Raw genomic sequence first — 115,343 nt, forward strand, 5'->3', positions numbered from 1 at the left:
TTACTAATACTTATCAGGAACAAAGGTTTGGTGCTCATGTGGAGCTCGAATATACCCTTCTTTGTTTATAGGAGGAAGGTCGATGTCTGTATATTCAATTTCGTGATATTCAATTTGTGAGAGCAGGTGACTAATACAGTTTAGACGGGCGCGTTTTTTGTCGTCAGATTGAACCACCCACCAAGGGGATTGTTTGGTGTCTGTATAAGAAAACATGGCATCTTTTGCCGCGGAATACTCGGCCCATCTTTGGCGTGATTGCAGATCCATTGGACTGAACTTCCAGCGTTTTATTGGCGTGGCAATTCGCTCTTTAAACCGCTTTTCTTGCTCTTCATCGGAAACGGAAAACCAGTATTTTAAAAGAACGATGCCAGAGCGTTGCAGCATGCGTTCAAATTCGGGGCAAGAGCGAAGGAACTCTTCATACTCGCTTTCGCTGCAAAATCCCATCACCTTCTCAACTCCTGCGCGGTTATACCAACTGCGGTCAAACAAGACTATCTCTCCTGCACTTGGCAAGTGAGCAACGTAGCGTTGGAAATACCATTGGGTCTTTTCTTTTTCGGTCGGGGCGGGAAGGGCGGCTATGCGGCAAACTCTAGGGTTGAGCTTTTCAGTGATTCGTTTGATAACACCGCCTTTACCAGCAGCATCTCTACCTTCGAAAATCACCACAACCTTTAACCCTGCTCGCTTGACCCACTCTTGAAGTTTGACAAGTTCAACTTGAAGCCTTTCTAATTCCTTTAGATAGACTTTTTTATCTAGTTTGGGTTTACTCATAGATGCGCCCTCCTTTGTTATCAGTATGTTACTACAAACTGAAGAGCGCAATGCGGTTACTTGAAAGATTTGAGCTGGTCGACGACTTGCCGGATTGATTCTGATGATGTTATCGGGATCTGAAACTCGTCGATATCGCTCGAACCCATTTTAACGCTTTGGTCAGACACTTCCATTGCGCTAGGTCGAGTGGTTTTTCCAGAAAGATGAACCTCGCGAGTACCAGTATTGTTGACGATGGTCAACACGTTTTTGGCATTCACTCCAGCGCCAGCCATAATCGAAATACGCTGGTTAGCTTGTTCTATCATCTCTTTAAGCGTCTCTTGCCCCTCTATTGCTTTTGGTGCAAGCCCCGAGCTTAATACCCTTTCACAACCCAACTTGATAATGGCCTCTAATGCGATTAATGGATCCACTGCCATATCAATGGCGCGATGAAAGGTAACACCTAAACCGTATTTTTTGGCTTGCTGCACAAGTGGAGCCGCGTTTTCGACATCGACCCTGCCATCTGGGGTCAACAGACCGAACACTACGCCTTGTAAGCCGACACTTGCTGCCGCTTCAATATCTAACAGCATTGAATCGATATCATCACTGTTGTAGCAAAAATCGCCTTGTCTTGGACGTATCATCGCATAGACGGGGATCGGGGAGAGTTGAGCGGCTTTTTTCATAAGCCGTAACTTGGGGTGAGTCCTCCCAATTCTAGAGAAGAGCAAAGCTCAATCCGATTGGCGCCTCCGTTTATGGCAGCGTGGAGAGATTCTAGGTTATCGATACAAACTTCTACCGTTACACTCATAACACATTACTCTTAATTGACACTGATTAAATGATACGAAAAAGTGGCCATGAGAATTAGGGTAAAAGTCAGGTAAGTAATTTCCGCAAATAGGCACAGAGCTGGAAAAGAAAAAACCTCTCGAGTGAGAGGTTTTTGAATGTGTTACGCTGCGTCTTCTTGCTCTTTGTCAACAACGACAGGTTTCGGTTTTTTCGGCGCTGGTTTGCGTTTAGCGCCTAACGCATAAAGCACATCTTCTTTGTTCTGGGCTAGGAACATAGCCAGATCTTCTTGCTTACCTTCATCTTCGATAAGCCCACTTTTTCCTAAAAGCTCGAACAGCTCATCTGACATATCTAGCATTTTGTCGTAGGCATCAGCTTCCGCTTTAGAGGTAAAAGTCATTTTCTCTTCTCCGTTGCGCTCGACCACGTACTTGACGATTACAGCCATGGTAGTTCCTCAAATCAAATTTCAAGATATTTATACTGTCTTTTTATACAGCTTTTGCTCAGTTAAGTCTAGGGCAAAGCAAATTTATGGGATCTAAACGGTCAAACTCTCTTCAAAGGTGCGGGCTATTGGAGTGCTCCCAGTTTTGACAAAAGGCGATAAACGACTTGAGCAGAGGGCTTTGATACTTTTCTTTGTGCACCAGCAGCCATAGGCGTCGCTTCATATCAAGTGGAAGGTCGACCAAAGCAACTTTGCCACTCTCAATCGCTGGTTGTGCTGAGAGATGAGATAAACACCCCAATCCAAGCCTAGCGGCGACACTGTTGATCAGTGCTTCCGTTGTGTTTAGCTGGAATGCTTCGTGCCATTGCTCGATTCTCGGTGCAACGACACGTAAGAAAAACTCTCTCGATCCAGATCCCGCCTCACGCAGAATCCATTGACTGTTTTCTAAATCGGCCAGAGATTGAGGAGCGTGGCTATCATTAGCGGCAATAACACACATTTCATCTTGGCTAAATGGTGTGGACAACAGCTCTGGATGCTGAGTTTTTCCCTCTATCAAGGCGATGTCTAACTCGTAGTCGACTAATTTTTGGCAGATTTGCGCTGAATTGGAAATAAAGAGGCTTTGAGATTTATGCCCCGTCTGGTGTCGAAATTGACTGAGGAGATAAGGTGCGACTTGATTGCCAATGGTGTCACTTGCCCCAATACTCAATTTTCCAGATAGTTTTTGGTCGGAAAACAGTGATTCAATGTCTTGACTACGGCTGAGCAGTTCGTCTGCCAAAGGCAGAAGCTTTTGGCCTTCTTGGTTGAGTATCAGACGGTTGTTTACACGATCAAACAGGGCGTGGCCAAGCTGTTTTTCTAACTCAGATAAAGCCATACTGACGGCGGCTTTGGAAAGAAATAGAGCGTCGGCGGCAGAGGTCAGTGTTTGGTGACGAGTAACAGTGACAAAGACGTTCAGTTGCTTAAACGAAATATTCATATCAAGACTGTTTAGAATTTCTTAACGATTGGTTTAGATGGTTATTTAAGTCTAAACAAAATGCAAGAGAAACGATGTCGCTTTATAAAGCGATCAATCCCTTATCCTAGAGAGAAATCTGCTTAATTTAATGCACTTATGCTAACCTAGAGTTTGTTTTAGTCTGCATACGAGAGCCGTTGTGTTTACTGTTTATCACTCCAATCAGGTTGATATTCTCAAGTCGCTGCTGGTCGAATTGATTCGCTTGAACCCATTGGACAACCCATTTGAAAAAGAGCAGATCCTTGTCCAGAGCCCGGGTATGTCTCAGTGGCTAAAACTAGAGTTAGCGAAAGAGTTGGGTGTTGCGGCGAACATTGACTTTCCGCTGCCCGCAACTTTTATCTGGGAGATGTTTACCAGAGTCCTTCCCGATGTCCCTAAGCGAAGTGCCTTTAACAAAGAGGCTATGACGTGGAAGTTAATGACCATACTTCCCACTATGCTAGATCGACAAGAGTTCTCGCCATTAAAACAGTACCTTGAAGGCGATGACAAGGGGGCAAAGTGTTATCAATTAGCCGAAAAAATCGCGGATATTTTTGATGGTTATCTGGTTTACCGACCTGAATGGATATCAGCGTGGGAAAGTGATCAGATAGTCTCTGAATTGCAAGAGGAACAGCCGTGGCAACCTCTTTTGTGGCAGGCGCTCTACGACCACACGGTGACCAGTGATCAATCACCCTATCACCGAGCCAACTTATATCAAGACTTTATTGAGGTGTTAAATAGCTTTAGCGGAACACCGGAAAACCTTCCTAAACGTTTGTTTGTATTTGGTATTACTTCGTTGCCTCCCCGTTATCTGGATGCGTTGAAGGCTCTTGGTGAACACATAGACGTACATTTAATGTTTACCAACCCATGCCGTTTTTATTGGGGAGAGGTTCGCGATCAAAAGTATTTGGCGAGATTGGCGTCTAAACACCGACAGCATTTGGTATGGCAAGACAATCACTCAGAAATAAACGGGGAAAGTGAGCAGTTAAAAGGGAGTGTCGAGCAGAACTCGCTAGATGAACTTCATACCGATGCCGTCGGAAATAGCTTACTCGCTTCGATGGGAAAACTTGGTCGAGACAACATGTATTTGCTGTCACAGTTGGAGTCTCACGAGATCGAAGCGTTTGTCGATGCTGAACGGGACACGCTTCTTCAGCAAATTCAAGCTGATATCTTAAATCTCGATATGCACCAAAATGATGAGGTGGTGGATACCAGTCTGCACAAGCCAGAAATTGATATCGATGATCGTTCTCTAACCTTACATCTTTGCCATAGCCCGATGAGGGAAGTTGAAGTTTTACACGACCAACTTTTGGCTATGTTCGAAAAAAATCCGCAACTAGAAGCAAGGGACATCATAGTGATGGTGTCTGATATCAACGCGTATAGCCCGGCGATTCAAGCGGTATTTGGAAACGCACCGGGTAAGCGTTTTATTCCGTTCTCCATTTCTGATAGAAGTGCTACTCAAGAGAGCCCATTGCTCAATGCCTTTTCTCAGCTAATGGGGTTACCGGATTCTCGTTGTTTGGCGTCTGAGCTACTTGAGTTATTAGAGTTTCCTGCCATTCTGGCTCGCTTTGGTATTGATGAAGAAGAGTTTTTACAAGCAAAGCGTTGGGTCGAAGATGCGGGTATTCGCTGGGGGCTTAACGAAGAGACGGCCACCGAGTTTGATTTGCCAAAAACCAAGCAAAACACTTGGCAATTCGGCATCCAAAGAATGTTGCTTGGCTACGCCATGCCAGATTCTGCTGGATTGCTGGCAACGTCAGAACTGCCTTTAGCGCCCTACAATGAAGTTCAAGGGCTAGGAGCTGAGTTAGCAGGAAAGCTCGCCCACTTCATCGACAAAGTGAGTGTTTATCGACAGCGTTTAGCTAAAACACAAGATGCCGAGAGTTGGCGAACTCTGATATTTGAGCTGCTAGAAGACTTCTTTTTGGTAGAACTTGAGGGGGAGTTAGCGCTAAAAACGATTCGAGATACACTAGGGCAGCTTAATGAGCAGCTTAGCGATGCGGGGTATACTGATTTGCTAAGCCCTGAGATCCTTCGTCAATATTTGAATGACAAACTCTCCGGAACTCGGGTATCACAACGTTTTCTCGCCGGACAGGTGAATTTCTGTACCTTGATGCCGATGCGTTCCATTCCTTTTAAAGTGGTTTGCTTGTTGGGTATGAATGATGGCATTTACCCTCGCACTGTGCCTTCAGACGGGTTTGATCTAATGAATGGCAGAGCTAAGCCAGGGGATCGTTCGCGGCGCGATGATGACAGATACCTGTTTTTGGAAGCGATTTTATCTGCGCAGCAAACCCTTTATATCAGTTATGTTGGACGCTCAGTGCAAGACAACAGTGAGAGAATGCCTTCGGTATTGGTTTCAGAGCTACTGGAATATTGCCATCAAAACTATTGCCTTGCTGGCGGGCAGGCACTACCTGTCGATATGTCGGGCGATGCCTTGTTAGAGAACATGACTTTCTTTCACGCGATGACGCCGTTTAGCCCCAAGGCATTTACTCAAAGTATCAGCTATGCCAGTGAGTGGCTTCCCGCTGCTCGTGGAGAAGGCGTCGCGGCTGGTGGTTTTCATCAACCACTAACGGACTTTTGGCTGGAAAACACCGAACTTCTTGAATTACCACTGGCTGAATTTCAGCGGTTTTGGCGTCTGCCAGTACAGTACTTTTTTAATCGCCGCCTAAAGGTTCACTTCGAAGCTCCAGATGCATTAATGGAAGATGATGAGCCATTTGCCCTTAACGGCTTAGAAAGTTATCAAATGCGAGATGGTTTGCTAGAGCAGCTTCTGGAGTCCAATTCGGAGAACGACGCCTCAGCTTGTATTGACGATTTTGTATCGCAACAGCGAGCACAAGGGAAATTGCCTGTAGGGGCATTTGGCGAGTTGGAGTTTGAAAGTAATCGAGTACAAGTGGAAGAGCTGGTAGAGGCGCTTCGATTTGTGTGCGATAAGCCGTTAGAAGAAGTAGAAGTTAGACTTGATATACCAGTGGCCTCGCACAATAGAAGGGTACGGTTAACCGGGTGGTTAACGCAGCATTATCAAGCGGGACTGGTACGTTTTCGCAGTGGACGCATTCGTTCACAAGATTATCTTTCCGCTTGGATTGACCATCTTGCTATGTCCGCCATGGGCATTCAAAAGCGAACTCACCTTATTGGATATGATCGAAAAGAGGGTGTGACGCATTGGATCTATCCTCCGCTGGAAGGGAGTCAACAAGCGAAAGAAACCCTGATAGAACTGGTTCGACTTTTTGGCGAGGGAATGACTAAGCTATTTGTTATTTCCCAGAAACCGCGCTCGCTTGCGTAGAGGCTGGGTTTTCAAAAGCTGGCTGGGTGGATGACGAAGAAAAGTCGCTGAAAAAAATGGCGCAAGTGTTCAATGATGGCTATTTGATAAAAGGCGAAGGGAGCAAGAGTTACATCGCTAGAACATGGCCGAATTGGGAGCAAGAGTTAGCCCAACAAGTGCGGATGTACGCATCACTTGTTATCCAGCAACCAAGGTTGCTGATTCAAGATGCAAATGAAGCAAGGTAGGGTGGGTGGCCGCCAGTAAATCATTATTATTTGTAGGGCGTTTGCTGTACGGCCACTAGGTCAGAGGGACCATTATCTGGTTGATTAGCATGAGTTTGTATCATGCATGTCGTACGGCGAAGTCTATCAGGATGAAGTGAAATGCTTCCGCGAGTTAGATCTCAATTCACCTTAAGGGATCTATTAGTAACAGTAAGAATTAATTATTTAGAGGGCGGATCACATATTCGCCGGATCTTTTCAGTTGAAGGTTCAGAAAACTATGACATCCAAGTTAACCGCAGTTGCACTCGATACCATGACGTTTCCACTTCATGGTGCGCGCTTAATAGAAGCCTCTGCTGGAACAGGTAAAACTTTTACTATTGCTGGCCTCTACCTTCGACTTCTTCTGGGGCATGGCGATGTAAGTACCCGTCATCAGCAACCCTTAACCGTCGATCAAATTCTCGTTGTTACTTTTACCGAAGCGGCGACGGCAGAGCTGCGAGATCGCATCCGCAGCCGTATCCACCAAGCCAGAATTGCATTTGCACGAGGAGAAAGTAACGACCCTGTTATTCAACCTCTTCTCAATGAAGTAAGCGATCACAATTATGCCGCTTCTCTTTTACTCAATGCGGAAAGGCAGATGGATGAAGCGGCGGTTTACACCATCCACGGTTTTTGCCAACGGATGCTAACGCAAAACGCATTTGAATCAGGTAGCCGATTTAACAATGAGTTTGTTACCGATGAAACTCAGTTGAGAAATCAAGTGGTGGCCGATTACTGGCGGAAGAACTTTTATGGTCTTCCTTTGCAACTGGCCGCGGAAATTCGTCAACTATGGGCCTCTCCGGCTGATTTAGAAAAGCAGATAGGACGGTATCTATCAGGATCGCCATTGACCATAACCACCGAGTCAATGACAGGATCATTAGCGGATTTACACCGAGAAAACCTCAGTGAGATAGACGGGTTAAAAACGCTGTGGCTTCAGTCAGAACAAGATGTGCCAACTGCTATTTTGAACTCGGATGTCAGTAAGCGCAGCTACACCAAGAAGTCTTTACCCCAGTGGCATGAGGCAGTAACTCAGTGGGCGAAAACCCCCACTATTGATTATCGAGTCCCAGATCAACTAGCTAAGTTTCGACAGAGTGTCCTTGAGGAAAAAACGCCTAAAGGCCAAGTACCTGAGCACGAAATCTTTACTCAAATTGAGACTTTTTTAGCGACGCCTCCAAATTTAAAAGCGCCACTGATGGCTCACGCAATCAAAGAGTGTCGCGCTATGCTTGCTAAAGCAAAAGCCCAAAAGCAGTGGTTGTCATTTGACGATTTGCTCAGTCAGTTATCAGCGGCGATCGATGTTGATGAAGAGGCAATATTGGCAGATAGGATCAGGCAGCTTTACCCAATTGCCATGATTGATGAATTCCAAGATACAGACCCTCTCCAATACAGTATTTTTAGTCGAATTTATCTATCCAATCCAGAGTGTGGTTTGTTTATGATCGGCGATCCAAAACAGGCTATTTACGGCTTCCGTGGTGCGGATATTTTTACCTATATTAAAGCGAGAAATCAGGTAACAGCTCACTACACACTAGGCACGAACTGGCGCTCCGCTGCTGACATGGTAAAAGCGGTAAATCAGGTATTTGAGTTGCCAGATTCCCCTTTTATCTATGATGACGACATTCCCTTTTTACCCGTTTCTCCAAGCCCTGTTGCCGACGAAAAACAGTGGCAACTCAACGGAGAAAAACAACCCGCTCTGACGTATTGGTCACCAGAGTCTCCAGAGAAGCCAATGAGTAAAGGGGACTATCAGACGGTCATGTGTGACGCCACGGTGAGTCAAATACAGTCTATTCTTACCGCGTCCCAAAACGGCAACGCAATGTTGGTAAACGGCAGCAAAGCAAAAGCAGTCACCGCGGGTGATATAGCCGTTCTCGTTCGTACGGGCTCCGAAGGTAAGATGATAAAGAAAGCGCTTGCAGAAAAGGGCATTGCGAGTGTTTACCTGTCCAACCGAGATAATGTCTTTGTCAGTAATGTGGCTCAGGATGTGCTGCGTCTTTTACACGCGGTACTTTACTTTGAGGACGAGCGTTTACTTAAAGCTAGTTTAGCTGGGGAACTGTTCGCTCTGAATGCAATCGAATTAGACCATCTCAACACCTCTGAAGAGAGTTGGGAAAACGTGGTATTAGAATTTGCAGAGTATCGCAAACTCTGGATACAGCGTGGCGTATTGCCCATGTTGCGCTCGGTGATGAGTAAACGTCATATCGCCGAGCGTCTTTTAGCAACAGATAGCGGAGAGCGTTCACTTACCGATCTAATGCACCTCAGCGAGCTGCTACAGCAAGCGAGTTTAGAGCTAGATAGTGATTTAGGTTTGATTCGCTGGTTAGCTCAATCGATAAATGATGCAGAAAATGGTGTAGGTGGAAGTGATGAGCAAATACAGCGTTTAGAGTCTGATAAAAACCTGGTTCAGATTGTTACTATCCACAAATCTAAGGGGTTGGAATACGACTTGGTTTTCCTCCCTTTTATTATGAATCATGCGATGCCAGTGAAGCTAAGTACTATGACTCAGAAAAAGACCAAACGCTATTAGACATCACGGCAAGCGAAGGAGCATTAAAGCAAGCGGATCGCGAACGCCTAGCGGAAGATTTACGCCTGCTATACGTCGCCCTGACTCGCGCCGTTTTTGCTTGTTTTATTGGCGCAGCGCCTCTTCGAGCTGGTCGCTCAACTAAAGAGCCAACAGGGGTGGATAAATCCGCAATAGGTTATTTGCTGCAAAATGGCCAACAAGGTGGCATCGCCGATCTGGAAATGGCCATTAATAAGCAAGTGGATAATTTAGATTCGGTTTCCAGTTGCCTTCCTCCAGAGCCTTGCCAAGAAACTTACGCAGAATCCTTGCCAGATAAGGTCGAGCTTTTGGCGCAAAATGTTGAACGCGAAGTCGACCGACAATGGCGTATTAGCAGTTATTCTGGACTAGTAAAACACGGTAGCCATCATCAACAGCACGATGCGACGATTGAAGTGGCTGGGTTTGATATTGATTCTTCCGAAGACGATGACACTTCTCTAACTATTGAACCAGAACGTTCTATTTTCACTTTCCCCAAGGGGGCGAGGGCTGGTACGTTTTTACACACCCTGTTTGAAGAAGTGGATTTTACCGCTTCCGCTTATGACAAAGATAACCAAAAAATTATTGAAAACCTTTTAGTCAACGAGCAATTGGAACAAGAGTGGTTACCGATACTTCAATCTATGGTCGAAACGGTTCTCACTGCACCATTGGATGGAAAAGCGCTCAAGCTGAGAGAAAAGCAAGCGGATCAAAGATTGGTAGAAATGGAGTTTTTGCTGCCAGTATCGGTGTTATCGGCCAGCGAACTAAACCGACTTACCCATAGGTACGACACTCTTTCAGCTAAAGCTGGGGAGCTGGGTTTTCAATCTATCAAAGGTATGCTCAAAGGTTTTATCGATTTGGTATTTGAACATCAAGGCAAGTATTACGTTCTGGATTGGAAATCGAATCATCTTGGGGATGATGTGTCTTACTACCATGGTGAAGCATTGCGAAATGCCATGTCAGAACACCGATACGATCTTCAATATCAAATTTACTCGCTGGCTCTCCATCGTTTCTTGCGCAGTAGGATCCCTGACTACAGCTATGAGCAACACTTTGGAGGCGTATATTACTTATTTTTACGCGGTATCGACGGGCAAAGTGACAATGGCATTTTTTGTGCGCGTCCCGAACAGGATCTGATCGAGAAATTTGATCAAATGCTAGAAGGGAAATCCGAACAAGCGAACGATGATATGGGACAAATGGAGCTTGATTTTTAATGATGACGACCACTGAGAAACCAGTCCTTACCCTTCTCGATTGGATAGCAGTATTGAGTAAACAGGGGACGATTCGCCAACTCGACTATCAGTTTGGGCTATTTATCCATCAGCATTCCCAAAGCGAATCCTTAGCTTTTCTTGCCACCATTGTGAGTACAGAGTTGGGTAAGGGGCATATTTGCTTGCCCATTTCCTCGGGCAATGCTTTTGCCGCTGAACTGGTTGATAAACTCGGCTTATATGGTGAGCAGGCTAAGCTTTTGGAATCGAAACTCTTATCGACGAATTGGGTTTTAGAACTAGAGCAGTCCTCTTTAGTGGGGAGTCAGGGGGAAGCCGTGCCATTAATGTTTGATGGCAAACGTCTGTATCTACATAGATACTGGCTTTACGAGCACAAACTTGCAGATAAGTTAAAGAGCTTTGGGACACCAGTGATCTTTTCGACTACGGGTGTCCCAGAAGTACGTGAACTACTGGATCATCTGTTTGCTAGAACCTATTACTATTTGTACTCAAACATTGATAAACAAAGGGCTGAAGCGAGTTTAACATCTCCAAAAATACAGCAGTTAGTCTGTGACCACTTAGATGTTGTTATACCAGAGGATTTGGATTGGCCTGCCATAGGCCAAGTCGTACAGCAGGCGAAACAAGCCGCTGACTTATCTGTTTTAGATACCCTTGTCCCAGAGCGAGTGTGCATCAACTGGCAGAAAGTTGCTGCTGCCGTTGCACTTAGCCGCAATTTTGCCGTTATCTCAGGAGGACCTGGTACCGGTAAGACGACGACAGTAACCAAGCTTCTCGCTGCTTTGATAGAACAAGCGAGTCGAAGTGGAGAGCAGCCAGAAATCAAACTGGTGGCACCGACGGGGAAAGCGGCGGCGCGACTTACCGAATCGATTGGTAAAGCGGTCTCTCAGTTAGGTGTATCGCAAGAGCTTAAAGATGCGATACCAACACAAGCCAGTACTATTCATCGCTTGCTAGGTGCTTTACCCCATAGTGCTGAATTTAGACACAATAGCAATGATCCCCTTCATTTGGATATATTGGTGGTTGATGAAGCCTCAATGGTCGATCTCTCGATGATGTTTAAGCTAATCGATGCACTGCCAAATCACGCTCGGCTTATCTTACTTGGTGATAAGGATCAGTTAGCGTCGGTTGAAGCTGGAGCAGTACTGGGTGATATTTGCTCCTTTCACACATCCGGTTACAGTGATACTCATGCAAAGATGATCGCAGATATGACCGGTTATGAAGCAATTAAGCGAAATACCACTTCGTTACCAAGTATTGCCGATAGCCTTTGCATGTTGAGAAAAAGCTATCGATTTGATGCGCGTTCTGGAATTGGTCAACTTGCCAGAGCGGTAAACAAAGGGGATAAGCACGCCGTTCAGAAAGTCTGGCAAGCGGGTTTTACTGACATTACTCACTGGCCTCTAAGCGGGCAGGCCTACAGTCAAATGCTTCAAGACATGGTTGAAGGTTATCAAGAGTATTTAGAGAAGACTCGGCATTTTAGCAAGCAGGGCGCAACTGTTGGCGACAACAGTGACAGTGCCAAGCAGGTATTAGCGGCGTTTAATCACTGCCGATTGCTATGTGCGATACGCGAGGGCGAATTTGGCATAGTTGGCCTTAACCAACGCATCGAAAGAGCGTTAACGGCTAGGCGGTTAATAGCCCCAGGAGACAGGCTTTGGTATCACGGCCGCCCAATTATGGTGACAAAGAATGACCATGGTAACGGCCTCTACAATGGTGATATCGGGATCTGTATGTATGAGTCTGAAGAAGAAGGTGCAAGGCTTAAAGTCTATTTTGAGTTGCCCGATGGCGCTATAAAGGCGGTATTACCAAGTCGAGTTCCGTCACATGAAACGGCCTACGCCATGACCATTCACAAATCTCAGGGTAGCGAATTTGAACATACGCTGATGATTCTACCACCAGACTTCAGCCCCATTCTCACACGTGAACTCATCTATACGGGAATTACGCGTGCGAAAAAAAGGCTAACTATCTATTCAGATAGTAAAGTGCTTATCAAAGGGATAGCAAGCACGACACAAAGGGCCAGTGGGCTGGTCGACCGCTTAGTTAGTTAAGTTTGTTTCGCCCAATTAGGGGCGAAACAGAAAGTCGTTGCTTTAGCTAAATGCGCTTGAAAACGTGATGCTGCGTATCTGATATTTTTCTTTGTAAGCGAGAATAAATGCTTTTAAGCCTTCTGAGGTTGGGAAGACGCAATGCACATCCAAACCCTCTAGAAGTTGGTTGTCTGCCATATCCCAAAAGCTTTGAACTGAATTACAAATGATGGTTTTCATCGGTGTTTTTGCTCTTTATAAAGTATCTAAATACTTCAAGCAATCCGTGCAGCTCAGTGTTACTGAGTGAAGATAATATTGATGGCGCCCCTATCCAGAAGCGCTGGAATATTAACCAAATTAACCTATGAAATAAAGTGGATACGTGTGTAATTTTTGGGACAAGATGCCTACTCGTTCTTTGGTCCTAATTTAATCAGGTACTTAGCGCTAAAATTTTTGAACGGCGCTGAAGGTTGTAGAGATTCTGCTTTTGCATGGGGAGTTCGGAAACCGAAATTTCTTCAAATCCCTGCTCTCTAAACCAGTGGAGACTATGGGTGGTAAGAACGAAAATTTGTTCAATTCCTTTGGCTTTGGAATGCTGACGCATATGGTTTAGAAGGACTAAGCCACGGTTACCATCTCGGTACTCGCTGTGAATGGCAACACAAGCCATCTCTGCCATTTTGTCATCCGGATACGGGTACAAGGCTGCACACCCAATAATAAGGCCGTCTTTTTCGATAATAGTGAATTGATGGATCTCTTGTTCTAACTGTTCTCTTGAACGTCTGACAAGAATTCCTTGCTGTTCCAGAGGTTCAATCAAGTCCAAAATACCGCCAATGTCATCAATGTGTGCTTGGCGAATTTGCTCCGCGCTCTCCACAACAATCTGTGTTCCTATGCCGTCGAGAGAAAAGAGTTCCTGAATTAAAGCGCCGTCGACCTTATAGCTCACTAAGTGGCTGCGTGGAACACCTGCGCGACACGCAGCAGTGGCCGCGCGAAGAAAGCGCAGCGTCCCCGATGAGTTGTCGTCTTTGTGGTTAACATCGAAAGTAAGTCGTTCGAGAATTCGCTCGGCTTCCGCTGGGAATAGCTCGGCAACCGCGTTGCCTTCTTCGTCGATGATACCTTGCTCTGAACAGAAGCCTATTAATTTGTCTGCATTGAGTTTTATCGCCAATTGGGTAGCGAGTTCTTCAGACAAGAGGTTAAAAGATTCCCCAGTAACTGAACTGGCAATCGGACCCAGTAGCACTATCGAGCCCTGATCGAGCATGCGATTGATACCATGGGTATCAATGCGACGAATACGCCCGCTATGGCAGTAGTCGACACCATCATCAACACCAAGTGGTTGGGCAATAACAAAGTTTCCGCTAACCACATTGAGTTGAGTGCCTTCCATTGGTGTGTTGCCAAGACTCATAGAGAGTTGAGCCGTGATAGCCAATTGAAGTTGTCCCGCAGCTTGCATCACCAAGTTCAGTGCTTTCTCATCGGTAACTCGAACACCTTTATGATAGGGCGTTTGGTAATTATTCGAGTTAAGTACCTGATTAATCTGCGGTCGAGCGCCGTGAACCAGTACGATCTTCACCCCAAGACTGTGAAGTAAGGATAAATCACTAATTATGTTGGTAAAGTTGTCATCGGCTACAACCTCACCTCCCAACATAACGACCATGGTTTTGCCACGGTGCGCGTTGACATAAGGGGCGGACTGTCGAAAACCTTTAACTAGTTCGGTGCTACGGATCTTCACGATAATACTCGTTTGTGAATTGTTATGTGAAAATAATGCAATATTATTCTGTTTTCAACAACTGTTTTTTTTGACTCAATATTAGAGAATTAGACTTGGTCGATTGTCGCAGTCTCAAGCCAGTGGTATAGAATAAGAAATAGTGAATTACGATACTTATAAAAAAACTAGATGAATAACGCTGACCCTGCAGCAAATCGAGCCAACAAAAAGAAGATAGAGCGGTTTCTACTGGTAATTGCTGTGATCATTTCTATTGTAGCGGTGATGGCCTTTTCCTTGTTGTTTAAATACATTAATAAACTCAACTATCCAGACCAAATGATCTACGGAACTTGGGTAGAGCAAAACGTCGCACCTTATGCGGCCGACAAATTTACTCTCACCCGCAATGGTGTGGTGGTGAATGGTGGCGTAGTTGCAACGCAGTTTCTGTTTGATGGTAAGTACTTTAAGTATCAGTCAGGAGAGCAAACTCGCCGTTTCCTATTTCTCAATCAAGATATGACGCAAATGCGATTGATTTCTGAGGTTAACTATCAGCCTATCTATCACTTGATAAAGAGTGATCAGCAATGACCTCACGGTTTGGTTTTGAGATTGTTACCATTTCCAATTCTGAATAAGTTGCTATTAACTTCAGACTTTGCCATGCTCCCTAAATCTTTGGTCTAACGACCTTTAGTGACTATTTTTAGCGCTTATCAGTTAGAGGAATTAACATAAGTGATCAATAAAACCCTTCCATTAGCTTTAGTGGCTCTCCTAGCGGGTTGTGCGCAGCCTACCGACCGAGCGCAACAATACTTAGACGGTGAATTTCCACAAACTCTCAACAAAGTTACCGTTGTTGATTCGCAAACCCCTAGAGACTTTACTGAGTTTCATCGTCAAGCGCATGAAGTGGTGAGCAATTCTCCATCAATGGCCGCTATCTATCAGCCTCTATATGAAAAGCTAAATGAATGGGTTTTACAAAGTGGTGATCCTGCTAGTTTAGCGCAGTTTGGTGTTCAGGCCGCGCAACTAGGCGGTGGTGATAAGCAGGGCAATGTTCTTTTTACTGGGTATTTCTCACCCGTTATGGAGCTTCGTCATCAAGCCAATGAAAAGTTTAAGTACCCAGTGTACAAAATGCCCAATTGCGATGAAGATTGCCCAACGAGAGCAGAGGTCTATGCCGGTGCTCTAGAAGGGCAAGGTTTAGAGTTAGGCTACGCGGCGAATCGCATTGATCCATTTATCATGGAAGTGCAAGGCAGTGGCTTTGTTCACTTTGAAGATGACGATACGCTGGAGTATTTTGCCTACGGCGGTAAGAACAATAAAGCGTACGTCAGCATTGGTAAGGTACTGATCGAGCGCGGTGAAGTACCACGAGCTAAGATGTCGTTAAAAGCGATAAAAGATTGGGTGTTAGAAAATGATGATGCAACAGTAAGAGAGCTGCTGGAGCAGAACCCATCTTTTGTATTTTTTGAGCCAAGATCGGCGGCGCCAGTAACAGGCTCCGCGGGTATTCCATTACTGCCAATGGCATCTGTTGCTGGTGACAGAAGTTTGTTCCCAATGGGGACACCAATATTGGCAGAAGTTCCATTGCTCAATCCAGACGGAACGTGGAGTGGCGGTCATCAGCTCCGACTCTTGTTAGTGCTTGATACCGGAGGCGCGGTTAAGCAAAACCACCTCGATCTGTATCACGGGATGGGGCCAAGAGCAGGTACGGAAGCAGGCCATTACAAACATTTTGGCCGTGTGTGGAAGCTAGGACTAGAAGGGTCAGCAACGGAAGCGCCTTGGGCATTACCACCTGAAAAGCTACAATAGTTAAATAGAGTTTAAAGCTAGCCTTTAATCTTACAATCTAGACATTTTTATTAAGAGTGCGTATAACGCACTCTTTGTTTTTTATCCATCGGAATAGTGTTATGCGCGAACTAGATACGCCAGCATCTGACAATTACAATCAACGCTTTGGAGGCACACGTCGTCTCTATGGTCACGATGAAGTGGAGATCTTACGAGCCGCTCATGTCTGTGTTATTGGTATTGGTGGCGTGGGTTCTTGGGCAGTGGAGGCACTGGCAAGGACAGGGATCGGCGAATTAACACTGATCGATATGGATGATGTGTGCGTCACTAACATTAATCGTCAGATCCATGCTTTGAGCGGCAATATAGGTCAGAGCAAAGGCGAGATGATGGCGCAGCGCGTGGCCTTGATTAATCCAGACTGTAAGGTCAATGTCATTGATGATTTTATTACACCGGATAATCAACACGAGTATTTAAGCAAAGAGTACGATTACGTTTTAGACGCGATTGACAGTGTTAAAGCAAAGGCTGCGCTATTGGCTTATTGCCGCAGTAACAAGATCAAGGTGATTACCACTGGTGGTGCTGGCGGACAAGTCGACCCAACTCAGATAAAAGTGGCCGACCTGACCAAAACGATCCAAGATCCATTAGCAAAGAAAATTAAAGACACACTGCGCCGTTTTCACAATTTTCCTAAAAATCCACAACGAAAATTTGGCATTGAATGTGTGTTCTCCACCGAACAATTGAAGTACCCACAAGCCGATGGTTCAGTGTGTGCAGCGAAAGCAACAGCAGAAGGGCCAAAAAAGATGGATTGCGCCACCGGATTTGGTGCAAGTACCGTGGTCACGGCAAGCTTTGGATTTGTCGCCGTCGCGCGTATTGTTGAAAAGCTAATTCAGAAACACTCAAAATAGCAAGCTAGGAATGTGAATGTCTGACTATCCGCAAAGTCCATTTGGCAGCGAAATTACCGCTGACCATATCGCAGATACACTCTCTCAGTTAAAAGGCTGGGAAGAGCGTTATCGACAAGTCATCATGTTGGGCAAGAAACTACCCGCAATGCCCGAAGAACTGAAAAGTGAACAGGTCAAAGTGGCGGGTTGTGAAAGTCAGGTGTGGCTAGTATGTAGACAAGTGGATGAGCAGTGGCATTTTTGTGCGGACTCTGACGCTAGAATTGTACGCGGTTTGATCGCTATTGTGCTCGCGGCGTATCAAGGTAAAAGCGGTAAAGACATTCAAGCGTTCGATATCGATTCCTACTTTGAGCAGCTCGGGCTAATCGCACATTTAAGTCCTTCAAGAGGCAATGGCCTTAAAGCTATTGTGGAGCAAATTCGTCAACTGACTAGCTAGATTTCGGGTTGTTTAAATTTTAATCAGATAATTATTAAAGCCTTAGATAATTCGGGGTGTTACAGACCTTGTTGTGACTGCATAAAGGCTGTACAATTCGCGCCCTTAATTACTGAACCGTCATTTGAGAGGTTACATGACCACTGAAAAAATCAATCTACTTGACTATGACCGCAAGGGCTTGCGCAAGCTATTCGCAGAAGAATTAGGCGAAAAGGCTTTCCGTGCGGAACAAGTGATGAAGTGGATCTACCATTTTGGTGTTGATGACTTCGAAAAAATGACCAACATAAACAAAAAGCTGAAAGAGAAGCTTCAGCGACGTTGTGAAATTGTTGCTCCAGTTGTTGCAGAGGCCCAGCATTCATCAGACGGCACGATTAAGTGGGCAATGAAAGTTGGCGATCAAGATGTTGAAACGGTTTATATTCCAGAAGATGATCGAGCGACACTTTGTGTTTCTTCACAAGTGGGATGTGCACTAGAGTGCAAGTTCTGCTCTACTGCGCAGCAGGGCTTTAACCGCAATCTGAAAGTTTCAGAAATCATCGGTCAGGTTTGGCGAGCTGCTCGCGAAATTGGACTAGAGAAAGAGACTGGAAGACGCCCTATCACAAACGTAGTATGATGGGTATGGGGGAGCCGTTACTTAACATGAAGAACCTAATTCCATCATTAGAGCTGATGTTGGATGATTTAGGCTTTGGATTGTCGAAGCGTCGTGTAACCGTATCCACATCAGGCGTTGTTTCTGGCTTAGATCAGATGACCGGCAATATCGACGTGGCGTTAGCGATCTCTTTACACGCGCCTAATGACACCCTTCGCAGTGACATCATGCCTATCAACGATCGCTGGGATATTGAAGACTTCTTAGCATCAGTGCGCCGTTACATTGCGACCTCTAACGCTAACCGCGGTAAAGTGACCATCGAGTACGTGCTACTCGATCATGTTAACGACGATATGGATCACGCACGTGAACTAGCGGAGCTGTTAAAAGACACGCCGTGTAAAATTAACCTGATACCGTTTAACCCATATCCAGGTTCTCCGTACAAAAAGCCGAGTAACTCGCGTATCGATCGCTTCCAAAAGACTTTGATGCAATACGAGCACACAGTAACCGTTCGAAAAACGCGCGGAGATGATATTGATGCGGCTTGTGGTCAGTTAGTCGGCGATGTCATTGACCGTACCAAGCGCACCCAAATGCTCCAAGCGGCTCGTGGTGAAACTATCTCGGTAAAAGCCGTTTAAATAGAATGATCAACGCTTTAAAGAACAATAAAAACCAGAGTTTAGGCTCTGGTTTTTGCTATTTTGAATCTGAGTAACATTTCTGCCATTTTAGTGACAAAGGAAAAAATACCTGAGTTAACATGCGTATCTGTTGAGCAATTTTGTAATAAGAGCTCGCATAACTAATGTAAAAATTAGGAAAAACCTTGAGCTGTTTGTAATTTATGCGGGTTAGTTATGTTGTTTCAGACGTAATATCTATTAGAATTAAACAGTAATAACAAAGTAGTAGTGAATGACTCCCAGACTTTTGTAGTCCGGCGCTTTAAAACTACTAGATATACAGGAAAGTCCTGGCCAAATTTTAAATCGCTTCTGTTAAAGCAAAGCTACGAACAAAAAAAAAGAAAAGCCTAGTTAACAGAAGATTACTAAGAGAACTTAGCACACTATGATTGCAGAAAACGAAACCGTTGCAGAAGAGACAAAAATTCAACCGGGTGACATTCTTAAAGCGCGCCGAGAAACGTTAGGTTTAACTCAAAAGCAAATTGCCGACCGCTTGCGACTGCGCTTATCGATTATTGAAAATATCGAACTCAACCAATTTGAATCGGATCAGGTTGCTACCTTTACACGAGGCTACTTAAAGTCGTACGCACGTGCGGTAGGAGCTGATGAGATAGAAGTACTGGCCGCTTTAGATAGTTGCACCACCGTTGAAGAAGAAGAGCACACCATGCAATCTTTCTCTCAGCAAACCGACAAAGAGAGAAGCGATAGCCGTATTATGAAGATCACTTGGGTGATTGTTGTGATCATTTTCGGTATATCAACGTTGTGGTGGTGGCAGAATCAGCAAAACACCCAGATAGAGCTCACTGCGCCGCAAGAAGAGACCAGTCAAGCGTCAACGGAGCAAACTCCGACTGCGGATTTCGTCAATCTTGAAGAGGAGGACAGGGCCGAAACGGAAACGACAATTTCTCAGGTTTCTGAAGTTGCGGAAGAAGCGACTCCTCAAGTCAGTACCGATGCCGCAGAAGAACCTGCTGCAGAGGTAGTAGAAGCGGTTACGGAAGCTCCTGTAGAGAGTGTTGATGAGCCAGCGGTGGAAGAGTCTGTCGTTGAAGAAGTGACGTCTTCACAAGTAGAAGCTACAGATTCAGACAGCGCGGCGGTCGAAGTGGGCAGTAATGTCAGCAGTGATCTCGCGTCTCTACTAGAAATGAGCTTTGATTCCGATTGCTGGATTCAAGTTAAAGATGCAAGTGGTAAAACGCTTTCTACCGGACTTAAAAAAGCCGGACAATCTCTCCAATTATCAGGTAAAGCACCATTTAAAGTGGTTTTGGGCGCCCCAGAAGGCGTTTCTATCACATTTGCGAGTGAACCTGTCGACCTTTCTGGGTATACTTCAGGCAAAGTAGCAAGATTCACTTTACCTTAGAAAAATATTATGCAACACGAATCACCTATTAAACGTCGTCCATCGACACGCATCTATGTGGGCGATGTGCCTATTGGTGATGGCGCTCCGATTGCAGTGCAATCGATGACCAACACCAGAACAACAGATGTGGATGCGACGGTTGCACAAATAAGAGCACTGGAAAATGTCGGGGCAGATATCGTTCGCGTATCTGTACCAACCATGGATGCCGCAGAGGCTTTCAAACAAATTAAGCAACAAGTTAAAGTTCCACTAGTTGCCGATATTCACTTCGACTATCGTATCGCGCTTAAAGTCGCGGAGTACGGTGTGGATTGCTTGCGTATTAACCCAGGTAATATCGGCAACGAAGATCGCATTCGATCCGTCGTTGATTGTGCCAGAGATAAAAACATTCCCATCCGAATTGGTGTGAATGGTGGATCTCTGGAAAAAGACATTCAGGTCAAATACGGCGAACCTACCGCAGAAGCGTTGGTAGAATCGGCAATGCGCCATGTCGATATACTAGACAGACTGAACTTCGATAAGTTTAAAGTTAGTGTAAAAGCGTCAGATGTATTCTTAGCGGTTGATTCTTATCGATTGTTAGCGAAAAAAATTGATCAGCCGTTGCACTTGGGTATCACCGAAGCTGGTGGTGCTAGAGCTGGTTCGGTAAAATCTGCGGTTGGTCTTGGAATGTTACTTGCCGAGGGTATCGGTGATACCTTACGCATTTCTCTTGCGGCGGATCCCGTCGAAGAGATCAAGGTCGGTTTTGACATTTTAAAGTCTCTGAGAATACGTTCTCGGGGCATCAATTTTATTGCTTGTCCAAGTTGTTCACGTCAAGAGTTTGATGTGATTGGCACCGTCAACGCCCTAGAGCAGAGACTAGAAGATGTTCTCACTCCTTTAGATGTTTCCATTATAGGGTGCGTGGTCAATGGTCCTGGCGAGGCAGAAGTTTCCCACTTAGGACTTGCGGGCAGTAACAAGAAAAGCGCATTTTATGAAGACGGAAAACGTCAGAAAGAGCGTTTTGACAATGATGACTTGATCGATAAGCTAGAAGCAAAAATTCGTGCAAAAGCATCAATGTTAGATACGGATAAGCGCATCGATATCAAAATAAAAGATTAATTCTCAACGGCACTCAACCAAACAAAGAGTTACGGAAATTATTGTGGCAAAGACAATACAAGCGATTCGAGGCATGAACGACTGCCTCCCAACACAGTCCCCACTGTGGCAAAAATTAGAAAACACCGTTAAAAGCGTGATCAGTGCTTACGGATACAATGAAGTCCGTATGCCGGTTGTTGAGATGACTCATTTATTCAGTCGCGCTATCGGTGAAGTTACCGATGTGGTTGAAAAAGAAATGTATACCTTTGAAGACCGCAATGGCGACAGCCTTACACTAAGACCAGAAGGTACAGCTGGCTGTGTGCGTTCCGGTATCGAAAACGGTCTTCTGTACAACCAAGAACAACGTTTGTGGTATATGGGACCCATGTTCCGCCACGAGCGCCCGCAAAAGGGTCGCTACCGTCAATTCCACCAGTGTGGTGTAGAAGTATTTGGTCTTAATGGGCCTGACGTAGATGCAGAACTGATCATGATGACAGCGCGCTTATGGCGTGAGTTAGGCATCGACAAGCATGTGCGTTTGGAGCTGAACTCGATTGGCTCTCTAGAAGCCCGTGCTAACTACAGAACTGCGTTGATTGAGTTCCTAGAGCAGCATATGGATATTCTTGATGAAGATTGCAAGCGTCGTATGCACACCAATCCGCTTCGCGTTTTGGATACCAAGAACCCAGAAGTACAAGCAGTATTAGGTGACGCCCCTCGTCTTTCTGATTACTTAGATGATGAGTCGAAGCAACATTTTGCAGGTCTGTGTGAACTTCTTGATGCTGCAGGTATCGAATACACTGTTAATGAGCGTTTAGTCCGTGGTTTGGACTACTACAACCGCACTGTATTTGAGTGGATTACTGAGAGCTTAGGTGCTCAGGGCACGGTTTGTGGCGGTGGTCGTTACGATGGTCTTGTAGAGCAGTTAGGCGGTAAAGCGACACCGGCTGTCGGTTTTGCGATGGGATTAGAGCGTCTGGTTCTAATGTTAGAAACACTGGAACTTACCGATGTTCGTCGCAGTGTGGACGTTTACATGGTGACCGCTGGTGAAGGCACTATGATGGCGGGTATGAAACTGGCAGAGAAACTGCGCGAACAGGTTTCAGGTCTGCGCGTGATGAACCACTTTGGCGGCGGAAACTTTAAGAAACAATTTAAACGCGCAGATAAAGTCGGCGCAGCAGTAGCATTGGTGCTTGGTGAAAACGAAGTATCTGATGGTACGGTCGTGCTAAAAGATTTACTTGGTGGTACTCAAGAGACTTACGGCCAAGATGAAGTTATCGAGAAGCTAAAAGCACTCGTTTAAGCAAAGAAACAGTACAAAGTGACGATGGTTCTATCGTCACTTTTCGTGATTTAAGAGGACAGGAAGTGGAAGTCTACGATACTGAAGAACAACAGGTTGAAGCCATTAAAGAGTGGTGGAAGGAAAATGGCAAAGCAGTCATTCTTGGCGCTGTATTAGGTCTAGGTGGCCTTTTCGGTTGGCAATATTATGACAAGTCAGTGATTTCTTCCCAAGAAGCTGCTTCTGAAGCTTACAACCAAGCTCTTGATGCTCTAGCAGCGAAAGGCACCGAAGGTATTTCAGGTGTTCAGAGCTTTATCGAGTCAAATAAAGACAGTGAGTACTCTGTATTGGCTGCACTTCAACTTGCTAAAGTTCAGGTAGAAGCCAACCAGTTGGATGAAGCCTTAGCACAGTTGGAATGGGCGAAGGAAAACAGTAAAGACGCAGCCCTTTCTGCCGTGGTTCATTACCGTCTAGCTAGAGTAAAAGCAGAGCAAGGCAACTTTGATCAAGCGATTGCGGATCTTGCTGGTATCACCGATGCTAGTTGGACGGGGCGCGTTGCCGAACTTCGCGGTGACATCTTACTGCGCAAAGGCGATCAAGAAGCTGCTTATACTGCTTACACAGAAGCGCAGCAAGCCAGCGATGCCAGCCAAACTCTACAAATGAAACTGGATGATTTGGCCAAGTAAGGGCGTACTTAAATGAACAAAATACTAAGAAAAGCGCTAGCAAGTGCACTAGTGTTAGGTGCGTTAGTTGGTTGTGCTAGTGAAGAAGACACTATCGTGATGGCCCCTGTCCCAGTCGTAAATAGTGAATTTACACCTGACAGTGTTTGGAGTACATCCGTAGGAAATGGTGTTGGACAGTTTTTCTCAAAGCTTTCTCCAAAGTATGCCTATGAGAAAATCTTTGTTGCTAGTCGCGACGGTATTGTAAGAGCTCTTAACCCTGACAATGGCGCGACGATTTGGCAAATTGATTTAGAAGGTGATGTGATTGCTCGATTGTCTGGTGGCATCAGCGCGGGTTACAGCAAAATCTTTATCGGCAACGAGAATGGCGAAGTCATTGCGCTTAACGAAGCTGACGGCACATTAGCTTGGAAAGCGAATATCGGCGGCGAAATTTTAGCGGCGCCAGCCACCGACAGTAACATGGTTATTGTTAACACCAGCCGTGGAATGCTGATTGCTTTAGACCAAGCTACGGGTGAGCAAAAGTGGACCATCAGCACTGAAGTGCCGACTCTAACCCTCAGAGGTGATAGCGCCCCGACGACGGTTTCTGGTGGTATTTTCTGGGGTACACCGAGTGGTCGTCTTGCGGCTGCAATTGTCGAGCGCGGCCAGTTGATTTGGCAACAACCGATTGGTACTCCGCAGGGAGCAACTGAAATTGACCGTCTTGTCGATGTAGATGCGCAGCCAATTGTTTTGGGTAGTACCCTTTATATCGTTGGCGTTAACGGACATCTAACAGCTATTGATCTGCGTTCAGGCAAGCCAGCGTGGAAGCGCCAGTACTCAACGGCAACGGATATGGCTGAAGATGGACGTAACTTATATCTAGTGACAGAAAAAGACCACATAGCTGCGGTTGATGCGCGTAGTGGTACAGAAATTTGGACTAACACTCAATTAGAGCACCGTTTACTTACCGCTCCAAAGATCATTGATGGTTACGTTGTAGTAGGGGATACAGAAGGTTATCTGTACTGGATAGATCGCGATACTGGTTATTTTGTCGCTCAGCAGCAGGTAAACTCTAGTGGATTTTCTGTTGGTCCACTTGCCCTACCTGATGGTTACTTAATCATTAGCCGTAACGGCGATGTAAAGAAACTGACGATCAACAAATAATATCGTGATATAATTCACATTCGGCTCCTGGCTGCTTATCAGTTAGGAGCCGTTTTATTGAATTGAAACTAATTTTGTAGTTATAGGTAAACGCGTTTTTCTAAGACGGATTACCTATAACTACAGCAAGAAATATTTATGTAGAGGTTATTATGGTACCTGTTGTTGCTCTTGTAGGGCGTCCAAACGTAGGTAAATCTACCTTGTTCAATCGACTGACACGCACCCGTGATGCGCTGGTAGCGGACTTCCCTGGTTTAACACGTGACCGTAAATATGGCCAAGCCAAGCTTGGCGAGCACGAGTTTATTGTTATTGATACTGGCGGTATTGATGGCAGTGAGGAAGGTGTGGAAACCAAAATGGCAGAGCAGTCGTTAGCAGCGATTGACGAAGCTGATGTGGTTCTGTTTTTGGTTGATGGCCGCGCAGGATTAACGGTTTCCGATCAAGCTATCGCGCTTCACCTTCGAAAGATTGAAAAGCCAGCCATGCTTGTGGTGAACAAAGTGGATGGTATTGACGCAGACGCAGCAAGTGCAGAGTTTTGGCAGTTAGGTATGGACAATATGTACCAAATTGCTGCTGCGCATGGTCGCGGTGTTGGTGCCTTAATTGATAAGGCGTTAAATCCATTTGCAGAAGAGCTTATTGAACAGGCGCAAGGTCAAATTCAAGATCTGACCGACATCGAAGATCCTGAAGAAGAGAAGCTAGACTACACCGAAGAAGAAGCGGAAGAAGAGTTTAAGCGCCTGCAAGAACAGCCTATTAAACTGGCTATAATTGGTCGACCAAATGTAGGTAAATCGACTCTGACCAACCGCATTCTCGGAGAAGAGCGAGTTGTAGTTTACGATATGCCGGGAACAACGCGTGATTCTATCTATATACCGATGGAGCGCGATGGCCGCGAGTATGTCCTTATCGATACAGCGGGTGTCCGACGCCGTAAGCGAGTAAGTGAAACTGTCGAAAAATTCTCGGTGGTAAAAACACTTAAAGCTGTAGAAGATGCAAACGTGGTACTTTTGGTTATCGATGCGCGTGAAAACATCTCAGATCAAGATTTGAGCTTGCTCGGATTTGCATTAAACGCGGGTCGTTCAATTGTATTGGCAGTGAACAAGTGGGATGGTCTTGATACCGATGTGAAAGACCACGTTAAAAAAGAGCTAGACCGCCGTCTTGGTTTTGTTGATTTTGCACGAATTCACTTTATCTCAGCACTACACGGTACCGGTGTTGGTCACTTGTTTGAATCAGTTCAAGAAGCGTACAAGTCAGCGACGACTCGCGTTGGTACTTCAGTATTGACTCGAATTATGAAAATGGCGACTGAAGATCACCAGCCACCTTTGGTTCGCGGTCGACGCGTCAAGCTCAAGTACGCGCATGCGGGTGGATATAACCCACCGATTGTTGTTATTCACGGTAACCAAGTGAATGAACTACCGGATTCCTACAAGCGATACTTGATGAACTACTATCGCAAGTCTTTGGAAATTATGGGTACACCAATTCGAATCCAGTTCCAGAGCAGTGATAACCCGTTTGAAGGTAAATCAAACAAGATGACCCTATCGCAAGAACGCAAACGCAAGCGTTTGATGGGCATGATGAAAAATCGCAAAAAATAAGTTTTCTAAAGCACCTTAAACCAAGGTGCTTTTTTGTATGAAAAGGCGCTTCCTATGTCAGTTAGTCCAACCCGTGTTCGTTTCTGCCATCAAACGTGGCAACTGAGTTCTGCTGTGCAACTCGTTCACTCCGAAGGTGATGTCACTTATCTAGTGACCCAATCCACTCCCTTTCACCCCGTGAGTCACATTTGGCCAGATCACCCGGCAGATAGAGGGATTGTGGAGTTCAATAAGCAAACTTTTACCGTGGATGATTGCTTAGTAGGAGCGATCGAAGTATCCAGCGGGCAGCTATATGTCGATAAGAATATTCCAGTAAAGAGAGATACCGACGGCTGGGTATTTGTAGTTGTGCACTGCCTTAAACAGCCATGCGATATCGCGGTTGGAGATATGGTTGAGTTACTGGTGGATAAAGAGTACCAAAATGCCTTGAGCCGAGGTCATAGCGCAGGTCACTTGGCCTTTTTGGCGTTAAACAAAGTGCTTACAGAGCAGAACTATTGGCGCAAAGACGCTGACCGGAAAGATCCATTAGGTCACTACGATTTTAACAGTTACGCGCAGGTAACAAGTTTTGTGACGGAAAATCGCTGCCACGACGTATACCGTTTAGGGAAAACGTTGAGAAAACGCGGTTTAAATAGCGCAGACATGCTGGCTAACCTAGAGGATATCACTCAAGCAGTGAATCAACAGCTTATTGATTGGTTGGCAGTAGGTTCTGCTGTTGAAGTGAGATGCGAAGGAGAGGCATTAACAGACTCTCGATATTGGCGATGCCAGTTAGATCTGAACACATTGATAGAAATTCCATGTGGTGGAACACACGTTCAAAGCTTATCTGATATGGGTTTGGTAAAGGTTCGATTACAAGAAGTAGACACTCAGCACATCGAAATGCACACCGATGTAAATGAAAGATAGCGCAAAGCGATCGTTTTATTAAATTCTGTTAAATTGAATTTTAGTTAGTTTTTTAGTTATTAATGCCATTTAAAATCCAAAGACAGCACATGTAACTTATGCTTTCGGTATGTGGTTATATAAATGTTCTTTTAAGGGCAGATCGCTGATCAAAATGGATTTTGCCGATGATCTTGTAAGGATCTTAGTTGGCTAGTAATTGTGATGCATAATATGGATTGTTTGTAATCATAATGTAATAATTCAGATCTATTCACTTACTGATAATGAGGTTAACGTTTTCGCATGAAAGCGCAGTCTTTGCTCGATGCACATCGTTCCGTTAACAAACTAATGAGAAAACTCGTGTTAGGTTTAGATCAGCAAAGTCTAAATCGCGAGGTGATCGCTTTAACTGAGCAACTCTTTGGTGAACGAAAAGCATCGATCCTCAAACTAGATGATAATCGCTTGTATGTCGAATACGCTCCTCATCTTCCCGGCTTTTACAATCAAGCTATTAACGGGGTGGAAATTGGGGAGAAAGTGGGCTCATGTGGAGCCGCCGACAGAAGAGTTAGAAGTAGTACAAATGTTGGCTTCACTCTATGCCGTTGCCTTAGAGAAATATCAGTTGGAGTCGCAGTTAAAGTTTCACGCCAGCCGCGATCCCCTTACTCATTGCTTCAATCGCCGCGTTTTACTTCAAGAGGCACAATACCACTTAGATAACACCACTTGCCGCCATGACCTTGTCGGGTGCTTTTTTGTCGATATTGACAAGTTTAAGCAGATCAATGACAAGTTTGGCCATGAGGTGGGGGACGAAGTTTTGATTCAGGTAGCAAATACGCTTAAAGAGCATTTTGGGTTGGGTTCGGTTATCGGACGTTACGGCGGTGACGAGTTTGTTGGATTCAGTTGCTTTGACAATAAAGAGGAGCTTGAGACGTTTGTGGCTCAGTTGTCTTCATCACTGAACCAGTTGGAACTTATCGAAGGGTATCAAGTTTCAGTCAGTCTTGGGTATCACGGTACTGAGTTAACGGAAAACCTAAATTTGGACAAGTTGATCAAGGCGGCGGACGTTTCAATGTATCGAGTAAAACACGCTAAGCGACCAAAGTGTGATAGAGATCATGGTGTAAAAATCCCCGGCTGAAGATACTGGGCAAAACGGCGGAGGTGATTATGCAAGAAAATATATGCCCCAAATGCGATGTAGAGCTTGAGTGGAAAGGCCAATACCACTGTGATGAATGCGAACAAGATTATGTCAAAGTAGGTTACTGCCCAGAGTGTAATGATAAGCTAGAAAAGCTTCAGGCATGTGGTGCGGCAAACTACTTTTGCAATAGCTGTAACGAACTTAAGTCAAAGTCAAAAGTGAAATTTGAATTTCAGGCTGTCGATGCAGATTAGTTTACGGTTGAACGCACAGTACCATCAGATAAACGGGTGACGATAACGTCGCCTGTTTTTGTTTGTGACGCTTGCGTTATCACTTTACCCGTATCGTCTTGAGTAATTGAATAACCTCGTTTAAGCGTTGCAAGTGGGCTTACTGTATCGAGTTTTTCAGCCGCCAAGGCGAGCTTGTGTTTTTGATTGAGCAACTTCTTGTCCATGGCGTCGAGTAGCTTTTGCTCTAACTGCAAAAAGGTTGCTTTCTGCTGTTCCAGTTTTTTCGCTGGCGAGTGAAGTTGCAAACGGTAACTCTGCTTTACCAAGTGCGCTTTCTGCTGGTCGAGAAAGCGTTCCATTGCCCGCTCAAGATTGATGCCTAATTCGTCCAACTGCTGACTTTGACGAGTCAGTTGCTGCTGAGGATGTTGGCGATCAAGTCGATGGCTTAGCAAAGAGATATGGCGTTTTTGATCACTGATGTAATGACGAAAGGCGCTGACAAGTTTGTGCTGACGAGAGAGCAGTGCTTGATCTTTGTGGCTGTTGTCACGGCTGACCAGCTCTGCAGCGGCCGATGGCGTTGGGGCGCGCATATCGGCGACAAAGTCTGCGATGGTAACATCAACTTCGTGCCTACGGCGCTAATGATAGGAATTTGACTGGCGGCAATGGTCCGCGCCAGTACTTCATTATTAAAGCACCAAAGATCTTCCAGCGAACCACCGCCACGACCGACGATTAATACATCGCATTCGTTGCGGCTATTGGCACATCCTATCGCTTGAGCAATTTGAATCGCTGCTTCTTCACCTTGAACCATAGTGGGGTAAACCACAACGGGAAGAGAAGGGTCACGCCTTTTTAATACATCCAGAATATCAAACAGGGCAGCACCAGTTTTTGAAGTAACAATACCCACGCGCTTTGGATGTTCTGGCAATGGTTTTTTTGCCGTTTGAGCGAATAGCCCTTCGGCGGCCAGTTTCATTTTGAGAGCTTCATACTGCTGCTGGAGGCGACCATCGCCTTCGGGCTGCATTGACTCTACGATAAGTTGGTAGTCGCCTCTAGGTTCATAGAGAGAGAGGCGTGCTCTAACCAAAACCTGATTACCACTTGCTGGTTTAAAGCTTACGCGTCGGTTGTTACCACGAAACATGGCACATTTAACTTGAGCGCGGGAGTCTTTAAGAGTGAAATACCAATGACCAGAAACGGGAGCGGAAAAATTCGAGATTTCGCCAACTAACCAGACGATGCCCATCTCGTTTTCGAGTAGTAAGCGAACTTCTGCGTTTAAGCGAGAGACAGTAAAAATGTTTTGGTTGGCCAGAGCTGACAAGACTAATCTCGTAGACGTGAGTATGGAAATTAGCGGCAATATAATACATATCAAGGGGTCGAATGCAAATAAAAAACAAAAAAATGTGTGGTCAAGCGATTGCGTTGGCCGTATAATCCCACCGCAATATCTAATCTAAATCAATTTTTCCTGATGCTTAACATCGGGGTTAAAACGATAAAGCTTGGATTGTTCTAACACTTCATATTTATTAATTGTGAGATATTGCAAATGCTAAGAATTGCCAAAGAAGCGCTGACATTCGATGATGTTCTGCTTGTGCCAGCACACTCCACCGTTCTCCCAAACACAGCTGAACTTCGTACTCGTTTAACGAAGAACATCTCTCTGAACATTCCTATGATTTCTGCGTCCATGGACACAGTAACTGAAGCTCGCCTAGCGATTGCACTCGCGCAAGAAGGCGGTATCGGCTTTATTCACAAGAATATGTCTATTGAGCAGCAGGCTGAGATGGTACACCAAGTGAAGATCTTTGAAGCTGGTGTCGTTTCCCACCCTGTTACTGTTCGTCCAGAAGCGACGATCGCTGATGTGACGGCTCTGACAGAAAAGCACGGTTTTGCGGGTTTCCCAGTAGTGACCGAAGGCAACGAACTAGTGGGTATTATCACTGGTCGTGACGTGCGCTTTGTAACGGATTTGAACAAAAAAGTGGCGGACGTAATGACGCCAAAAGATCGTCTAGCAACTGTATTAGAAGGCGCTGGTCGTGAAGAAGTTCAGGAAGAAATGCACAAAGCACGTGTAGAAAAAATTCTAGTTGTGAACAATGAGTTCCAACTGACCGGTATGATTACCGCAAAAGACTTCCACAAAGCAGAACGCAAACCAAACGCGTGTAAAGATGAGCAAGGCCGTCTTCGCGTAGGTGCAGCAGTGGGTGCTGGCGCTGGTAACGAAGAGCGTGTAAAAGCCTTGGTTGAAGCTGGCGTTGACGTACTTCTTATCGACTCTTCTCACGGTCACTCTGAAGGTGTTCTTCAGCGTATCCGCGACACTCGTGCCGCTTACCCTGATCTAGAGATCATTGGTGGTAACGTTGCAACAGCAGCAGGCGCAAAAGCACTTATCGAAGCGGGTGTAAGCGCAGTTAAAGTAGGTATCGGCCCAGGCTCAATCTGTACTACTCGTATTGTTACTGGTGTAGGTGTACCACAAGTTACGGCTATTGCAGACGCTGCCGAAGTGGCGAACCAATACGGTATTCCTGTGATTGCTGACGGTGGTATCCGTTTCTCTGGTGATATCTGTAAAGCTATCGTTGCTGGTGCATCTTGTGTGATGGTTGGCTCTATGTTCGCTGGTACAGAAGAAGCACCGGGTGAAGTGATTCTTTACCAAGGTCGCTCTTACAAAGCTTACCGCGGAATGGGTTCGGTTGGCGCTATGTCTCAAGGCTCTTCTGACCGTTACTTCCAATCTGATAACGCAGCGGACAAGCTAGTTCCAGAAGGTATCGAAGGTCGTATCGCATATAAAGGTCGCCTAAAAGAGATCGTTCACCAACAGATGGGTGGTCTGCGTTCAAGCATGGGTCTAACAGGCTCTGCTACGATTGAAGATCTTCGTACTAAAGCTGAGTTTGTTCGTATCTCAGGCGCAGGTATGAAAGAGTCTCACGTGCACGACGTACAAATCACTAAGGAAGCGCCAAACTACCGCCTGGGTTAATCCAGCGTAAACGTTTGCTTTTTTCCTTGAAGCATTGAGATGGGGCGAGTACACTCGCCCCCGATGTCAACATTTAGCTATAAGATTGCCCACAATGACGAAAAATATCCATGACCAACGTATTCTGATTCTGGACTTCGGTTCTCAGTACACGCAGCTAGTTGCGCGCCGTGTCCGTGAAATCGGTGTTTACTGTGAACTATGGAGCTGGGACGTAGAAGAAGCGGATATTCGTGAATTCAATCCAGACGGTATCATCCTATCTGGTGGCCCAGAGAGTGTGACGGAAAACGACTCTCCACGCGCTCCACAATATGTGTTTGACTCAGGTGTTCCTGTTCTTGGTGTATGTTACGGCATGCAGACCATGGCAGAACAGCTAGGCGGTAAAGTAGCAGGCTCAACAGAACGTGAGTTTGGCTACGCGCAAGTTAAAGTTTCTGGCGAATCATCCATTTTTAAAGATCTTGAAGAACTACAAGATGTTTGGATGAGCCACGGTGACAAGGTGGTAGAAATTCCATCTGACTTCGTAAAAGCAGGCGAAACGGACACTTGTCCATACGCTGCGATGGCGAACGAAGAGAAGAAGTACTACGGCGTTCAGTTCCACCCTGAAGTAACCCACACCAAACAAGGCAAGCAGATGCTAGAGAACTTTGTTCTTGGCGTATGTGGTTGTGAAGGTTTGTGGACTTCTGAATCTATCATTGAAGATGCGGTTGCTCGTATTAAAGAGCAAGTGGGTGAGGATGAAGTTATCCTAGGTCTATCAGGTGGTGTTGATTCATCAGTCGTTGCGATGCTAGTACACCGAGCGATTGGCGACAAATTGACTTGTGTTTTTGTCGACAACGGCCTACTTCGTCTAAACGAAGGTCAGCAAGTGATGGATATGTTTGGCGATAAGTTCGGCCTGAACATTATCAAAGTGGACGCTGAAGATCGCTTCTTGAAAGCCCTTGAAGGTAAGAGCGATCCAGAAGAGAAGCGCAAGACTATCGGTCACGTATTTGTTGACGTATTCGATGAAGAGTCGAAGAAGCTGAAAAATGCCAAATGGCTAGCTCAGGGTACCATTTACCCAGACGTTATCGAATCGGCTGCATCTAAAACAGGCAAGGCGCACGTTATCAAGTCTCACCATAACGTAGGTGGTCTACCTGATGATATGGAAATGGGTCTGGTTGAGCCGCTTCGCGAACTGTTCAAAGATGAAGTGCGTAAGATTGGTCTAGAGCTTGGTCTTCCATACAACATGCTTTACCGTCACCCATTCCCGGGTCCGGGTCTAGGTGTACGAGTTCTTGGTGAAATCAAGAAAGAGTACTGTGACTTGCTACGTCGTGCAGACGCTATCTTTATTGAAGAACTACACGCAGCAGACCTATACAACAAAGTTTCTCAAGCGTTCACGGTATTCCTACCAGTTCGTTCGGTAGGTGTAATGGGTGATGGCCGTAAGTACGACTGGGTTGTCTCTTTGCGTGCTGTCGAAACTATCGACTTTATGACTGCGCATTGGGCACACCTGCCATACGATTTCTTAGGTAAGGTTTCTAACCGTATTATCAATGAAGTCGACGGCATTTCACGTGTGGTATACGACATCTCTGGTAAGCCACCAGCGACGATTGAATGGGAATAATTTCTCAACTGGAAGCATCTGATACTAACAGATACTAAATCATACTTAAGTCCGCGTAATTGCGGACTTTTTTTGTTTTTGCCTTAGGTATTTTTGGGAATGACTAGTATCGCCAAGCACGCTTCAACGGGTTATGACTGGTCATGTCGCTGGAAAATTATAGTTTGAGGTTTTTAATGACTTTATTTTAGGTCAAAAAGTTTGTGTTTAGTGTTTTATGACCTATTATTAGGTCTTTATGTTTGCATGGGTTCTTGATTTGGTCACTGTCTTTACAACCTATAATTGGGTCATAAGGATAATTAAATGAACTTAACGCTTGGAAAATAGGTCACTATTATGGATACGAACGTATACGCGATGTCAGATGAGGCACTTTCACTTGAGCTTGGCCGAAGAATTGAAAGGCGAAGGTTGGATAGCCACATCCCTTTTACTCAGTCAGAGTTAGCAAAGAAAGCGGGTATAAGTCGTTCTACCTACCAAAATATGATTGTTGGCAAAGCGACCTTAATGAATGTGATTAAGGTTCTTAGAGTATTAGAAGCTCTGGAAGATGTTGAATCTTTCTTACCTGATCCCGGTATTAGCCCAGTACAACTTTTAAAGATGCGGGGTAAGCTCCGTCAGCGAGTAAGGGGGGCTACTGGAAAACAAAACAGTGAAGATGAAGGGGACTTAGGTTGGTAGCTAAAAAATACGACACGGCAAAAGTTAGTATCTTTGGAAAAGACGTCGGAGCCTTAGCAAGAAACTCGGATACAGGTGTAGTGAGCTTTGAGTATTTCGATGAGTGGCTGCGACGGGGGTTCGCTGTTTCACATAGGCTGCCTCTAAAGTCTGGCGTTTTCAGTTTTCCATACTTGAGCTATCCGACATATAAAGGTTTGCCAGCTGCATTTGCAGATACCTTACCCGATGATTTTGGTAATGCTGTGATTAATGCTTGGCTCGCAAGGCAAGGACGCGATCCGCAATCTTTCAGTGCATTGGAACGATTACTTTATACTGGCACTAGAGGGATGGGGGCACTTGAATACGCACCGGCTCTCGCTGAAAGTACTAAAAATAATAGCGAACCCCTCGAAATGGATTCTCTTGTAGCAATGGCACAATCCGTTCTCGATCAGCGTAATGATATCAATGAAACGATACATGATGAGGATGCTAAGCAGGCATTGTCTGGTATTGTTCAGGTTGGTACGTCTGCTGGTGGTGCTCGCGCTAAGGCGGTGATAGCTGTCAATGCTGACCGCACTCAGCTTCGTTCTGGTCAAGTGAATTGTCCTGAGGGTTTTGAGCACTTCTTAATCAAGTTTGATGGCGTAGTAGAGCGCTCATCAAGTAGTGAAGTTTTTGGCGACCCTAAAGGGTTTGGCTTGATGGAGTACGCATACTATAAAATGGCTAAAGAGGCGGGTATCGACATTTCTTATTGCGAGCTTTTTAGGGAAAACGGAAGAGCCCACTTTATGACAAAGCGATTTGACCGTATTGGAAATGATAAGGTGCATTATCAATCTTTGTGTGCAATGGATCATGCCGATTTTAAAAAGCCGGGAGCTTATAGTTATGAAGAGCTTTTTACCTTACTTCGCGCTCTAAGGTTGGATAGAAATACAGCGCTGGAGACCTTTAGGCGTATGGTTTTTAACGTCATAGCTCGAAACCATGATGATCATACAAAAAATTGGGGCTTTGTTCTCAATGATCAAAAGAAGTGGGCGTTAGCTCCTGCGTTCGATATAGCATACAGTTATAAGCCAGGTTCACCTTGGGTGGATAGTCATCAGATGTCTATCAATGGTAAACGAGACAACTTTGTCAAACAGGATCTTATGGGAGTATTACCAGAATCCTTGAGAGAAGAAGGCGAGAAGATCATGTTACAGGTCTATGAAGCAATCTTAGGTTGGCGAAGAATAGCGGCTAAAATTGGAGTAGAGTCGTCGTTTATCGATGAAATTGAATCTAATCATCGTCTTTCATTGTTATAAACTCATTTACGGTTGACCGTAATCTTAAGTCTCATGAGTTTTAACTCCATCGTATACCAAGTCTATTTAATCTCACTTACTTCTGGGTTATGGGGAACTTTAGTTTTACTAACAAGCGAAGCACCGCCAATTTCAACTCGATACTGGAATAACGTTTTCTGGCGTTTTTGAGAATGCATGTATAGGTATTTTGTTGTTTTTGAAAACTTAGTTTTCGAAAACGAGTTTTGTGCAACTGTGTACTTATTATTTAAAATATTTAAATAAGGTTTAAAATTTTTTTTAGGTAAGTAACAGATGTCCACTAATTTTGCCAATCCAGCACCATTGGGTCTAATGGGGTTCGGGATGACGACGGTTCTACTCAACATTCACAATGCTGGATTTTTTCCCATTGATTCAATGATTCTCGCAATGGGAATTTTCTATGGCGGTATCAGCCAAATTCTAGTGGGTATGATGTGCTTTAAGCGCGGAGATACCTTTGGTACAACTGCATTTACCTCCTACGGCTTGTTTTGGCTGACCTTGGTCGGAATTATCGTTATGCCATACATGGGACTACCAGCAAGCCCACACGGCTTTATGGGGTGGTACCTGACACTTTGGGGCATCTTTACCGGATTTATGTTTATTGGTTCACTGCGCTACCCAGTTGCGAAGCAAGTTGTCTTTGGTTCATTGACCATTTTGTTTGCTTTACTGGCGATTCGCGATTTCACTGGCAGCGAACTGATTGGCACAATAGCGGGTTACGAAGGCATTTTCTGCGGAGCGAGCGCTATTTACTTTGCTATGGCACAAGTACTGAACAACGAATATGGCCGCACGATTCTTCCGATTGGCGAGAAGCGCGATTCTCAGCCTAGCTTAGAGCAAGTGGCGGCATAAAGTTACTGTTGGGAACAGTAAACTTCTCTGCACCGGAGTATTGCTAATTGACTGTCTGATAAAGTTAGTGAATGGAAAAAGCAGAGGTTTAAATTCCAGCTTTCTGGAAAATAAAAGGGTTAGCTCACGCTAACCCTTTTTCTGTTTGAGAAACTTAGGTTGAAGGTTGTTCAACGGTCTTTGTTTCTTTTTCTTGAGCTTGTGGATCTTGTCCTGTTTTACGGCGGTAACGTTCTTCCCAGTACGTCGCCCCTTTAATACCGAGTTTTACAGGGTTGAAAGTGTATTCGGTGACACCTTGCTTCTGTTGCTCTTCGTAGTCTTTTAGTGCTTTTAGAGCAGGTTTAGACATAAAGAAGATAATTAAGATCCCGACGATGTTTAGCCAAGCCATTAGGCCAACACCAACATCACCCATGGCCCACGCAAGGTTAGCGGTTTTCACTGTTCCGTAGAATACGACAGCAATCAATACCACTTTGAGAACAAACATTAGACCGTTGACTTTGAACGTACGGCGGATGTAGGCAATGTTGGTTTCAGCGATGTAGTAGTACGCCAGAATGGTGGTAAAGGCGAAGAAGAATAGTGCGATTGCAATAAACGGCTTACCTATACCCGGTAAAGCGCTTTCAATCGCCATCTGGGTAAACACCGGTGCGTTTGCGGCAATATCGGCTGGGAGATTTTGAACTAAGAAGCCATCAGCACCGTGAACGTTGTAAGCACCGGTGATTAGGATCATAAACGCCGTTGCAGAACAAACCAGCAAAGTATCGATGTAGATAGAGAACGACTGCACTAGACCCTGTTGAGCTGGGTGGTCAACGTTCGCTGCCGCTGCTGCATGAGGGCCAGTACCTTGGCCTGCTTCGTTAGAGTAAACTCCGCGTTTTACACCCCAACCAATTGCAGCACCAATGCCCGCCATCGGTGTGAATGCGTCACCAATGATCATGCCAAAGATACGCGGTACTTCACCGATGTTTAGCAAGATGATGACAAAAGCAGTAATGATGTAGGCGAGTGCCATGAATGGGACAACAATCTGTGTGAAGTTCGCGATGCGCTTTACACCACCGAAGATGATGAAAGCTAGGATGACACAAACAACCGTACCAGTGAAAATTTTCGCAAAACTGAAGGTACCGATAGCGGTTTCGATCATATCACCACTGCCAAACGCCGCTTCGACAGCATTACCAATACTGTTTGACTGAACGCCAGGAAGTAATACACCACATGCAAAGATAGTTGCGATAGCAAAGATCCAAGCATACCATTTTTGCCCCATCGCTTTTTCGATGTAGTAAGCTGGGCCACCGCGGAACTCGCCTTTATCTTCTTCTTTATAAAGCTGAGCCAGTGTAGATTCTGCGTATGCTGTTGCTGCGCCAAAGAAGGCTACAACCCACATCCAGAATACGGCACCAGGGCCACCAAAACCGATTGCCGCAGCAACACCAGCGATGTTACCTGTACCGACTCGACCTGAAAGAGAAACCGCTAGGGCTTGGAAAGATGAAATGCCTTTATCTGAGCTTTTACCTGAAAGCAAAAGACGCCACATTTCAGAAAAGTGACGAACCTGAACAAAACGGGTCATCACGGAATAGAACAGACCAGCTCCCAGACACAAATAAATCAGTGCCGGACTCCAGATTATTCCATTAAGAAAATCAACTAATGACTGCATAGTACTTTTCCCTGTTAATGGTAGTTGTGGTTGTTTTTCGTTCGAGATATTAATCTTTTTGTAACTTGATTGTTAACTAAAATGTCTGTTTATGTTTATCGATGTGAGCGTGAACACAAAATGCTAAATAAATGTTAATAATTGGTGTTATTGGTCGCAATGATCAAGAAGGTGGTTTTTTAGTTGATAAAAGTGAATATGTATAGAACAAATCAATAGTACAAAGTGGGGCTGTGATTAAATTTTCGTTCTGGTGGTTGGTCATTTTTTAGTCAGATGTGTTGGTGGCATTGCCCAAGGAAGGGCAATGCCATCGGTCAGTCGTACCGATAGAGGTTATAGGCGTCCTGCTGAAAATGGTCTGGAAGTTGATGACTGACTATTTTGGCTAGCATATCGCCAGACCCACAAGCCATTGTCCAGCCCAGTGTTCCATGACCGGTATTGGTGTATAAGTTGAAATAGGGTGTAGCACCGATCAAAGGTGTTCCATCTGGTGTCATGGGCCGAAATCCCGTCCAGTAATCGGCGCGAGATAGGTCGACCCCTTTAGGAAACAGATCAGCAACAACGTGTTCTAGTGTTGCGAGCCGTTTTTTTGGAAGAGTAGGATCAAAGCCATTGAGTTCAGCCATTCCTGCAACCCTAATCCTGTCGTCAAAGCGTGTTAGTGCCACTTTATAGCTCTCGTCCATAATGGTTGAAGTTGGGCAGTGAGCTTCATCTTGAATAGGTATGGTCAGTGAATAGCCTTTTACTGGGTAAACAGGGATCTTGATGTTCAGTTGTTCAAGTAATTTAGTTGAGTAGCTGCCCATGGCAACGACAAAGGCGTCACCTTTAATTTGGCCTTGATCGGTACTTACCGCGACAACCTGATCTTTTTCGGTAATTAAACCATTGATGTGGGTGTCGAAATAGAACTCGATCCCGTTGTCTTTGGCTCGCTTGGTCATTTGTTGGCAAAAAAGGTGGCAGTCTCCGGTTTCGTCATCAGGGAGGAATAAGCCGCCAACCAGTTTGTCTTCGACAGAAGCTAGCCCCGGCTCTTGTTGTATACATTCGCTTTGAGAAAGCAATTGAAAACGGGTGCCACTCTCTTCTAACAAGCGCATATCTTTTTCAACCGCTTTAAGCTGAGCTTGATGCCGAAATACCTGTAGTGTTCCAAGCTCTCTACCTTGGTAGTCGAGTTTAACTTTCTGTTTTAGCGATTGGAGGCAAGCTTGACTGTGATTGGCCAGTGCAAGCATGCGGGCTTTATTGACTCTATACCTGTCAATCTGACAATTGAGCAGCATCTTTCCCGCCCATTTGATTAATTTTTTGTCTGGGCTAGGCGTGATTTTCAAAGGCGCGTGTTCTTCAAACAACCATTTTAATGCTTTGCTTGGAACACCTGGTGCGGCCCAAGGAGAGGAGTAGCCGTAGGATATTTGGCCTGCGTTGGCAAAACTGGTTTCGTTTCCGCTTTCTGGCTGACGGTCAATGACACTGACTTGATACCCAGCTTCTCTTAAATACCACGCAGACATCAAGCCAATGACACCACTGCCTAAAACCACCACATGCATTTTGATTCTCCTAATTTGAAAGCGGTGGAAGGATCTATGATTTACATTTACTTAACAATCGAAAAAAATTACCCTTAGCTTTTAGTTTTTTTATAAGCGGAGGCGGAAGTGAAGGCGTCTAAACTGTCGGGTTTAAATTTGATTGTGCAAATAGCTGGTCACCAAAGTTTGTCTAGCGCCGCAAAGGCGATGTTTCTAACAACGGGAGCGGTGAGCCAACAACTGCTTGCGATAGAAAATCAGTTGGGCTTTTCGGTATTTGAACGTCATTCAAGGGGCATACGCATCACTGAAAAAGGTGCGTTACTGCTTGAAAAGGTCCAGCCTCACTTTCAAGCCATCGAACATCATGTCGAGCACATTTCCAAACTCGACGATCACCAGAGCATAAGGTTGAAACTGACCCCTTCATTAGCATTTAAATGGTTGGTGCCTAGATTGGAACAGTTTTACCAAGCGCATAGAGATATTCAGGTCTATACCTTTGCTGAGGGGGCGCTGGTGGACAGTGAACGTCAAGACTACGATATAGCTATCGACTATGGCCCCATTCCTTATGCTCGCCCCAATGCGGAATTGTTAATGGAAGAGTGGTTATTGCCAGTGATGACACCAGACTATTGGCAGCAGCACAAAGCGTTAGAAATGGGGGATAGCAAAGTGTGGCAAGAAGTCACGTTACTTCATGATGCTATGCCGTGGAACAAAGCAAAACGCGACAGCGAATGGCGTTTCTGGAGTGAGCAGCGACAGTTTGATATCGACACAAATCGCGGCCACTTCTTTAATCGTACCGATATGGCAATGTCTGCTGCTGAAGCTGGGGTTGGGATTGCTCTTGCCAGACAAGCGCTGATCACTAATGAGTTAGATTCAAATCGTTTAATCGCCCCATTTAGCCCAATTCCTGCCAATGCTGGATACTTTCTTATTATTCATAGCCATAACCAAGCGACTCGACTATTTAGCCAATGGTTAAGGCAGCAAGTTTCTCGTTGATAGAGTTGTAAATAATCTGGCGTCCCTCTTGCCACCGTCTACAATGTTAAGACTGAGGGCAGCAAATATGAAATCAAATACGGGTAAATGTAGCTATCGAAACCCCGATGGCTGGTGCTGCGACCAACCTGCGACAAAATCAGGTCTTTGCTATTGGCATGATCCTGATATTGATAAAAGCAAAGACGATATAAAAGAGCAGGTGGAAGAATGGGCAGCAGAGGGTAAACCTTTAGACGGATTTCAGTTGGCGAGAACAAATTTAGTTGACCTTAACTTAGTTAACCGAGGCAACAAGGTTGGCTTTCAGTGTCGCAATGCAGATTTTTATCGCGCCGATCTGAGTGATGCTCACTTCTTCGGTTTAGATTTGCGTGGCTCTTCGTTAATGAAAACTAAATTACTCGGTGCGAATCTCCACTGTGCAAAGTTAGAAAACTGTAATTTGCTCGGTGCAGAACTCGGTAGAGCGCGACTAGAAAACATTGAGTGGGGCGAATGTCTCAAGCAAGAGATGGAAGCTCAGGAAGCCGGAGCGTTAAAGCGAACTGGTAAGTCACACAGTCTCTGTCAAGAGGCGGAAGAGGTGTGTCGCAACATTCGAAAGCAGTGTGAGAAGCAAGGTTTGTTCGAGACTGCTGGACACTTTTTTAAAAAAGAGATGCGTTTTCGCCGCTATCAAATGCCCAGATACAGTTTAAAGCGCTGGATCTCAAAAGCGGTCGATCTGTTTTGTGGCTACGGTGAAGATCCTCTACGGGTGGTGGCGTTCTCCATTAGTTTAATCTTCGCATGCGCCTGTGCGTACTTTATTCTCGATACCACTTCAGCCAACCCCATTTATGAAGGTGTCGAAGGGTGGCAGTTCTATTTATTAGAGTTTTTTAACGCGCTTTACTTTAGCGTTGTGACATTTACCACCTTGGGGTATGGCGATATTACTCCAGTCGGTGTCGCAAGGTTTATTGCGGCCGTGGAAGCCTTTTTAGGCAGTTTTACTATGGCGCTATTTGTCGTGGTATTTGTGAAAAAAATGACTCGCTGATGGATTCATTGAAAAAGAATATCAAATTTATTGTGATCTGCCTCTAAACAATACAATTATCAAAATGGGGTGTTTCTGCAAACCTTCGCAGTTCACCTCGCACTTATTTATGCAATTATTATCCTAACTGACAATAACATAGCGACACATGTCACTTTTGCTGCTGAAACTTTTTCTCATTTTTAAGCCGCTTTTTGCTCATCAACCTTACTGTTTGTGCACTTAGACTCTTATCTGGGCTGCTACGCTCTAATCTGTATCCAAGCATTGATACCAAAATAATTAATCGCGTTTTTACAGCATGTCACTACGCGATAAAACCAGAGTACGTCAGTAGAAATCCCAATATAAAGATAATAGTGGGGGCTAAGATGAGATTTAGTTTACGAGTAAAAAGCTGGGTGCTTTTTGCCAGCATAATGCCGGTGTTGGTGGCGCTGCTAGTTTCAGCAATGAGTGCGAGTAAGAGTGTTGACCAGCTAAACCAAGAGCGGTTGATCGCGTTAAGGGATGTAAAACAAGCCCGCGTATTGGAGCTGTTTGAACGATATAAGCGAAACTTGAAAGCCGTCGCTTTTACTGCAAAAGCGGAGCTGTATGAGTACGACAGCGATAGATTCCACGAAACCATGACAGTGCTTAATCACGAGTTAGAGTTTTACGATATCTTCATTGTTAATCCCAGTGGCGATATTGTTTATACCGTTGCGCGAGAATCGGATTATCAAACTAATTTGCTAAATGGCCCTTACGCGGCTTCCGGCCTTGGAAAACTATTTGCCTCCATCAAGCAGGGCGCTGACTTTGCCGCTCAAGATTTTACCCCTTATGCCCCTTCTAATAATGAGCCTGCTGCATTTATCGGAGAACCCATCACGGTAGATGGGCAAACGTGGATGGTTGCGACGCAGATGTCCATAGATGGCATTAATAGCTTAATGAACCTGAGAAGCGGAATGGGTGAAACGGGAGAAACGTATTTAGTTGGCTCAGATTTTAGGATGCGGTCAGATTCCTACTTGGATCCTGAAGGGCACTCAATTAAAGCTTCATTTGCAGGGACAATAGAGAAAAACGGTGTCACAAGTGATGCCGTGAAAAAAGCGTTAAGCGGAGAAAGTGGTTTCGAGGTAGTGATAGATTACAACGGCAATCCTGTTCTGTCGGCTTATGCCCCTATTGAGGTTTATGGCTTTCGATGGGCGGTGCTAGCTGAGATCGATGAAGCTGAAGCTTTGATACCTGTCTATCAGCTTTTGCAGTTAAATGGCGGAGTATTAATCGGGGCGTTATTGGCCGGGCTTATTGCTCTATGATTGTGACACGAGCGGTAATGAAACCACTCGGTGGTGAACCAGAAGAGATGGCTAGCTTGATGGACAAGGTTGCCAGAGGACATCTCAACCTAAAACTTTCATCAGAAGGGGCTACGGGTCTAAAAGGCGCTATGGTGGTGATGGTGGATGAACTGACCAGTATGATCATGCAGATAAGAACGGCATCGGATCAGCTTTCTAGCACCGCCGAAGAACTCAGCGTAGTCACGGAACAAGCAGAGCAGGCGATGGTAGGTGAAAACCAGGAACTAGAACAAGCGGTTACCGCAGTTAATGAGATGGCCGCATCGGTTCACGAAGTGGCGAGCAATGCCACTCATGCATCCGAAAGTGCGTCTAAAGCAGACACAGAGTGCCAAGCTGAAATGGCGAGAATGAAGAGCACGGTGTCAATTGTCGAAGACCTAGTTCAGCAGGTACACTGTGGTAGTAAACACGTGGAAGAACTGGCGGAACAAGTTCGCGGTATTAACACCGTTTTAGATGTGATTAGAGGGGTTGCAGAGCAAACTAACTTACTCGCTCTCAATGCTGCTATTGAAGCTGCTAGAGCAGGCGAGTCGGGGCGCGGTTTTGCAGTGGTGGCCGATGAAGTAAGAAATCTAGCTCAACGGACGCAAGTCTCTACCCAGCAGATCGAAGAGATGGTCAGCCGAGTGAATACTCAAAGCGGGGAAACCGTTTCAATCATAGATAATTGTAAGCAAGTGGTTGAAAAAACGAGAGAGAACGTATCCGAAACGGGACACGCCATTGATCGGATCGCAACTTCAATGAAAGACATCAACGAGCAAACTGCGTCGGTCGGCAGTGCAACGGAAGAACAGGCCCAAGTCTCTTCGGAAATAGATCAAAGCTTGATAAGAATTCGCGACCTTACTGCACAAACCGTTACTGGGGCGCATCAGACAGCGTAATCTAGCTCAGAACTGGCCGAGGTTTCGAATAATCTTCGCGCCATCATAGGCTTCTTCAAATTGTGAGCCTTAGTTCAACAAAGGGCGAACCCTATCTTTAAATAACTTAGGGAATGGGGTTCGGCATCGGTGTGACTTTTAGCAAACTTTGTTGCTTGTCATTCAGTTATGCCTATTAATCTGGTTATAAGATATTCCACTACGGCATGTGCCGTGCCATTATGTTTGCGCGAAAACTAAACATTAGATCAAGGAAGAGACATGAAAGACGAAACGCTATCCATTCACTTCGGGTATGAGACAGATCCAACAACCAAGTCAGTGGCCACCCCAATTTATCAAACGGTCGCCTACGAGTTTGATAATGCTCAGCACGGCGCGGATCTTTTTAACCTTGAAGTTCCGGGCAATATTTATACGCGCATTATGAACCCGACTAACGATGTGTTGGAAAAGCGAATGGCGGCGTTGGAAGGCGGTATTGCTGGCCTTGCGGTAAGTGCCGGTAGTGCAGCGATTAATTATGCCATTCAAACGCTTGCAGAAGCGGGTGACAATATTATTTCGACGCCTCAGCTATATGGTGGCACTTACACTTTGTTTGCCCATATGCTGCCAAAACAAGGTATAGAAGTCAGGTTTGCTAAAGACGACAAACCAGAAAGTCTGGCTGAGCTTATCGATGAAAATACAAAAGCCGTCTACTGCGAGAGCATTGGTAATCCCGCAGGAAACATCATCGATTTAGAGCGAGTGGCAGAGTTAGCGCATGCTCAAGGAGTGCCTGTTGTAGTCGACAACACGGTGGCGACCCCTGCGCTTTGCAAACCGATTGAGTTTGGCGCAGATATTGTTGTTCACTCTTTGACTAAGTATGTCGGTGGCCACGGAACCACGCTGGGCGGTATGATCATCGACTCCGGAAAATTCCCGTGGGCAGAGCATAAAGATCGCTTCCCGGTATTTAATCAGCCAGAGCCTTCTTATCACGGTGTGGTTTACACCGAAGCGTTTGGTCCCGCAGCCTTTATTGGTCGGGCGCGTACAGTGCCATTGAGAAACACCGGATCGGCGATGTCGCCAATGAATGCATTTATGTTGATGCAGGGACTAGAAACCCTGTCACTTCGAATGGAACGCCATACAGAAAACGCGCGTAAAGTGGCGGAGTACTTGGAGAAACACGATAAAGTAAGCTGGGTGAGTTACGCTGGTCTGCCTTCTTCAGAGCACTTTCCACTCGCTGAAAAGTACATGAAGGGCAAGCCTTCCGCGATTCTTTCCTTTGGCTTGAAAGATGGCTATGAAGCTGGTGTGCGTTTTTATGATGCATTGCAGATCTTTAAGCGTCTGGTAAACATCGGTGACGCTAAATCTTTGGCGTGTCACCCAGCTTCAACCACTCACCGCCAGTTAAGTGCCGAAGAGCAGAGTAAAGCGGGTGTTTCACCAGAGATGATTCGACTCTCTGTAGGTATTGAACATATTGACGATATCATTGCTGACTTAGAGCAGGCGTTGCAAGCTTAAAAAACAACCAACATTTACCCTTGGTTATGCTGTAAAAGTTATTGATTTAATTGTAATTATTTTGAATTTATACTGAGCCATAACCCGAAGAAATGGTTGTGGTTTTAGTGTAGAGTCTTTGCTCTTTTTTATGTTGTAAGAGACGATTTAAAATAATGAAAATTAAAGCCTTTTCTTTAGTTGCAGCGGTATTCTCACTTGTTAGTGCTTCGGCTCTTGCTGGTGAAACTCAGGTATGTACGTTAAATGCAGATTCTCTAAGCGGTAAAGCGCTAACAAACTACACTCAGTGTTGTGATGACAACAACGGTGAAGCTTGTTACTTAAGAGCTTGGACAGATTTAGAGATGCGTGGCAAAGATCAAGTTGCAGCACTTTACTACAAGCACAGCTGTGAAATTGGTTACGCGAGTGGTTGTCGTACTGCGGGTCAGCTAGCCAGCGATCAAGACGAAAAAGACGCATGGTACAACAAAGGTTGTGACCTGAAAGACTTAGATAGCTGTCTTGAAGTAGACCGCATGCCTTTCTAAGTGAAAGCAAAGCGCTAGAATTAAAAAAACACCATCAATAGATGGTGTTTTTTTATGCCCAGAGTAACCAATCAGGGGCTTTTATTTCGTCGGCTTTGAACTGGTTGGAAAAGTGCTCCAGCAGATCGGCCAGATGTTGACCATTGTCAGCAATGGTGTTTACCACTAAGTCTTCAGAGATATCTATAGGGCAGGGGTGTGGCTGAGCACGGGTTGCCAGTAACACAGGAACGATAAACTTCTCTTTACTCGCCGCATGAGTGGACTTCAACTGTCGCGCCTGAGCGTAAACCTCATGTATTGAAGATTCGTTGTACTCAGTGGCGTCTACCTCCACTTTAATGACAAACACCAAACCTCTATAGAGCAAAACCAGATCGATATCTAAATCACCCTCTGGGCTTTTGATACCCATTACAACGTCACCAGCGAGATGCGGCAGTTTTTTTAGTTCACGTTGAATTAACTCAACAACTTTAATACTGGGTTGGTTGCCGCAATCTAGGTGGTTAAGTTCATTTACAACCTCTGCTGGTGATTTGGAAGCAAACGCGTAAATAGTAGATAGGTAAGGGTTTGGCTGAGTCATTGGTTTGTTATCGTTATTTTGGTGTGCGAAGTGTAAGGGGCAAGTCAATCACACACAATAGATAAGCTTAACACTTTGATTGAATGTACTCAGTTTTAACACCAGAACGCGAGTCGCAGGGCGTAGAAGGACATTTTTCTGGTAAATATGCCCACGGCTGAAGTTAGTCTTGAGTTTTAGGCGATTCAATAGGGATAGAAAGTAAAGCGTTTGGCGCAGAAAAGCGCACTTTCATTTATTCTATCCCTAGCGCTGAGTTAAACAAAAAGGTTAAGCTCGAAGCTCAGTTAATCGGTGGTGAACAACATGATACCGAAGGTGACAAGCCCCGCTCCGCAAACCTGATTTATTTTGCGACCAAATTTCTGAAAGAAAGTTGAAGCTTTGCTCGATGTGATAACCAATGCCAAAAGGCAAAACCAAGCAACGTGAAGCAAGGTGATGTATAAACCACACATCAACACAAAGAATGAGTTGTTATCACTTTCAGGTGAAACAAGCTGACTAAATACACTGAGGAAAAATAACATTGTCTTGGGATTCAGCGTGTTACAAAGAAAGCCTTGAGCAAAATATTTCTTTGCGCTGTTAGATATCGGCTTTTCATTTTCAATATCAATTTCTAGCTTTGCGCTAAACAATCCTGTGATACCAAGATAGATGAGATACGCCGCACCTGCGTACTTGATCATACTGAAGATAACTTCATTATGTGATAATAAGTGACTGATCCCCAGAATGGAGTAGGTTATGTGAATACAGATGCCAAGGCCAATGCCTAGCCCTGTCATTAGCCCAGCTTTTCGTCCGTTACTCACGCTATTTTTAAACACCAAAACAAAGTCTGCCCCTGGGCTTATTACGATTAATAATCCTATAATTGCATAGCTTATTATTTCCATATTTACTCTCATTGCTCCTAATATTTGCCGCTATTGTAATGACTAATGAGCGAGTTATAATCGAAAAAAACGCATAGATAGTGTGAGAAAAAATCACATATGAGACACCTTAAAGCCTTTCATGTTTTCCATATCGCGGCAGAGTCTTCCAGTTATAGTGAAGCCGCAGATAAGTTGCACATCACTCATGGAGCAGTGAGCAAGCAGATAAAACTGTTAGAAACTCACCTGTCTAAGGCGTTGTTTTACAAAAATGGTCGGGGAATGAGCCTGACGCAGGAAGGGGAGTTACTCAAGCAGTACACCAACGTCGCTTTTGATGCGTTGGATACTGGGATCAATAAGATTAAAGAAACGACAGGCAATAACATTGAAGTCTCCTGTGAGCCAACATTGACTATGCGCTGGTTGATGCCAAGGCTTTCAAATTTCTATCAAAGTTCCGGTGTTGATATCCGGCTTTCGACAGCTGGTGGCCCTGTTGCTTTGGGTGAGGCGGGGCTTTCCATGGCCATTCGGAGGGACGATTTTGATATCCCTTCTGACTATGTGAAACATAAACTGGTTGAAGAATGGGTTGGCCCAGTGATGTCTGCGCAGTATTGGAACTCGACTCAAAACAACCATTTAGACATAACATTACTTCATAGTAAGACGCGCCCACATGCTTGGAAAAATTGGGCGACGGCATCTGGCCATGATTTTTACCACAATAAATCTAGCCAATCATTTGACCACTTTTACTTCTGTTTGCAAGCGGCGGCGGATGGTTTGGGGGCGGCCATAGGCTCATTTCCACTAGTGGCTGATGATCTGCAAAACGGAAGGCTTATCGCGCCTTTTGGCTTTATTCCATCAGGGTTTAATTACGTTTTACTCAGACAGTCACAAGACCTGAAAACAAAAGAGGAGCAGTTTCAGCAATGGTTGGAAGAGGAGCTATCAAAGAGCACCCCAAATAACTTTGAGCTATGCAGCTAATGCGAATAGCGAGCTGTAGAAACAACAATAGCGCATAAGCACTTCTATCTGTTTTACTCGACCTCTTCTTTTTCGAAATCTCGTTCTTGCTAATGCTCATCAAGTGAGGCTACAAGAAGCTATCTTAAAGATTGTTAGGTTAAACAGAGCATTGATTTACGTTATATAGAAGATTTCAGTCGGTGCGTGGTAAGTCAGAAGTGCCCCATTCTGTTTATAGTTGTAACTCATAACATTTCTTAGTGAACCTATTTGAACAAATGTTACTAATGCCTATATAGTGAAACTAACTAGATAAATGATGGTTACGCATGGATTATGGGCAACAAAAAAATCGCTGTATTAATTGACTCTGAAAACACCCCCTACTCAAAGCTAAACCTGATCATTGAAGAACTATCTAGTTTTGGGCAGATAATCGTTAAACGTGCGTATGGCGACTTCTCTGCAGAACAACTAAAAAACTGGAAGCAACCTCTGAATGAACTAGCGATTCAAGCCAAACAGCAATTCGCCTATACGTCAGGAAAAAACTCAACAGACTCATTGATGATTATTGACGCAATGGATCTTTTATACAGCCAAAGGTTTGACGCTTTTGCTTTGATTTCCAGTGATTGTGATTTTACGAGTCTTGCTACGAGATTAAGAGAGTCGGAGATACACGTTATCGGGGTTGGAAAAGCGATGACACCAACTTCGTTCAAAAACGCATGTGATGACTTCGTGGCTATTGAGAACTTAAGCGATGATATTGATTTACGGGATATACAACCAAGCTCTAATCAAGAGGCCGAACGTGAATTATGGCGATTAATGCATCAAGCTTGGCAGAACTATAGAGATGAATCGGGTTGGGCAAAACTAGGAGAAATCGGTAAATATTTAAAGAGACTGAAACCAGACTTTGACACTCGAAACTACGGATTAAAGAAACTGTCCGATTTTTTTGATAAGTATCCAACGCGATATAGAACCCGCAATATAAAGCGTTCTGGTATGGAGTTTCAGTTGATAACCAAGTCTAGCAAGCAAAAATGATATGCTTGCTTAATGTAAGGTGTATCTGGAATAGTAGACATATCTGAATTAGAACAAAAAGTCTTTCGATACCTTAAATGTTTGTTAGGCGAATAAGTCGCTCTTGAACTTCATTGCGATTAACCACGAAAGTAGCCTCGCTTTTTATACTATTTCGTTCTGAAATAAGCATTGTAGATAGACCTACGGATTTAGCCCCATAAATATCGGCAACTTCACTGTCTCCTACCATAATACTAGTTAAAGCTGAACTATCAGTGCTGTTCAACGCAACTTCAAAAGCCTGACGACTAGGCTTTCGAAACCCAATTTCTGAAGACCAAATTATGCTATCGAAGTATTTGGATAAGCCACGTGCTGTTATGTCTCGCTGAAAAACTTCACTGCTACCAGTTACGTTAGATAACAGTGTGAGCTTTGTTCCCTGATTAGAAAGGGCCTCAAGCAGCGGAATAGAGTATTTATAGAGGCGACCACTATCTACGAAGTGATTTAAGTGTCGTAAACCAACTGATTTATCAAACACTAGATCGTATTCTTTAAATGCTTTGTCCCAGATTTCGATCCATTCAGGTTGTTCGACTTGATCTGGTATATAGAGTTCATGTATTTGTTTCTCTATCTGTTTACCAACCTGTTCGGCATACTGAGAGTCAAGCACAGCCATTAAAGAGTTAATGAGGCAGCCCATTTCACACAAGGTGTTCCCATAATCAAATATTACAGTCTTGTACATCTGAACCTCTTCATCTAATACCTTACTATGGTGCGACTAAAACACGAAATCTAAGGAAAGCTGCTGAAATCACTAACTCAGATGAACCAAAATGCAAAAGGTTAGTCGTCACTCTTAAGCAATTTGTTGTTTTTTTACATTGTTAGCCGTTTTATTAACTCTTTTTCAGGTTTTGTAGTAAAAGTCTGTATGGAGCAATATGAGCCTATAACTTTAACGAATAAACATATAAGGGCGAATAAATATAGGGAAACGGATGAGCCAATCCTCTTTATCGCCTTTGAGATGAAATAGCAAAGCACAAGTGGCCCGCTGTCCTTCAGTTAAAATTTTAGGTATGCCATAAAAACTAGGCACTCTAGCCAGTTTTACTACTAAAAACTGGCTTTCCAGGTAAATATCCAGTTTTTGTTGGTTTTTTACCCAAACTTACTACCTTAGTTACATAATAATCTGGTGGTCCTCCTGAAGCATGAGACAATTTTTGCCAGTGCCTTACCGTGGTTCTGAGCTTCAGCTTGTTCTGACTGTAGGCAAAAAGTAACGCAGTTATAACTGCGTCACTGAACTAAAACTCACTATTCTGTTCCCAATTTAGTCCAAAACTTGATGTCATTAACTACTTAAAAAAGCCAACATCCGATTGAGTGGTATTAAGCCTAACGCGACAACTAACTATTACGGGTTAAAATAAAGTCGTTAAAGGTGGCTAATATCAAGGAGTGGGTAGTTAAAATGAATTGAGTTTACGCAATGAGGCAATACAGATTGTGTTTTGAAAATTCTAGGTTTGGGCGAGAGACAAAAAAGGAGCGTTTTACCGCTCCTTTTAAATGGTGAAAACTATTATAGGAATGCGCGGTAAGGCAGTTCTGGATCATTTTTGAAGATATCAGCAAAACCGCGGAAATGTTGGTAATGCATGCGCCCTTTGTCTGTTGGGTACGTATATTTGCCCCCAACTTGCCAAAAGAAAGGTGCAAAGCCGTACTGTAGGCGATCTCTTTTCATGTTCCACAGCATTTCAATTTCACGCGGGTCGTTTTGGAAGTTAGCCCAAATGTCGTGGTGGAATGGAACCACTACTTCACAGTTTAAAGATTCAGCTGCGCGAAGAATATCTGAAGACGTCATTTTATCAGTTACGCCGCGTGGGTTTTCACCGTAAGAAAGCAGAGCTACGTCGATCTTGTGGTCGTTACCGTGCTTCGCATAGTAGTTAGAGTAGTGAGAGTCACCTGAGTGGTAAATAGAACCGCCTGTTGTTTCAACTAGGTAGTTTACAGCTCGGTCGTCCATCCCATCGAGAATGTCTTTGTCTAGAGAAGACGTACCCTCTGGTAGTGTTACTAGAGCCGTGCGGTCGAATGCATCTAACACTTTGATGTTTACGTCTTTGATACGGATCTCATCACCAACTTTCGCTATAACGCAGCGATCTTCTGGAACCCCCCAAGATATCCAAAGGTCAACACATGCTTTAGGTCCAATAAACTTAACGTGGTCACCACAGTTTTGCAGTACCGCGGCTGCGACGTTGATATCAATGTGGTCCGCGTGATCGTGCGACGCCATTACAGCATCAACCTCTTTGATAGCAAATGGGTCAAGTGGGAAGATGGCGGTACGCAGGTTTGGTTGTAGTGCCTCAACACCACCCATACGCATCATTTGGTGTTGGTTTTTCATGAACTGATTTTTTTGAGTCTTTTTACCTGTACCACACCAGAAGTCCATCGAGATGTTTGTACCACCTTCAGACTTAAGCCAAATTCCGGTACAACCTAACCACCACATTGAGAATGTATTCGGCTCGACGACCGTATTTTCAATCTCTTCGTTTAGCCAAGTACCCCATTCTGGGAAGGTGTTTAGAATCCAAGATTCGCGAGTGATTTCGTTTACATTGCTCATGTTAGTACCTTCTGTTTCACAAATTTGATTAATTTTGGATGTAGGGAGCCTAGCGCCTTAAATTGGATTAAGGCACTGAGCTAAAGTTAATAATTATTGGAGGGCAGGTTAGCCCGTTGGATTTATACCAAGATGACTTGCGTCCCTTGAGCTTCAATCTTTTTCACAACATTTGGGTCGGCTTCTCTACCGGTAATAACAATGTCTATTTGCTGAGTATTGCAAAATAGCATTCCAGTTCTCTGGCCAATTTTAGAGCTGTCTACCACAACGACTAACTTGTCGATTTGCTCTAACATCTGTTGTTCGGCGACGGCTGTCAGCATATCGGCTTTATAGAGACCGGCCTCTGTCAGTCCTTTACCTGATGTAAACATCCAGTTTCCGGCATAGCCGCCCAATGAGTTTGGTGCTGGGTTTAGGAAGATGTTTTGAGTTTTGTTGTATTGGCCACCAATGATGATCACATCGTCATGGTCTTCGTTGATCAAATAGCTTGCGAGTGGGAAGTAGTTGGTAATGATCTGAACATTTTCTCCACATAATTGCTGACCGAGTAAGAAGGCGGTTGAACCGCAGTTAATTACCACGGTATCTTCAGCCTGACAAAGCTCTGCAGCGGCATGTGCTATTTGAACTTTCTCTTCATAAAACTCAGTACTGTTAATATTGAGTGGTGACCACTTTCTCTTTTGATTTTCTATCCTTTCAGCGCCATTTCGTACCTTTCGAAGTCTGCCAAGCTCATCTAATTTTGCGATATCTCGCCTAGCGGTAGCTGGGGAAACATTAAAATTATCAATAATATGAGAGACATTAATCGTCTGCATTTCTTCTAGTAACGACAGAATACCGTTGTGTCTTTGCACTTCATTCATATTTATCACTCTATTTGTCTATGTGACAACTCAATGATTACTTTTGATTTGTTTTGATTCTAATAATCATGGCGATAATTGTCAAATCCTAGCAAATGAAAAACAAGATGAAAATCACCATTTTATGTAAGTTGTTGTTTTTATTGTATCTGTGTGTTTCTGGTGTGATCTAGTGCTCAATTAACCGTATTCTGACTGGTGATTATTGATATAAATCAAATTAATCATAAATGAGCATTGAATGATTACTTTTGATTGCTAGAGTTTAGCTCGTGAGCAAAACAAGACATCACTGAAACCTACAAATCATTAAAAATACAAAATCTATTAGGGGCAAAGATATGGAGTTCTTATACGACATCTTCTATATTTTTTACAGTCAGGTTATGACCAAAGCGCCTTTGCTGCTCGGTATCGTAACTTGTCTCGGTTATATCCTTCTCAAACGCGACGCAACAACCGTTATCTCGGGTTCAATCAAAACCATTGTTGGTTTTATGATTGTTCAAGTGGGTGCGGGAACGCTGGTAGCGGGTTTTAAACCTGTTATTGCAAAAATGAGTGAAATTCATGGACTGACAGGTTCGGTAATCGACCCGTATACATCCATGATGGCGACAATGGAAACCATGGGGGACAACTACTCCTGGGTTGGGTACGCCGTCCTTATTGCACTGGGTATTAACATTCTTTTGGTGGCCTTTCGCAGGGTCACTGGTATTCGCACTATCATGCTTACGGGACACATCATGTTCCAACAAGCTGGCCTGATTGCTGTTTTCTACTTCGTGCTTGGTGCGGGTATGTGGGAAACCATTATCTACTCTGCAATTCTGATGGCTCTGTACTGGGGCATCTCTTCCAACATCATGTTCAAGCCAACACAAGAGGTGACGGGCGGAGCGGGTTTCTCTATTGGCCACCAACAGCAGTTTGCATCTTGGATTGCAACTAAAGTTGCTCCTAAGTTAGGTGATAAGAACGACAGTGTTGACCACATCAACCTGCCGAAATGGCTACACATTTTCCACGACAGTATTGCCGCTACTACTTTAGTCATGACAGCATTCTTTGGCATCATTTTACTCTCTTTCGGGCTTGATAACCTGCAAGAGATGGCGGGAAAAACTCACTGGCTAATCTATATTTTCGAGACTGGTTTAAAGTTTGCGGTAGCAATTCAAGTTATCGTAACGGGTGTGCGCATGTTCGTCGCTGAGCTGTCAGAAGCGTTCAACGGTATTTCTCAACGTCTGATCCCTAATGCGGTTCTAGCGATTGATTGTGCGGCTATCTATGCGTACTCACCAAATGCCATGGTGTTCGGCTTCCTTTGGGGGGCGGTAGGTCAATTTACAGCGGTATTGCTAATGTTGGCATTCGATGCGCCAATAATGATCATCCCTGGTTTCATTCCAATGTTCTTCTCTAACGCAACCATAGGTGTGTTTGCAAACCACTTTGGTGGCTGGAAAGCGGTCATGAAAATCTGTTTCGTGATGGGCATTATTGAGGTAGTGGGTTCGGCTTGGGCTATTCACATCTTCGCTCAGTCAGGTACTGAACTTAACGGCTGGATGGGTATGGCAGACTGGGCTCTCGTGTTCCCACCTATCATGCAAGGGATCTCTAGCTCTAGCATGTTCTTCTTTGCCGTTGTGGCACTCGCTGGTGTTTACATGTATTTCGCTTCAAAAGCGCTGCGTGATGAAGAAGATGGCGAACTACAACAAGCACCAACTATGACAGCAGTAACACCAGAAGGTGTAGGCATTGAGTGCGAATCACCTGTTAAATCAGCTGCGGTAGCAAATGATCCACAAGTGAACTCAGCGTCAAAACAGAAACCAGTGCGTGTTTTAGTGTGCTGCGGCTCTGGTCAAGGCTCCTCAATGATGTGCTCTAAGAAAATAAAAGAGTTCTTAGATAAAAAAGGGGTTGCGGCAACCACGTTCAACAGTGCCATCACCGACTACAAATCCCATTTCGGTTCATTCGATATCATCGTTACTTCTGTAGCGCTGGCTGAAAAAATCACCAATCTACCTGAAGGTAAGCAGCAGCTAGCAGTTAAGAACATGATTATGGTGAAAACCTTTGGTGACGAACTGATTTCACTTATCGAAAACAACTTTCATAAATAATTGAATTGGCCCAGCGGCAATGCTGCTGGGTCAATAAAAAACGAATAACAACTTACTAAGTGAGCAAAGCAATGAACTTGAACGAATCTCTGATTACCAATAACTCAATTCAATTGAATGCAAAAGCTACAGACTGGCAATCGGCTATCAAAATCGGGACGGATGCCTTAGTGAAAGCTGGTGTCACTGAGGAGCGTTACTACGACGCCATCATCAAGCTATCTCTACTGAAGGGCCATACATCTGTATTCACGATGCATTTGCTCTACCACATTGCCGCCCAGAAGATGGTGTGATGAAACTGGCTTCGCGTTAACGGTACTAGAAACCCCAGTCTTTTTCGAAGACGTAGACGAGCCTGTAGATGTATTGATCACCTTGGCTGGTAAAGATTCAGAAGAGCACATCGAAGGCACGATGCAGGTCGCGAACTTAATCGAGTTTGACGAAGATTTCTCAAAACTACGTGCATGTAAAACACCACAAGAAGTGGCAAACCTAATTGATATGGCGCTTGCACAAGCAAAGGCAGAAGCAGCTTAAGGAGTCGATATGTCCAAATATAGCCAACTGAAACAACGTGTCTTAGAAGCGAACTTACAGCTGCCTAAGTACGGATTAGTGACATTTACTTGGGGCAACGTTTCTGAGTTTGACCGTATTAATGGTGTGGTAGCGATTAAGCCATCGGGTGTTGAATACAGTGATCTGACGGCTGAAAGTATGGTGATAGTGGACCTAGAGGGCAACATTGTTGAGGGCATACTGAACCCATCAAGTGATACCGCTACTCACCTAGAGCTTTACAAAGCGTTCCCAGAAATTGGCGGTATTGTTCACACCCATTCTCGTAGTGCAACGATTTGGGCGCAGGCAGGTATTGATATTCCGGCTTTGGGTACCACGCATGCTGATTATTTCTACGGTGACATTCCGTGTACTCGCAAGCTTTCGAACAACGAAATTGCTGATCACTATGAGAAGAACACTGGCTTGGTGATCATTGAAGAGTTTATTCGGCGCCGCATTGAACCAATGGCAGTTCCGAGTGTGATTGTCGCGGGCCACGCCCCTTTCTCTTGGGGGAAAGATGCTAACGATGCAGTGCATAACGCGGTGGTTTTAGAAGAAGTATCGGCAATGGCTTTGGCAACGCGTTCGTTAAACAGCGGAATCAAGATCCAGCCCGAGTTATCAGACAAACATTACCTACGTAAGCATGGTGAAAATGCTTACTACGGACAGTAATCAGTGTGATGTTAGGAGAGTCAATGTATCAAGTGTTGGCGTTAGACTTAGATGGAACCGTGTTGACTGATAAACACACTATTCATCCAGAAGTAAAAAAAGCGATCCAAGAGGCTAAGCAACATTGCCATGTGATGATCGTGACTGGCAGGCATCACACGGCCGCAAGGCCTTATTACTATGAGTTAGAACTCGATACTCCAATTATTTGCTGCAATGGAACCTACGTGTATGACTACCAAAGCGAGACGGTTTTAACCCAGAGCGCTATCGAGCATCAGCATGCACAAGCGTTTATCGAGTTGGCCCATAAGCACAATCTAAAGATGGTGATGTACATCACCGATGCGATGACTTACTCCAATGAAAATCCGTTTGGCTACATGTTGGCTTTGGAAGAGTGGGCTGAACAAGCTCCAGAGCACCACAGACCAAATATTTACCGAGTGGATTCATTTTCTGAAACCGCAAACCACACCGAGTTTGTTTGGAAGTTTGTCGTGGAAGGGGAGCAAGAGTCGGTTGATTGCTTAATGCAAATGCCTTGGATAAAAAAACACTTCAACGGTGAACGCTCCTGGTCCAATCGAATCGACTTTGCGGCAAAGGGAAACAGCAAGGGAGTACGCCTTGCTGAGTATGTCGATAGCCTTGGCTTTCAGCCCTCTCAAGTGATTGCCGTTGGCGACAATCACAATGACATATCAATGCTTCAATACGCAGGCTTTGGCGTAGCGATGTTTAATGCTGACGACACCGTTAAATCGAACGCTCAAGCCGTGTGCAAAACAGATAACAATCAAGATGGCCTTGCCCATCTAATACGTGAACAAATTAAAGGATAAATCGATGACGAAACCAATGATTCAAATCGCCCTAGATCAAACAAATTTACCAGCTGCTATTGAAGTGGCGAATAACGTAGAAAGCTACGTTGACGTGATTGAAGTGGGCACTATCCTAGCGTTCGCAGAAGGGATGACGGCGGTTTCAACTCTACGCCAAAATCACCCTGACCACATCCTAGTATGTGATATGAAAACCACCGATGGTGGCGCCATTCTAGCTCGCATGGCATTTGAGGCTGGTGCCGACTGGATTACGGTATCGGCAGCAGCACACATAGCGACAATTGATGCATGTAAAAAAGTAGCCGATGAGCTCAATGGTGAAATTCAAATAGAGATTTACGGTAATTGGACCATGGAAGATGCGCAGGCGTGGGTTGACTTAGGCATAACTCAAGCTATCTACCACCGTTCTCGTGACGCTGAATTAGCTGGTGTAGGTTGGACAGATGCTGATTTAATGAAGATGCATGCACTATCTGAACTGGGTATAGAACTCTCTATTACTGGCGGAATAGTGCCAGAAGATTTGCACCTATTTGAAGGTATTAAAGCGAAAACTTTCATTGCAGGCAGGGCGTTGGCGGGTGACAAAGGCCGAGAAACAGCAGAAGCATTGAAAGAGCAAATTAATCGCTACTGGAACTAGGAGCGTTATGTATAAAAACTTAATACGCCATCGTGTTGGGATTTATGAAAAAGCCTTACCGAATGACTTTAGTTGGGAAGATAAGCTAAAAACCACCAAAGAGTTAGGCTTTGATTTCCTTGAAATTTCGATAGATGAGTCTGATGAAAAACGCAGCCGCTTAGATTGGAGTGATGAAGAGGCATATAGACTCCGACGCTTGTGTGAAAAGTATCAAGTGCCTTTGCAGTCAATGTGCTTGAGCGCGCACCGCAAGTTTCCATTTGGTTCTGCGGATCCTAAAGTGCGAGAACAAGCGGTTATCCACATGGAGAAGGCAATTGCGCTTGCGTATAAGTTGGGTGTTCGCACTATTCAACTAGCTGGTTATGATGTTTACTACGAGCCAGCAAATCAGGCGACGCACCAGCGTTTCATCGACGGTATGAAGTTGTCAGCACAGCTTGCTGAGCGGGCGGGAGTGATGTTAGCTGTTGAAATCATGGATACGAATTACCTTAACTCACTGAGCAAATTTGAAGTGTTAAACCGTGAGATTAATTCTCCATACTTCAATGCGTATCCAGACGTAGGCAACATATCGGGATGGAACTACGATATTGTGACAGAGCTTAAGCTGAGTAAGCCGAACATTGCGCAGATCCACCTTAAAGATACCTATCGCGTTACCCCAGAATACAAAGGACAGTTTCGCGATTTAGTGATTGGCGAGGGAGAAGTCGATTTCAATGCCATTTTTACAACATTGAAAGAAACAGATTGTGTGGTGCCGCTGGTGGTAGAAATGTGGGCACAAGATGAGCACTGGAAAGAGAATATATTGAAAGCTCAGGTTCGCTTAAATGAAGTCTGCCGCCAAACGGGTATGATACCTTTGTTTGAACGCTAATCCCTTAGATTAAAGCTCTGATAAGCAGAACGACTCCTCGATAGGCTAAACAGATTAGCGACATAAACATCGCTAATGTCAGAAAATTCGTGCTCCTTTCTGACAAAAGACGCGCAATATACTCCCCCTTGTATATTGCGCGTTCTACTCTATCTAATGGCGAGAGCGAGATGGTTCTGTTTATATCGCAACAGTTATGTGGTCGCGTCCAATTTTTGCCATCTCTATTAGAACATCAGTGTGGTACTTCTTTTTCACCGTAACGTGAGTCCCAATTTCACTGGCAATTTTGACGATTTCTAGAGCGTCAGTTGGGTGCAATGAAGAATCTTTTGCGATCTCTATGTTTACGCCTAGTTTGATGAGTTCGATTGCGTCGGTTGAATGCATGATTTTTTCCAAATTTGAACTTTGCTGGACTATATCACTTTCGATGAATTCAACTCTACGAAGCTCCTCGAAAAACTCATATATATATCGCTCACAACGCGTTTTTTCAGATCAATTTCAAACATAAAAGCGTTGTGATGAACACCGTGATGAGTGCGGACTCATTTTTAATGAATACGTCATTTGCCAAAAATTAAACTGCGAGATGCCGTGTTCAGATTTGAGGTAAAAGCGTATTGTTACCTTACTCCGAGGGAGAGCTAACAGGACAGAAAATGGACTTTCCTACTTTAAAATGCGAATCCTGTTTTTTCTCGGAGTGATCATAACAACCTCCTTAGTTGATTTATTGAATGGAATTGTTTGCCGCATCATTTTGATGCGGTTTTTTTTATCCAACGGGCAGATAAATGAAAACCACCCGAAGGTGGTTTTCATTAGGAAAGTTTAGATTGAGCTCGATTTAGTCGATCGTGGACTGCCAGCCACTCATCGCTAAGAGGAGGCCTTTCAACCCAGATCTCTTCGCAGCCCCATTTATCGGCCTCGTCTAACGAGCGGTATAGCTGATAGGAGTACTCTGCAACATTGCCTGACATCTGCTTACTAGTGACGTTTTCTATTGCTTGTTGCGATTCGTCGAGCGAGCTGTAATGCAAATAGGCAACTTTTTTACCTTGGGTATTGCTCAACGCTTGGCTATCAACCAAGCGGACTTTGGTGTTTGGCTGGTAGTGGCTAGTCACATTACCCGGAACAGCGACATTGTGTGTTTTAGGCGAAAGTACTTCTTCACCGAGTACATCGGATAACTGGGCTGCGCTAATTGGGCCAGAACGCAAAATGCGCAAAGGTGTTTGAGTAAGATCGACAATAGTTGACTCTAGGCCGTGTACACAATCGCCACCGTCAAGCACCGCTGCCAATTTACCACCCAGTGAATTTAATACATGCTCTGCAGAGGTTGGGCTTAACTTTTTATATGGGTTCGCCGATGGGGCTGCAACTGCAAGCCCAGATTGCAAAAGGGTACTGAACACGCCGTGGGCAGGCATTCTAACACCGATGGTCTCTAGCCCTCCCGTCACTACGGAATTCGCTTTATCCGCCTTGTTTAGCAGCATGGTCACAGGACCGGGCCAAAACGCTTTTGCAAGCTGATAAGCCTGCTCTGGAATATCTTGCGCCCAATCAGAAAGCTGATCCATGTTGCCAATGTGAACAATAAGCGGATGGTTGGCTGGTCTACCTTTTGCGGCAAAGATCTTTTTTACCGCTTCCGGATTACTTGCATCTGCGGCTAAGCCGTAAACGGTTTCAGTTGGAATCGCGACAAGCTCACCGTTTGCCAATATCTCTTTGGCTTGCTCGATATCTTTTTGTTTATCAGCAGAAAGGTGTAGCGTTTTCAATGTCATTTCCTCAGGAAGCCAGATCAACCAATATCCAAACAGTAAACAGGACTATTTGAAACAAAGCCGCCTATTTTAGCGATGTTTTACAAATTTGCGATGGTTATTTAGCGCCGAATTGTATCCAGAGTTGAAATGCTTTTCTAGATAGCGTGCTTTAGTTTTTATCTAAGCTTTCGGAGGGTACATTAAAACGCTATTGCTTGGAGTAAGTTAAGTAGCAAGGTTAGGTATTATTGCCACCACAACGACTTTTAAACAAAGTGCATAGCAAACTGGATGCGTTGTCTTTTCTCAGTGCGTTGTCATAAAAACTTCACATTTATCGGTGTGCCGTAGCGCACCCTTAGAACTCTTTTAAAATCAGCGTCTAATGGTCTTGTGTTATCAAAACAACGGAATATCCCACTGTTTTTAATAACAGCGATTAAAAGTAGTCAAATGAGATGTTTTCACCAATGGTTCCACTATAGCGTTTTGAGTTATATGGGTTTTATTTTCTGGAGATTTATAAACGTTTCTAAGCAGGCCTGTTCAGGCTACAAAGCTTGATGAAATGGGGTTTTACACCTGTCCAGTTATTGACCAAACTGTTAATTGTTGGCCATGTAAAGTAATGGAGGCGGGCTATGTTCTGTTTAAAAAACGCTAAGCGATTTTGGAGTTGTTTCATACCAATAGTATTGGTTACTTTCGCTTCTGGAGCGATAGCAAAACCCAAGGGAGAGGAAGAGTTTCGCCCCGGCACGGTTTTGTACAAAATTAGCGTGAATGCCTCCACTAGGGATTTGAAAGGGTTAAATGCCCTACTAAAAAGTCAGGGCTTGGTTTCTGAAAGAACCTTGGATGGCAGCCAAATTGTGATTGCGACTTTTGAGCATCACGGGCGAGAGACCGCGATTGCTAACATACTGAAAACTAGTGGTTATGTAGAGTTCGCCGAACCCGACTATGTTGTCGAACCGATTGCTCAGCCCAATGATCCAAGCTTTGGCAACCAGTGGCACCACAACAATGTTAACAGCCAGCAGGCTTGGGATGTGACGACGGGGAACTCTGTTCTCGTTGCGGTGTGTGATACTGGATTCGATGTTAATCACCCTGATTTGGGACCAAACTTAAGAACGGATCTTGCGTTTAATGCCAATGATGGCTCTAACTATATTTTTGATGCTAATGGTCACGGCACTGGTAGTGCGGGGACTTTAGGTGCGGTAGGTAATAACAACACTGGTGTAGCCGGTGCGAGTTGGAGCGTTGATATTATTCCTGTTCGCATTGCTATCAGTGACAGCAACAGTTCTGCGTATATATCCACTATGGCAACTTGTATTGAATATGCAGCGGACAATAACGCTAGGATTGTGAACTTAAGTTATGGTGGCATTCAATATGCGACGATAGATGCTGCGGCTCAGTATCTTCGGGCGAGGAACGGTTTGCTGTTTATGTCTGCGGGTAATAGCGGGCAAGAACACCCAACATATCCAGATTACACCAGTTTTGTAGGGGTCGGTGCGACGAACCGAAGTGATGGGCGTGCCAGTTTTTCGAGCTGGGGTAACTATGTTGATATTACCGCGCCCGGTGTTGAAATTCTGACGACGTACCCAAATAACCGATATGTCTATTACAGCGGCACTTCTTTTTCTTCTCCGCTGACGGCGGGGATTGCAGCGTTAATGGTCGCGGCCAATCCCAACATTACCCCTTCTGAGATTGAAAATGGTTTGTTCTCAACTGCGGTCGATATTGGTACTAGTGGTGATGACAATGTGTTTGGTCATGGCCTAGTGGATGCCGCTGCCGCGGTTAACTATGCGGTGAACCTAGGTGGATTAGAGGCGCCAGTCGCAGTTGCTGGTGTAGACAACAATTCACTGCCTTTTGGCACACCATTTAACTTTGATGGCAGTGCTTCTTCGGACCCCGACGGCACCGTGATCTCTTACTTGTGGGACTTTGGTGATGGCACGACTTCTAACGAGAAGATTGTCAGCCATGAGTATGCTACAGCGGGTAGTTTTCAGGTGAGTTTAACCGTAACGGATAATGACGGTTTGACTGATTCTGATACGACCAGCGTTCAGGTGACTAATGAACTGCCAGTCGCTGTAATTACAGGATTAGCCAGTAGCTACGATGTAACAGAGAGTATTTTCTTTGATGGCAGAGCGTCGAGTGACGCCGAAGGCAATATTATCAACTACGATTGGGACTTTGGTAACGGCGATTCTGACTCTGGGGCAACCACGAACTACTCATACCCAAGTGGCGGTGACTTTACGGTAACATTAACGGTTACGGACGAAGCGGGCGCCTCTAATAGCACAAGTTCCAACGTTACTATTATTGATCCGAATGTTTTCAACGCACCAAGTAACTTAACCGCATTAGTAGATGGATTCGATGTTAATTTAACGTGGCGAGATAACAGCAATGTTGAGGTTGGTTTTGTAGTCGAACGAGGTATTAAATTTAGAGGTCGTATTGTCTATACAGAACTACCACTGGTAGGGGTTGATGTAACAAGCTTCACGGATACAGTAAGTGACACTGGAAGCTATCGCTACAGGGTAAGCGCAGAAAATGCAGCTGGTGATCGAGTCACTTCCGAAACAATTACCGTTAGTGTGGAATCCAGCTCTCCAGATCCCGAACCAGAACCCGGTTCACTAGCGGCGCCAACTGACCTCACTGGTAGTACAAGTGGTAATATGGTTGTGCTTAATTGGACAGATAACTCAGGAGACGAAGAAGGCTTTTACATTGAGAGAGGGCTAAAAACCAAAGGTCGTATCGACTTTCAACCCCTTGATTCGGTAGGAAGCAATGTGACCTCATTTAGTTATGATTCTAGTAGTTTGAGTAACGGGAACTACGGTTATCGAGTTCGTGCTTATAAGGGCTCGGAAACCTCGGGCTACAGTAATACCGTAGAACTGCGGAAAAAATAGCAAAAAATAGATGGATTGTCTTAACCATAAGACCTGACTCGAAGAGTTGGGTCTTTTGTTATTTAATTGACAGAAAATTTATCTGGATAGACCAATAAAACGCGAATCATGTTGTATACTCGCGCCCAGTTTTGGCAACCGTATGCACACCATGTTTTTAGCACCTTATTTTTCAAGCGAAGATCGCAATTTCCAGTTCACTCGACAGCAGGCAAGTCACTTTGCTAAAAAAGTCGCTGGGGACTTTAATCCTATCCACGACGAAGACAACAAACGCTTTTGTGTTCCTGGTGACCTTTTGTTCGCAGTATTGCTGCGCCAAGAAGGTATCAGCCAAAAAATGCGCTTTGATTTCTCAGGTATGGTAGGGGACAACATTGCTCTTTCTATTGAAAACAAGTGTGATAAAGAAAGCTCAGTGGTAGACGCCAACGGCAAAGAATACTTGCATATGTCTCGCGAAGGCGAGGTGAGTCACGATACCGACTTTATTGAGCACGTTGTGACCAACTATGTGAAGTTCTCGGGCATGAACTTCCCTCATATCATGGTTCCTCTAATGGAAGAGAAACAGATGATGATTAACTGCCAGCGCCCACTCGTGATTTACGAGAGCATGGAAGTTGAGTTTTCAAGATTAGACCTTAAACACCCAGAAGTGGCATTTGATGGTGCAACGTTTGATATTGAGGGTAAGCGCGGTATTGTAACTCTTAACTTTGTGTTTAAAGAAGATGGCATTGAAGTGGGCAAAGGTGTTAAGCGCATGGTTGCGTCTGGCCTTAAGCCTTATGACCAACCATCAATTGACGACCTAGTAGAGCGTTTTCACGCACGAAAGGACGCGTTTTTACAAGATTTTTCTAACGCAGCATAGCGATAGATTGAATAACGGTTTAACGTTAAATCTGACAGCAATTTAGAAAAGAGCTCTTAAGGGCTCTTTTCTCTTTTTCAGGGAAAGAAAATGACAATAAGCAAAACCAAAACCTCTTTTTACCGTCGTTTGTTCATCGCTTATTTAATCGATAGTGGGGTGAATACCATCCCCCAAATTCAGGCTGAGATAACCATCCCCAGACGAACGGCGCAAGATACAATTACTGCGTTAGAAGAGCTGGATATAGAGTGCCAGTTTACAGGGGCGCTAAAGAACGGCCATTATCGCATCGCCTCATGGGGACCAATTGACCCTAACTGGGTTAAGCAAAATATCGATGCTATCCGCAGCACATTAGATTATTAAAACCCTTGGTAGGGAGCCTGATTGTCTCCCTGCCTACTTGTCTTATTTTTCTTTGCCAGTACTGCCTAAATACCGTTTTGGTGTTCCATTCTCTGCTTTTTTTACGCTTTATTATTCAGTGTTAATCTAAATAAAACCTTGGTTTCTCTATGGGTTTTGGCTGCTTTTTTAGATCTCATTGGTAAAAATCGTTTATTTTTAGTTTTGATTAAAAATTAATACTTTCAATGGTTTGGTCTGTTTTGTGGGGTGGGAAAAGAGAACTTTAAGTCAGTGATCTTCTCTTTATGAGATTTATTCATGTTCAATGTGAGTCATTACCATTTTTGTTCATGTGCGTATCTGCGTATAAAAAACTTACTGCTCTTATTTACAGAAAACATGACAGTCGAAATTAAGAGTGCCAAAGGCACCAAAAGAAAGACTGCAAATTAGAACTCTGGGCCAATCTCAACAAACTCAACTCGCCTAGAAAGAGCAGAAAAGTTCAGCTTTCATCTAAGGAAATAGGATACCAGATCACCATGAGTAAAGATTTTACCTATGCTATCAAGCGAATTAGTTTCGACGAAAACTACCAACCGGCAGATAACACGCGTATTACCACTAACTTTGCCAATTTAGCGCGGGGCGACAGCCGCCAAGAAAACTTGCGCAACGCTTTAAAGATGATCGACAACAGCTTTAATGCTCTAGCGCATTGGGACAACCCAAATGGCGATCGTTACTCGGTTGAACTGGAAATCGTATCCGTAGATATCAATATTGAAGGAGAAGAGCATTTTCCGACAATCGAAATTCTGAAAACCAATATCCTCGACAGCAAAACGAATCAACGCATTGAAGGTATCGTCGGCAATAACTTCTCGTCTTATGTTCGCGATTACGACTTTAGTGTTTTACTGCTCGACCACAACAAAGATAAGCCGCAGTTTACTATTCCGGACAACTTTGGCGATCTACATGGAAAAATCTTTAAGCACTTTGTTCGCTCAGAGGCTTATAAGCAAAACTTTGCAAAGCCCCCCGTTATCTGCCTGAGCGTTTCTGATAACAAAACTTATCACCGCACTGAAAACCAGCATCCAGTATTGGGAGTGGAGTACCTTCCAAATGACTCTTCGCTTACCGAGAAGTACTTCCAGAAGATGGGTTTGCAGGTGCGTTACTTTATGCCGCCAAACAGTGTTGCACCTCTGGCTTTCTACTTCTTTGGTGATTTGCTAAATGACTATACTAGCCTTGAGCTAATTAGCACCATCAGCACGATGGAAACCTTCCAAAAGATCTACCGACCAGAAATATACAATGCGAACGCGGCTGCAGGTAAACGCTACCAGCCAAACTTGAACAACTCAGATCACTCGCTGACTCAAATTGTGTATGACCGTGAAGAGCGTAGCCTTCTTGCTAAAGAACAAGGCAAGTTTGCACAAGAGCACTTTATTAAGCCATACCAGAATATTCTTGAGCAGTGGTCTGCAAGTTACGTTCAATAAATTATTAGCAAGGTAGCATTATTATGAAAAAGTTATTACCAACCTCAACGGCTGGTAGTTTGCCAAAACCTACGTGGCTGGCACAACCAGAGCAATTATGGTCCCCTTGGAAATTGGAAGATGAAGAGCTGGTGGCGGGCAAACTTGACGCTTTGCGCCTATCGCTTTTTGACCAACAACAGTCAGGTGTGGATATCGTTAGCGATGGAGAGCAAACTCGTCAGCACTTTGTGACGACCTTTATCGAACACCTAAGTGGTGTGGATTTTGAAAACAGAAAAACCGTTAAAATCCGCAACCGCTATGACGCTAGCGTGCCAACTGTTGTTGGCCCTGTTAGCCGTCAAAAGCCGGTGTTTGTCGAAGACGCTAAGTTTCTACGTCAGCAAACGGATAAGCCCATTAAATGGGCACTGCCGGGGCCGATGACCATGATAGACACCCTCTATGATGATCACTATAAAAGCCGCGAAAAACTGGCGTGGGAGTTCGCAAAAATTCTTAACCAAGAAGCGAAAGAGCTAGAAGCGGCAGGTGTGGATATCATTCAGTTTGATGAACCCGCTTTTAACGTGTTTTTTGATGATGTGAACGAGTGGGGTATTGCTTGCCTAGAGAGAGCGATTGAAGGGCTAAAATGCGAAACTGCTGTACATATCTGCTATGGCTACGGGATCAAAGCCAACACCGATTGGAAGAAAACCTTGGGTTCAGAGTGGAGACAGTACGAAGAGGTGTTTCCAAAGCTGCAACAGTCCAATATCGATATTATCTCGCTGGAGTGTCATAACTCTCGCGTTCCTATTGAGTTGCTTGAGCTTATCCGAGGTAAGAAGGTGATGGTTGGCGCGATTGATGTGGCTACCGACAATATCGAGACACCTGAAGAAGTGGCGAATACCCTGCGCGAAGCACTTAAATATGTTGATGCAGACAAGCTTTACCCTTGTACAAACTGCGGTATGGCTCCGCTTTCTCATGAGGTAGCAAGAGGTAAGCTCAACGCGCTTAGTGAAGGTGCAGAAATTATCCGAAGAGAACTTTCGAACTAGCTAGAACGCGTCAGATTGGCTAGAACTCAAATCACTTTGTTCTATCGGTGTTGAGACGAATAGATACAGAGAGATGCAACGGCTTAAACAACAGGCTAAGCAAGCACAGAGCTCGCTTAGCCTTTTCTTTTATCGGAACAACCATTTTTTTAAGGGGGTTCTTTCGATAAGTGCGATAAACAGTAGGGTGGTCAGCGTTGTTCCACCAAATTGCAATAAATCGCGCATGGCGTACTTGGCTCCAATCAATACCTCAATGTTCATCATGTAGATAAGGAAGATCATGTGGACCACATAGATAGCTAGAACACGTCTGCCGAGATAGTGAATGACTCTGTTGTTCCCAAAATCAGGGTAGTTGAGCAATAGTAAAAACAACCCAGTTGCCCACAGCGCAGTGCCAAACAGATAGTCGTTGACGTTAAATGCTGCGCCATGCGTGAACAAGAAGTAGGCTTCAGACATATGAGCAAGTAGGCCTATCACCATCATAATAAAAGCGGTAGACGGTTTAACCATGAAGGAGTTTTGGCGGATCAAATAGCCAAGTGAAACCAATAAGGTCGAGAAAAACGGCCCGTTACGAGTAAAGAAAGGTGAAGGTAAGTCAGTGAGCACCACATAACTTCCCGCCAATACCCCATAGAGATAAAGAGCTATCGCAACAGGCAGCAGTAAGCGAGCCTGTTTAAAGTGATCAAGTAGAGCGATGATCGCCACTGCCATAACCAAAGCTGGTAGGAACCACAAATAATCAAGGCCACCTTGAACTAAGGTATTAGCGAGACTTTGGCTTAGGTAGTTGAAAAAGCCTTGGCGCTCGGCAAGGTAACCATGCTCTAGAAGTACATCTCCACGGAACGGAAGGATCAAGCAAATGATGCTCCATACCACCCAGACCCTAAGAAGAGGCTTAGCGTAGGATGTTAACCCGCTTAAAGGATGTGAAGCCAGTTTGGGTTTTACAAAGTAGCCAGCCAACAAGAAGAACAGTGGTACGCCAAAACGCGTTAACTGATTGAAGATGTTTCCCACCCAAGGCTCATCGTTGTATAGGGGGTAGGAGTTAAACAATCCAGCATGTAAAGCCAGAACGGCAAAAATAGCCAAGACCCGACCAAATTCGAGACTACTGATAATTTTCTTATTCATTTCTACCTCAAGTGTTTGAAATGTAATAAGAAACTAACAAAATGTAATTATTTGAAACTGTTTTAGATCAAAGGAATGTGTTAATGGGAGTTTTTTGGTTTCTGATTAAAATGTCATTAAATTCAGTTGTTTAGTGTTTTGTTTGAGGAGATGAAAGAGGAGATGAAAGGGTCAGAGCCGTTTTAATGAATACTTTGTTTAAATGATATGAGCCAAATATTGCCCATATCATGGATTCTTCGGTATTAATGAGTATGTTCTTACTCATTTAGCTTTTATCTAGATCTCTTAGGTGATCAAGTAAGTATTCAGTGTAGTAAAGTGGCATCACTATGTGCTCTTTCTTTGTTGCTGGAGAGCCTTGAGTGCCTGTAAGTTTGATCGTCTTGTGGGGCTTGCACTTTTCGATGTAAGACTGCAATGATTTTGCTCGGGTTCGCTTACCGCTCTTTACTTCTACAGGCACAATACGGCCTAGGTCATCAGCGATGATGAACTCTATCTCAGCCCTTGCGTCTCCCCAAGAGAAACTTGGTTCAATACCTAGTGCGGCGATTTCCTGTTGAACATAGTTTTCTGCGACATATCCCTTGTATTCATAGCCTTGCTGTTTGATTTCACGGTAACCCGTACCGAGCATATGGTTCAACAGGCCTACATCAAATAGAAATAATTTAACTGCATTTTCCTTCTGATAAGCAGCTAAAGGAGAACGAGGTTGTCCTTCAATAGGATGATTCTTTAGCGCAAGTCGACACTTGTGAAGCCATGTGATCGCACTTTCATATTCAGTATATCGAGATTTGCGTTTGTGAACGCCTTTGAATTTGAACCGTTTAACGGAGTCATCGAATACCGAAGATAACTGGGCTGGGATGCTTCTAAATACAGACTCGATGAGTTGCGCATCTACTTTTCCAGAGTATTTTCCGAAATCACGCATGTAGCCCTCAATTAAGTTTCGATGGACTTCAGAGACGGCTTCAATTCGGTCAATGATACTGAGTTGAGAGTTTGCGAACCATGAGTTTACGGCTTCAGGCATGCCGCCAACGAAGTAATAATCAGTTAGCAATTCGATTAACTTGGAATGAGCCGCAGAAGAACTCAGCTTTTGGTCAAACGCTTTTTGAAGAGCTTTCTCTCCAGATGCCCACAAAAACTCCCTGAAAGTCAGTGGCCTTAAGTTGTGCTGTTCAACTTTTCCAACAGGGAAGGAGGTGAGCAATCCAATATTGGAACCACTTGCAGCAACATAAGCTTTGGGAGCCTTTTCTGCAAAGTATTTAAGTGCGGTAACCGCTCTAGGACACTCACCAATTTCATCTAAAATAAGTAGATCTGTAGATGGTTCGAAGGTTTGCCCTGTTAAGAGTTCAATATTGGTGATGATGTCATCAGGATTTAAAGATCCAGCAAAAGCTTCCATTAACTCAGGACTCTCTAAAAAATCGATCCTTAGGACATTTTCGAATGTACTACCTAATAGCTCCTGCAATAAGAATGTTTTGCCAGTTTGTCTAGCTCCGTCAATCAGTAGAGGCTTCCTGGTTGGCTTGCCTTTCCAGGTGAGTAGGTTTTCAAGCAATGTTCGTTTCATCTAGCCACCTTAGTGATAGCGATTTCATGTTCGATGCTTATTACATAAAAATGCGCGACAAAATGCAAGATTAAACATTTTAATGCGCATAAAAATGTTTTGTTTTACATTTTAATGCGCGTAAAAGTGCATTTTGGTGTGCGCATGATTATGTGGGGGAGCGAGGCACAGTAATGAGTATATTGAGTAATCAGGGTCAGAGCCGTTTTAACAGAGCCGTTTTAACAATTGAAGCCAAAACAAAAAGGCCCAACTCGGTGAGTTGGGCCTTTCCAAACGTTTGGTGGAGCTGGCGGGAGTTACCACCAAAACCATAATATTCAATCACTTAGTTGTAATTGTAGGTCGTTGAAAAGGTACTTTAGTACCGTGTCTTAGGGCACTACTTTACCGGTATTGTAACGCTATGGAAAGAATCTACTAAATGAAAATGTTGGACGTCAGTTCAACTCCCTATATGGGAGATGAACCGACAGCAGTTGTATATTATTGAGCGAAGGGGAGGGTACTTGTCAGACGTTCAATTGACTTGGTCTGGTGAGGGGATAAATGATGACACCTGAGCTCTGTAAGGGACTTTCTTATTCTATTTTCCTGTCGGTGTTTTTGTCTTAGATTCTCTTCTATGCTTGCTGTAAACCACTTCTCTACCTGACTTTGTAGGGTATTAAGTAACTTTACTGTTTCGTGAGCTTTTTTGGCTTCTTGTTGTTGATATCGCCATTCTTCTAGGCGGCGTCCACGAGCAGGTGTGTGAGGCACATATAATTTATGATCTATGCAACAGTGTTTGAGGATGGCGGCATTAAAGGAAGTCTTGATCAGTTTGGTGGATTGCTTTCTTTGTATATCTTTTAATATGCGGTTGGCGACAACTTTGCCAATCATTAAGTGAACATGATCCCCAGCCCCAAGCTTGCCCATTTGAGGTTGTTGATGAAGAACGGCTCGAACTAAATATTTAAACTCGGCTAGCTCTTGCTCGTTTAGGTTTAACTGTTCAGAGAGTGCTTTACAGCAGTCGTTTAAGACTAGTTTCCATTGTTCCACACTCGGACGTATACCTCGAGGAAGAGTAAGGCAAAACTCAACGGCGTAACTGGAAAGAGGTCTCCCCCGTCTCCTATGTGAAATTTGATTTGCTCTAAACTGCTCTCCTTTTAGAGCTATTCTTTGTGAGGTTTTTGGGGAGCCTATGAGTTCTATGATGCACTCTGTATCTTTATGATTTTTGTGAGTGGTAGAAGTTAAGTAGACTTCTCTAGTCATGACGCCGAAGGCAGCGTTTTTTACCGATTGTGTTGTCACCGTCCAGTTTTTCAACATGTTTTCTTGAAGGGTAGATCTTTGTAAAACAAATAGTAAGTCAATGTTTGTGGATGCCTGTGGTTCCAGATAGGACAATTGCTTCGCTTTGTGCCTCTGGTAAGAGTGGGCACCCCTCTTAACTCCCCATTAAAAAATATGTATGTTTAAAGAAAACATGACAGATAAACATACCCCACTTGCAGATGCTCTAGCGAAAGCGATTCAGATAGATACAGTAAACAACGTAAGGAAAGAGGTTGAGCGAATAGTTGTAGAAAAATGTATGAGTCGAGGGTTTATTTCAAAGCAAGATGAGGACAGCGCGAGCGCGAAGTACCAGTGGGTAAAAAAAGTTTTTCGTAACGATTATGAGGCATTGATGTTAAGGAGAAAGACTCCGCTAAAGGTAGGAAATATGTCAGACCTATCATCGTTTAATGATGAACTAGATTACATCGCAGAACAGGTTATAGATAGCATGGCGCAAAGGCTATTACTTAATCAAATCTTTCTCGCAATGGTATAGCTCATATTGACCTAATCGAATTGGATGCATTTGTCCCATTATTTAGGTATGTGTATTCCGAAAAGCTGACTTGCCAACGGCGGTTTTTTAAAGATTGGCGAACGGAATTCTCAACTAACGTACGAAAGACTGATAATCCTCGAAAAGCTTGAGAATGGTTATGATCTGATATTAATCAGTTAGAACTCAATTTGTCAGCTTCGTTTCGTCGAAGAGACTAGACCTTACGGGTAGCCCTAAATCGGTGTTAGTTTGTTATTTTTTCGAGGATGTATTCGGCATCACTATCTGCGCTGATGACACTATCGCACAAATAGAAGACATCTAACACTAGTGATAGTAAACCTCGAAACAAAAAAAGACATAATGCAAACTTCTGATACTATAGTTGGAAATAACCAATTGTTAGATATGAGGTTTGTATGCTTAAGAAAGGCTTAGATTTATCTAAACTTGCCCCGGCTCAAGTTGATTTGAGTAAACTTAAAAGTAAATTGTCATCTGGTAATGCCGTATTAATTACAGGTGCAGGCTTCTCTCTTGACTGCGAAAATATTACTGGTGGTAACCCTCCTCTAGCAGGTGCTTTGTCTGAGAAGTTTTGTGAGGAGTTTGGGCTACCGATCACTGACGACCTTAAATATACCTCTGATGTTTGTATAACGTTGGGAGACAAAGAGGACGTACTTCAAGTTCTAAAAGACAACTATTCACTAGTTGCGGCATCTCAAGCTAATATTGATATATGCAGTATTCCTTGGCGTAGAATATACACAACTAACTATGATAACAGTATTGAACTAAGCTATTTAGCCAATAAAAAGAGCATTGAATCACTATCTCTTCTAGATAAGCCTCAAGACTACATCAAGCACGAAAAAGCAATATGCTTACATTTAAATGGTTCAATCCAAAATGCCGCCGTTGATGATTTGGATACAAAAATTAAGCTATCAGATGCGTCATATATGTCTGCTGACTTTTTTCTAGACTCAAAGTGGCGAAATGTGTTTAATCGAGACGTGGAACATTGCTCTGCTTTAGTGTTTGTTGGTTACTCTCTCTATGATTTTGATATTGAAAAAGTGCTAAATGACCGCCCTCACCTCGCAGACAAGACTTACTTCGTTGTGCATGACGGAGCATCACATCAATTAACTTATAAATTATCTAAATATGGCCACGTAACTCAAATTGGTACTTCTGGTTTTGGTGAGCTAGTTAAGGAAGTTATCGTTGACAAAGATGACGTGCTAATGCCTAGTTGTTTTACTAAGAGAGTTGTAAATGAGGAAGACAGCAACCTAGATGATGTTGCAACTCAATTGATGTTGCTTTTTGGCAAGTATACTAATACCGATGTCGATACCGTGGTGAGAAAAGGTTTTGATGTACCTTTTATGTTTGAACGTTCAGTATCAACCGAAATTCTAACCCATTTGATGGACAAAAAGCATGTGTTCATTCAGAGTGACCTTGGTAATGGCAAATCCGTTCTAATGAGCCATATCGCATCCTCGGCGACACTCTATGGGCAGAGTGTTTGGGAGATGACTAATTTTGAAGATGACGCCTGTAAAGATCTAGATATACTGGCAAATTTAGCAGGAGATCATTTAGTCATTATTGACGACATCAGTGATCAAAAAGAGTTTTTCGATTACTTCACTGCGATGCTTCCCTCGAATATTACGCTATTGCTATCCGACAGATCTGTAAGTTCATTCTCAAATATTCAGCAATTCGCAGATAGTGGCGTCCCAATAAACGTATTTAGTTTGAATGAGTTGCTTGATACTGAGATTGAACAACTAATATCCATCCTAGACGACCAAAACTTATGGAAGCAATACACAGGGTGGAGTCGAGCTAAGAAGGTCAATTTAATACGTGAAGGGTATAACAGCCAGCTATCAAATGTACTACTAGAGCTTCTTAAAAGTCCCGATATAAAAGATCGAGTATTAAATTTGCTGACGGAGCTAACGTCAGAACCAAAGTATAAAAAAACTTTGTTTGCTTTGGCTTTATGTGACGTTTTTAACATTAGGAAAGATCCAGTAAACATCAGTGATATCGCTGGTAACGAAGAGATATTAACGGCAAAGTTTAGAGACACGGATGCATTTACAACTCTATTTTCTGTTAGTTCAGACAGTACAATACTTGCTAAGTCAAGTATCTTGAGTCTTTTTATTATCAACAATATCCTAACGGACAGTTATGTTGTAGAAAATTGTCTTGAGATTATGGGGAGAATCGATAATAGGGATGAGCATCACCTAAAGACACTGCACTCAAAACTAAGGACGTTTAGTAATGTTGAAAAGTTGATCCCACAAAAGCAAGCTTCATTGAATAACTATTTTGTTGAATTGAAACGTCGATGCACATGGTTAACTAGACACCCGCACTTCTGGGTTCAATATGCGATGTGTCGACTTAGTTTTGGTGATACCTCTACAGCTCAACAACATCTAGATTCTGCATATGAATTCGCTGCATTGCGAACTAACGGGTCGTCAAGTTATCACACCGAAAATATTGATACTCAACAAGCTCGCCTCTATCTCATGGAAGTGACAGAGGGGACAATATCTGAACGAGAGAAATCTGAACGTTTTGAAAAAGCACATGCGTTACTACTAGGTGTAAAAAATGATAATAAACGCTTCAGGCAAGTTCTTAAATACGAAGATGTTTTTGACTGTAGCTATAGTGCCTTTGGTAAAGGCAAGCAAGCTAACTTCGAGCACGCTTGTAAGCGTATGCTTCAGGATGCTCAAGAGGCTAAGGCAGAAGCGACAGCTACCGAGCGAATTAATTTCATTGTTCTCTCTATCGAAAAGTTAACTAGTATTCTTGAATCAATTAAGACGACTAGATAAAGTTTGTTGTTTAGAAACCGAGCTCAATGAGTTCGGTTTTTTTTGAGATATTAGAGGAAGACTACTTGATTGATGTGAGCTTGTAGTCAATGAAATATTACGGATGTGATCTATTCAGATTGGGTATTTATAAGCGTTCAAAATACGAAGAAAACCATTAACATAAGGCATGGTATTAAACGATTTATATACTTTAAGCCGTTAATAGTTTGAAGATGTTCGCCCTACCAGAAAAGGCGACTTACTGTCAGAGTAACTTGGAATATACATCTAATCAAAAGAAGAGCTCCGCTATCGCGGGAATCCCCCCTCGAATTGAATTTTCAATTCAACGCGAGGAGCGATTTTGTATGTGTTTAAACTACACAGACTACATTTGTTGGTTTAGTTTGTGCAGATTAAACTCACTCCAACAGAATAATAGTATGCTTATTATGTTGTCCTCTAGTCACTTTTATTGCAGGAATAGGGCGTTCCTGTAACGTAATTAGTGATTCCGATATTAGTTTACTATTCCATGCTCGACCCAAATAGTTTTTAAGAGGAGTTCTTGTAATTTGATTGCTTTTCCCCTGCTCGCAAAGCGTCTTGATTGCAGCAAGGACGATATCCGCCATTTGTTCTTTTCTTTCCGCAACATGAGCTTCTCTTTCTGTGTTGAATGTGTACCTCACGGAGCTATGCCAGTATTCAATCCACGCTAATGCCGCATTCAGATGATTTTCATTAACTTGATTAGTTTTATCACAAATAGCGAACATCATGGCGTACATCGTGGCGTAATGACTTGCACGAGTCATTAGACTTTGCTCTACCGAATCATTGGGACCGAGACTTCTTAACGTTTTGTACACGGCTTTATATCGTTCTTTATAGCTTTCAGTGAACTCTAGTTGTTCGTTGTCCGAATTAGCCCAGTAGAGTATATCGTTAAGTTGTTCTGCTAATTCATCAAGGACTACTTGCTTAGTAGTGTGAGGGAATGCTTCACCTTCCTTTCCGAATAAGCGGTATATTGGAAACCTGTTAGCAAACCCGTTTGTAACTGATGAGTTAGACAACTCTTTGCTAAACTCCCGTGGAGTTATATGTCCAACGATCGCAACGTGCGGGTTAGTACAGGTGTACGGATCTGACTTAGTCATTGAAGTCAGTGTTTTCCCGTCAAATAACTTGCGTATTGTTGCGCTTAGTATTGAGTCCTTTGCATTGCATTTTGATAATACACTCTGAAATTCAGCCTCTATCATAACCAGACGCTTGTCATCGCCCTCTGGGGTGTTTGTATCTCTCAAATGGTTACTTAACCCTTCACCACTCGCTAGTCCTCCAGATGTTATTGGTGCATATAGCGGGAAGCCGCAAGAGTCGTTCTCTCCAGCAAGTTTGTTTGCTGTATCGATTAGAGCCGATACTTGATCGTCGCTAAGTCCTTTCCCTTCGCCAGTTCTGGCTAGCATGACTACATTTAGGCGATGTTCTGTTACGCCTGCTCCAAACGGTGTCACTTTCCTGTCTCGAGGAATCGAAATGGATAAGATGCTCATTAAAGTCATGACTATCGCTTCAAAATGAGCTTCCGTGCCTTGCTAAGAGCCGTAGCTATTTGACTCAAAATTCCGTATCTACCTTCAGGTGGTAAGTATGGTCTTATCTTAACGACAGATTCTTCTTGTTCTGAGCTATTTTGGGATTGCGTGAGCGAAGCAGGGCTGACGTCACTTCCTTTTTTATTCCCCGTGTAATTATTGTTTTTAGATTTTCGTTTAGATGTAACTTTGTTCGTTGACACATCATTCAAGTTGTCTACTGTAGAAGTCTTACTATCTTTTTTGTTGAAGGCTTTACTTAATAATTTAATCATGGCTATGGTTAACTACTTTAATACTGGTTGAATATTCTGTGTTTCTTTTGAATCGATGGATTCTATATATGGCTTGTAAACACTTGGTTCAAAACCATTGCCGTAGACGGCTCTAGTTATAGATAATTTATTTTCTATGGATGAACCGTGTCCTACCATATTCATAATGACCTCTTCAGGAACTTCGTTTTGATACAGTTCATCAACAAATGTATGCCTAAATGAATGCGCAGTTTTATCTCTTGGCATATTTAATGAGGTTCTAATTCTTGAAAACCAATCTGAAACAGAATTAGAGTAGTATCCGTCAATTTGTTTTAAAGATTTAAATATCCTTCCATTATCAATGTTTTTTACAAAATCTAAAAAACCCAGTCGTATTAATTCAGAATGAATTGGTATGAATCGACGACTACATATATTCTTTAACTTCTTGTCGTCACTGTCATTATTAATGCTTATACAAGCGATGCCTTTAATGAAGACAATATCATCCGTATATAGCGAGCAGACTTCATTAAGCCTTGCTCCTGTATATCTGAGCAGTAAAGGTATCCAATGGTAGTAGGTATGCTTAGGTTGTGTTTGCTTAAAAACCTTATGATTAAAAATGCTCTTCAAGTCGTCATTACTGAACTTATTACGAGCATTTTTAGTCGCTAGCCTTGATCTCTTGATTGATTTAAATGGATTTGATTTGGTGTAACCTCTTTCTTTGCACCACTCCATGTAAGATGAGCATGACTCAATGATTCCTTTTATTGTTGACCCTGATAATGGTTCTTCCAGTAACTCTAGATTTTTCAAATATATGTCAATGTGAGCTAATCCAATGAAATTCTGGTTCTTTTGGGCATTCTTTGGATATCGAGTAAGCTTATTGATGCCACCCTCAACTTGCTTGATGCAAATGTTGTAGAAATATGGTGCTGCTATTAAGTCTAGCAACACTTTAATTCGCTTTACTTTTGAGGTTATATATTTTTCAGTTGAGTTACTATTTGTCCTTAACCAGTCAATGTACTCGTCTAAATGACTATTATGATCTTTGAATCTAATTGTTAACTTAAATTTTATGATGCTAACAATGCTGAGAAATAACATGTATATATTCATATCTTAATCCGTAAATTAAATTATATAAGTTAACAAGGCCTCGTAACTTGGTTGAAGAATCTAATACAGAATTTAATTATATGGAAGGCAATGATCGGTGATGGAAATAATAACCACACTAATTTGTGTGGCATTATAGTCGGTCAAAAATGGCATTGAAGTCGGTCAGAGGTTGATATTTTGTTAAATGTGGTTTTCTTGATAAAAACAGGCACTTACGGGGTTGTGTTAATTTTTATAGCTAAATGTAGCGCTTATTATAGGTCAGTTGACTAAAAAATAGTCATAACTCACCTGAAATAAGTCGTGAAAACAGAAAACTCACCTGAAATAAGTCGGAAAAAGATCTGGTATGACCAGTTTAATCGGTCGTTAATTGAGCGTTATAGGAGGTAGTTTATGAATTGCTTCTGCCAACTTTTGTATTTTTAACCTCTTTGCATATCTATCGTATGTGATTGTACCGCTACTATGTCCAAAAATTTCTGCGGCGACTTCTACATTAACGTCGGAATTCTTGAAATACGTCGCTACAGTATGGCGGAATGAGTGGAAGTCATGTCCACGATTAAAGCTATGCTGCTTTTAAATCTAGTAAACCATTTGCTAGCTACAGTTCCATACCCATCTCGTCGAAGCGGTAGACTACAGAACAATCGGTCGTGTGTTTGAGCTTTTACAAAGTCGAGGAAGCCTAGTCGAAGAAGTTCGTTGTGGATAGGGATAACTCTTTCGCTGTTTAGGTTTTTTAGTCGTTGGTCGGGGCGTGCTGCTCTAATCCGAATACACCAAGTTTCATCGAGTCTGGCGATGTCATCGGTATAAAGTTGGCAAAGCTCATTTAGTCTAGCTCCAGTGTATATTGCGAGTAACGGCAGCCAATATTGGTAATGGTGCTTGAATGTCTTTTTGGTGAAGATGTCGTTACTGAATATCTTTCGAAGTTGTTCAGTTGTGTAGTGATTCTTTGAATCACTATCTTTGCGTGTCTTCTTAAACTTAATTGATTTGAATGGGTTTACGTCAGTATGTTCATTCTGCAAGCACCATTCAAAGAATGAGGACAGCTTTTGTACATAGTCTTTTATACTGGATTCGGAGAGCCCCTGCTTTTTAACCTGTTGATTGAGACTTAAGATCTGTAAGTTAGTTAGTCCTTTGAACTCGGGAAGTTTTTTTGAATTCGCAGGGAAGCTTTTGAGTTGGTAGCGAATGCGCTCTGCGTCAGCTCTTCTGACATCTTTTAATTTCGTTTTGTTCAATAGCTCAAGCACTATTTTACACTTCGCCTTTTGTCCTTCTAATGTCTTGGTAGAAACATAGTCTGACTTGTAAGTGCAATAGAGTTCTAATAACTCGAATGGAGTGAGTTCCTTCTTCGATGTTCTTTTTGAGGGCGTCGAAGGTGTTTTGTAAGAGACTGCTTGAAAAGGTGAGTCTTGAGATTGGGATAGAAGTGTTTTTCTTGCTTCGAGTTCTAACTCGAGGGCGGCAACTTTCGCTTGTTCAAGAACCGTGGTACGTAGAGAACGTTTTATTTCTCGTCGTCCACCAAAAAGGGCTCGTTGCATCGCTGGAATTTGAAAGCGGAAATACCAAGTTCCAGTTTTTGATTGTGTGAGATATCGCATGTTTAGTACCAAGATTTAGTACAAACAGCCAAATAATCGAATCCAAAAATACAAAAAGGGCGATAAGTCAGTAACTTATCGCCCTTTCCAAACGTTTGGTGGAGCTGGCGGGAGTTGAACCCGCGTCCGAAAACCATTCATCTTTGGTACTACATGCTTAGTCGATCTTTAATTTCACCACCGCCTGCGAACCGACACGCGAACGAATAGCTAACCTGAATTATATCTTACGCTTCATCTCTCAGGTGGGAGAATCCACGCCAGCTTGATTGGGTTTGATCCCTTGTAATTCCCCGTCCTACAAGCGGAGGCTAGGGCAAGAGAGCTCTGAGCAGGTTATTAAGCTGCTAGTGCGTAGTTTTCGTCGTTTGCGACTATTTTTTTGCGGTTGTTTTACGAGGCCTACCGCACCTCGGCATGCACCTCAGACTGCAAAATTCCCGTCGAATCCTGAATCAGCCCCAAGGTTGAATTCGCATACTACCAGAAAAGCCAAGGCTGTCCAGTAAGATGCGTTTAACTGGTCAAGTTTAGCGCAGTGAGCTTTTCATTACGCGCGCTTTTTGACGCTGCCAGTCTCTATCTTTGATATCGGTGCGTTTGTCGTGCATCTTCTTACCTTTGGCAACGCCGATCTTGATTTTTACCCAAGAGCGTGACCAATAGAGTGAAAGTGCCGTCAGCGTCATACCTTCTCGGTTGATGCGGCCAAACAAGTTGTCGATTTCTCTGCGAGACATGAGTAGTTTACGAGTACGCGTTGGGTCCGCTACTACATGTGTAGAAGCTTGCGATAACGGGGTAATCGTCATACCACTGATAAAGGCTTCGCCATTGCGAATAAATACATAACTTTCAGCGATGTTAGCCTTGCCCTGACGTAGGGATTTGACTTCCCAACCCTGAAGTTCCATACCCGCTTCAATCTCGTCTTCAATGAAGTACTCGTGGCGAGCTTTTTTGTTCAGCGCGATAGTATTACTACCCGCTTTTGTCTTAGATTTCTTCTTTGCCATAATCGCTGCATTATACGGTGTGGGAACGGGTTAGGAAATCCTAAATTTGCGCTTGCTTCAAATAAAAGTAAAATTACTGTCACAACTGACTCAGTCTAGTCGGTAATAGGAGTCTATATGAAGCAAATAAGTCGTTCTGCATTGGTGTCGTTTAGTGCAGAGCAGATGTTTGAACTGGTCAATGATGTCGCCAAGTATCCAGAGTTCCTTCCGGGATGTTCTGGTTCGCGTGTACTTGAATCGTCAGACTCTGCCATGGTTGCTTCGGTTGATGTATCTAAGGCGGGTATCAGTAAAACCTTTACCACTTCGAATGAGTTGGTTCCGGGTGAAGCGATTGTGATGAACTTAGTTGACGGCCCTTTTAAAACCCTAAGAGGCGGTTGGTTCTTTACAGTGTTAGATGAGCAAGCCTGTAAGGTTGAGCTAAAGCTTGAATTTGAGTTCTCTAGCAAGATGATAGAAATTGCCTTCGGTAAAATTTTTAACGAGCTGACTGGCAATATGGTTAATGCTTTTACCAAGCGTGCAAAAGAGGTTTACCCTTGCTATGAGTATTGAGTCAGACATGATTCACGTGGAAGTGGTGTACGCCCTTCCTGAAGAGCAAAGAGTCTTTACTTTGGTCGTCAATAAAGAGATGACGGTTGAGGAGATCATCGTCCAGTCTGGCGTTTTGGCGCTTTATCCTGAAATTGACCTTAAAAAGAACAAAGTGGGTGTGTTTAGTCGTAACGTTAAACTAGACGCGACTGTGCGTGACAAAGATCGGATTGAAATCTATCGTCCACTTTTAGCGGATCCGAAAGAGATCAGGCGCAAGCGTGCAGAACAAGCAAAAGCGGCGGGGAAAGCGGATCCCGTGACTGGGGGCAAAAAGAACCCGCAGAGAAAGTCAGAAACGGCGAATTAATCTCGGAAATAGAAAAAAGCTCGCTAAATGCGAGCTTTTTTATGTTCTGTCACGAATTAGTTGATGCTTTCGAAGAAGCGGTCACCGATAACAAAGTCACCGTTTACATCGAGTAATCGGCCTTCTGGGTCGAAGTTTACAATCAGGTTCTTTTGAATAGAGTCTGAGTGACCTTCCGTGTGGTGATAAATGTAGTACCAAGTATCAGGGAATCCGTTTTCCACCAACATTGGCGAGCCCATCACAAAGCGTACCTGTTCTTTTGTCATACCAAATTTAAGCTTGTCTACGTCGGTTTGTTCAACGTAATTGCCTTGGTTAATGTCGATACGGTAAACCAGTTTCTCTGCGATAGAACAGCCGGTTAGCATTGTGAGTGCGAGTGGAACCGCGATAAGCCACTTTTTAAATTGCATAATCAAAAATCTTGCTACTAATTCATTTTTACTGGGCGATAATAAACAAGCTCGGCACTAAAGTAAAAACTTGCAGAGCTTTTGAATTGATTCAGACCATGATTTTTGAGTTTGGTTGCAATCTTTGTTAAAAAAAATGCCATTTGATGACTTTTTGAGCAAGATCGCGGACGTTTTAAACGAACCACGACTTTGCATTGGCAAGCTTGGTATGTGTGTTTTAGGCTGCGATCAAAAGTTCACGAGCATTAGCCATGGTCGATTCGGTAATTTCACTGCCCCCCAGTAAACGAGCGAGTTCACCAACGCGCTGTTCGGTGTCGAGCGTTTTCATTTGTGTTTCTGTCTTACCAGCTTTGGTTTGCTTGGCTACTAATAGCTGTTGGTGTCCACATCCAGCGACTTGAGGCAAGTGAGTCACACAAAGTACTTGGGTAGATTGCCCCAAAGTGCGAAGCATACGACCAACAACGGCGGCAGTTGGGCCGCTGATCCCCACATCAACTTCATCAAAAATCAGGCTTGGGGTATCGACTTTCTGCGCAGTAATTACCTGAATCGCTAGTGAAATTCGCGATAGCTCACCACCGGAGGCCACTTTTGCAATTGGCTGCATCGGTTGACCTGGGTTGGTGGACACAAGGAAGGTTACATTGTCCATGCCAAGCGGGGAAGGTTGCGCTGCTTCGTTATTCACATCAATGCAGAACTTGGCTTTTTCCATACTCAGTTCATGCATGCTGGCGGAGATAAGCTTGTTTAGCTCTTTGGCATAGCGAATACGAGATTTGTGCAACTTATCAGAAGCCGCGACAAAGTTTTGATAGTGTGTTTCTACCTCTTGAGCCATGGCGTCCAGTTTTTCATCTGAGCAATCCAGAGCTTCGATTTGTGCTAGCAAATCTTGATGATGATTGTACAGTTCCTCTGGCATAACATGGTGCTTGCGCGAGATAGACATCACTTTAGAAAAGCGTTCTTCCACGTAAGCCATACGAGCTGGGTCGACTTCGATGTTATCGAGGTAGCCGCGAAGTTCGTTGTTGGTTTCTTCGAGTTGAATCATGGCTTCAGAAACCATGTTGGGAAGATCGCTCAAACTTTTATCCAGTTCGGCCAACTGAATCAGAGAGTTATTGGCGGATTGCAACAGCCCAAGCGCGTTGACTTCTTCACCTTCGTATATGAGAGTGATGGCCTGTTGGCACTCATTGGCAAGTTCACCACTGTTGCTTAGGCGTTTGTGCTCTTGCTCTAAATCTAAAAACTCTTCTTCGCCGATAGAGAGTTCGTTAAGTTCTTTTATTTGATATTCCAACAACTGCTTTTGAGCCAAGTTTTTCTGGCTGTTCTCTTTGAGCTGTTTTAGGTGGTTATCGGCGTTTCGCCAAGTTTGGTAAGTGTTGCGAGTATTTTTTAAGTGATTGTGATGGCCTGCATATTGGTCCAGCATCGCCATTTGGTAGTCACTTTTCATCAATTGGTGATGAGCGTGTTGTCCGTGAATATTGATCAACAGCTGACCAAGAGATTTCAACTGAGATAGGGGCACTGGGCTACCGTTAATAAAGGCACGCGAACGTCCCTCTTTGTTTATCATGCGGCGCAAAATACATTCACTGCCGTCCAGTAGGTCGTTGTCTTCTAACCAGCGGGTGGCGTTAATATTGTTGTCGAGTAGAAAGGCGGCACTCACTTCTGTTTTTTCTTCACCTTGCCTAACCATACTGGCTTCTGCGCGCCCGCCGAGGCACAACCCCAATGCATCGATGGCAATGGATTTACCTGCACCAGTTTCACCGGTGATCGTGGTCATGCCTTGTGAGAGTTCAAGTTGTAAAGATTTTACGATGGCAAAATTATTAACGCTTAAGTGAGCGAGCATATGTACACCTGTCTAAATGAACAATACTGTATAAGAAAACAGTATATACTGTTTCTTTATACAGTAAAGTTGTTCAGGTGTTTTTCTTTTTCAGCGATTGCTGAAAATGTGAGCTAGAACAATTTGCTCGACCAACCTAACTTGTTTCTCAAGACGTGGTAGTAGCTATAATCTTTTGGGTGGATCAGCTTGAGTCCGTTGGGGCTCTTGTATATATGTACTTCGTCGCCGGGAGAGACGGGTAGTGAAATCTGGCCATCACAGCTCACTTCTTGCGTCCCTCGGTTATCTGGAGAGACTAAAAGCTTAATCCGTCTGTTTCCATCAACAACAATGGGGCGGCTGGAAAGAGTGTGTGGGAACATAGGCACAAGGGATATCGCATCCAAACTAGGGGATAGGATCGGGCCACCACCCGAAAGTGAATATGCCGTAGAACCCGTAGGGGTAGAGACGATAAGTCCATCAGAACGCTGTGAAAAAGCGAAGCTTTCATCGATATATACTTCGAACTCAATCATATGAGCGATTTGTCCTGGGTGAAGTACTGCTTCATTGAGCGCGGCGTTGTGGCTTTTAACTTGGCCGTGGCGGTGCACTTCTGCTTCTAATAGGAAGCGTTGTTCTTCGATGTAGTTGCCTTCGAGCACTTCTTTTAGCGCGGTTTGGAAATCTTCTGGGTCTAGATCGGTTAGGAACCCCAAGTTCCCACGGTTGACTCCAATTACAGAGATATCAAAACGAGAAAGAACGCGAGCGGCACCGAGCATATTACCGTCACCACCAACAACAATGGCGAGATCGGCAGATTTGCCTAGCTCAACCAAACTTGCAAAGTGTTTTGGGTCAATATCGTCCAATATTTCTTTTAAACGATCGTCTATAAAAACGGAAAATCCTTCGCCCGTTAACCAATTAAACAGCTCTCGATGGGTCTGTATCGCTTGTTGATCTCGGGGTTTTCCAATGATGGCGATCACTTCAAAAGGTTTTTTCATAGGTTTTCCATGCGAAATAGGCTTGAATCGTCGTTCTGCATCCCCATAATAATGGCAAGTTAGCCAAATGTGCGAGTTTTTATCTATCGAGACGCCACAAACGTGAAGATCTGCGATAGATATTGAGTTGAATTCTGGAGATATCATGAGCAACGAAGAAAACAAAGTGAAAGAAGAAGAACTACAACAGCAAGAAGCAGCGGTTGAACAAGACGTTGAGGCTGTGGGTTCTGAAGCCGATATCGAATGGAACGAAGAAGTTGAGTTAGACGAGCAAGAAGCAAAAATTGCTGAGCTAGAAGCTGCGCTACTTGCAAGCGAAGCGAAAGTTAAAGAACAACAAGATTCCGTTCTACGTGCAAAAGCAGAAGTTGATAATATGCGCCGTCGTACGGAACAAGAGATCGACAAAGCGCGTAAATACGCTCTTAACAAGTTTGCTGAAGAGCTGTTGCCAGTTATCGATAACCTTGAGCGTGCTATCCAAGCTGCGGATACGGAAAACGAGTTGGTGAAGCCAATTGTTGAAGGTGTCGAGCTAACGCATAAAACGTTTGTTGATACGGTTTCTAAGTTTGGCCTTAAAGAAATTAATCCTGAAGGTGAAACATTTAACCCTGAACTTCACCAAGCGATGTCAATCCAAGAGAGCCCAGACCACGAGTCGAATACGGTTATGTTTGTGATGCAGAAAGGCTACGAACTAAACGGACGTGTTATTCGCCCTGCTATGGTGATGGTCGCTAAGTAAATTAGACTTAGAAAGTTTCCTAAATGAAAGAGAGGCGAAAGCCTCTCTTTTTTTGTGCGTGCGATTGAGGTAACTGCAACTTAAAGCATTGATTGATTTTTAGAACCTTTTTTACCTCGCTGTAACAGAAGGGTAAAGTTTCCGATAGGAAATAATTAACACTTTTGTAAACTTAATCTTTATTTTGTAAATCCGATGTGTATTATGTGCGAACTCACCCACAAAAGTGGGTGATATAAATTACAAAAAAGTAAATACGAAAACACAACATCTCGGAGATTTATAGATGAATAAATCGCTCTCAAGTAAGATCTTTACTGGCTTATTCGCTGGTTTGTTGATCGGTACAGCCATTCAGTACCTATTTAGCGGTATTGCGATTTTTGATACATACCTACTCGGTGCAGCTGAAGGGGCTGGTGGTATGTTCGTTTCCCTTATCAAGCTACTTGTCGTGCCATTAGTATACGTGTCTATCGTATGTGGCATTGTTGAGCTGAAAGACATTCGCTCTTTTGGTCGATTAGGCGGTAAAACTTTTTCTCTTTACATTATTAATACCGTTGTTGCGATCATTGCTGCGCTAACTGTCGCTATGCTTGTTCAACCAGGTGCCGGTGCAAACTTAGCGGGTACTATTTCTGATGCGGTAACACTGAAGAGCACAGAAACACCTGATATCTTCTCTATGGTTGTTAACATCGTTCCAAGTAACCCTGTACAGGCGTTTGCTAATGGTGACATGTTGCAAATTATCTTTATGGCTATCCTGACAGGCTTGGCGATTCAAGCACTGGATGAAAAAGGTGGCCCAGCAATTCGCACGTTCAAAGTCGCAAACGACATCATGATGAAGCTTATCGGCTTAGTGATGAGCCTAGCGCCATACGGCGTATTTGCTCTAATGATCCAACTAGGTGCAACACTAGATGCAAACACATTGGCGTCGGTAGCAGGTTATGTTGCTCTAGTAGTAAGCATGCTGGTGTTCTGGATCTTTGTGGTTTACCCATTAGCTGTTCAAGCGTTTACTGGCATTTCGGCGCGTGAGTTCTCTCGTAAGACTCGTGAGCAGGTACTATTCTCGCTTTCAACTGCAAGTTCAAACGCAACCATTCCAGTAACGATGCGCACACTAACAGACAAAGTTGGTGTCTCTAAATCAGTGGCTGGTTTTGGTGTTCCGTTAGGTGCAACCATGAACATGGCTGGTGCTTCAATCTACATCGCAATTGCAGCGGTTTTCTGTGCAAACGCATTTGGACAGCCAATTGAAGTATCTGATCTTGTCACTCTTGGCTTTACGGTACTTCTGCTTTCAATTGGCGCTGGTGGTGTTCCTGGTGGTGGTGTTGTTATGGTTGGTGTTATCCTGCACCAATTGGGTCTTCCACCAGAAGGTTTGGCTATTGTCGCTGCCGTAGACCGCATTAATGATATGTTCTGTACTTCTTCTAACGTTGTTGGTGACACCGCAGTGAACACAATCGTAGCGAAGTCAGAAAACGAAATTGGCAAGCAAGAAGTAGAAGCAGCACCTGTTTCGGCAAATGCTTAAGCTTAATTTTATCTATTCCATGACGGGGCATTAGCCCCGTTTTTTTATAGTAAAACGCGCAACTGGCTGTTTTTTAGCTGTTGGGACAGAAAAAATAGAATTTTTTTATGAATTCCCCTTGAAAAGCCATTTGCAGCCCTTATTTAAAGGGCATAACAGAAGCAAACAAACCGGTTTTGTTTGTGAGCGAGGGTTGAATCCCTATTCTCCATCCCCACATAGGGATATAGCAAAACGAAAATAGAATTTATTCGGAGATAGCCAGATGGGTAAAATCATTGGTATTGACTTAGGTACTACTAACTCTTGTGTTGCTGTTCTAGACGGCGACAAACCACGTGTAATCGAAAATGCTGAGGGTGAGCGTACTACTGCTTCCGTAATTGCATACACAGATGGTGAGACTCTTGTTGGTCAGCCTGCAAAACGTCAAGCAGTTACGAACCCAGAAAACACGCTATTTGCAATTAAGCGTCTTATCGGTCGTCGCTTTGAAGATGAAGAAGTTCAGCGCGACATCGAAATCATGCCTTTCAAAATTGTTAAGGCAGACAACGGCGATGCATGGGTAGAAGCGAAAGGCCAAAAAATGGCTGCTCCTCAGGTTTCTGCTGAAGTACTTAAGAAAATGAAGAAAACTGCTGAGGACTTCCTTGGTGAGGAAGTAACTGGCGCAGTTATCACTGTACCTGCTTACTTTAACGATGCTCAGCGTCAAGCAACAAAAGATGCTGGCCGTATCGCAGGTCTAGAAGTTAAGCGTATCATCAACGAACCAACAGCAGCAGCTCTAGCTTACGGCCTAGACAAGTCTGGCGGCGACCGCACTATCGCGGTATACGACCTTGGTGGTGGTACATTCGATATCTCTATTATCGAAATTGATGAAGTTGAAGGCGAGAAAACGTTCGAAGTACTAGCAACAAACGGTGACACTCACCTTGGTGGTGAAGACTTCGATAACCGTCTAATCAACTACTTAGTAGAAGAGTTTAAGAAAGAGCAAGGCATCGACCTTAAAGCTGATCCTCTAGCGATGCAGCGTGTTAAGGAAGCGGCTGAAAAAGCGAAAATCGAACTTTCTTCTACGCAGCAAACAGACGTTAACCTACCGTACGTAACGGCAGATGCGACTGGTCCTAAGCACATGAACGTTAAAGTGACTCGTGCGAAACTAGAATCTCTAGTTGAAGACCTAGTACAACGCTCTCTTGAGCCTCTAAAAGTGGCTCTAGCGGATTCAGACCTATCGGTTAACGACATCACTGACGTAATCCTAGTTGGTGGTCAGACTCGTATGCCTATGGTTCAGGAAAAAGTTGCTGAGTTCTTCGGTAAAGAAGCTCGCCGTGATGTAAACCCTGACGAAGCTGTAGCTATGGGTGCTGCGGTTCAAGGTGGTGTACTTGCTGGTGACGTTAAAGACGTACTTCTACTAGACGTAACTCCTCTGTCTCTAGGTATTGAGACAATGGGCGGCGTTATGACTAAACTAGTTGAGAAGAACACAACGATCCCAACAAAAGCGAACCAAGTTTTCTCTACAGCAGAAGACAACCAGAACGCGGTAACTATCCATGTTCTTCAAGGTGAGCGTAAGCAGGCGATGTACAACAAGTCTCTAGGTCAGTTCAACCTAGAAGGTATTCAGCCAGCTCCACGTGGTATGCCTCAGATTGAAGTTACTTTCGACCTAGATGCGGATGGTATCCTGCACGTTTCTGCTAAAGATAAGCAGACTGGTAAAGAGCAGAAGATCACTATCCAAGCGTCTGGCGGTCTAAGCGACGACGAAATCGAGAAAATGGTACAAGAAGCAGAAGCGAACAAAGAAGCGGACAAGAAGTTCGAAGAGCTAGCGACTGCACGTAACCAAGCTGACCAAATGATTCACGGTACTCGTAAGCAGGTAGAAGAAGCGGGTGACGCGCTACCAGCAGAAGAGAAAGAGAAGATTGAAGCAGCGATTAAAGAGCTAGAAGAAGTTAAGAACGGCGACGATAAAGAAGCTATCGACGAGAAAGTTCAAGCTCTTATGGCTGCGGCTCAGAAACTGATGGAAATCGCTCAACAGCAAGCTCAAGCGCAGCAAGCTGAAGGCGCTGACGCACAGCAACAACAGTCTCAAGAAGAAGATGTTGTTGACGCTGAGTTCGAAGAAGTCAAAGACGAGAAGAAGTAATTCTGTCTGAGTAAAGTGGTTGCTTTTCCCTATAGGTCAACCACTTTGCAAAGCAAAGTCTTACCGTGCGGGCGTTTGAGGTAACTCTTACGCCCGTCTGCTTGTAGAAAAGCGAAGTCATTCTAGTTAAATCCTTTTGCGAAAAGCGTTTAACTAGAACGATACAAAACACCAAGCGGCAGTATTACACCTGACCGTTTGCAGTAACAAATTGGTGGCGAAATAAATGTCAAAACGTGATTTTTACGAAATACTAGGCGTAAGCGTGACGCATCAGAGCGTGATGTTAAAAAGGCGTACAAGCGTCTTGCAATGAAATACCACCCAGACCGAAATCAGGGTGATGAAAAGGCGGCTGAGCAGTTTAAAGAAGTAAAAGAAGCGTACGAAATCCTAACCGATCCTCAAAAGAAAGCGGCATATGATCAATATGGCCACGCAGCTTTTGAGCAAGGTGGCGGCGGCTTCGGCGGTGGCGGTTTTGGTGGTGGCCAAGCTGACTTCGGCGATATCTTTGGCGATGTGTTTGGTGACATCTTTGGCGGTGGTCGTCGCGGTGGCGGTCAATCGAGAGCGCAACGCGGTGCCGATCTTCGTTACAACATGGAACTGACTTTAGAAGAAGCGGTTCGCGGTGTTTCTAAAGAGATTGAAGTTCCGACACTGGTTCACTGTGATGAGTGTGACGGTTCCGGTGCTAAAAAAGGGACCAAGCCAGAAACTTGTAGTACCTGTCACGGTCACGGACAAGTTCAGATGCGTCAAGGTTTCTTTGCCGTTCAACAAACATGTCCTACGTGTAATGGCTCGGGCAAGATTATCAAAGATCCGTGTAACTCTTGTCACGGTCAAGGTCGCAAGCAGAAGACCAAAACACTTAACGTTAAAATCCCAGCGGGTGTTGATACGGGCGATCGCATTCGTCTTTCTGGTGAAGGTGAAGCGGGAGATATGGGAGCGCCAGCCGGTGACCTATATGTTCAGGTTCACGTAAAAGAGCACCACATTTTTGAGCGCGACGGCAACAACCTTTACTGCGAAGTGCCAGTGAGTTTTGCAATGGCTGCACTAGGTGGTGAAGTGGAAGTTCCTACTCTTGATGGCCGTGTGAATCTCAAGGTGCCAGAAGAGACTCAAACAGGTCGTATGTTCCGCATGCGCGGTAAAGGTGTGCGCGGTGTTCGCGGTGGCGGAATCGGTGACCTAATTGTTAAGCTTGTTGTGGAAACTCCAGTGAAACTTAGCTCTCGTCAGAAAGAATTACTCCGTGAGTTTGAAGAGTCTTGTGGCGGTGATGCAGCGACAAAGCACAAGCCAAAATCTGAAGGTTTTTTTAACGGCGTTAAGAAGTTCTTCGACGATTTGACGAGTTAATCCGTTCTACTTTAAGAAGGTCAGCAATAGTGCTGGCCTTTTTTGTGCCCATTATTCTTACCTTCGACTTAACTTAGATCGACTTCATACCACATCATGCTCTGTTGCTTTGCCTAAAAAGAGGATTTGATTGAGCGTCTCAGCGCCTGAATTTGCCAAAGAAATGCATACTTAATGATTGATATGCTTTGGTTTCTTGTGAAGGGAGCCGATGATGAGAAATGCAGAACGCGGGCTAAATAGTATTGAAATCATTGCAGTTACGCTTGTGGCTGCGATAACTATGTTGCTGGTTGTGCCAAGCCACAATATTCAAGTTGAACGCCAACAAATCAAAGCGCTAACCACATCGCTGTATGGTTTTGTGAAATCGTCGCAAAGTCTATCCGTTGCAACTGGAAAAGATCTGGTTATAACTCAACAGAATCAGCCACCTCACTCTCTGCTGTTAAAAGTGGTACAAGATGGAGAGTTAATCTCTCGCTTCTCTCTAACCGACTTTCCTTATGCTTCCACAAGTTTTAATTACGCCAATAATGCACTTTACCTTTACGGCCGCTCAGGAAAACTGACCAATGGCCACATTGCCATCTCTGCTATCGATGACACTGAAAGCGCAATTAAGATCGTTACTTCATATGGGGCTGGTCGAATCATTGTTTGCACTTTGAATCACGCGGAATACGGCCATGTTAAGTGTTAGACGAGCGGCTGTGAAAGGAATGAGCATCTTAGAGCTATTGATAGCGCAAAGCATATCGCTGGTGGGGATGAGTAGTATGTTGTCTCTGTTTTACTTTATGCAAACATTCGCTTCTGAGAGCGCCAGTAAGAGGCTTCTTGTTAGTGAGTTAAGCAGTTTGACCCAATTGATGGAAAACACTCTGAACTATAGCGGATACAACGGTTCTAGGTATTATGCGGTTCCCTTTTCACAACACGCGAACTTGATTGGAGCCGTTAATGACGGAGTGACTGGTGTGGGAAGCATAGCTTGGGTTGAACAGGGAAGTTATTACCAGCATACGTTTTACGTCAACAACGGGCGTGGTCAGCTTAAAATTTGCGAAAAAAGATCTACAGCACCGCTTACGGTTGAGCAAGCAACTACGTCGGGCTATTTGGGTGTCTGTTTTAATCTCTTTAATTCAAAACAGATATACGTTGACTCTCTCGATGTCACTGAATTTACCACTGATGGTGGGGGAATTTGGATAGTTAGTATTTCTGCATACTTGACTAAGTTACCCGACCATAAACACCAAAGCGCATTTTTGCTTTTGGAGAGCAACCAATGAAGCGCATAGCAGGGGTATCGCTACTTTGGATGTTGTTGGGGTTAAGCTCACTTGCCCTGTTTATTTTACTCAGCCAACATCAATCTATGGCGTTCTTTTCTCAAACCCAAAATCACTGGCGTACTCTTAAACAAGATTATTGGCAAAGGTACTCTCTTTTAGAGTGCTTAGCAGAAGAAGCGGCGCGGTTATGGTTATCGAAAGAAAAGTGGCAGACGAGCCTTTTTCAACAGGCTTGCCAAAAAGACGATTTTGAAATTACCAGTGAAGTAAATGACGATGAAAGTGTGGTTGAATTTGGCGTTAAGTCTGTTGGAAAAGTATTAAAACGACGCTTTTCAGTGTGGCCTATAACAGGTGTTGGCGTCATCGTGAGTAATGCCGATCTAAGATTATCAGGCAACATTTCACTCGTAGCTGATGCCTATCGTCAGCGGGTAGAACAAACTAACTCAACTTGTGTCGCCATTCGTTACAGTGGAACATTGCACTACTCTTCGGATCGATCTTCAGACCGTTTAAAGGTGGCAAGGCCAAACTCTGCTGGGCCTTATCCTGAATATGTAGCCAAAGATTGCTATCAAACAAGCGATACAACTACTAATAATTTCGCCGAAGATGTTGTTGAGGATAGTGAACTCGACGCTTTTTATTATGCGTTTGGGGTTCGTAAAACTGACGCCGATTTTACTCTGCTTCGTCGGGATTTTTATCCTCTTATCTTGGCAAAGGGCGAAGATTGTCAATCAGCACTTTCGACTATTCAGGCATCGAAAGTTTGGATACAAGGTTCTTGCCATATCGATAGTGATTTGACCTTGCCTGATTTGAATACCTTGGTTATTGAAGGTGGCGTGATGGCGATTACCGCTCCTTTTACTATGGGCGGGCAGTTTATCCATCTAACTAAAGACTTGCTTAGTCATCAAATATTAGAAGGGTGGCAGTCGTTATCCATGCGTGCGACGCCACAACAAGTCGTTTCCTTGAATACTGTCTTTTATTCGTCGGCAAGGTTTACCGCTAATAGCGGTTATTACTGGGATGGAAAGGGGCATCAAGTTCAAGCATCTGAACTTTATATGACGGAATTCTATGTTGAGAAGGGACTGAATCGTCGTCCGTTACTGATGAGCTGGGTAGCGGGAAGTCTATATGAGGAGTAAAGGTTTTAGTCTGTTGGAAGTGGCGCTATCTATTGCTGTTCTTGGGGTGGCATTGCAAAGTCATTTCGCTTTTTCTTTGTGGCTAGCGCAGCAAGAGCGAAAAGTGGAGCACGAAAGAATCGCCCTGTTACTTGCTGATAATCAGATCAAGTTGATGTTATCTGGAGGCGAGGGCAGTGTGCTCCACCATACTCAATTTGAAAACCTATCACTTTGCTGTTTGATGACAGTGAAGTGGCAACGAGCAGAGCAGTCTTCGTCAATCCCAAACCTCATTCGTTTATCTTTGTCAGTGGAGGCATCCAGTGACCAAATACATTTGCCTATTGCTCTAGAAGTAAGCACTGTAGATTGGGCCAGTATGAGTTCGGTTGCCTTTCGATACTAAAGGTTTATCTAAATTAATTAACCCTAATAATGTATTTCAGATTCGTTTCGGAATTGTATACGTAATGGGGATGTAACTGTTTGTAAGTTGTTGCACGATGATTGCGTTTTTGCAAAACATGTATCCACCTAATAAAAAAATACTAGATTCTTGTGCTTTTGTTTTGTGGTTTTTATAGAATAGATGGCTAAATTGGCGACATAATTATTACACTCAGGTCTTGGCAACAACATCAATTATGGAGTTACCATGAGTAACCAAGCTATAAATAATGCTCCGTCCTCGAAGCCGAGCGGGATGGATCGTTTTCTAAACTTTATTGAACGCGCAGGTAATAAAATTCCCGATCCTGCCATTCTATTCTTTTGGGCCCTAGTGATTGTTTGGGTTTGTTCTGCTCTCTTATCGAACGTCTCATTTGATCTAATTAACCCACGTACTGGCGAAGCGCTCGCCATCAATAACCTGCTAACTGGCGAAGCACTTGCGAGCTTTTTAGCGAACATGGTAACGACATTCACTGGCTTTGCTCCTCTAGGTATTGTTCTAGTTGCGATGCTAGGTGTCGGTGTTGCCGATTCTTCGGGCTTTATCACTACTGGCCTTAAGAAGATGCTTAACTTCACCCCTGCTAAGCTTTTAACACCAATGCTAATTTTGGTCGCTATCGTATCGCACACTGCTGCTGATGCGGGCTACGTGTTGGTTATTCCTTTGGGTGGTATCATCTTCCATGCAGCTGGCCGTCACCCTCTAGCGGGTATTGCAGCGGCGTTTGCGGGTGTATCTGGCGGTTTCTCTGCGAACTTTATTCCTTCGGGCATTGACCCACTATTGGCGGGTTTCACTCAAACCGCTGCGCAAGTATTAGATCCAGAGTACGTGGTTAACCCACTGGCAAACATCATCTTTACGGGTCTATCTTCTGTTATCATCGTTGCTATCGGTTGGTGGGTGACTGAGAGAATTATCGAGCCTCGTCTAGCAAATACGCCGATTGATGACGATGCGGAAGAAGCTCCTGATCTAGGCACATTTACAGACCTAGAATCTAAAGCTTTCCGCTATGCCGGTTGGGCGATGGTTGCGGGTATTGCACTTCTGATTGCCGCCATTCTTCCTGAGAACTCAGCACTGCGTTCTCCAGATGGTGAGATTACAGCTTTCTCAGCACCTCTGATGAAGTCAATTGTGCCACTGATCTTCATTCTGTTTATCATTCCTGGTTACGTTTACGGTAAAGTATCTGGAACCTTTAAAACTAGCAATGACGTGATCAAAGCGATGTCTGACACAATGGCGACGATGGGGGCTTACGTGGTTATGTCCTTCTTCTGCGCTCAGTTCCTATCTGCATTTGCTCAGTCAAACATAGGTACTATGCTTGCGCTGTACGGTGCCGAAGGCCTTAAAGCGATGAACCTACCAGGTCAAGCGACCATCATAGGTATGATTCTTCTTACCGCTGCAGTTAACCTTTTAATTGGTTCTGCATCAGCGAAATGGGCTCTGATTGGTCCTATCCTTGTTCCGATGCTTATGGCTGTTGGCATTTCACCTGAACTTTCTCAGGCGGCGTACCGCGTTGGTGATTCTGTATCTAACATCATTTCACCACTTATGGTGTTCTTCCCACTTGTTGTGGTTTACTGTCAGCGTTACGTGAAGTCTACGGGTATCGGTACTCTAGCTTCGCTAATGATGCCATTCTCTATTGCTATGCTCATCGGTTGGTCAATCTTCCTACTGGCATACTGGGCACTGGGAATCCCACTGGGTATTCAAGCACCGTACACTTACACTATGTAAGGTAGAGCACAAGTGCCAAAAAGCCCGCGAGTTGTTTCGCGGGCTTTTTTGTTTTCGGTTAGAATAGCCGATGATTATGACTATTAACGGAGTATCCCCTTGTCTTCTTTCTCTCCTCAAGACGAAAAATTTATGCGCCGCGCTATGGAGTTGGCTCATCAAGCTGAACTGGAAGGTGAGGTTCCCGTTGGGGCTGTCTTAGTTAAGGATGGTGAAATAGTCGCGGAAGGGTGGAATCGCTCGATCGTTGATTGTGACGCCACTGCACACGCCGAGATCCAGACGTTGCGAAAAGCTGGTAAAGCATTGGGTAACTATCGACTTTTAGATACCACTTTGTACGTCACACTAGAACCTTGTCCTATGTGCGCAGGTGCTCTACTGCACAGTCGCGTTAAAAGAGTGGTATATGGTGCACCGGACCTTAAAGCGGGGGCTGCTGGTACTGTTCTGGATCTGTTTGAAAGCCAAGCGGCGTATCACTATGCCACCATTGAAAAAGGGCTTTTGGAAGACGAATGTCGTCAGCAACTGCAAGCGTTTTTTAAACGTCGCAGAGACGAAAAGAAAGCGGAAAAGCAAAAAAAACAGGCGGAGCAAGAAGGTAAGTAGTTTCTGCGCCCCAGTAAATATTACGTGGGAGTATGTGAGCACAGAACACTGGATCGCTAATGTTGTTGGTACAGGGTAAGAAAGGGATGGCTTGTAAAGTGTATCGCTTTGAAGCGTAAGAAGTCTCTTAGCAAACATCCGCTAATGCAGATGTTTGCTTGTTTTTTACGCCGCAACTAACTGCATAAACGCGCGGTGACGAGCGATAACTTTCTTCTTGTTATTCACTAGTCTGCGTTTACGGCGATTCGCCGATACAGTTTTCGACAGGCGTCTAGATTGCATACGTCTTCGCATTGCACAACCTCATTTCACTACTGACGAAAAAGCAACTGTCCAAAACGGACAAATCTACTTGTTTGAAAAGCAGCTGAGAGACTACTGAAATATTTGAAGTTAGTAAAGTGATCTCAGCTACAGATATATGTAAGGATTTGGAAACAAAAAATCAAGAGCGAGAAGTTTGTTCACTTTCTCGATCTTATATTGCTGAGGTTACAATGAGAACTTATTCCGCAGAGCTCTCTTCTTGAGCTGAAGTTGCGTCGGTGTTTTTATCACCGCTCGTCGGTTGCTCGCTTGCTTGTGCACCACTACTGGTGACCTCTGCGCCTGATACTGGCTGTTGAGGGAACTGGATAACCAACAAGTCATCAATATCCACATCACCGTTGTCGGGGGATTGCTGCTCTATGTGCCCTATGATGCTTTGATAATAGCGGCGAATGTTTTCTACGTAGTTTCTCGCTTCATCTCCGCGCGCGTAGCCATATCGAGTTTGGCTGTAGTATTTCTTTTGACGTAGCAGGGGAAGGCGATCTTTTACATCAGACCACAAATCTGGGTTGCCGCCTTGTCTTTTAGTTAAGCGGCGAGCGTCCATCACGTGACCAAAACCGACGTTGTATGAAGCGAGAGCAAACCACATCTTCTCGTGTGGGTTAATACTGTCAGGGATCCGTGCGACCATTTTTCTCAGATAAGCCACACCACCGCGAACCGATTGCTCTGGGTCGAGTCGATTACTCACTCCAACACTTTTGGCTGTAGGTAAGGTTAGCATCATCATGCCTCTCACACCCGTTGGTGATTTGGCATTTGGGTTCCAATGAGACTCTTGATAAGCCAACGCAGCAATAAGGCGCCAATCAAACTCTTCTGAGTACTCTTTAAATAGCGGTGACCATTTTGGTAGTTTGCTATCTAGAGCGCGAATAAAGGCGCGTGTATCTACATAATCAAACGAACCGATATGACCAATATATTTTTCTTCCAATAGCGCCAAACTTCCCGTCTGATTCATATTGCCGAAAAACTCGATAAGAAGAGCGTAGAGACTTTCGTCTTCCGAGCTTTTTAGAAACCAAGATACCGGCTGATCTTCTGTTAATTCAAAGGCAAGCGCCAAATCTGGATAAATGCGTTGTGAGAGCGACACTTCAACGGAGTCGGCAACCGTATACCTCAGATTGCCTTCGGAAACTTGTTTGAGTAAATCGTTAACATCGGCGTTGTAGTCGATGGTGTAATTAAACTCAGGGTTTTCTTGCTTGATACTATTAAGCGTCTTTGAGAAGTGTGAATCCCCAATAATGGAGATAATGGGTTCACCGTCGTTTTCTTCAATCAGTTTCTCTTGACGCTTTAGTAGCTGATCTAGGTTACGGGGTCGCCACTGTCCTTTTTTGTACACGAGCTGTTGGCTCACATAGTAGTATGCAGGTCCCGGACGAAAGCGGTTGAGACGTTCCGTCGATTGAGTTAGCCCAGCAGCAATAATATCAATTTCGCCGTTTTCTAGAGCCGGATACAGGCTAGAGATTCGGTAGGCGGGTTTCATTTCTAGCTGAACACCCAGTTCTTCGGCAAAATCGCGAGCGATCTCATAATCCAAGCCCGCAGGCCGTCGGGGCCAATATAATAGGAAAGCTGGTTGTTCACCGTACCGACGCGAAGTGTACCGCGTTCGCGAATTTGCTCTAGAGCGCTTTTGGGCTCCGATTCAATCTGACAGCCTGTTAGAACCAAAGTGAGTACTAACAATCCGATGTTGCTAACGATACGATTTGTATTAATGAGTCTCATTTAAAACTATCTCAATCATCCAATAGCTCATTTATATCAAACGGCTAGCCTCAATCATAGGGCGGGAATTGATACCTGAGCAGTAGAGGGATTTTTGCTGTATTTCAAATTTGACGAAAAAAATAAGGCAAACGTTTGCTTTTGGTGTTACATCACAAAAACAATTGCTTTATAATGCGCCCGCATAATAGAGATGAAATTGGTGTGAATTTAAAGCGTATTGCTTTAACTGATTGAATTTATTCCAATATCATCTTAATCAATAGCCTATGAGACCTAAGCACATGAGAATTTTGCGTGGCTCCCCAGCTCTTTCTGAGTTTCGTGTTAACAAACTACTGGAACTTTGTCGTGAACAAAACCTACCTGTAACAGGTATTTACGCCGAGTTTATGCATTTTGCCGATCTGACTTCAGATCTCGATGCGTCTGAGACAGTCAAGCTTGAAAAGCTACTGACTTACGGTCCGACTATCGAAGAGCATGAACCTCAAGGTCTTTTGCTTCTAGTTACTCCTCGCCCAGGAACTATCTCTCCTTGGTCTTCTAAATCAACAGATATTGCTAATAACTGTGGTTTGGAAAAGGTTAAGCGTCTAGAACGTGGTACGGCATACTACGTGGAAAGCTCAAGCGAGCTAAGCGAAGAGCAAGTCTCTGCGGTAAAAGCGGTTATTCACGACCGTATGATGGAATCTGTCTTTACCGAGCTAGAAGCCGCTCAGGCTCTATTTGCTGTTGCTGAACCAGCGCCGTACTCGCAAGTGGATATCCTTGCTGGCGGTCGAGCTGCGCTTGAAGAGGCAAACGTTTCACTGGGCTTAGCTCTTGCTGAAGATGAAATTGATTACTTAGTGGAAAACTTCACTAAGCTGGGTCGTAACCCAAATGACATCGAGCTAATGATGTTTGCTCAAGCAAACTCAGAGCACTGTCGTCATAAAATCTTTAACGCAGACTGGACTATCGACGGTGTCGATCAGGAAAAATCTCTGTTTAAGATGATCAAAAACACATTTGAAACGACACCTGACCACGTCCTGTCTGCGTACAAAGATAATGCAGCGGTAATGGTTGGCTCTAAAGTTGGTCGTTTCTTCCCAGATCCTGCAAGTCGTCAATACGGTTACAACCACGAAGATGCACATATCTTGATGAAGGTTGAAACCCATAACCACCCAACGGCGATTTCTCCTTGGCCGGGGGCTTCTACAGGTTCTGGTGGTGAAATCCGTGACGAAGGCGCAACAGGTATTGGTGGTAAGCCAAAAGCGGGTTTGGTTGGCTTTACGGTTTCTAACCTGCGCATTCCAGATTTTGAACAGCCTTGGGAAACGGATTTTGGTAAGCCGGGTCGTATTGTTAACGCACTAGACATCATGCTAGAAGGCCCTCTGGGTGGCGCAGCGTTCAACAACGAATTTGGTCGTCCAAACCTACTAGGTTACTTCCGTACTTACGAAGAAAAAGTGACTTCTCATGCTGGTGAAGAAGTTCGCGGTTACCACAAACCGATTATGATTGCCGGTGGTATGGGTAACATCCGCGCTGAACACGTTCAGAAGAAAGAGATCCCTGTAGGCGCTAGCCTAATCGTTCTTGGCGGTCCAGCAATGAACATAGGTTTAGGTGGTGGTGCTGCGTCTTCTATGGCTTCAGGCCAATCGGCAGAAGATCTAGACTTTGCGTCTGTACAGCGTGAAAACCCAGAAATGGAGCGTCGTTGTCAGGAAGTTATCGACCGTTGTTGGCAGCTTGGCGATGAGAACCCAATTGCCTTCATCCACGATGTAGGTGCTGGTGGTATCTCTAACGCACTTCCTGAGTTGGTCGATGATGGCGAGCGCGGTGGTAAGTTCCAGCTTCGCGATGTACCAAATGACGAACCGGGTATGAGCCCACTTGAAATCTGGTGTAACGAATCTCAAGAGCGTTATGTATTGGCTGTAGCGCCAGAAAATATGGAAGCATTTGACGCCATCTGTAAGCGTGAGCGCGCTCCATATGCTGTAGTGGGTGTTGCTACTGAAGAACGTCATCTAACACTGGAAGATAGTCATTTCGACAATACGCCGATCGATATGCCGATGGACATCTTATTGGGCAAGCCGCCTAAGATGCATCGCGATGCGAAGACGCTAAAAGTTGATAGCCCTGCGATTTCTCGTGAAGGTATTGAAATCAATGATGCCGTTGATCGCGTTCTTCGTCTTCCAGCTGTTGCTGAGAAAACCTTCTTGATCACCATTGGTGACCGCACCGTGACGGGCTTGGTTGCTCGTGACCAGATGGTTGGTCCTTGGCAGATCCCAGTGGCGAACTGCGCAGTAACCGCCGCAAGTTACGATACTTACCACGGCGAAGCTATGTCTATGGGTGAGCGTACGCCAGTTGCACTACTAGACTTTGGAGCTTCTGCTCGCCTTGCTGTAGCTGAGTCGTTGACCAACATTGCCGCGACAGAAATCGGCGATATTAAACACATTAAATTGTCTGCAAACTGGATGTCTCCAGCGGGCCACCCTGGTGAAGATGCAGGTCTTTACGAAGCGGTTAAAGCCGTGGGTGAAGAGCTATGTCCGGCACTTGGTCTGACTATCCCAGTGGGCAAAGACTCAATGTCGATGAAGACGAAATGGGAAGAGAACGGCGAGAGCAAAGAAGTCACATCTCCTCTATCACTGGTTATCACTGCGTTTGCACGAGTGGAAGACGTTCGCAAGACGGTTACTCCACTGCTTCGTACTGACCAAGGTGATACTTCACTGGTGTTGATTGACTTGGGTAACGGTCAAAACCGCCTTGGTGCTACGGCGCTGGCGCAAGTTTACAAGCAACTTGGTGACAAGCCTGCTGATGTTGATAACGCAGCAGAGCTAAAAGCCTTCTTCGAAGCAATTCAGACGCTGGTTAAGAGTGACCAACTTGTCGCTTACCACGACAAAGGCGATGGTGGTCTGTTTGTTACTCTAGCCGAAATGGCGTTTGCAGGTCATTGTGGTGTGAAAGCGAATATCGCGGCACTAGGTGAAGATACACTGGCGGCTCTGTTTAACGAAGAACTTGGCGCGGTTATCCAAGTGAAAGATGAAGAGCTAGACGTAGTACTGTCTACACTTGCATCGTTTGGTTTAGAAGCGTGTTCTCACGTTATCGGTAGCGTGAACGAGTCTGACGAGTTTGTTGTTCTATCTGGTGATAAGCAAGTAATCAACCGCTCTCGCACTGAGCTACGTACTATCTGGGCTGAAACGACTTACCAGATGCAATCTCTGCGCGACAACCCTGTTTGTGCTCAGCAAGAGTTTGAAGCGAAGAAAGATAACTCAGACCCAGGTCTAAACGTTAGCCTGAGCTTCGATGTAAACGAAGATATTGCAGCGCCGTTTATCGGTACTGGTGCTAAGCCTAAGATGGCGATTCTTCGTGAACAAGGTGTTAACTCACACGTTGAAATGGCTGCGGCGTTCGACCGAGCAGGCTTTGAATCGGTAGATGTGCACATGAGCGACATCCTAACTGGTCAGGCGGTATTGGATGAATACAACGGTTTAGTTGCTTGTGGCGGTTTCTCTTACGGTGACGTACTTGGCGCTGGTGAAGGCTGGGCTAAATCAATCCTGTTTAATGCGCAAGCGCGTGAGCAGTTCCAGCAGTTCTTCAATCGTCAAGACACCTTCTCCCTAGGTGTATGTAACGGTTGTCAGATGCTTTCTAACCTGAAAGAACTGATCCCAGGTGCTGACTTGTGGCCGCGTTTCGTTCGTAACGAATCAGAGCGTTTTGAAGCGCGCTTTAGCTTAGTTGAGGTTCAAAAGTCCGACTCAGTATTCTTTAACGAAATGGCAGGCTCTCGTATGCCAATCGCTGTCTCTCACGGTGAAGGTCGAGTAGAAGTACGCGATGGTGAACATCTTGCTGCTATCGAAAACTCGGGCACCGTTGCGCTGCGTTATGTAGACAACCAAGGCAATGCGACTCAGCAGTATCCGAATAACCCGAATGGCTCTCCAAACGCGATTACGGGTCTAACTACGGCTGATGGTCGAGTGACAATTATGATGCCTCACCCAGAGCGTGTGTTCCGCACTGTTGCTAACTCTTGGCACCCAGATAGCTGGGGTGAGAACGGTGCTTGGATGCGCATGTTCCAAAACGCGCGTAAGAATCTAGGCTAAGCCAGTTCTAAAAGTAAAAAACCGTGGTTTCACTAACCACGGTTTTTTTCGTTTGATAATCAGTGAAGATTATTATCGGAACTGACCGGCGTCGACAAGAAACTCAAAGCCAGCTTCCGCTAGTTTTGATTCAAGCACTTTTCGGTCGATCTCAAAGAAGTTTACTAACTTATCGAGATCACCACCAAAATCGTCGCGCAGCTTCATATTAACTATGCTCATTAACATAATGCTGTCCATAGACTCAAAGTTGGCTAGGTTCATTACTTGTCCTCAAAATCTGAGATAAGTAAGTTAGCCGCGGCAAAGGCCGCTTTTTGACGAACTTCTAATGGTAAAGACTCATCGCTTGCGATGTCGTTGAGCGCTCGTAATGTACAGTTGATGGCCTGAGGAATGTAACCCTGATCTCCGCTGCCAATTTGAGCGTAAAGCTCTTTTATCAAGGCGCAACAATCAAATACTTTCATAGTTTTCCCTTCAAATTTTTTCTATATGAGAACTTGACTCAATATACACAGTGTTTTTGGGAAAAACAAAGCAGAGACTTGCGCTGGCGCAAGCTCAGGCCAGTGGTGGTGAATTAATCATCACTCACTTGGAGCTCTAGTTGATGAACAACCTCTGGAGCGAGTCTGAGTTGTTCCGCCAACGCTTTTAGGTAAAGGGTTTCCATACTGTTTTTTTGATCGATAACTAACAGAGAGGCGAGGTATATTTCGCTGCCTTCTTGAAGGGTGCTCGCAAGGCGCGCGATCTCCTCTGGATTGAGTGGTTTGTTTAACTCTGAGTGAACAAGCTGCTGCAAACTGAGCTCGGCTCCCGCCTGTTCAATAGCGGATTCGATATGTATCATTTCCGCTTCGTCTACATGCCCATCGGCTTTTGCTGCGGCGATCATGGCTCTTAGAATTTTTTCTTCGTGTGAGGACGAAGGGATGTAGTTTTGGTTCGATTCAGTGTTGCCCTGAGCTGATTGCCAATCGTTATATACTTTATAAGCTAAAGCGCCAAGTGCAGCAGCACCGCCGATTTTAAGTGCGTTTTTACCGACCTTTTTCCCTATCTTCCTACTCTTTTTAGAGCCCATTAATAAACCTACTAGACCACCACCTAAAGCGCCTGCGCCTAGAGAAGGAAGGTGAGTTTTCGAAGTTGTGGTCGACGAGTTTTGCAGTTGCTCTTTCCCTTTCTTTACAAGGTCTGAATTTAGGGCTTGGTTGAGTAGGCTGTTGAGATTCATGTTGGACTCCAAAGCGTTTTCGACTTAAGAAAAGTAGCATATGGAAAGTAATATGAACCCACAATTAATAAAAAAGCAGGCAAAATGCCTGCTTCTTGATCTGCTGTTAGAAAAACTAATCCTCAGCGTGACCGTGAATGCCGAGCTGTTTGCCATCTAGGAAGGCTTTACCCGCTTTCATCTCTAATCGATCTTCAACAAACCATTTCGCGACTAACGGATAGATGCGGTGTTCTTGAGCTTGAACTCGCTCGGTGAGCGTGTCTACCGTATCTTCTTCAAAGATAGGTACTTTTGCTTGCAATATTACCGGGCCGCCGTCTAACTGCTCAGTCACAAAGTGTACGCTAGTTCCATGCTCTTCGTCTCCGGCATGAATGGCTCTTTGATAGGTATTGAGCCCCGGATACTTTGGTAGCAGAGAAGGGTGTATATTGATCATTCGGCCAAGATAGTGGCGAACGAATTCACCACTTAGGATGCGCATATAGCCCGCTAGGATAACGAGGTGAGGTTGATACTCATCCATCTGTTTCATTAGCTCGTGATCAAAGGCGTCACGGGTGTCGAAGTCTTTAGGATCAAGAGAGATTGCAGCCGCACCAGCTTTCGATGCTCTTTCTAAAGCGTAGGCTGTTGCTTTGTTTGAAAAAACAGCCACTACTTTGCCTTTATCAATGCTGGTTTCACAAGCATCGATAATCGCTTGTAGGTTGGAACCATTTCCTGAAACTAAAACAACAATGTTCTTCATGCTTATTTGATCTCTACCTGCTCTTCGCCTTCTTGAGCTGAAGCAATCTCACCGATAACCCAAGCATTTTCGCCTTCTGCTTTTAATAGCTCAACAGCGGCATCTGCTTGATCTTTAGGTAGGGCGACAATAAGACCAACACCACAGTTAAATGTGCGGTACATTTCGTGAGTGGTAACATTGCCTTTCTCTTGAAGCCACTTAAAGATTACTGGCCAGTCCCAGCTGTTTCCATCAACAACGGCTTTAGTGCCTTCTGGCAATACGCGAGGAATATTTTCCCAGAAACCGCCACCAGTAATGTGAGAAATGGCATGGATATCGTGCTCGGCGATCATTTTAAGTGCCGACTTGATGTAAATCTTCGTTGGTTCTAGTAGGTGCTCACCGATAGTGCGACCTTCTAGTACTTCTGACTTATCTGCACCAGAAACTTCTAGGATTTTGCGAATTAAAGAATAACCGTTAGAGTGTGGGCCGCTAGAGCCAACTGCGATAAGAGCGTCACCAGCAGAAACCTTAGTTCCGTCGATCACTTCTTCTTTCTCTACAACACCTACACAGAAACCTGCAACGTCGTAGTCGTCACCTTCATACATACCTGGCATTTCAGCAGTTTCACCACCGATTAGAGAACAACCAGCTTGAATACAGCCGTCTGCAATACCTGTTACTACGTCTGCAGCTGTATCTACGTCTAGTTTTCCTGTTGCATAGTAGTCAAGGAAAAATAGTGGCTCGGCACCTTGAACAATAAGGTCGTTCACACACATTGCAACCAAGTCGATACCAATGGTGTCGTGCTTGTTCAAGTCGAGGGCCAAACGAAGCTTAGTACCAACACCGTCAGTACCTGAAACTAGTACAGGCTGTTTGTAGTTGGTTGGCAGCTCACATAGCGCACCAAAACCACCAATGCCGCCCATTACTTCTGGACGACGTGTGCGTTTTACCGCACCTTTAATTCTGTCTACCAATGCATTACCTGCATCGATGTCTACACCTGCGTCTTTATAGCTTAGAGAAGAGTTGTTACCGCTCACGGGGAAGTCCTCGGTTTAAAGTGGATTCGAAAACGGCGCTATTCTACCAGCGGATAAAGTAATATAGCAAACGTTTGCGCGAGTTTTTTATCATGGTTAGGATCAAGATATTGATAGCAAAATCGTTTATAATTTGGAGGTTTGATAATATTTTACCTATTACCCGGAGATGAAAATGAAAGTTGTTGAAGTTAAACACCCTCTAGTAAAGCACAAACTAGGCTGATGAGAGAAGGTGATATCAGCACAAAACGTTTTCGCGAGTTAGCAACAGAAGTTGGTAGTCTACTGACTTACGAAGCAACAGCAGACTTTGAAACAGAGAAAGTAACCATTGAAGGTTGGAACGGTCCAGTTGAAGTAGACCAAATCAAGGGTAAAAAGGTTACTGTAGTGCCAATTCTTCGCGCCGGTTTGGGTATGATGGATGGTGTTCTAGAGCACGTACCTAGCGCCCGTATTAGTGTAGTAGGTATTTACCGCGACGAAGAAACCCTTGAACCAGTGCCTTACTTCAACAAGTTGGCTTCTAACCTAGATGAGCGTATTGCACTTGTGGTTGACCCTATGCTTGCCACGGGTGGTTCTATGATTGCGACTATCGACCTTCTTAAAGAGAAAGGCTGTAAACAGATTAAAGTGCTGGTTCTTGTTGCCGCACCAGAAGGTATCGAAGCATTAGAAAAAGCACACCCAGACGTTGAGTTGTTCACGGCAGCGGTTGACGAGAAGCTCAATGATAAAGGCTACATCGTTCCGGGCTTAGGTGACGCAGGTGATAAAATCTTCGGTACGCTATAAGCAAACAGAAAAGGAGCCAACGGCTCCTTTTTTAATATCTCTATTTTTTCAGACTTAACGTTCCGCCTTTACGAGGTCCTTTGGGTTTGTTGTCATGCGTTCTCGCTTTTTGCCCACTTTTTCCTCGATTCCCTTCATTGTAGCGACCTTTTTTAGAGTTAGGTGCATGACGGAACTCATCCGCGTTGTGCCCTTTGTAAGTGCGAGGTTTTTGGTTTCGTCGCGCTTTAGAGGTTTGGTTTTCTTCTCTGCTATCAAAGAGTTTGGCGTCGGTGGCTCTGCGAATTCTGCGCCCTTGGTTGTCGACCTTTGATGCTTCCTCAGTGCCGCTAGAACCTTCACACATTGCAAGAATGTCTTGTACTTCTTGTTCGGTCATATAGCGCCACTGTCCATTTGGGATACCATCTAGGGAGATGTTCATGATACGAACGCGGCGCAGTTTAAATACTTCGTAACCTAAGGCTTCACACATGCGGCGAATTTGACGGTTTAATCCTTGGGTTAACACGATGCGAAATGAGTATTTAGTCTCTTTAGTTACTTTACAAGGCAAGGTGACGGTGTCGAGAATATTCACCCCTGAAGCCATTTTCTTTAGGAAAGCATCAGTGAGCGGTTTGTCTACGCGGACAACATACTCTTTTTCGTGATGGTTTCCAGCTCTGAGGATCTTGTTTACGATATCACCATCATTGGTTAAGAAGATAAGACCGTCAGAAGGTTTATCCAAACGACCAATTGGGAAAATACGTTGCTTTAAGCCTACAAAGTCAACGATGTTCCCCGGTACGTCTCTTTCCGTGGTACAAGTGATGCCTGTGGGTTTGTTAAGCGCGATGTAAACTGGTTTTTCTTTTGCACTGACTGGGTTGCCATCTATGCAAACATCATCTCCGGGTAGAACTTTTGTACCCATCTCTGGGACATCACCATTAATAGTGACTCGCCCTTGCTCAATAAGTCTGTCTGCTTCTCTGCGAGAGCAGAAGCCAGTTTCACTAATATACTTGTTTAGACGCTTGGCGTTATCGTTTGACATAGTTTCCTCTTTACGTTTCCCAACGGCAGTGATTTATCTAAGATTAGGCCGCGCAGTCTATCACTCTTGCTTTCAATATCCAAAGTGCATTTGAAATAGTCATTTTAACTTCTGCGTTTCTGGTGGCGCTCTCTGTTTTCCGTTCTTTTATCACTGCTTTTGCGCAGTAGAACGTATACAGCGCCACTTCCTCCGTGGAACTGCTGTGCGCTGTGAGCACATTGCACATCGCGGATTTGGCTCAACCAGTGGGCTACAAAGCTTTTCATTAACGCTGGTGGGTTAGACCTTTCGCCTTTGCCGTGAACAATAACCAAGGTGCGAATGTCCATGCGAAGGCATTGCTCAAGAAATGAAATCACTTCATCGCGCGCTTGTTTGAGAGTCTTGCGATGCAAGTCTAGCCGTGCTTGCACCGGATATTTACCTAAGCGAAGTTTTCTGTATACACCTTCCTGAACGCCATCTCGTTTAAATTCGATGATATCTGCTGGTTTTAGCATTGGGGCGTGATCGATAGAGAGGTAGTCAGGATCTTGCTCGTTTAACCAAAGTGCCGCTTGTCGTTTGGCGAGGTGAGCTTCGGTGACAGTGTGTTGCTTTTGATGTTCTGCCGTATCATTTTGAATGGGCTTAACATCTCCCATCATTTGTTGGAAAAGTTCGAAATCGTCATCGTGAGACATAAGGAGAGATCTCAAATCAAGAATACGTAACAGGATTATACCTTTAAGTCGTGGTTTGTGATCACTGAATGTGTATCAAGTTTCGCTATCAGCAGAAAGGGGAGAAATGACGGATATTAAAAAACCGAAGCAGACAAGTAATCTACTTCGGTGCATAGCGACACACTAAATAAAATATTTAGGTGCTAAGCGATCTAGTGAGGAGATTTGTCGTTCATGACTTTGTAGATAAAGAAGCCGCCATAAAACAGCATCAGACCCAAAGCGCCAAATATAACTATCATTGAAGATAGCCCCACAGCATTACCAAATAGGAGATCTAGCCAAAAGTCCATAATTTACCCCAAAGTTACGAAGACAGGCTTTAAATTAATTCTTGTGTAACACGTCAGCACTGATCTGGATCAATTGTGTCTCATAGGTTGCGCGCTTGTTTCTATTGGTGTGTTTTTAATCACATTTTTCGTGCTAGTGGGCAGTATTTAATCATTTAAACTATGAATTGAATTATTTTATTTAAAGGGCTTGCGTTCAGCCGGATAATCCGTAATATACGCATCTCGTTAGCGATGCTGATATCAATAGCTCGCAACGCAAAGTCGGTGAATAGCGCAGCTTGGTAGCGCATCATTGATTTAGGAACAAAAGCGGGACCAGAGGGCGACCCTCGGTGAAGCAAGTTCCAAACAAAACATTGTCGGTGAATAGCGCAGCTTGGTAGCGCATCTGGTTTGGGACCAGAGGGTCGGGGGTTCGAATCCCTCTTCACCGACCATTCTTTAGAAGCCTCGTTGAAAACAACGGGGCTTTTTACCATCTGTATGTTGTACATTCGTATCGGGTCGGGGGCTGGGAGCCCAGCCGCGTCGTTCCCTCTTCACCGACCACTATTTTGAGCCCTAGTCTTCGGACTGGGGCTTTTTCGTTTGAAGGTAAGTGTGCATCGGGTCGGGGGCTGGAAGCCCAGCCGCGTCTCACACACCACTCTTGGGAACTTGGCTTTGTGGTTAACAAGTTTTGATTTGAGCAATGGGGTTTTCGTCTATTAAGCATTTTGGCTAGCGGTAAGCAGACGGATACCAAAGAGTGCAAATACACTGGCTGTTGTTCTCGAAAGCCATTGTTTTACTCGGTTGCTAACCACTAACTTTCGACTCAAAGAGGAAGAAGCCCAAGCAATGATGTGACACCAAATCATACCGTTAAAGTTGAAAACTAATCCTAAGATGAGAAAAGCAAAGGGCTTGCTTTCACTTGAAGCAGAAATAAACTGAGGGACAAATGCTAGAAAAAACACGGCTACTTTTGGATTAAAAAGGTTGGTGATCAGGCCTTGGCTATATATTTTTCGCAGAGGTGTTGGAGTTGGTGATTTTAGGGAGGCCGGTTGGTCGGTAATGCCGTCTTTAAACATACAGTAGGCCATATACAAAAGGTACGCGCCACCAATGTATTTAACAATGGTAAAAGCGGTGGCCGAGGTGGCGAGTATAGCGGAAAGCCCTAGCGCGGCGGCGAAGACATGGATTAGGGTGCCTGTTCCAATTCCAAGTGCAGCCGCAGAGCCAGCCTTGAAGCCTTGTGTTGCTGCGCGACCTGCAATCAATAGTGAATCTGGACCTGGTATCAGGTTTAACAAAATGCCAGATACGACGAATAGCCAAAAATTTTCTATTCCAAACATGTTTGTTCCTTTCTTATAGACTTGGACAGGGAGGTGCCGTCGGTTTCAATAAGGCTCGTATGATACTGGAGAGCCCTTGTCATTCGAAAGATCAATATTCAAACTGGCATTCTGATTTTTGGCTTGATGAAATTTGCTCAACGGCAAATCCACTTTTTTCCAACAAGATTGGCAAGTTATTTTTACCGACTAAATGCAGAGTGCCAACGGCAATGAGATATCGTCCTTGGCCTTGTGGTAAGAATGAGGCTTCATTGAGCTTTTGCACCCAATCGAGGTTGCGATTAGTGATAAAAGTGGCCTCGAACTCGGGGGAAAGAGCGGTTAACTCCCCGAACTGCTCAAGCTTGTCTTTGTCTCCTTTTTTCCAACTATCAACAAGACAATGCGTAAGAGGTTCGGCTTTATCAAAATCATCGACCACGCTGACTAGTAGTTCTTTTCCTTCCTGTTCAAGAGAGGCAAGTAGGTTAATTTGGAACTGCATAGTCTCTAGTGTAAACAAAGGGATGTGATTCTTTGCTGCAGTGGCGAGTAAATGAATATCGATACCTTGTTCCGCTGTATAACCTAAGTAAGAAAACTGAGATAGTTGAACGGTTAATGCTGTCGCCCAAGGGGGGGCTTGCAATAGGGTATTTACATCCATTTTTAACAGCTCACTAATACCTTTTAGCTCCTCGCGCTGCTCTCTATTCAACACCGAGTAGCTCGATATATTGGATTGAGGGTATCGCAATTGCTTGGCTTCATTGATATCTACTTCCACAATCAATCCATCTGATGAGTCTAAGTAATCGAGGACCGTCTTAGGGAGTGGAAACATAGTATCGTCACCAACGTGCACCGTACCAAAGATTAAATACTCTAGATCTCCTTTTTTCGCTTTCCAGTATAGGGGGGAAGCCGAAACAGAGATTGAGATCAAAACTCCAAATATAACAACAAGCGCCTTTGGCATATTCATTCCTTGAGTAATACGACGGCACACCGCTAGGTGATACTTCGCGTGAGAGCTGAGAAAGTGTGTTGACTATCACGTTATGTTAGAGAGTATTCGCTACGTTTATCAGTGACCTAAACTAAAAATGTGAATTGGATCGTCTGTTTTTGTCTGTTTCGATTTTGTCACTTTTGTATAAGTTAGGACGGTGCTGATGTGAGTAGGGCTTTGACACTGAACACTATTAAGTTTTTGTTTTTCATGGCTTTCGAAATAAGAAGGTTTGCGAGCTACTGATCTATCGGGAGGGTTAATGCTACTTCGCTTTGGATTTCATCGGTTGAAAATAGAAAGTGCTTGAATAAAAAAGAGGCGCTTTGCGCCTCTTGTTAAATCGTGCCCACTGGTAATGGGAACTTAGTATGAATCGTTGTGAACCGATTGTACTGCTCGGCCTGAAGGGTCAGCCATGTTTTTAAACGACTCATCCCATTCAATTGCTTTCGCAGAAGAACAAGCCACTGAAGGACCACCAGGTACACACTCGGCCGCTGACGGCAGTGGGAACAACTCTTCAAAGATTTCGCGGTATACGTAACCTTCTTTAGTCGTTGGTGTGTTGTAAGGGAAACGGTAAGCCGCTGTTTCCATTTGCTGATCGGTGACTTTCGCTTCTGCAACTTCTTTAAGTGTATCAATCCAACTGTAACCAACACCGTCAGAGAACTGCTCTTTCTGACGCCAAGCGATTGAGTCTGGTAGGTAGTGTTCAAAACACTCACGCAGAATGTGTTTCTCCATCTTACCGTTGCCACACATTTTATCTTCAGGGTTTAGACGCATTGCGACATCGATAAATTCTTTATCTAGGAATGGCACGCGACCTTCTACACCCCACGCGGCAAGAGACTTGTTTGCGCGAGCACAATCGAACATGTTAAGTGCCAAAAGCTTGCGAACGGTTTCTTCGTGGAACTCTTTCGCGTTCGGTGCTTTGTGGAAGTACAAGTAACCACCAAAGATTTCATCCGCACCTTCACCAGAAAGTACCATTTTGATACCCATGGCTTTGATCTTACGACCCATTAGGAACATTGGCGTTGAAGCGCGAATCGTGGTCACGTCATACGTTTCGATGTGGTAAATAACATCGCGGATCGCATCTAGACCTTCTTGGATGGTGTAGGTCATCTCGTGGTGAACAGTACCGATCTTGTCTGCCACTTCACGAGCGGCTTTAAGATCTGGCGCACCTTCTAAGCCGACAGCAAAAGAGTGAAGTTGAGGCCACCACGCTTCTGATTTTTCATCATCTTCAATACGCATTGCAGCAAAGCGTTTGGCAACTGCTGATGTAATCGATGAGTCAAGACCACCGGAAAGAAGCACACCGTAGGGTACATCCGTCATAAGCTGACGTTTAACCGCGGCTTCTAGCGCTTCTGTTAGTTCTTCTTTACTCGTCGTGTTGCCTTGGACTGCTGCATATTCGTTCCAATCGCGAACGTAGTAACGTACAGGCTCACTGTCTGCGCTACCGTAGTAACAACCCGGAGAACTCGCTTACCGTTTTACACACTGGCACGAGAGCTTTCATTTCTGATGCTACATAGTAGTTACCGTGTTCGTCATAACCTTGGTATAGAGGGATGATACCGATATGGTCACGACCAATGAGGTAAAGGTCCTTTTCTTCGTCGTATAGAACAAATGCGAAGATGCCGTTTAGTTCTTCAAGTAAGTCTGCGCCTAGCTCTTGGTATAGAGCCAAAATAACTTCACAGTCAGAATCTGTTTGGAAATCGTACTTGTCTTCGTAGCGAGCACGGATTTCTTTGTGGTTGTAGATTTCACCGTTTACGGCAAGGATGACTTTTTTATCAGGGCTGTAAAGAGGCTGTGCACCGCTATTTAGGCCGACGATCGCTAGGCGCTCGTGAGCTAAAATTGCTTTGTCAGACGCATAGATACCAGACCAGTCTGGACCACGGTGACGAAGTTTTTTAGACATTTCCAACGCAACTGGGCGAAGCGCCGCTGCATCACTTTTTATGTCCAGAATACCAAAAACAGAACACATACCACTTCCCTTTAAAAATAATTAACTTGTTGGCATTCAATTTGCCATTCTGATTAAAAAAAGCAACCCATTTTAATAAAAAAAATATCATTAAAGACCTATGGATAGAAATTTTTTAATTTAATCCCGTTTAGATGAATGAGATTTAAAATGTGTTACTTTTTGAGCGTTTTTGATAAAAAAGCGACCCGAAGGTCGCTTTGTGTTTAAGGTTTTGGTGGGGGCGTGAAATCGAGTTGCAGTTGATCACATACGTGTCGTGCAAAGCCACTACCTGCCTCACTGTAGATGTTGAAGGCTGCATTCACCCCTTGATCTACTAGTGTTTCTAGTTGGTCGGGATATTCTGCAATGGCCGCAATTTGACCTTTAAAGTTACGGCTCTTTAGCTGTTCTAACGCGGTTTGATTACCTTGGTGGTGTGGCATGGCAAGCAGAACGAGTTTTACATTGGCGGTGTCGAGGATCCTCTCCCAGAAGTCCGGGTCGGTTGCGTCGCCAGAAATAACATTGCGTCCGTGATTTTTGTGTTCTCGTGCCGCTTCTTCGCGAACTTCGATGCCTAAGCTGATTTTCCCGTAGCGATTGCGAAGCTCGTCATAGGCACCAGTGCCAATTCGGCCCATACCCAATATTAGGATTTGCGCACTACCGGGATTGATCAACTGGTCTCGAACGTTGAGTTTTTCTGCGGCGTGTTCTTTGAGCCAACGCGAGCTGCGTTGATAAAGTTCGTGACCTTTGCGATTGATCGGTGCTGAAAGAACAAAAGAAATAGATACGGCAAGGGCAAGGGCAACAAGAATATCACCACTCATCCACCCCATTTTAAATGCTAGGCCGCCAACGATTAGACCAAATTCACTAAAGTTAAAAAGGCTTAATGACGCAAGTAACGAGGTTCGCACACGGAATTTAAAGGTGTTCAGCACTACAAAGTAAAGAATGCCTTTTAGAGGAAGCATCAGTAAGAAAAGTAGAGCAAGAGCAAAACCACTGAGAGTGGGTTGTTCAGAGAGCCCTATATTCAGGAAGAAACAAACCAAAAACAGTTCTTTGAGGTTGAAAAGCGATTTAGAAAGCTCCGAAGCTTTTTTGTGACCAGCTAAAAGCATACCCAATATGAGCGCGCCAAGATCTGGCTTCATTCCAACGAGCTCAAATAGGCCAGCCCCAACTACAAGCGCAAAGAAGATGCCGAATAGCACCAGCATTTCACCGTGTCCCACTTTATCGAGCAGTTTGTAAAAAATCGGACGCATAAACGGTAGGACAAACAGTGCAATGGCATACCACTCCGGTAACTTACCGGTTGATGCGGTTAAGAAGACCACGGCAAAGATGTCTTGCATAACGAGGATGCCAATCGCCAGTGTGCCGTAAGTGGCGTTCATTTCCCCCTTCTCTTGCAGGGATTTTACTGCAAATACGGTACTTGAGAAGGATAGGGCAAAGGCGAGTAGAACAACCTGTTCCATTGACATTGCTGCTAGTGAAGAGACACCAATAAACTTAAAGAACAGAATGAAAACAGCAAAAATGGCTGTCGTCAAAAGGTTGTGGATGGTGGCTCCAGCCCAAATTTCCTTCGATAAAAGCGTTTTGATGTCGAGTTTTAGACCGATCGTGAACAGCAGTAGGGTGACACCCAAGTCCGCTAATGTGACGATTGTATCGTTGGACGTATAGCCCATAGCATGCAGACCAAAGCCTGCCAATAGAAATCCAACCAAGGGAGGGAGGTTACATTTTAAGGCAACAAACCCCGCAATGAAGGCTGTTGTAATTAGAATCAGTTCCATCGTTTTAAATTACTCAAAATAAAAGGGCTACGTGATGAACATAGCCCAGTATCATATATTAAAAATGAGTTAAATTGCGCTTAGTCTTCGAGTAATTTTTGTAACAATACGCCATTTAGCATAGCGCGTTTAATCATTGCGAAGGCTCCCATAGTTGGCAGTTTATCTAACTGCGATGGGACAATAGGAAGCGAGTGGTGGAATGTTGGTAACGATTGGGTTTCTACGTTGCGCTGAATCGCAGGGAAAATAATATCTCTACTCTGAGTAATATCCCCGGCAATGACAATTTTTTGTGGGTTAAACAAGTTGATAGTAATTGCGATCGCTTTACCAAGTTGGTTACCTACGCGAACTAAGCTCTGCTTTGATAGTTCATCACCGCGATTGGCGTGCTCACATACGTCGTCAATCGTAATACTTTCCTGGTCTGCTAGGCTTGATTCGTAACCCTGCGCAATAAGCTTTTTAACGCGATCTACAATTGCTGGGTTAGCTGCGACGGTTTCCAAACAACCAAAGTTTCCACATTGGCATTGTTCACCTAACGGGTCGATTTGAATGTGGCCGATTTCACCAACATTGCGGTTAAAACCAAGAAAAACCTGGCCATTGACTATAATACCAGCCCCAGTTCCTCGGTGTACGCTGACCAAAATAGAGTCTTGGCAATCTTGGCTTGCACCAAAATAGTGTTCCGCCAATGCCATGCCGCGAACGTCGTTACCGACAAAACATTCAACGTGAAATGTGTCTTTGATTAAGTCTGCCAACGCCAAGTTGTTGATAGTGATATTTGGCATGTATTCCACAACTCCGGACTCTGGATTAACGAGACCGGGTAGCGCAATACCAATTGCAATGAGGTTATTGGTCAGATTCTTCTGCTGTTCGATAAAGGCTTTTAGTGAGCCAAGCAGTCCATCCAACATCTCTTCTTGGGTAGTGTAGAAAAATTCAGTGTGACTTGAAGCTAGCTCTTTACCACCAAGGTTGTACAAGCTGAATTGAATGTAATCTCGTCCTAGCCGAACGGCGACTGAGTGGAAAGGTTCTACTTCGGTAGTCAGAGAGATGGCTCGTCGGCCACCTGTAGAGGCTTGTTGAGCGACCTCTTTGATAAGGCCGCGTTCTAAGAGTTGTCGAGTGATTTTGGTTACACTTGCGGGTGCCAGCTGGCTGACATCCGCAACTTGTATTCGGGAGATAGGTCCCTGTTGATCTATCAGTCTATAGACTGCTGCACTATTTAGCTGCTTGACTAAATCTACGTTTCCTATCTGTCCGCCATTCATTCTCAACTTTTCTCATATTGTCCATTAACAACAGTCGCTTGGACGTTGAAGTCACGGTCAAAAACAGTCAGGTTAGCAACGTAGCCTTTTTTGACTCGGCCTAGTTTATCTTCAACACCGATTGCTTTTG

Annotated in this window: 87 protein-coding genes, 1 tRNA gene, 1 other RNA gene and 13 pseudogenes (1 of these 102 running past the window's edge); 58 read left to right on the top strand and 44 right to left on the bottom strand. The window is 44.2% G+C overall.

Features of this window, described 5'->3' with window-relative positions; genetic code table 11:
- Window positions 1-3: 3 nt before the first annotated feature.
- The 4 genes and pseudogenes from ppk2 to BLO31_RS01355 all read right to left on the bottom strand — a co-directional run bounded on the left by ppk2 (window position 4) and on the right by BLO31_RS01355 (window position 3,029).
- On the bottom strand, window positions 4-786 hold the full coding sequence (gene ppk2 / locus BLO31_RS01340; protein ID WP_070962530.1) for a polyphosphate kinase 2: 783 nt from the start codon (window positions 784-786) through the stop codon (window positions 4-6).
- Between the two features lie 56 nt (window positions 787-842).
- Window positions 843-1,594, bottom strand: a pseudogene (locus tag BLO31_RS01345) (copper homeostasis protein CutC).
- Between the two features lie 144 nt (window positions 1,595-1,738).
- The gene (locus BLO31_RS01350) at window positions 1,739-2,029 is read right to left on the bottom strand and encodes a YebG family protein (protein ID WP_070962531.1); all 291 of its coding nucleotides are present in this window, start codon (window positions 2,027-2,029) and stop codon (window positions 1,739-1,741) included.
- Window positions 2,030-2,141: 112 nt separating this feature from the next.
- Window positions 2,142-3,029: a LysR substrate-binding domain-containing protein gene (locus BLO31_RS01355; protein WP_070962532.1), complete on the bottom strand. Its 888-nt coding sequence runs from the start codon at window positions 3,027-3,029 to the stop codon at window positions 2,142-2,144.
- A 181-nt stretch (window positions 3,030-3,210) separates the two neighbouring features.
- Between BLO31_RS01355 and recC the strand changes: the two are divergent.
- The 3 genes and pseudogenes from recC (at window position 3,211) to recD (ending at window position 12,664) form a co-directional block, all read left to right on the top strand.
- A pseudogene (gene recC / locus BLO31_RS01360) lies at window positions 3,211-6,659 on the top strand (exodeoxyribonuclease V subunit gamma).
- 262 nt (window positions 6,660-6,921) lie between these two features.
- Window positions 6,922-10,541: pseudogene (recB, locus tag BLO31_RS01365) on the top strand (exodeoxyribonuclease V subunit beta).
- Window positions 10,541-12,664 (top strand): exodeoxyribonuclease V subunit alpha, encoded by a 2,124-nt coding sequence (recD, locus tag BLO31_RS01370; protein ID WP_070962533.1) that lies wholly within the window; start codon window positions 10,541-10,543, stop codon window positions 12,662-12,664. The pseudogene recB and the gene recD overlap by 1 nt, the downstream one beginning before the upstream one ends.
- 42 nt (window positions 12,665-12,706) lie before the next feature.
- Here the strand turns inward: recD and BLO31_RS01375 are convergent, their stop codons facing one another.
- Window positions 12,707-12,886, bottom strand: coding sequence for a hypothetical protein (locus BLO31_RS01375; RefSeq protein ID WP_070962534.1), 180 nt, complete (start codon window positions 12,884-12,886; stop codon window positions 12,707-12,709).
- A 196-nt stretch (window positions 12,887-13,082) separates the two neighbouring features.
- Window positions 13,083-14,420 carry an amino-acid N-acetyltransferase gene (gene argA / locus BLO31_RS01380; protein ID WP_070962535.1) on the bottom strand — a complete coding sequence of 446 codons (1,338 nt, stop codon included), beginning with the start codon at window positions 14,418-14,420 and terminating at the stop codon, window positions 13,083-13,085.
- Window positions 14,421-14,591: 171 nt separating this feature from the next.
- Here argA and BLO31_RS01385 point away from each other — a divergent pair, with 171 nt between their 5' ends.
- The 14 genes and pseudogenes from BLO31_RS01385 to BLO31_RS01450 all read left to right on the top strand — a co-directional run bounded on the left by BLO31_RS01385 (window position 14,592) and on the right by BLO31_RS01450 (window position 28,562).
- The gene (locus BLO31_RS01385) at window positions 14,592-14,999 is read left to right on the top strand and encodes a DUF2850 domain-containing protein (protein ID WP_070962536.1); all 408 of its coding nucleotides are present in this window, start codon (window positions 14,592-14,594) and stop codon (window positions 14,997-14,999) included.
- Between the two features lie 147 nt (window positions 15,000-15,146).
- Window positions 15,147-16,250: a murein transglycosylase A gene (gene mltA / locus BLO31_RS01390; protein ID WP_139158910.1), complete on the top strand. Its 1,104-nt coding sequence runs from the start codon at window positions 15,147-15,149 to the stop codon at window positions 16,248-16,250.
- Window positions 16,251-16,351: 101 nt separating this feature from the next.
- Entirely contained in the window at window positions 16,352-17,161 is an 810-nt protein-coding gene (gene tcdA, locus BLO31_RS01395; protein ID WP_070962537.1) for a tRNA cyclic N6-threonylcarbamoyladenosine(37) synthase TcdA, read from the top strand.
- 16 nt (window positions 17,162-17,177) lie between these two features.
- Window positions 17,178-17,606: a cysteine desulfurase sulfur acceptor subunit CsdE gene (gene csdE, locus BLO31_RS01400; RefSeq protein ID WP_070962538.1), complete on the top strand. Its 429-nt coding sequence runs from the start codon at window positions 17,178-17,180 to the stop codon at window positions 17,604-17,606.
- A 136-nt stretch (window positions 17,607-17,742) separates the two neighbouring features.
- Window positions 17,743-18,866: pseudogene (gene rlmN, locus BLO31_RS01405) on the top strand (dual-specificity RNA methyltransferase RlmN).
- Window positions 18,867-19,299: 433 nt separating this feature from the next.
- A complete protein-coding gene (gene rodZ, locus BLO31_RS01410) occupies window positions 19,300-20,298 on the top strand; it encodes a cytoskeleton protein RodZ (RefSeq protein ID WP_070962539.1) in 999 nt (332 codons plus the stop codon).
- Between the two features lie 9 nt (window positions 20,299-20,307).
- Window positions 20,308-21,426 carry a flavodoxin-dependent (E)-4-hydroxy-3-methylbut-2-enyl-diphosphate synthase gene (gene ispG, locus BLO31_RS01415; protein ID WP_070962540.1) on the top strand — a complete coding sequence of 373 codons (1,119 nt, stop codon included), beginning with the start codon at window positions 20,308-20,310 and terminating at the stop codon, window positions 21,424-21,426.
- Between the two features lie 43 nt (window positions 21,427-21,469).
- The gene (gene hisS / locus BLO31_RS01420) at window positions 21,470-22,738 is read left to right on the top strand and encodes a histidine--tRNA ligase (RefSeq protein ID WP_070962541.1); all 1,269 of its coding nucleotides are present in this window, start codon (window positions 21,470-21,472) and stop codon (window positions 22,736-22,738) included.
- A 65-nt stretch (window positions 22,739-22,803) separates the two neighbouring features.
- Window positions 22,804-23,418 (top strand): YfgM family protein, encoded by a 615-nt coding sequence (locus BLO31_RS01425; RefSeq protein WP_070962542.1) that lies wholly within the window; start codon window positions 22,804-22,806, stop codon window positions 23,416-23,418.
- A gap of 12 nt (window positions 23,419-23,430) precedes the next feature.
- Entirely contained in the window at window positions 23,431-24,591 is a 1,161-nt protein-coding gene (gene bamB / locus BLO31_RS01430; RefSeq protein ID WP_070962543.1) for an outer membrane protein assembly factor BamB, read from the top strand.
- Between the two features lie 152 nt (window positions 24,592-24,743).
- Complete coding sequence (gene der / locus BLO31_RS01435) at window positions 24,744-26,231, top strand: ribosome biogenesis GTPase Der (protein WP_070962544.1); 1,488 nt, start codon at window positions 24,744-24,746, stop codon at window positions 26,229-26,231.
- Window positions 26,232-26,285: 54 nt separating this feature from the next.
- Window positions 26,286-27,161 carry a metal-dependent hydrolase gene (locus tag BLO31_RS01440; RefSeq protein ID WP_070962545.1) on the top strand — a complete coding sequence of 292 codons (876 nt, stop codon included), beginning with the start codon at window positions 26,286-26,288 and terminating at the stop codon, window positions 27,159-27,161.
- Between the two features lie 285 nt (window positions 27,162-27,446).
- Window positions 27,447-28,302 (top strand): annotated as a pseudogene (locus tag BLO31_RS01445) (GGDEF domain-containing protein).
- A 29-nt stretch (window positions 28,303-28,331) separates the two neighbouring features.
- Window positions 28,332-28,562, top strand: coding sequence for a zinc ribbon domain-containing protein (locus BLO31_RS01450; protein ID WP_070962546.1), 231 nt, complete (start codon window positions 28,332-28,334; stop codon window positions 28,560-28,562).
- On the opposite strand, the pseudogene xseA reads toward BLO31_RS01450, so the two are convergent.
- Window positions 28,559-29,889, bottom strand: a pseudogene (xseA, locus tag BLO31_RS01455) (exodeoxyribonuclease VII large subunit). The gene BLO31_RS01450 and the pseudogene xseA sit on opposite strands and share 4 nt — an antisense overlap.
- A gap of 231 nt (window positions 29,890-30,120) precedes the next feature.
- Here xseA and guaB point away from each other — a divergent pair.
- The 5 genes from guaB to BLO31_RS01485 all read left to right on the top strand — a co-directional run bounded on the left by guaB (window position 30,121) and on the right by BLO31_RS01485 (window position 36,120).
- The gene (gene guaB, locus BLO31_RS01460) at window positions 30,121-31,584 is read left to right on the top strand and encodes an IMP dehydrogenase (RefSeq protein WP_070962547.1); all 1,464 of its coding nucleotides are present in this window, start codon (window positions 30,121-30,123) and stop codon (window positions 31,582-31,584) included.
- 94 nt (window positions 31,585-31,678) lie between these two features.
- Window positions 31,679-33,232: a glutamine-hydrolyzing GMP synthase gene (gene guaA, locus BLO31_RS01465; RefSeq protein WP_070962548.1), complete on the top strand. Its 1,554-nt coding sequence runs from the start codon at window positions 31,679-31,681 to the stop codon at window positions 33,230-33,232.
- A gap of 339 nt (window positions 33,233-33,571) precedes the next feature.
- Window positions 33,572-33,922, top strand: coding sequence for a helix-turn-helix domain-containing protein (locus BLO31_RS01470; protein ID WP_070962549.1), 351 nt, complete (start codon window positions 33,572-33,574; stop codon window positions 33,920-33,922).
- Entirely contained in the window at window positions 33,916-35,229 is a 1,314-nt protein-coding gene (locus BLO31_RS01475) for a type II toxin-antitoxin system HipA family toxin (RefSeq protein WP_070962550.1), read from the top strand. The genes BLO31_RS01470 and BLO31_RS01475 overlap by 7 nt, the downstream gene beginning before the upstream one ends.
- A gap of 297 nt (window positions 35,230-35,526) precedes the next feature.
- Window positions 35,527-36,120 carry an acetate uptake transporter gene (locus BLO31_RS01485; protein ID WP_070962552.1) on the top strand — a complete coding sequence of 198 codons (594 nt, stop codon included), beginning with the start codon at window positions 35,527-35,529 and terminating at the stop codon, window positions 36,118-36,120.
- A gap of 154 nt (window positions 36,121-36,274) precedes the next feature.
- On the opposite strand, the gene BLO31_RS01490 is transcribed toward BLO31_RS01485, so the two are convergent.
- Together BLO31_RS01490 and BLO31_RS01495 are read right to left on the bottom strand one after the other, a co-directional pair.
- Window positions 36,275-37,816 (bottom strand): alanine/glycine:cation symporter family protein, encoded by a 1,542-nt coding sequence (locus tag BLO31_RS01490; protein ID WP_070962553.1) that lies wholly within the window; start codon window positions 37,814-37,816, stop codon window positions 36,275-36,277.
- A 317-nt stretch (window positions 37,817-38,133) separates the two neighbouring features.
- Window positions 38,134-39,390 (bottom strand): D-amino acid dehydrogenase, encoded by a 1,257-nt coding sequence (locus tag BLO31_RS01495; RefSeq protein ID WP_070962554.1) that lies wholly within the window; start codon window positions 39,388-39,390, stop codon window positions 38,134-38,136.
- A gap of 108 nt (window positions 39,391-39,498) precedes the next feature.
- On the opposite strand from BLO31_RS01495, the gene BLO31_RS01500 reads away from it, so the two are divergent.
- The 6 genes and pseudogenes from BLO31_RS01500 (at window position 39,499) to BLO31_RS01525 (ending at window position 45,751) form a co-directional block, all read left to right on the top strand.
- Window positions 39,499-40,389, top strand: a complete 891-nt coding sequence (locus BLO31_RS01500) for a LysR substrate-binding domain-containing protein (RefSeq protein WP_070962555.1) — start codon at window positions 39,499-39,501, stop codon at window positions 40,387-40,389.
- 67 nt (window positions 40,390-40,456) lie between these two features.
- Window positions 40,457-41,434 (top strand): ion channel, encoded by a 978-nt coding sequence (locus BLO31_RS01505; protein WP_070962556.1) that lies wholly within the window; start codon window positions 40,457-40,459, stop codon window positions 41,432-41,434.
- A 371-nt stretch (window positions 41,435-41,805) separates the two neighbouring features.
- The gene (locus tag BLO31_RS01510; protein WP_070962557.1) at window positions 41,806-42,750 is read left to right on the top strand and encodes a cache domain-containing protein; all 945 of its coding nucleotides are present in this window, start codon (window positions 41,806-41,808) and stop codon (window positions 42,748-42,750) included.
- Between the two features lie 488 nt (window positions 42,751-43,238).
- Window positions 43,239-43,688: pseudogene (locus BLO31_RS25075) on the top strand (methyl-accepting chemotaxis protein); the annotation flags it as partial.
- A 261-nt stretch (window positions 43,689-43,949) separates the two neighbouring features.
- A complete protein-coding gene (locus BLO31_RS01520; protein ID WP_070962559.1) occupies window positions 43,950-45,218 on the top strand; it encodes an O-acetylhomoserine aminocarboxypropyltransferase/cysteine synthase family protein in 1,269 nt (422 codons plus the stop codon).
- Between the two features lie 155 nt (window positions 45,219-45,373).
- A complete protein-coding gene (locus tag BLO31_RS01525) occupies window positions 45,374-45,751 on the top strand; it encodes an SEL1-like repeat protein (protein ID WP_070962560.1) in 378 nt (125 codons plus the stop codon).
- A gap of 52 nt (window positions 45,752-45,803) precedes the next feature.
- Here the strand turns inward: BLO31_RS01525 and BLO31_RS01530 are convergent, their stop codons facing one another.
- Complete coding sequence (locus tag BLO31_RS01530) at window positions 45,804-46,340, bottom strand: hypothetical protein (RefSeq protein ID WP_070962561.1); 537 nt, start codon at window positions 46,338-46,340, stop codon at window positions 45,804-45,806.
- A 287-nt stretch (window positions 46,341-46,627) separates the two neighbouring features.
- Entirely contained in the window at window positions 46,628-47,242 is a 615-nt protein-coding gene (locus BLO31_RS01535) for a LysE family translocator (protein WP_070962562.1), read from the bottom strand.
- Window positions 47,243-47,341: 99 nt separating this feature from the next.
- Here BLO31_RS01535 and BLO31_RS01540 point away from each other — a divergent pair, with 99 nt between their 5' ends.
- The gene (locus tag BLO31_RS01540) at window positions 47,342-48,223 is read left to right on the top strand and encodes a LysR family transcriptional regulator (protein ID WP_070962563.1); all 882 of its coding nucleotides are present in this window, start codon (window positions 47,342-47,344) and stop codon (window positions 48,221-48,223) included.
- Between the two features lie 318 nt (window positions 48,224-48,541).
- A complete protein-coding gene (locus BLO31_RS01545) occupies window positions 48,542-49,264 on the top strand; it encodes an NYN domain-containing protein (protein ID WP_070962564.1) in 723 nt (240 codons plus the stop codon).
- 73 nt (window positions 49,265-49,337) lie between these two features.
- Here the strand turns inward: BLO31_RS01545 and BLO31_RS01550 are convergent, their stop codons facing one another.
- The 3 genes from BLO31_RS01550 to ulaR all read right to left on the bottom strand — a co-directional run bounded on the left by BLO31_RS01550 (window position 49,338) and on the right by ulaR (window position 52,792).
- On the bottom strand, window positions 49,338-50,000 hold the full coding sequence (locus BLO31_RS01550) for an HAD family hydrolase (protein WP_070962565.1): 663 nt from the start codon (window positions 49,998-50,000) through the stop codon (window positions 49,338-49,340).
- An 846-nt stretch (window positions 50,001-50,846) separates the two neighbouring features.
- Window positions 50,847-51,914: an L-ascorbate 6-phosphate lactonase gene (ulaG, locus tag BLO31_RS01555; RefSeq protein ID WP_070962566.1), complete on the bottom strand. Its 1,068-nt coding sequence runs from the start codon at window positions 51,912-51,914 to the stop codon at window positions 50,847-50,849.
- A 122-nt stretch (window positions 51,915-52,036) separates the two neighbouring features.
- Window positions 52,037-52,792 (bottom strand): HTH-type transcriptional regulator UlaR, encoded by a 756-nt coding sequence (gene ulaR, locus BLO31_RS01560; RefSeq protein WP_070962567.1) that lies wholly within the window; start codon window positions 52,790-52,792, stop codon window positions 52,037-52,039.
- A 341-nt stretch (window positions 52,793-53,133) separates the two neighbouring features.
- On the opposite strand from ulaR, the gene BLO31_RS01565 reads away from it, so the two are divergent.
- The 6 genes and pseudogenes from BLO31_RS01565 (at window position 53,134) to BLO31_RS01590 (ending at window position 58,570) form a co-directional block, all read left to right on the top strand.
- On the top strand, window positions 53,134-54,936 hold the full coding sequence (locus BLO31_RS01565) for a PTS ascorbate-specific subunit IIBC (protein ID WP_070962568.1): 1,803 nt from the start codon (window positions 53,134-53,136) through the stop codon (window positions 54,934-54,936).
- A gap of 71 nt (window positions 54,937-55,007) precedes the next feature.
- Window positions 55,008-55,479 (top strand): annotated as a pseudogene (locus tag BLO31_RS01570) (PTS sugar transporter subunit IIA).
- A 9-nt stretch (window positions 55,480-55,488) separates the two neighbouring features.
- Window positions 55,489-56,184 carry an L-ribulose-5-phosphate 4-epimerase gene (locus BLO31_RS01575; protein WP_070962569.1) on the top strand — a complete coding sequence of 232 codons (696 nt, stop codon included), beginning with the start codon at window positions 55,489-55,491 and terminating at the stop codon, window positions 56,182-56,184.
- 23 nt (window positions 56,185-56,207) lie between these two features.
- Entirely contained in the window at window positions 56,208-57,029 is an 822-nt protein-coding gene (locus BLO31_RS01580) for a pyridoxal phosphatase (protein WP_070962570.1), read from the top strand.
- A 4-nt stretch (window positions 57,030-57,033) separates the two neighbouring features.
- On the top strand, window positions 57,034-57,681 hold the full coding sequence (locus BLO31_RS01585) for a 3-keto-L-gulonate-6-phosphate decarboxylase UlaD (protein WP_070962571.1): 648 nt from the start codon (window positions 57,034-57,036) through the stop codon (window positions 57,679-57,681).
- Between the two features lie 7 nt (window positions 57,682-57,688).
- Complete coding sequence (locus BLO31_RS01590; RefSeq protein WP_070962572.1) at window positions 57,689-58,570, top strand: L-ribulose-5-phosphate 3-epimerase; 882 nt, start codon at window positions 57,689-57,691, stop codon at window positions 58,568-58,570.
- Between the two features lie 180 nt (window positions 58,571-58,750).
- On the opposite strand, the gene BLO31_RS01595 is transcribed toward BLO31_RS01590, so the two are convergent.
- Together BLO31_RS01595 and BLO31_RS01600 are read right to left on the bottom strand one after the other, a co-directional pair.
- Window positions 58,751-58,960, bottom strand: coding sequence for a hypothetical protein (locus tag BLO31_RS01595; RefSeq protein WP_070962573.1), 210 nt, complete (start codon window positions 58,958-58,960; stop codon window positions 58,751-58,753).
- 437 nt (window positions 58,961-59,397) lie between these two features.
- Window positions 59,398-60,372 carry an L-threonylcarbamoyladenylate synthase gene (locus tag BLO31_RS01600; protein ID WP_070962574.1) on the bottom strand — a complete coding sequence of 325 codons (975 nt, stop codon included), beginning with the start codon at window positions 60,370-60,372 and terminating at the stop codon, window positions 59,398-59,400.
- 629 nt (window positions 60,373-61,001) lie between these two features.
- Between BLO31_RS01600 and BLO31_RS01605 the strand changes: the two genes are divergently transcribed.
- The 5 genes from BLO31_RS01605 (at window position 61,002) to BLO31_RS01625 (ending at window position 67,126) form a co-directional block, all read left to right on the top strand.
- Window positions 61,002-63,329 (top strand): S8 family serine peptidase, encoded by a 2,328-nt coding sequence (locus BLO31_RS01605; protein WP_070962575.1) that lies wholly within the window; start codon window positions 61,002-61,004, stop codon window positions 63,327-63,329.
- 151 nt (window positions 63,330-63,480) lie between these two features.
- On the top strand, window positions 63,481-64,206 hold the full coding sequence (locus BLO31_RS01610; RefSeq protein WP_070962624.1) for a DUF3581 domain-containing protein: 726 nt from the start codon (window positions 63,481-63,483) through the stop codon (window positions 64,204-64,206).
- Window positions 64,207-64,296: 90 nt separating this feature from the next.
- Window positions 64,297-64,575, top strand: a complete 279-nt coding sequence (locus tag BLO31_RS01615) for a helix-turn-helix domain-containing protein (RefSeq protein WP_070962576.1) — start codon at window positions 64,297-64,299, stop codon at window positions 64,573-64,575.
- Window positions 64,576-65,099: 524 nt separating this feature from the next.
- Window positions 65,100-66,074 carry a DUF1852 domain-containing protein gene (locus BLO31_RS01620; RefSeq protein ID WP_070962577.1) on the top strand — a complete coding sequence of 325 codons (975 nt, stop codon included), beginning with the start codon at window positions 65,100-65,102 and terminating at the stop codon, window positions 66,072-66,074.
- A 23-nt stretch (window positions 66,075-66,097) separates the two neighbouring features.
- Window positions 66,098-67,126 (top strand): methionine synthase, encoded by a 1,029-nt coding sequence (locus BLO31_RS01625; protein ID WP_070962578.1) that lies wholly within the window; start codon window positions 66,098-66,100, stop codon window positions 67,124-67,126.
- A gap of 129 nt (window positions 67,127-67,255) precedes the next feature.
- Here BLO31_RS01625 and BLO31_RS01630 read toward each other — a convergent pair whose 3' ends face one another.
- The 3 genes from BLO31_RS01630 to BLO31_RS01640 all read right to left on the bottom strand — a co-directional run bounded on the left by BLO31_RS01630 (window position 67,256) and on the right by BLO31_RS01640 (window position 70,928).
- Window positions 67,256-68,278, bottom strand: a complete 1,023-nt coding sequence (locus BLO31_RS01630; protein WP_070962579.1) for an acyltransferase — start codon at window positions 68,276-68,278, stop codon at window positions 67,256-67,258.
- 268 nt (window positions 68,279-68,546) lie between these two features.
- Window positions 68,547-69,878, bottom strand: a complete 1,332-nt coding sequence (locus tag BLO31_RS01635) for an ATP-binding protein (RefSeq protein WP_070962580.1) — start codon at window positions 69,876-69,878, stop codon at window positions 68,547-68,549.
- 486 nt (window positions 69,879-70,364) lie between these two features.
- Complete coding sequence (locus BLO31_RS01640) at window positions 70,365-70,928, bottom strand: hypothetical protein (RefSeq protein WP_245688339.1); 564 nt, start codon at window positions 70,926-70,928, stop codon at window positions 70,365-70,367.
- A gap of 433 nt (window positions 70,929-71,361) precedes the next feature.
- Here BLO31_RS01640 and BLO31_RS01645 point away from each other — a divergent pair, with 433 nt between their 5' ends.
- Together BLO31_RS01645 and BLO31_RS01650 are read left to right on the top strand one after the other, a co-directional pair.
- On the top strand, window positions 71,362-71,712 hold the full coding sequence (locus BLO31_RS01645; protein ID WP_070962581.1) for a hypothetical protein: 351 nt from the start codon (window positions 71,362-71,364) through the stop codon (window positions 71,710-71,712).
- A gap of 422 nt (window positions 71,713-72,134) precedes the next feature.
- Entirely contained in the window at window positions 72,135-74,600 is a 2,466-nt protein-coding gene (locus BLO31_RS01650) for an SIR2 family protein (protein ID WP_070962582.1), read from the top strand.
- Window positions 74,601-75,004: 404 nt separating this feature from the next.
- On the opposite strand, the gene BLO31_RS01655 is transcribed toward BLO31_RS01650, so the two are convergent.
- The 6 genes and pseudogenes from BLO31_RS01655 to smpB form a co-directional block, all read right to left on the bottom strand.
- Window positions 75,005-76,108 carry a DUF3987 domain-containing protein gene (locus tag BLO31_RS01655; protein ID WP_175443153.1) on the bottom strand — a complete coding sequence of 368 codons (1,104 nt, stop codon included), beginning with the start codon at window positions 76,106-76,108 and terminating at the stop codon, window positions 75,005-75,007.
- Window positions 76,109-76,476: 368 nt separating this feature from the next.
- Window positions 76,477-77,580: a site-specific integrase gene (locus tag BLO31_RS01665; RefSeq protein WP_084659574.1), complete on the bottom strand. Its 1,104-nt coding sequence runs from the start codon at window positions 77,578-77,580 to the stop codon at window positions 76,477-76,479.
- Window positions 77,581-77,952: 372 nt separating this feature from the next.
- Window positions 77,953-78,081, bottom strand: a pseudogene (locus BLO31_RS24195) (hypothetical protein); the annotation flags it as partial.
- Window positions 78,082-78,110: 29 nt separating this feature from the next.
- Window positions 78,111-79,211 (bottom strand): site-specific integrase, encoded by a 1,101-nt coding sequence (locus BLO31_RS01670; RefSeq protein ID WP_245688340.1) that lies wholly within the window; start codon window positions 79,209-79,211, stop codon window positions 78,111-78,113.
- A gap of 96 nt (window positions 79,212-79,307) precedes the next feature.
- Window positions 79,308-79,674, bottom strand: a transfer-messenger RNA (tmRNA) gene (gene ssrA / locus BLO31_RS01675).
- A gap of 67 nt (window positions 79,675-79,741) precedes the next feature.
- On the bottom strand, window positions 79,742-80,227 hold the full coding sequence (smpB, locus tag BLO31_RS01680) for an SsrA-binding protein SmpB (RefSeq protein ID WP_070962586.1): 486 nt from the start codon (window positions 80,225-80,227) through the stop codon (window positions 79,742-79,744).
- 117 nt (window positions 80,228-80,344) lie between these two features.
- Here smpB and BLO31_RS01685 point away from each other — a divergent pair, with 117 nt between their 5' ends.
- Both BLO31_RS01685 and BLO31_RS01690 read left to right on the top strand, forming a co-directional pair.
- Window positions 80,345-80,788, top strand: coding sequence for an SRPBCC family protein (locus tag BLO31_RS01685; protein ID WP_070962587.1), 444 nt, complete (start codon window positions 80,345-80,347; stop codon window positions 80,786-80,788).
- On the top strand, window positions 80,778-81,140 hold the full coding sequence (locus tag BLO31_RS01690) for an RnfH family protein (RefSeq protein WP_070962588.1): 363 nt from the start codon (window positions 80,778-80,780) through the stop codon (window positions 81,138-81,140). Before BLO31_RS01685 ends, BLO31_RS01690 begins: the two co-directional genes overlap by 11 nt.
- Window positions 81,141-81,196: 56 nt before the next feature.
- On the opposite strand, the gene bamE is transcribed toward BLO31_RS01690, so the two are convergent.
- The 3 genes from bamE to nadK form a co-directional block, all read right to left on the bottom strand.
- Window positions 81,197-81,556, bottom strand: a complete 360-nt coding sequence (bamE, locus tag BLO31_RS01695) for an outer membrane protein assembly factor BamE (protein ID WP_070962589.1) — start codon at window positions 81,554-81,556, stop codon at window positions 81,197-81,199.
- A gap of 220 nt (window positions 81,557-81,776) precedes the next feature.
- A complete protein-coding gene (gene recN, locus BLO31_RS01700) occupies window positions 81,777-83,441 on the bottom strand; it encodes a DNA repair protein RecN (RefSeq protein ID WP_070962590.1) in 1,665 nt (554 codons plus the stop codon).
- Window positions 83,442-83,554: 113 nt separating this feature from the next.
- Window positions 83,555-84,439 (bottom strand): NAD(+) kinase, encoded by an 885-nt coding sequence (nadK, locus tag BLO31_RS01705; protein WP_070962591.1) that lies wholly within the window; start codon window positions 84,437-84,439, stop codon window positions 83,555-83,557.
- Between the two features lie 145 nt (window positions 84,440-84,584).
- Here nadK and grpE point away from each other — a divergent pair, with 145 nt between their 5' ends.
- The 10 genes and pseudogenes from grpE (at window position 84,585) to tadA (ending at window position 95,577) form a co-directional block, all read left to right on the top strand.
- A complete protein-coding gene (grpE, locus tag BLO31_RS01710) occupies window positions 84,585-85,190 on the top strand; it encodes a nucleotide exchange factor GrpE (protein ID WP_070962592.1) in 606 nt (201 codons plus the stop codon).
- A 286-nt stretch (window positions 85,191-85,476) separates the two neighbouring features.
- Window positions 85,477-86,748 carry a dicarboxylate/amino acid:cation symporter gene (locus tag BLO31_RS01715; protein WP_070962593.1) on the top strand — a complete coding sequence of 424 codons (1,272 nt, stop codon included), beginning with the start codon at window positions 85,477-85,479 and terminating at the stop codon, window positions 86,746-86,748.
- 265 nt (window positions 86,749-87,013) lie between these two features.
- Window positions 87,014-88,930: a molecular chaperone DnaK gene (gene dnaK, locus BLO31_RS01720; protein WP_070962594.1), complete on the top strand. Its 1,917-nt coding sequence runs from the start codon at window positions 87,014-87,016 to the stop codon at window positions 88,928-88,930.
- Window positions 88,931-89,156: 226 nt separating this feature from the next.
- A pseudogene (gene dnaJ / locus BLO31_RS01725) lies at window positions 89,157-90,304 on the top strand (molecular chaperone DnaJ).
- 211 nt (window positions 90,305-90,515) lie between these two features.
- The gene (locus tag BLO31_RS01730) at window positions 90,516-91,007 is read left to right on the top strand and encodes a pilus assembly FimT family protein (RefSeq protein ID WP_175443154.1); all 492 of its coding nucleotides are present in this window, start codon (window positions 90,516-90,518) and stop codon (window positions 91,005-91,007) included.
- Window positions 90,994-91,602, top strand: coding sequence for a hypothetical protein (locus BLO31_RS01735; protein WP_070962596.1), 609 nt, complete (start codon window positions 90,994-90,996; stop codon window positions 91,600-91,602). The genes BLO31_RS01730 and BLO31_RS01735 overlap by 14 nt, the downstream gene beginning before the upstream one ends.
- A complete protein-coding gene (locus BLO31_RS01740) occupies window positions 91,599-92,768 on the top strand; it encodes a hypothetical protein (protein WP_070962597.1) in 1,170 nt (389 codons plus the stop codon). Before BLO31_RS01735 ends, BLO31_RS01740 begins: the two co-directional genes overlap by 4 nt.
- A complete protein-coding gene (locus BLO31_RS01745; protein WP_070962598.1) occupies window positions 92,758-93,156 on the top strand; it encodes a type IV pilus modification PilV family protein in 399 nt (132 codons plus the stop codon). The genes BLO31_RS01740 and BLO31_RS01745 overlap by 11 nt, the downstream gene beginning before the upstream one ends.
- Window positions 93,157-93,405: 249 nt before the next feature.
- Window positions 93,406-94,965, top strand: a complete 1,560-nt coding sequence (locus BLO31_RS01750; RefSeq protein ID WP_070962599.1) for an AbgT family transporter — start codon at window positions 93,406-93,408, stop codon at window positions 94,963-94,965.
- 93 nt (window positions 94,966-95,058) lie between these two features.
- Entirely contained in the window at window positions 95,059-95,577 is a 519-nt protein-coding gene (gene tadA / locus BLO31_RS01755) for a tRNA adenosine(34) deaminase TadA (RefSeq protein ID WP_139158912.1), read from the top strand.
- A gap of 165 nt (window positions 95,578-95,742) precedes the next feature.
- Here tadA and BLO31_RS24780 read toward each other — a convergent pair whose 3' ends face one another.
- Complete coding sequence (locus tag BLO31_RS24780; protein ID WP_281182198.1) at window positions 95,743-95,874, bottom strand: hypothetical protein; 132 nt, start codon at window positions 95,872-95,874, stop codon at window positions 95,743-95,745.
- A gap of 211 nt (window positions 95,875-96,085) precedes the next feature.
- Window positions 96,086-97,662 (bottom strand): annotated as a pseudogene (gene mltF / locus BLO31_RS01760) (membrane-bound lytic murein transglycosylase MltF).
- Between the two features lie 284 nt (window positions 97,663-97,946).
- Here mltF and purL point away from each other — a divergent pair.
- Window positions 97,947-101,840: a phosphoribosylformylglycinamidine synthase gene (gene purL / locus BLO31_RS01765; protein ID WP_070962600.1), complete on the top strand. Its 3,894-nt coding sequence runs from the start codon at window positions 97,947-97,949 to the stop codon at window positions 101,838-101,840.
- A gap of 72 nt (window positions 101,841-101,912) precedes the next feature.
- On the opposite strand, the gene BLO31_RS01770 is transcribed toward purL, so the two are convergent.
- From BLO31_RS01770 to purM, 5 genes are all read right to left on the bottom strand, one after another.
- A complete protein-coding gene (locus BLO31_RS01770; protein ID WP_070962601.1) occupies window positions 101,913-102,104 on the bottom strand; it encodes a DUF4250 domain-containing protein in 192 nt (63 codons plus the stop codon).
- The gene (locus BLO31_RS01775; RefSeq protein ID WP_070962602.1) at window positions 102,104-102,310 is read right to left on the bottom strand and encodes a YaeP family protein; all 207 of its coding nucleotides are present in this window, start codon (window positions 102,308-102,310) and stop codon (window positions 102,104-102,106) included. Before BLO31_RS01775 ends, BLO31_RS01770 begins: the two co-directional genes overlap by 1 nt.
- A gap of 113 nt (window positions 102,311-102,423) precedes the next feature.
- Window positions 102,424-103,083, bottom strand: coding sequence for a tellurite resistance TerB family protein (locus tag BLO31_RS01780; protein WP_070962603.1), 660 nt, complete (start codon window positions 103,081-103,083; stop codon window positions 102,424-102,426).
- 115 nt (window positions 103,084-103,198) lie between these two features.
- The gene (purN, locus tag BLO31_RS01785) at window positions 103,199-103,837 is read right to left on the bottom strand and encodes a phosphoribosylglycinamide formyltransferase (protein WP_070962604.1); all 639 of its coding nucleotides are present in this window, start codon (window positions 103,835-103,837) and stop codon (window positions 103,199-103,201) included.
- 2 nt (window positions 103,838-103,839) lie between these two features.
- The gene (purM, locus tag BLO31_RS01790; RefSeq protein WP_070962605.1) at window positions 103,840-104,880 is read right to left on the bottom strand and encodes a phosphoribosylformylglycinamidine cyclo-ligase; all 1,041 of its coding nucleotides are present in this window, start codon (window positions 104,878-104,880) and stop codon (window positions 103,840-103,842) included.
- Window positions 104,881-105,055: 175 nt separating this feature from the next.
- Here purM and upp point away from each other — a divergent pair.
- Window positions 105,056-105,681: pseudogene (gene upp, locus BLO31_RS01795) on the top strand (uracil phosphoribosyltransferase).
- Window positions 105,682-105,721: 40 nt separating this feature from the next.
- On the opposite strand, the gene rluF reads toward upp, so the two are convergent.
- From rluF to BLO31_RS01810, 3 genes are all read right to left on the bottom strand, one after another.
- Window positions 105,722-106,723, bottom strand: a complete 1,002-nt coding sequence (rluF, locus tag BLO31_RS01800; RefSeq protein WP_070962606.1) for a 23S rRNA pseudouridine(2604) synthase RluF — start codon at window positions 106,721-106,723, stop codon at window positions 105,722-105,724.
- A 104-nt stretch (window positions 106,724-106,827) separates the two neighbouring features.
- Window positions 106,828-107,409: a DNA endonuclease SmrA gene (smrA, locus tag BLO31_RS01805; RefSeq protein ID WP_070962607.1), complete on the bottom strand. Its 582-nt coding sequence runs from the start codon at window positions 107,407-107,409 to the stop codon at window positions 106,828-106,830.
- Between the two features lie 194 nt (window positions 107,410-107,603).
- The gene (locus BLO31_RS01810; protein WP_039424584.1) at window positions 107,604-107,744 is read right to left on the bottom strand and encodes a DUF3149 domain-containing protein; all 141 of its coding nucleotides are present in this window, start codon (window positions 107,742-107,744) and stop codon (window positions 107,604-107,606) included.
- A 363-nt stretch (window positions 107,745-108,107) separates the two neighbouring features.
- On the opposite strand from BLO31_RS01810, the gene BLO31_RS01815 reads away from it, so the two are divergent.
- Window positions 108,108-108,184, top strand: a tRNA-Pro gene (locus BLO31_RS01815).
- 270 nt (window positions 108,185-108,454) lie between these two features.
- Here BLO31_RS01815 and BLO31_RS01820 read toward each other — a convergent pair.
- From BLO31_RS01820 to nagA, 6 genes and pseudogenes are all read right to left on the bottom strand, one after another.
- Window positions 108,455-109,093, bottom strand: coding sequence for a LysE family translocator (locus tag BLO31_RS01820; protein ID WP_070962608.1), 639 nt, complete (start codon window positions 109,091-109,093; stop codon window positions 108,455-108,457).
- 91 nt (window positions 109,094-109,184) lie between these two features.
- Entirely contained in the window at window positions 109,185-110,054 is an 870-nt protein-coding gene (locus BLO31_RS01825) for a TraB/GumN family protein (RefSeq protein ID WP_070962609.1), read from the bottom strand.
- Between the two features lie 399 nt (window positions 110,055-110,453).
- Window positions 110,454-112,116 (bottom strand): annotated as a pseudogene (gene asnB / locus BLO31_RS01830) (asparagine synthase B).
- 206 nt (window positions 112,117-112,322) lie between these two features.
- Window positions 112,323-113,918 (bottom strand): cation:proton antiporter family protein, encoded by a 1,596-nt coding sequence (locus BLO31_RS01835; protein WP_070962610.1) that lies wholly within the window; start codon window positions 113,916-113,918, stop codon window positions 112,323-112,325.
- Between the two features lie 80 nt (window positions 113,919-113,998).
- Window positions 113,999-115,213, bottom strand: coding sequence for a DNA-binding transcriptional regulator NagC (gene nagC / locus BLO31_RS01840; protein ID WP_070962611.1), 1,215 nt, complete (start codon window positions 115,211-115,213; stop codon window positions 113,999-114,001).
- A gap of 2 nt (window positions 115,214-115,215) precedes the next feature.
- Window positions 115,216-115,343, bottom strand: the end of a protein-coding gene (gene nagA, locus BLO31_RS01845; RefSeq protein WP_070962612.1) for an N-acetylglucosamine-6-phosphate deacetylase. It continues 1,009 nt past the right edge of the window; 128 of the gene's 1,137 nt are visible here — the last part of the coding sequence; the start codon falls outside the window, past its right edge; its stop codon occupies window positions 115,216-115,218.

This window comes from Vibrio sonorensis, assembly GCF_001854765.1.
Taxonomy (GTDB): domain Bacteria; phylum Pseudomonadota; class Gammaproteobacteria; order Enterobacterales; family Vibrionaceae; genus Vibrio; species Vibrio sonorensis.

Bases quoted from the DNA above. Each gene is read 5' to 3' on its own strand.
- ppk2 (WP_070962530.1), bottom strand. From the start codon at position 786: ATGAGTAAACCCAAACTAGATAAAAAAGTCTATCTAAAGGAATTAGAA.
- BLO31_RS01350 (WP_070962531.1), bottom strand. From the start codon at position 2,029: ATGGCTGTAATCGTCAAGTACGTGGTCGAGCGCAACGGAGAAGAGAAA.
- BLO31_RS01355 (WP_070962532.1), bottom strand. From the start codon at position 3,029: ATGAATATTTCGTTTAAGCAACTGAACGTCTTTGTCACTGTTACTCGT.
- recD (WP_070962533.1), top strand. From the start codon at position 10,541: ATGATGACGACCACTGAGAAACCAGTCCTTACCCTTCTCGATTGGATA.
- BLO31_RS01375 (WP_070962534.1), bottom strand. From the start codon at position 12,886: ATGAAAACCATCATTTGTAATTCAGTTCAAAGCTTTTGGGATATGGCA.
- BLO31_RS01385 (WP_070962536.1), top strand. From the start codon at position 14,592: ATGAATAACGCTGACCCTGCAGCAAATCGAGCCAACAAAAAGAAGATA.
- tcdA (WP_070962537.1), top strand. From the start codon at position 16,352: ATGCGCGAACTAGATACGCCAGCATCTGACAATTACAATCAACGCTTT.
- csdE (WP_070962538.1), top strand. From the start codon at position 17,178: ATGTCTGACTATCCGCAAAGTCCATTTGGCAGCGAAATTACCGCTGAC.
- rodZ (WP_070962539.1), top strand. From the start codon at position 19,300: ATGATTGCAGAAAACGAAACCGTTGCAGAAGAGACAAAAATTCAACCG.
- ispG (WP_070962540.1), top strand. From the start codon at position 20,308: ATGCAACACGAATCACCTATTAAACGTCGTCCATCGACACGCATCTAT.
- bamB (WP_070962543.1), top strand. From the start codon at position 23,431: ATGAACAAAATACTAAGAAAAGCGCTAGCAAGTGCACTAGTGTTAGGT.
- der (WP_070962544.1), top strand. From the start codon at position 24,744: ATGGTACCTGTTGTTGCTCTTGTAGGGCGTCCAAACGTAGGTAAATCT.
- BLO31_RS01440 (WP_070962545.1), top strand. From the start codon at position 26,286: ATGTCAGTTAGTCCAACCCGTGTTCGTTTCTGCCATCAAACGTGGCAA.
- BLO31_RS01450 (WP_070962546.1), top strand. From the start codon at position 28,332: ATGCAAGAAAATATATGCCCCAAATGCGATGTAGAGCTTGAGTGGAAA.
- guaB (WP_070962547.1), top strand. From the start codon at position 30,121: ATGCTAAGAATTGCCAAAGAAGCGCTGACATTCGATGATGTTCTGCTT.
- guaA (WP_070962548.1), top strand. From the start codon at position 31,679: ATGACGAAAAATATCCATGACCAACGTATTCTGATTCTGGACTTCGGT.
- BLO31_RS01470 (WP_070962549.1), top strand. From the start codon at position 33,572: ATGGATACGAACGTATACGCGATGTCAGATGAGGCACTTTCACTTGAG.
- BLO31_RS01485 (WP_070962552.1), top strand. From the start codon at position 35,527: ATGTCCACTAATTTTGCCAATCCAGCACCATTGGGTCTAATGGGGTTC.
- BLO31_RS01490 (WP_070962553.1), bottom strand. From the start codon at position 37,816: ATGCAGTCATTAGTTGATTTTCTTAATGGAATAATCTGGAGTCCGGCA.
- BLO31_RS01495 (WP_070962554.1), bottom strand. From the start codon at position 39,390: ATGCATGTGGTGGTTTTAGGCAGTGGTGTCATTGGCTTGATGTCTGCG.
- BLO31_RS01505 (WP_070962556.1), top strand. From the start codon at position 40,457: ATGAAATCAAATACGGGTAAATGTAGCTATCGAAACCCCGATGGCTGG.
- BLO31_RS01510 (WP_070962557.1), top strand. From the start codon at position 41,806: ATGAGATTTAGTTTACGAGTAAAAAGCTGGGTGCTTTTTGCCAGCATA.
- BLO31_RS01520 (WP_070962559.1), top strand. From the start codon at position 43,950: ATGAAAGACGAAACGCTATCCATTCACTTCGGGTATGAGACAGATCCA.
- BLO31_RS01525 (WP_070962560.1), top strand. From the start codon at position 45,374: ATGAAAATTAAAGCCTTTTCTTTAGTTGCAGCGGTATTCTCACTTGTT.
- BLO31_RS01530 (WP_070962561.1), bottom strand. From the start codon at position 46,340: ATGACTCAGCCAAACCCTTACCTATCTACTATTTACGCGTTTGCTTCC.
- BLO31_RS01535 (WP_070962562.1), bottom strand. From the start codon at position 47,242: ATGGAAATAATAAGCTATGCAATTATAGGATTATTAATCGTAATAAGC.
- BLO31_RS01540 (WP_070962563.1), top strand. From the start codon at position 47,342: ATGAGACACCTTAAAGCCTTTCATGTTTTCCATATCGCGGCAGAGTCT.
- BLO31_RS01545 (WP_070962564.1), top strand. From the start codon at position 48,542: ATGGGCAACAAAAAAATCGCTGTATTAATTGACTCTGAAAACACCCCC.
- BLO31_RS01550 (WP_070962565.1), bottom strand. From the start codon at position 50,000: ATGTACAAGACTGTAATATTTGATTATGGGAACACCTTGTGTGAAATG.
- ulaG (WP_070962566.1), bottom strand. From the start codon at position 51,914: ATGAGCAATGTAAACGAAATCACTCGCGAATCTTGGATTCTAAACACC.
- ulaR (WP_070962567.1), bottom strand. From the start codon at position 52,792: ATGAATGAAGTGCAAAGACACAACGGTATTCTGTCGTTACTAGAAGAA.
- BLO31_RS01565 (WP_070962568.1), top strand. From the start codon at position 53,134: ATGGAGTTCTTATACGACATCTTCTATATTTTTTACAGTCAGGTTATG.
- BLO31_RS01575 (WP_070962569.1), top strand. From the start codon at position 55,489: ATGTCCAAATATAGCCAACTGAAACAACGTGTCTTAGAAGCGAACTTA.
- BLO31_RS01580 (WP_070962570.1), top strand. From the start codon at position 56,208: ATGTATCAAGTGTTGGCGTTAGACTTAGATGGAACCGTGTTGACTGAT.
- BLO31_RS01585 (WP_070962571.1), top strand. From the start codon at position 57,034: ATGACGAAACCAATGATTCAAATCGCCCTAGATCAAACAAATTTACCA.
- BLO31_RS01590 (WP_070962572.1), top strand. From the start codon at position 57,689: ATGTATAAAAACTTAATACGCCATCGTGTTGGGATTTATGAAAAAGCC.
- BLO31_RS01595 (WP_070962573.1), bottom strand. From the start codon at position 58,960: ATGCATTCAACCGACGCAATCGAACTCATCAAACTAGGCGTAAACATA.
- BLO31_RS01605 (WP_070962575.1), top strand. From the start codon at position 61,002: ATGTTCTGTTTAAAAAACGCTAAGCGATTTTGGAGTTGTTTCATACCA.
- BLO31_RS01610 (WP_070962624.1), top strand. From the start codon at position 63,481: ATGTTTTTAGCACCTTATTTTTCAAGCGAAGATCGCAATTTCCAGTTC.
- BLO31_RS01615 (WP_070962576.1), top strand. From the start codon at position 64,297: ATGACAATAAGCAAAACCAAAACCTCTTTTTACCGTCGTTTGTTCATC.
- BLO31_RS01620 (WP_070962577.1), top strand. From the start codon at position 65,100: ATGAGTAAAGATTTTACCTATGCTATCAAGCGAATTAGTTTCGACGAA.
- BLO31_RS01625 (WP_070962578.1), top strand. From the start codon at position 66,098: ATGAAAAAGTTATTACCAACCTCAACGGCTGGTAGTTTGCCAAAACCT.
- BLO31_RS01630 (WP_070962579.1), bottom strand. From the start codon at position 68,278: ATGAATAAGAAAATTATCAGTAGTCTCGAATTTGGTCGGGTCTTGGCT.
- BLO31_RS01635 (WP_070962580.1), bottom strand. From the start codon at position 69,878: ATGAAACGAACATTGCTTGAAAACCTACTCACCTGGAAAGGCAAGCCA.
- BLO31_RS01645 (WP_070962581.1), top strand. From the start codon at position 71,362: ATGACAGATAAACATACCCCACTTGCAGATGCTCTAGCGAAAGCGATT.
- BLO31_RS01650 (WP_070962582.1), top strand. From the start codon at position 72,135: ATGCTTAAGAAAGGCTTAGATTTATCTAAACTTGCCCCGGCTCAAGTT.
- BLO31_RS01665 (WP_084659574.1), bottom strand. From the start codon at position 77,580: ATGAATATATACATGTTATTTCTCAGCATTGTTAGCATCATAAAATTT.
- BLO31_RS01670 (WP_245688340.1), bottom strand. From the start codon at position 79,211: ATGCGATATCTCACACAATCAAAAACTGGAACTTGGTATTTCCGCTTT.
- smpB (WP_070962586.1), bottom strand. From the start codon at position 80,227: ATGGCAAAGAAGAAATCTAAGACAAAAGCGGGTAGTAATACTATCGCG.
- BLO31_RS01685 (WP_070962587.1), top strand. From the start codon at position 80,345: ATGAAGCAAATAAGTCGTTCTGCATTGGTGTCGTTTAGTGCAGAGCAG.
- BLO31_RS01690 (WP_070962588.1), top strand. From the start codon at position 80,778: ATGAGTATTGAGTCAGACATGATTCACGTGGAAGTGGTGTACGCCCTT.
- bamE (WP_070962589.1), bottom strand. From the start codon at position 81,556: ATGCAATTTAAAAAGTGGCTTATCGCGGTTCCACTCGCACTCACAATG.
- recN (WP_070962590.1), bottom strand. From the start codon at position 83,441: ATGCTCGCTCACTTAAGCGTTAATAATTTTGCCATCGTAAAATCTTTA.
- nadK (WP_070962591.1), bottom strand. From the start codon at position 84,439: ATGAAAAAACCTTTTGAAGTGATCGCCATCATTGGAAAACCCCGAGAT.
- grpE (WP_070962592.1), top strand. From the start codon at position 84,585: ATGAGCAACGAAGAAAACAAAGTGAAAGAAGAAGAACTACAACAGCAA.
- BLO31_RS01715 (WP_070962593.1), top strand. From the start codon at position 85,477: ATGAATAAATCGCTCTCAAGTAAGATCTTTACTGGCTTATTCGCTGGT.
- dnaK (WP_070962594.1), top strand. From the start codon at position 87,014: ATGGGTAAAATCATTGGTATTGACTTAGGTACTACTAACTCTTGTGTT.
- BLO31_RS01730 (WP_175443154.1), top strand. From the start codon at position 90,516: ATGATGAGAAATGCAGAACGCGGGCTAAATAGTATTGAAATCATTGCA.
- BLO31_RS01735 (WP_070962596.1), top strand. From the start codon at position 90,994: ATGTTAAGTGTTAGACGAGCGGCTGTGAAAGGAATGAGCATCTTAGAG.
- BLO31_RS01740 (WP_070962597.1), top strand. From the start codon at position 91,599: ATGAAGCGCATAGCAGGGGTATCGCTACTTTGGATGTTGTTGGGGTTA.
- BLO31_RS01745 (WP_070962598.1), top strand. From the start codon at position 92,758: ATGAGGAGTAAAGGTTTTAGTCTGTTGGAAGTGGCGCTATCTATTGCT.
- BLO31_RS01750 (WP_070962599.1), top strand. From the start codon at position 93,406: ATGAGTAACCAAGCTATAAATAATGCTCCGTCCTCGAAGCCGAGCGGG.
- BLO31_RS24780 (WP_281182198.1), bottom strand. From the start codon at position 95,874: ATGCGAAGACGTATGCAATCTAGACGCCTGTCGAAAACTGTATCGGCG.
- purL (WP_070962600.1), top strand. From the start codon at position 97,947: ATGAGAATTTTGCGTGGCTCCCCAGCTCTTTCTGAGTTTCGTGTTAAC.
- BLO31_RS01770 (WP_070962601.1), bottom strand. From the start codon at position 102,104: ATGAACCTAGCCAACTTTGAGTCTATGGACAGCATTATGTTAATGAGC.
- BLO31_RS01775 (WP_070962602.1), bottom strand. From the start codon at position 102,310: ATGAAAGTATTTGATTGTTGCGCCTTGATAAAAGAGCTTTACGCTCAA.
- BLO31_RS01780 (WP_070962603.1), bottom strand. From the start codon at position 103,083: ATGAATCTCAACAGCCTACTCAACCAAGCCCTAAATTCAGACCTTGTA.
- purN (WP_070962604.1), bottom strand. From the start codon at position 103,837: ATGAAGAACATTGTTGTTTTAGTTTCAGGAAATGGTTCCAACCTACAA.
- rluF (WP_070962606.1), bottom strand. From the start codon at position 106,723: ATGTCAAACGATAACGCCAAGCGTCTAAACAAGTATATTAGTGAAACT.
- smrA (WP_070962607.1), bottom strand. From the start codon at position 107,409: ATGTCTCACGATGACGATTTCGAACTTTTCCAACAAATGATGGGAGAT.
- BLO31_RS01810 (WP_039424584.1), bottom strand. From the start codon at position 107,744: ATGGACTTTTGGCTAGATCTCCTATTTGGTAATGCTGTGGGGCTATCT.
- BLO31_RS01820 (WP_070962608.1), bottom strand. From the start codon at position 109,093: ATGTTTGGAATAGAAAATTTTTGGCTATTCGTCGTATCTGGCATTTTG.
- BLO31_RS01825 (WP_070962609.1), bottom strand. From the start codon at position 110,054: ATGCCAAAGGCGCTTGTTGTTATATTTGGAGTTTTGATCTCAATCTCT.
- BLO31_RS01835 (WP_070962610.1), bottom strand. From the start codon at position 113,918: ATGGAACTGATTCTAATTACAACAGCCTTCATTGCGGGGTTTGTTGCC.
- nagC (WP_070962611.1), bottom strand. From the start codon at position 115,213: ATGAATGGCGGACAGATAGGAAACGTAGATTTAGTCAAGCAGCTAAAT.